Raw genomic sequence first — 102,217 nt, 5'->3', positions numbered from 1 at the left:
AATGGCCTATCCGCTCAATGTGTTCGGCTGAGATCGGAAATCAACCAACGCTTGGCCGTGCTTGGCGCTGCAGTGGGGCTTGAGGTCCCAAAAAACGGCTTCCGACCAGCGTGGTTGATCAACTCAATTGTTCAAAAAAGGGTATTCATAAGCGACTTGGCAATGAATTTAAAAATCTTTGGGTGGTGCTGTGGGCCACTGGTATGCATTTTGCGACCACAGCCTTGTGCCCGCTGACCTGCGGCTTGGCTCAGCTTGTCCCCACGGCACCGTATCTTGAACACAGATCCGTCAAGCATTTGGTCAGCATTTGGTTGGAATGCGCATGAAGTGCCGTGTGAGCATGGACATATGTGGAGGTCATGAGGTTGTAGCTGCATATTCTTGCAGCCTAGGAGGTTGAAAGATATTATTACCAAGTCTTTTCCTGCTTCAGGCGCACCTTCACGACCTGAAGCCACATTTGCCCAGAGGAGGTGACAATATGAAGGCTTATGAACTGCTGTTCTTTGTTGACCCGTCGCTCGACCCCGAGACTCGTCTCGCTGTTATGAAGCGTATCGATACCACGATCGCTGAGGGCGCTGGCAAGGTCGACTCCGTTGACGAGTGGGGCAAGCGCAAGCTCGCCTACGAGATCAACGACCTCACCGATGGTGACTACACCCTCATCAACTTCCACGCAGATCCTACCCAGATCGCCGAGCTTGATCGCGTCCTGCGCATCACCGACGCTGTGGTCCGCCACATGATCGTCCGTCGCGACGACCAGGAGTAAGACTGTCGTTTTGGACTGGGCTTGTGCCCCAAGAGGAAGTAGTGAGTTATGAGCATCAATCGAGTGAACATCACCGGTAACCTCACCCGCGATCCCGAGCTGCGCGCCACCGCCGGCGGAACCCAGGTTCTGTCCTTTGGCGTCGCCGTGAACGATCGTCGCCGCAACGCGCAGACTGGCGAGTGGGAGGACTATCCCAACTTTGTCGACTGCACCATGTTCGGCACCCGCGCCGAGGCCGTGAGCCGTTTCCTGGCAAAGGGAAACAAGGTCGCGATCGAGGGCAAGCTGCGCTACAGCTCTTGGGAGCGCGACGGCCAGCGCCGGAGCAAGCTTGAGGTCATCGTCGATGAGATCGAGTTTATGAGCTCCCGTGGTGGCCAGGGTGGCTACGACCAGGGCGGTTACGCCCCCGCAGCTCCCGCGCCCGCAGCACGTCCTGCCGCACCGGTGGCTACGCCGCCCGCGGTCGACGTCTACGATGAGGACATCCCGTTCTAAGGGTTGTTCACCTATTTTTGAGTGAGAGGCGGCTTCGGTTCGCCGAAGTTGCCAAACGAAAGGTATTTTGACATGGCTAATGATTTTTCTGCACGTCAGCCGCGTCGTAAGTACTGCCAGTTCTGCAAGGAGAACACTGAGTTCATCGACTATAAGGACACTCAGCTTCTCCGTAAGTACATGACCGACCGTGGCAAGATTAAGCCCCGTCGCGTCACTGGCGCTTGCACGCAGCATCAGCATGACATCGCCAACGCCATCAAGCGCGCCCGCGAGATGGCTCTCCTGCCGTACACCGTCCCCGTGGTTTCCTCTCGTGGCAACCGCGACCGCGGCTAAGAAGGGAGACGCATCATGAAGGTTATTCTTCTCGATGAGATCAAGGGCAAGGGCGGCGAGGGTGACGTCGTAGAGGTCGCTCAGGGTTACGCTGAGAACTTCCTGTTCCCCAAGAAGCTCGCTGTTGCCGCCACCAAGGGCAACCTCAAGCAGCTTGACGAGCGTCGCAACAACATCGCCAAGCGCGAGGCCGTCCGTCTGGCTACCGCCAACGAGACCAAGGCTGCCTTTGAGGGCAAGACGGTCACCGTTGACGTCAAGGTCGGCGACGAGGGCATCCTCTTTGGCTCCGTTACCGCCGCTATGATCGCTGACGCCATCAAGGCTCAGCTCGGTATGGACATCGACCGCAAGCGCGTCGAGCTCGGTAAGCCCATCAAGGTTGCCGGTGCCCACACCGTTGCCATCTCGCTGTACCGCGAGATCAAGGCCGAGGTTGTCGTTCTCGTCGGCGTTACCGCCGAGGAGCTCGCTGCCGAGGCTGAGGTCGAGGAGGCCGCTGAGGTCGCCGAGGCCGAGACCGCCGAGGTCGAGACTGAGGCTGCTGCCGAGTAGCATTTGCTGCAACGCAACAATCTTGTTCTAAGAAGGGCGCTCTGGGAAACCAGGGCGCCCTTTTGTTTTTTGCGCTGAGTGAGTGTCATGGTGAACGTTGCGTCGAAGTCCTATATACGGGACCGTTCATCCGTTTCGTTCGGTGATGATTGGCGGCGCGTGGCCCGTTTTGGGACCGTGGCTGATACTATGGATGCTCGCAAGCGATATGAATGAGGATGCTCATGGCATACGACGATAGGGAGACGGGGCTGACGGTTGAGGACCGCGGCTCCAAGTTGGGTCTCCCTCAAAACCAAGATGCAGAGGCCAACGTACTGGCCGCTATGCTGCTATCGCCCGAGGTGGTCGAGGAGGCCCAGGTCGAGCTGCAGCCCGATGACTTCTACCGGCCCATTCATAAGACCATCTACACCGCGATGGTCGATATGTACAACAGCCGCATTCCCATCGACTCCATCTCGCTGATCGATTACCTGCGCAGCATCAACAAGCTTGATGCCGTGGGCGGCGAGGCCTACATTTTGGAGCTGATGGGTCAGACCCTGTCGCTCGTCAACTGGCAGCACCATGCCGCCATCGTCCGTCGTGACTCGATGCTGCGCGAGCTGATCGGTGCCACCAACGAGATCAACGCGCTGGCCTATAACGCCCCTACCGACACCAAGGAGGTCGTGGAGCTGGCCGAGAGCAAGCTGCTCAAGGTCACGGCGCGCGAGGTTAAGTCGAGCTATAAGACACTGACCGAGTTTATGGTCGAGGCCTATAACGAGGCCGAGGAAGTGTGTAAGGCCGGTGGACAGGCCGCGGGCGTGCCCACCGGCTTCCCGTCACTCGACCGCATGCTTATGGGTTTCCGCGAGGGTCAGCTCATCATTATCGGCGCCCGCCCTGCCGTGGGTAAGACGTCATTCGCTCTGAACCTGGCGCTGAATGCCGCCGCTGCGGGCTATACCGTCGGCTTCTTTTCGCTAGAGATGTCGGGCAAGGAAATTGCCCAGCGCCTGATTTGCGCCTACGCCATGATCTCGATCAGCGACTTCCGTACGGGCCGCATTAGCCCCGAGCAGTGGGCCAATATCAACGAGGCCACGCAGACCTTGTCCAAGCTCGATATTTTGATTGACGATACGCCCGGCACCACGGTGACCGAGATCCGCGCCAAGAGCCGCCGCATGCTCCACAACAAGGAGAAGGCTATCATCATCCTGGACTACCTGCAGCTGGTGAGTCCTCCGCCGGGACGTCGCTCCGAGAGCCGTACCGTCGAGGTCTCGGAGATGTCGCGTGGTCTGAAGATTATGGCCAAGGAGCTCAAGATTCCACTGATCGCGCTGTCACAGCTGTCGCGTCAGGTTGAATCCCGTACCGGCAAGCGCCCGCAGCTGTCCGACCTGCGTGAATCGGGTTCCATCGAGCAGGACGCCGATATCGTCATGTTCTTGGACCGATCCGCCGATGAGGCCGAGGCTTCGCGTGACGATCGACCCGACGAGGGCGTTACGCGTATCGTCGTGGCCAAGAACCGTTCGGGCCCGATCGGTGACGTCGACCTGATGTTCCTGCCGGCATCCACCAAGTTCTATGAGCTTGATGGGGCGCATACCGAGGAGTAGGACAGGCACCCGTTGCACGGGTATACTGGGAATGTTTTGTGCTTCTGCGTGCCGGCGTGGCGCGTAGACAGTCCATGAATGTAAGGAGTAAACATGCCGTCAACCGTTTTGGTCGGTGCCCAGTGGGGCGATGAGGGCAAGGGTAAGATCTGCGACCTGGTCGCCGGCGACTTTGATGCCGTCGTGCGCTATTCGGGCGGTAATAACGCCGGCCACACCATCGTCGTCAACGGCAAGAAGTACGGCCTGCACCAGGTGCCCTCCGGCATCATGTATTCCGACCATGTGTCGGTGATCGGTAACGGCTGCGTCGTCAACCCCAAGGTTGTCCTTGAGGAGATTGACATGTTCGAGGCCGACGGCATCACCACCAAGAACCTCAAGATCAGTGGCAATGCGCACATCATCATGCCGTACCACATCGATCTGGATGGCGCTTTTGAGCAGAAGCTCGGCAAGAAGAATATCGGTACTACCAAGCGCGGCATCGGTCCGTGCTACCAGGACAAGATGGCCCGCATCGGCCTGCGCATGCAGGACATGCTGGACGAGGCGCTGTTCCGCGACAAGCTGGAGACCGCTCTTGCCCGCGTGAATCCCGAGCTCGAGCTCATCTACCATCTGCCCACCTACACCGTGGACCAGATCTGCGACGAGTACCTGCCCATGGCCGAGCGCCTGCGCCCCTACATCACCGAGACGAGCCTGCTGCTCAACAACATGATCGACGAGGGCAAGGACCTGCTGTTCGAGGGCGCCCAGGCGACGCTGCTCGACATCGACCACGGCACCTATCCGTACGTGACGTCTTCTAACTGCACCGCTGGCGGCGCCATCACCGGCTCCGGCGTCGGTATGAAGAATGTCGACCGCGTGCTGGGCGTCATGAAGGCCTATATCACCCGCGTCGGTTCGGGCCCCATGCCCACCGAGCTTTCCTATGAGTCCGAGGCCGGCCACACGCTGACCGAGGAAGGCTATGAGTACGGCGTGACCACCGGCCGTCGCCGTCGCTGCGGTTGGTTCGATGGCCCCATCGCCAACTACGCCTCGCGTGTCAACGGCCTCACCGATATCGCCCTGACCAAGCTCGACGTGCTTTCGGCCTTCGACACCATCAAGGTGTGCGTTGCCTACGACGTCGATGGCGAGCGCTACACCAGCGTGCCCGAGCATCAGGCGCGCTTTGAGCATGCCAAGCCCATCTACGAGGAGCTCCCGGGCTGGAAGTGCGATATCACCGGTTGCCGCAGCTTTGACGAGCTGCCGCAGGAGGCTCAGGACTACGTGGCGTTTATCGAGGATCTGGCACACACCCGCGTGACGTTCATTGGCGTCGGCGCCGATCGCGAGCAGATCATCAACCGATTCTGGAAGTAATCGGCACTATTCGGTTATTGCGATATACCCCTTTGCAGCCCAAGCGGGCGGCCGAGGGGTATATTTGCTTGCAAAAGGCTCGCGCGGAGCGAGCCATTCATCCATAGAGGAGGCACCCTTGAAGGCGGACACTCAAACCATCGACATCCTGTTGTTGGGCAGCGGCGGCCGCGAGCACGCTTTGGCAGCTAAGCTCGCAGCATCACCGCGCGCCGGCAAGCTCTACATTGCGCCGGGTAACGGCGGCACCGCGGGCTGCGGCGAGAACGTGGTTCTCGACGATTGCGATCCTGCGGCCGTGGCGGCGTTTGCCCAGAGCCATGGATGCGGACTCGTGGTGATTGGCCCCGAGGCTCCGCTCGTGGCGGGCGTGGCCGACGCCGTGCGCGCGGCGGGTATTCCCTGCTTTGGTCCGGGTGCCGAGGGTGCCCAGATGGAGGGCTCCAAGCTATTCTCCAAGCAGCTCATGGAGCGTGCCGGCATTCCGACGGCCGCCTACGGCTCGTTTACTGACGAGGCTTCGGCTCTTGCCTATGTGCGCGAGCAGGGTGCCCCGCTGGTCGTGAAGGCTGACGGCCTGGCCGCAGGCAAGGGCGTTATCGTGGCGACTGAGCTCGAGCAGGCCGAAGAGGCCGTGCGCGAGTGCTTTGGCGGTACCTTTGGTGATGCCGGCAACACCGTTGTCATTGAGGAGATGCTGGTTGGCCCCGAGTGCTCGCTGCTGGCCTTTACCGACGGTAAGACCGTGCGCCCCATGGCCACCTCGCAGGACCACAAGCGTGCGCTCGAGGGCGACCTTGGCCCCAACACCGGCGGCATGGGCGTTTACAGCCCGGTGCCCATCGTGACCGACGAGGAGCACGCCACCATGGTGGCGGTCATGGAGCAGACCGTGGCCGAGCTTGCTGCCGAGGGCATCGACTACCGCGGCTGCCTGTACGGCGGCTTTATGCTTACCCCCGCCGGCCCCAAGGTGCTGGAGTTCAATGCCCGCTTTGGCGACCCCGAAACGCAGGTCGTGCTGCCGCGCCTCAAGAACGACCTGGTCGAGGTTATGCTCGCCTGCGCCAACTGCGAGCTTGATCAGATTGAGCTCGACTGGCGCGACGAGTGGGCCGTGGCCGTTGTCCTGACGAGCGCGGGCTATCCCGGCAGCTACGAGAAGGGCAAAGTCATCACCGGTATTGCCGATGCCGAGGCCATGGAGAACGTGACCGTGTACCACGCGGGCACTGCCGTGGTGGACGGCCAGCTCGTGACCAATGGTGGCCGCGTGCTTGCCGTGACCGCTCTGGGCGACACGTTCGAGAACGCTCGCAACCTTGCCTACGAGGCCTGCGAGAAGATTGATTTTGAGGGTAAGACCCTGCGCCACGACATCGGCCTGCGTGCGCTGCGCGGCCGCGACGCCTGGGATGCCTAAAATCCGAGAGGAATGAGACGGATGGACGAGAAGAACGAAGAGCTCGTGGACGCACAGATCGTCGAGGAGGACAGCCGCATGTATGGGCACGCCGAGGGCGAACCTGGTGGCGAGGTCGCTGACGAGCCGGCGCTGGTGCTGGGCGACGACGACCCGCACGATGCCGAGCTGCACGAGAAGATTCTTTCGGAGGAGTGCGCCTGGAAGGGCAAGATCCTCGACGTCCACCGTCTTGAGGTTGAGCTGCCCAACGGTCGCCGCAGTGCCCGCGATATCGTTCGCCATCCGGGTGCGGCGGCCGTTGTGGCGCTGACCGAGAGCGGCAAGATCGTACTGGTGCGTCAGTACCGCACCGCCATCGACCGCGTGACGGTCGAGATTCCCGCCGGCAAGCTCGACCCGGGCGAGGACCCACTCGATTGCGCTAAGCGCGAGCTACACGAGGAGACGGGCTTTAGGGCCGGTCGCATTCGCTTTTTGACGTCGATTGTCACGTCCTGCGGTTTTTGCGACGAGATCATTCACATCTACTTGGCTACCAAGCTGGAGTTTGATGCGCCCAGCCCCGACGATGACGAGTTTGTCAACGTTGACCTGGTGCCGCTGCACGAGCTGATCGACGCCGTGCTCGACGGCAAGATCGAAGACGCCAAGACCGTCGTGGGCGCCTTGGCCTGTGATAGCATCGCGCATCGCCTTGGGGGTGCGGAGCTCTAGGTTACGCGGTTTTACCAAACCGCGTAACGAGTCGACGCTGCAAACGCCCCTAAGCGGCAATCTGCCTTTCAATCGTCGCTCGCGTACCGAAGTACGCGTCGCTCCTCTTTCAAGGCACCTTGCTCGCTTAGGGACGTTTTCGCTGACGCTGCCAGAACATCGGCGTTATGCTTGTTGGGACGCTTTGTTTTCAGCCTGACCGGTTCAACCGGATTTCTCACGCTATTTATTTCTCTTCGAGGATTGCATGTTTAAAAGGTTTCTCTCGTATTACGAGCCCCAGATGGGGCTTTTTGTTGCCGATACTGTTTGTGCTCTGGTGCTTGCCGCCATTGACCTGGCGTTCCCCATTATCCTGCGCAATTTGACCGGTGGGCTCTTTACTCAGGGTCAGGCTGTCATTATGCAGGCGCTCGGCATGATTGCGGTGGGCTTGGTGCTGATGTATGCCGCCCGCTGCGCCTGCCGCTATTTTGTGAGCTATTGGGGTCACGTGATGGGCGCGCGTATGGAGTCCAAGATGCGCGAGGACCTGTTTGACCAGTATGAGCGCTTTAGCTTTGCGTACTTTGACCGCAACAGCTCGGGCGACATGATGAGCCGCGTGGTCAACGACCTGTTCGATATCTGCGAGGCGGCGCACCACGTGCCCGAGTGGATCATCATCTGCGGCATCGAGATTATCGGCTCGTTTGTGATCCTCTTTACCATCGCCCCGGTGCTGGCGCTCGCCATGGCCGTGGTGACGGCGGCGTTTGCGGTCATCATGTTTTGGCAGAACATGCGCATGCGCGAGGTCTTTAGCGACAACCGCAAAAAGATCAGCGGCATCAATGCGCAGCTGCAGGATTCGCTGGCGGGCATGCGCGTGGTCAAGAGTTTTGCCAATGAGGAGACCGAACGCTTCAAGTTCCGCGCCTCCAACAATCGCTATCTTTCGTCCAAGGAGAACATGTATCACGCCATGGGCGTCTATACCGCGACGTATGGCCTGCTCTCGGGTGTGCTCTATGTGATCGTGGTGCTGCTGGGCGGCTGGCTGGTCGCCCAGGGACAGCTGCAGGCGGTCGATATGGCGACCTTTGCACTCTATATTTCGCTGTTCTGCACGCCGCTCGAGACACTCGTCAATTCGGCCGAAACGTATCAGAAGGCCATCGCCGGCTTTAAGCGCATGGACGAGGTGCTCTCGACCGCGCCGGATATCCAGGACAAGCCGGGCGCTACGGATCTGCAGGTGACTGCCGGCGCCGTGGAGTATCACGACGTGTGCTTTAACTACGAGGACGTTGAGCTGGGCGAGGGCGATGCCGAAGAGCGTCCCGTTATCGACCATATGAATCTGTCCATCAAGCCTGGGCAGACCATCGCTTTGGTTGGCCCTTCGGGCGGCGGCAAGTCCACGACCTGTTCGCTGCTGCCGCGCTTTTATGACGTGGCTGCCGGATCCATTAGCATCGACGGCCAGGACGTGCGCGATGTGACGCAGCAGAGCCTGCGTCGCGCCATCGGCCTGGTGCAGCAGGATGTCTATCTGTTTGACGGCACGATTGGCGAGAACATCGCCTACGGCAAGCCGGGCGCTACGGCAGGAGAGATCGCCGAGGCCGCCCGTCGCGCCAACATCGATGCCTTTATCGAGTCGCTTCCACAGGGCTATGACACGGTCGTGGGCGAGCGCGGCAGCCGTCTTTCGGGCGGCCAAAAGCAGCGCGTTGCCATTGCGCGTGTGTTTCTCAAGAACCCCAAGATCCTGATTTTGGACGAGGCGACGAGTGCTTTGGATAACGAGAGCGAGGAGGCGGTGCAGGAGTCACTCGAAGAGCTGGCACGCGGCCGCACCACGATTATCATCGCCCATCGTCTTTCGACTATTAAGCATGCCGATGAGATTGCGACCGTTGAGCATGGTCGCGTTGTGGAGCGTGGCACGCACGAGGAGCTTCTCGCCCGTGGCGGCACCTATGCCCGTTACTATCGAATGCAGTTCGAAGGTGCGCGTGCGCACGAGCTCGACTGATTGATATGACAGGAAGTTTATGGCTGACAAGAACCCTTTGACTCCGGAAGAAGTGACGGAGTTATTCTCCGAAATCGATGCATCCGGTGTCTTGGATCCCACGCTTGCCAAAAAGCGAACCGAGCGCATGCGTGAGAAGGAGGCTGCGGCCAAGCGCGGTGACAAAGCGGCGCTAGCGCAGCTGCGCAGCGAGGACCGCGCGAGCCAGGCAAAACATATCGACCCGCTGTCCGAGGACGATCCTTCGGGCTCGCAGGTGAGCCATACCATTACGAAGACTGCCATGGCCGTGGTCATTGGCATCTTGGTGCTGATTGTGGGCATGCAGATTGGCTACGGCGTGATGCGACGCCTGAACACCGCCAACCTGTCCGAGAGCGTTTCGGTGGATACCGTTTCGACGGCGCTGAAGGGCGGCCTTGAGTGGGGCAACGGCTTTACGCAGTTCCCGCTCGACTTTACCGTCGATGAAGCTGATGAGCGTACGGGCACGGTCGAGGTGACGGTGTTGGACACATCGTCTGCCAACGAGCTCGAGCTGCTGTCCAACGGGCAGATTCAGGCCGCTGCGCTTGCGACCAACGCGCTGCTCAACGATAAGATCGACCGCGTGGTGTATAACGTTCACGCCTATATCGACGAGGATAGCAACATTCAGCACGATTCCTTCTTTGGCATGTTTCCCGCGCGGGGTCATCAGAGCGCCATTTTGACGTTTGTGTGGACCAAGAGCTCATCCAACGCCACGAGTATCGACTGGAAGATGCGCATCGTAAGCATGGACGACACCATTGCCGAGCGCATTCAAAAACAGGTGAACTCGGTTTCGTCGCTGATCGAGGACCCGGTGGTGAGCCAGACCAAGATTGACGAGGAAAAGGCCGAACGTGACCTGGAGCATCGTCTGCATGGCCGCGAGATTTTCCGCGGCGGCAAGCCCGATCGCTCACCGTCCGATCTGCTGGAACAGGACAAGCAAAAGTAAGAGGCCATTATCCCGCGTGAGCCACAAGCCCACGCGGGATAATTTTTCTGGGACGGGGATTAAATAATCATTATGCATAGAAAGTCATAATTATCATTTCGTAAACATTTCGATGAAATTAACGCCATGAGGCATGCTTGCGGTTACAATACCGCGAGGCCTAACTACACACCTTTAAGCCGGTCCTGTGAGACCGGGAAGGAGAATTATGGCGAACAACCATACCGCGGGCGCTGCCGCCCGCACCTTCGCGCCCAGCGAGCTTTGCCAGCGTATGCTGGCCAAAACCAGCAAGGGCACCTGCGGTCCCTGTATCCTGTATCTTGAGGATGGGACCATTTTTTATGGACGTGCATGCGGCGCCGAGGGCACCGCGACCGGCGAAGTCTGCTTCAACACCTCGCTCGAGGGCTACTTTGAGGTCATGACCGACCCGAGTTATGCCGGCCAAATTGTAACCATGACCTATCCGCAGATCGGCAATTACGGTATCGACGAGACCGATGTCCAGTCGGCCTTCCCCGGCGACGCCGTGCGCCCTGCGAGCGCTCCGGCTATGCGCGGCATGATCGTTCGCGATATGTGCGCCACGCCTTCTAACTGGCGCTCGGCCGTCAGTGTGCCGGAGTACCTGCGCGCTCACGGCATCGTCGCTATCGAGGGTATCGACACCCGCGCTCTGGTGCGCCATCTGCGCGACAATGGTTCCAAGATGGGCATTATCTCGACCGAGATCTTCGACGTCGACGAGCTTGCCGAGCGCTTGTCCGCTGCGCCCACGCTGGTAGGCGAGAACCTGGTCAAGACCGTAAGTTGCCCCGCGCCTCACGAGTTTGTGGCCGCCGACCTGCCTGCCACGCATGACTTTGCGCTTGCGGCTGCCGCTCCTGCCCGTCACAAAGTGGTCGCCTACGACTGCGGTGTGAAGCGCGGTATTCTGGAGGGCCTGGTCCGTGCCGGCTGCGATCTCACCGTCGTGCCGTGGGATACGCCCGCCCAGCAGGTGCTCGACATGAATCCCGATGGCGTCTTTTTGTCCAACGGCCCCGGCGACCCCGATGCCGTGGTGGAGACCTATGAGCAGGTACAGCAGCTGATCGGCAAGGTGCCGGTCTTTGGCATTTGCCTCGGTCACCAGATGATCAGCCTGGCCTGCGGCGCCCAAATGGAAAAGCTTAAATTCGGTCACCGTGGCGGTAACCAGCCGGTTATGAATCTGGTGAGCCGTCGCGTGGAGATCACCGCGCAAAACCACGGCTTTGGCCTGCTGTTCCCCAGTCTGGGCAAACTGATTCCGGAGCTTTCCGGCGGCGAAACCGAGCATGCGGCCGACGGTGACCTGCGCGCCTGGGTGCGTCGCGGCATCGCGCCGGTCGTGATGAACGAGCGCTTTGGTCGCATTCGCCTGACACATGTGAACCTCAACGACGGCACCGCCGAGGGCATCCAGCTGCTCGACGCCCCGTGTTTCTCGGTCCAGTACCACCCCGAGGCTTCGCCTGGCCCCACCGATGCCCACTATCTCTTTACCGCCTTTACGCGACTCATGGACGGCGAGGAGAACTACCTGGACATCGACACCGCGAAGGACCGCCTCGCCGGCTGGAATTTCGCCGAGTCCGAGAACGCTGCGACCGAGGAGAACTAACATGCCGAAACGTACCGACATCAAGCGCATCCTCGTTATTGGTTCGGGCCCCATCGTTATTGGCCAGGCCTGCGAGTTCGACTACTCCGGCGCCCAGGCCTGCAAGGTGCTCAAGGAGGATGGCTTTGAGGTCATCCTGGTCAACTCCAACCCGGCGACCATCATGACCGACCCGGGTCTTGCCGACCGCACCTATGTCGAGCCCATCACCGCCGAATTTATCGAGCGCGTAATCAAGAAAGAGCACCCGGACGCGCTGCTGCCCACGCTGGGCGGCCAGACCGGTCTGAACGCCGCCGTCGAGCTGGCAAAGGACGGCACGCTCGACAAGTATGGCGTCGAGATGATCGGCTGCGACCTTGCCGCTATCGAGCGCGGCGAGGACCGCAAGCTCTTTAACGAGGCCATGGCCGAGATTGGTCTGGAGGTCGCGCGCTCGGGCTATGCCTACAGCGTGGCCGACGCCGAGGCTATCGCCGAGCGCGTGGGCTATCCCTGCGTACTGCGCCCGAGCTTTACCCTCGGCGGCGCCGGCGGCGGCATCGCTCACACTCACGAGGAGCTCGTCTCCATCGTGAGCCAGGGCCTGGAGCTCTCGCCTGCCCACGAGGTGCTGGTCGAGGAGTCCATCGAGGGCTGGAAAGAGTACGAGATGGAGGTCATGCGTGACCACGCCGGCAACGGCATCATCGTGTGCTCCATCGAGAACCTCGACCCCATGGGCGTGCATACCGGCGACTCCATCACCGTGGCGCCGGCGCAGACGCTCTCCGACCTTGAGTATCAGCGCATGCGCGTGGCCTCGCTCGCCATTCTTGAGAAGATCGGCGTCGAGACCGGTGGCTCCAACGTGCAGTTTGCCGTGAACCCCAACACCGGCCGCCTGATCGTCATCGAGATGAACCCGCGCGTGAGCCGCTCGTCCGCACTGGCCTCCAAGGCCACGGGTTTCCCCATCGCCAAGGCCGCCGCGCGCCTGGCCGTTGGCTATACGCTCGACGAAATCGTCAACGACATCACCAAGGCAACGCCCGCCTGCTTTGAGCCCACGATTGACTACTGCGTGGTCAAGGTGCCGCGCTTTGCCTTCGAGAAGTTCAAGGGTACCGACCCCACGCTCACCACGCGCATGAAGGCCGTGGGCGAGATTATGGCGATCGGCCGCACCTTTGAGGAGGCCTTCGGCAAGGCCATGCGTTCGCTGGAGGACGGGCATCAGGGCATCTGCGCCGGTGGCAAGGAGGGCGCTGACAAACTGAGCGATGATGAACTCGCCCAGGCCGTGGGCACCCCGACTGAGCACCGCATCTTCTTTGTGGTCGAGGCCCTACGTCGTGGCTGGGACATCGCCCGCATCCATGCCATCTGCGGTATCGATCCGTGGTACCTCAACCGCATCAACGACATGGTGCAGGTCCAGGAAAGCATCCGCGGCCTGCGTGTGGAGGATATCGACGCCGACGCGATGCGCCTGCTCAAGCAGTATGGCACGAGCGACGCCGAGATCGCCGCGCTGACCGGCTCGGACGAGCGCTTTGTGCGCGCCTACCGCAAGGGCTTGGGCGTGGTCCCCAGCATGAAGACGGTCGATACCTGCGCTGCGGAGTTCTCGAGCGCCACGGAGTACCACTACAAGACGTACGAGAACATCTACCGCACAAGCCCGGATGCCAAGAAGTGCGTGGCTCCCGACGAGACCACGCCGGCGGGCAAGCCCAAGGCGATGATCCTGGGCGCCGGCCCCAACCGCATTGGCCAGGGTATCGAGTTCGATTACTGCTGCGTGCACGCGAGCTACGCGCTGGCGGCCCGCGGCTTTGAGACCATCATGGTCAACTGCAATCCCGAGACCGTTTCGACCGACTACGACACGTCCGACCGCCTGTATTTTGAGCCGCTCACCTACGAGGACGTCATGGACGTCATTGACGTTGAGCGTCCCGACGGCGTCGTGGTGACGCTCGGTGGCCAGACCCCGCTTAAGCTGGCGCGCATGCTCGAGGAGAGCGGCGTGAACATCATGGGTACTAAGCCCGACGCCATCGACTTTGCCGAGGACCGCGAGCGCTTTGCCGCCCTGCTCGACAAGCTGGGCATTATGTATCCGCCGGCGGGCCAGGCAACCTCGTTTGAGGAGGCCGAGGCCGTGGCCGCGCACATCGGCTACCCGCTGCTGGTGCGTCCGAGCTACGTGCTGGGCGGCCGCGGCATGATGATCGCCTACGATGCCGAGCATCTGCGCGATTACATGGCCGAGGCCGCGCGCATTAGCCCCGACTACCCGGTGTATCTGGACCGCTTCCTGGAGGGTGCAATCGAGTCGGACGTCGACGCCCTGTGCGACGGCGAGGAGGTCTACATCGGCGGTATCCTGGAGCATATCGAGGAAGCTGGTATCCACTCCGGCGACTCCGCGACCTGCATTCCGCCGTTTAGCTTTAGCGAGAGCCTGCAGGCAAAGCTTCGCGAGACCACGCGCCGCATCGCGATGGCGCTGGGCGTGCGCGGCCTGGTCAACGTGCAGTACGCCATTAAGGGCGAGACCGTTTACGTGATCGAGGCCAACCCGCGCGCAAGCCGTACCGTGCCGTTTATCTCCAAGGCCACCGGTGTGCCGCTGGCCAAGTGTGCCGCACGTATCATGGCGGGCGATTCCATCGCGAGCTTGGGCCTGCCGAGCGACGAGCGTCAGCTCGATTGGTTCTGCATGAAGGAAGCCGTCATGCCCTGGGGTCGTTTCCCGGGCGCCGACGTTATCCTGGGGCCCGAGATGAAGTCGACGGGCGAGGTCATGGGTATCGCCAAGAGCTATCCCGAGGCATACGCCAAGACGCAGCTGGCGATCGACTACAAGCTGCCCGACCCGAGCGCCGGCAAGGTATTCATCAGCGTGTGCGACCGCGACAAGCGCCACATCCTTTCGGTCGCGCGTATCCTGCGTTACCTGGGCTTTGACATCTGCTCCACCGAGGGTACGGCGCGCGTGCTGCGTGGAGGCAACGTGACGTGCGAGATCGTGGAGAAGATTAGCGGCCCGCACGACGGCGAGCGCCCCAACATCGGCGACCTCATCGCCGATGGCAAGATCGCGGTGATCATCAACACGCCGTACGGTCCGGGCTCGCGCGGCGACGGCTATCTGCTACGTACCGAGGCCGTGCGACGCGGCGTGACCTGCGTGACCGCGATGTCTGCCGCCAACACGTACGTGAGTGCCATCGAGGCGGTGCGCGAGGACCAGCAGGGTCACGGCAGCGCCAACGACATGGGAATGGACGTCATCGCCCTTCAGGACCTGCCGCAGCACACGGTGTAGTGTGACCTGTCCGGCCGGGGCGGAGGGGGCCGAGTTCCCCCTTCGCTCCGGCTGCAAGCAGAGTCGCTCAGTGGGAAGCTCGGCCCCCTCCGCCCCGGCCTTCGGTGACTTGGGTGCACCGTGTGCTGCCGAAGGGGCTTTGTGCGATGACTAAGGCTAAATAGAAAATGAGAGTGGGCCCTGCCGTTCGTTCGAGCGGCAGGGCCCACTCTTTGTATGGAGGCCTTTTTGCTGTTAGTCGAGGACGCCTCTGGACAGTTAGTTCAAATTCGTATTTATTAGAGAGTAGGAGAAGATCGATTTGGACTCATTCGGCCTACTTTTGGCAATCTGAATCGATCAAGATGCTCAGCCAAGCCGGGAACGGCCCAATACTGGGTCCGCGTCGGCTTCCAAGCGGCAATTTCGTGCCCAAGGCCACGGCCAAATTATACGTATCTGAACTAACCGCCCATCACTCTCCGTCAACCTTTTTATCCAAACCAAATCAGTCAACGTACGTCATGGCAATATCCGGTAGGTCGCAGGGTGGCGGCTGAGCCTTTCTCTCGGGAAACTTCGCGAAGCCCAGCTCCCGAGGGAGAGGTACGGTCTGTGTAATACCAGATAAACAGTACATTTTTGCTTAATTGGTATTTGACTGAAGAACCAATTGGTATGGCTTATTTAGCCCACCCTGCCATTGACGCTCATTTTAATACCACTGGGAGAATTCCGAACTTGGTTGCGCAACTGCTCCCGTATGCTGATTCGACCTAATAGGTGGATATCTGGTTACTACCAGTTGACCCCTTGGTAACGGGTGGGCCCACTGCACGGAATGTACCGAACACCCCCCCGTTTGATGCGTTCGCCCATGCTGCAGGGCGTGCGTCCGCGACGCTTCCGCATGTCGGAGGAAAGGAGTCCAGGTGTGTAGGAATTCCATTTTTACGAAACGGTGGGTGAAGGGAAGCGCGGTCCTCGTTGCCACTGCAGCGACGCTCGTGTTTGCCAATCCCCAGCAGGCGATTGCCACGCCACTCAAGGGCGTCGACTCGGCGACCGTGTCCCAGTCTGCCTCGAATGTCGTCGACATCGATTTCGCTGACGGCATCAAGGGCCGTATTACGTTCCTCGAGGACGGTATTTTCCGTTATAACGTCGACCCCAAGGGTGAGTTTTCCGAGTACGCCACGCCGCGCAGTAAGTCCCACACGGCTAAGATCCAGGCTCAGCCCGATACCTCGGACACCTACAGCAAGCCGAGTGCGACGGTTGCCGACAAGGGCGACACTATCGAGATCACCGGCGGAAAGGCGACCGTGATCCTGGACAAGGCGACTGGCAAGATGAGTATCAAGTCAGGCGACCGTGTCGTGGTTTCCGAGTCCGCGTCCCTCGACCTTGATAAGAAGGGTACCGTCCAGACGCTCGCCAAGGAGAAGTCCGAGAACTTCTTTGGCGGCGGCACCCAGAACGGACGCTTCCTGCACACCAACCAGACCATCGCCATCTCCAACACGAACAACTGGACCGATGGCGGCGTTGCCTCGCCCAACCCGTTTTATTGGACGAGTGACGGCTACGGCGTGCTCCGAAACACGTTTGCAGAGGGTTCCTACGACTTCGGTTCCACGGACTCATCGACGGTCACGACTTTGCACAGCGAGAATGAGTTTGATGCCTACTACTTCGTGGCGACCAACGAGGGAGCTTCGAACGTGGCAACTGAGATGCTGCAGGACTACTACAAGGTGACCGGTAACCCGGTACTGCTGCCCGAGTACGGGTTCTACCTTGGTCATCTTAATGCCTATAACCGTGATGGCTGGTCAACGACCTCGGGTCAAAAGAAGTGGGAGACCAAGGGCAGCAAGTCCTCGAGCGAGAAGGGCGACGTTAAGTACGAGTCTGGCATGTCGACGGGCTACAAGCTCGACGGCACACTTGCGGCCGAGACGCTCAACGGTGAGGGCCCTACGGTTGATACCGAGAACATGAAAGCGACCGATTTCGACCGCCAGTTCTCTGCTCGGCAGGTTATCGATGACTACGAGGACAGCGACATGCCGCTCGGCTGGTTCCTGCCGAACGACGGCTACGGCGCCGGCTATGGCCAGAACGGTTACTACAAGACCGGCGGCGTCAACTCCGACGGAGCGAGCTCGGCCGACCGTCTTAACGCTGTGCGTGCCAACGTCGACAACCTTAAGAAGTTCACCGAGTATGCCAACTCAAAGGGTGTGAGCACGGGCTTGTGGACCCAGTCCAACCTTGAGCCCGACAGCAACCCTGAGACCCCGTGGCATCTGCTTCGCGACTTCGACGCCGAGGTCAAGACGGGAGGCATCACTACCCTTAAGACCGACGTTGCCTGGGTTGGATCTGGCTACTCCTTTGGTCTTAATGGCATCAAGACAGCTTATGACACGGTGACGACCGGCGCTAACAAGCGCCCCAACATCATCACGCTCGATGGTTGGGCCGGCACGCAGCGCTTTGGTGGCATTTGGACCGGCGACCAGTATGGCGGTAACTGGGAGTACATTCGCTTCCATATCCCCACGTATATCGGTCAGAGTCTTTCGGGCAACCCCAACATCGGCTCCGACATGGATGGCATTTTTGGCGGCGACCCCATCATCTCTGCGCGTGACTACCAGTGGAAGACGTTCACGCCCTCTATGCTCGACATGGACGGTTGGGGCACCTACCGTAAATCGCCCATGACGCACGGCGATCCCTACACAGGCATCTCGCGCTTCTACCTCAAGCTCAAGGCGCAGCTCATGCCCTATATCTACACGAGCGCGGCCTCGGCGGCCAACATCGACACGGGTAACGGCGATGCCGGCCTGCCCATGATCCGCGCCATGCTGCTTTCCGATAACTCCGAGTACGCCGCAAGCACCTCGACGCAGTACCAGTATATGTTCGGTGAGAACTTCCTAGTGGCACCGGTGTATCAGGATACCCAGGCAGACGAGAACGGCAACGACATTCGCAATGGGATTTACCTCCCCAACTACGGCACCGACGAGAATCCCACCATCTGGATCGATTACTTCTCGGGTAAGCAGTATCGCGGCGGCCAGGTTCTCAACAACTACGAGGCTCCGCTTTGGAAGCTGCCGCTGTTTGTGAAGGCCAACGCTATCGTGCCGATGTACGCCGAGAACAACAACCCCGAGGCCGTGAGCGACACCAACACCAAGGGTACCGACCGCAGCCAGCGTATCGTCGAGTTCTTCGCCACCGAGGGCGACGGCACCTTTACGCAGTACGAGGACGACGGCTCCTCCATCGAGAACAACACGACTGAGGACGATTCCTACGGTACGATCGACAATATCTCCTACGGTGAGCATGTGAGCACCGTCTACAGATCCAAGGCCGCAGGCGGCACCGCGACCTTTACCGCCGAAGCCTCGCAGGGTGGCTACAACGGCTACGACTCCAATCGCACCACGACCTTCGTGGCCAACGTGTCCGCCAAGCCCATGAGCGTCGTCGCCAAGAACGGCGGATCCGCGCTCAACGTGGTTGAGGTCGACTCGCAGGAGACCTTTGACACCGCGACCCCCGAGGCCGGCCAGGCGGTCTACTTCTACAGCGAGACCCCTAACCTCAACCACTACGGCAGCGATGTGGACGGCACCGAGGCCGAGCGGGGCGAGAGCTTTAACAACACCAAGATCACCACGAACCCCAAGGTCTACGTCAAGTTCGCGAAGACCGATGTTGCTGCGGCGGCGCAGACGCTCGAGCTGGGCGGTTTCGTGAACGCCGACGCCACGCTCACAGCCGATCGCCTCAACGAGAGCCTCTCCGCACCCACGAACCTTGCTGCCCCCGAGGACGTCACGACCCCAACGAGCATCAAGCTCACCTGGGGAAAGGTCGATGGTGCTACCTCCTACGACCTTAAGGTCGACGGCACCGTGTTCGCCGTGGGTGATGCGGCCGAGTTCACGCACACCGACCTCGCCTACAATAGCAAGCACACCTACCAGATTCGTTCGCGCAACGCCGAGGGCTACTCCGCCTGGAGCGATGTGCTCGAGGCGAACTCCGCACTCGATCCGTGGCGGAACGTCCCCGACGCCGAGCAAATCACCTGGGAGGGCTCACTTTACGGCAGCCATAAGGCCGAGCTCGCCTTCGACCATGAGTTCCAGTCGGGCGACGGCGGTTTCCACTCCGGTGGCAACGATCTGGGCAAGGCGCTTACCGTTGACTATGGACGCGCTTACAAGCTCGATAAGCTCGAGTACTATCCGCGCGATGACGCCGGCAACGGCACTGTGACCAAGATGCGTGTTGAGACGAGTCTCGATGGCGTCCACTGGACGAGCCAGGAGGTCGATTGGGCACGTTCCGCTGATTGTAAGACGGTAGCGTTTGACGGCACCGTGGCCGCCCGTTACGTGCGCATGACACCGCTCGCCTCGGTCGGTAATTTCTTCTCCGCGTCCGAGATTGCCATCTACAAGACCGACGGCACGGATGGCTTCGCCGTGGGCTCCAACCTCAACAAGGCCACGATCTCCGACGGAGACTACTCCAACATGAAGAACTATCTGGGCCTCGAGAATCGCGAGCCCGATACCCCGACGTTCGGTTCGCAGATCCGCGACCACTTCGCCGACCTCAACGATAACGGCGTTTACGACGTCTACGATTACTCGTTCACCATGGCGGGTCTTGACGGCGGCACTAAACAAAAGGGAAAGGTCGCAGGTTCGCTCGCGGTGATTCCGAGCAAGACCGAGGTCGAGGCCGGTGATGAGATCACCGTTGATGTCTATGCGGCCGACGCCAAGAACGTCAACGCCCTGGGCGCTCTCGTCAACTTCAAGAGCGACCAGTTCGAGTTTGTGTCCGAGAGCATCGCGCAGGACGGCTCGACTGCCGGCATGGAGAACCTGTCTCGCGAGAAGGTCCAGTTCGCGGACAGAACGCAGACTATCAATCTCGCCTTTGCCAACCGCGGCGATGGCAAGCTCTACAACGGTACCGGCGCGGTGGCGAGTTTCAAGCTCAAGGCCAAGACCGCCGGCAAGGTCGAACTGCCCTCGACATCTTGGCTCATCGGTCCGGCATGCGACGCACTTGAGTTTGCGAGCGACGGCACGGTGACGATGCCGGATGTTCCTCAGCCAACGGTCGCCGAGTACGGTCAGGACGCCTTCAACATCACGATGACCAACGATGAGCTCACGACCGACGACGGGACCAACGTCGAGAAACTTATCCAGCAGAAGAGCTATAACGCGCTGTTCGATAATAACGAGGGCGACAACGGCTTTGAGTTCCTATGGAACTGGAGCGGCAACTGGGACAGCGAGGGTAAGCTTCCGAGTTACGTGAAGCTTCCCACCACGATGACATTCGCATTTAAGACGCCGTCGAAACTCGATAGTGTCGAGGTCGTTAACCGCAACGGTGGCAACGGAACCGTGCAGAAGATCAAGGCTGTCGTGACGTTCGAGGATGGCTCGACCCAAGAGTTCGCGGGCGGGGAGTACGATTCCTTCCTGGCTCGCTACGCCTTTGACCTCTCTGCCGAGAACAAGGGCAAGAAGGCGACCAAGGTCGAGGTCACGCCGCTTGAGGCATCGGGTGACCAGATGCTCACACTGCGTGAGGTCAACTTCAACTACACGCAGGGTGTCGAGGCCATCGAGGGTGTCGAGCTAGGCAAGAACCAGACCGAGTTCTTTGAAGGCGACATTACGCCCGTCGACGCCAAGGCTACGCCTGAGAGCGCTGGCTACCCCTATGTGACGGTCGAGAGCTCCGACCCCTCTGTGGTAAGCGTCTCCGCTGTTCAGGCTGGCGATAGCGTGAGCTACTACCTGCGTGCCAACAAGGCCGGCAAGGCAAAGATCACGGTGGCGTCGGTACTCGACCCCTCCAAGACCGCATCCTATGAGGTCGAGGTCAAGGCTGGTGTCGATACCTCTGCGCTCGTAGCAGCGCTTTCCAAGGCCGCGGGCTACAGCGAGTCCGTCTACACCAAGGATTCCTATGCAGCTCTCACCACTGCGGTCGAGGCGGCTCAGAAGCTCCTCGACAGCGGCCAGGGCAGCTATAGCAAGAAGGATGTCGCAGACGCCACAGCCAAGATCGAGAAGGCAATCGACGGCCTCAAGATGCGCCCTGTTGATGAGAAGATTCTCATCAACACGCCCGAGAACCGCAAGAACGTCAAGGTGGCCGGCTTCTCGAGTGAGGCCGACTACGAGGGCAGCAACGCCGTCAACGCTCTCGACGGCGACGAGCGGACGCTTTGGCACAGCGACTGGGCCCATGGGACCGGTATGCCCCAGTATCTGAGTGTCGACCTGGGCCGCGACTACGATCTCACCGACGTTACATTCCTGCCGCGCCAGGACGGCGGCACTAACGGCGATATCTTCGAGGCCGAGATACTGGTCTCCGACACTGCCGACGGTTATGAGATGGGCACCGCCGCGTCGATGGGTACGTTCGCCTTCGACAACGACGGCCGCGTGCTCACCGACCGTGGCGACTGGAAGCAGATGAGCTTTGGCGCCGCGCGCGGTCGCTACGTGACCGTCAAGGTGATTCACGCCGGCGGTGGCGACGTTGATGCCTACTGCAGCATGGCGGAGCTCAAGTTCTACGGTACGGCCGTCCCCGATCCGGTGGCGAAGGATGATCTCGCTACCGCGATCGAAAAGGTTGATGCCGAGGTTGCTGCCGGCGACCTCAAGGCCGGTGACTACACCGAGGCCTCCTGGACGGCGCTCGAGAACGCCCTGGCGAGCGCCCGCGCCATCTTGAGCGATGAGGACGCCACGCAGGACGAGGTCGACCAGGCGCTCAGGGCGCTCGAGAGCGCCCGCGGCGCGCTCGAGAAGACCCCGGTGGTCCCGGTCGAGAATCCGACTAAGAAGCAGCTCAAGGCCCTGGTCAAGCAGGCGAAGGAGACTGACACCAGGGGCAAGACGGACGAGTCTGTCAAGGCCCTGACGGATGCCATTACCTACGCCGAGGACATCTTGGGTGATGAGAATGCTTCCGACACCCAGCTCCAGGCGGCCTATGACCAGCTCAAGCTGGCCATTGAGAGCCTCAGGGATGCCGACTCCGGCAACCAGGGCGGCTCGGGCAACCAGGGTTCCGGCAATGGCTCGAACGGCGGCAACCAGGCGGGCAAGCCCGCAGGCGACAAGGCCCAGGGCAGCAAGAAGAACGGTTCGGCGATCCCCAATACCGGCGACCAGACGGCGGCGACCGTCGTGACCGTCGGTGGTCTCGGCGCCATCATCGCCGCGATCGGCGCTTTCTTCCATCGTCGCAGCAAGGCCAAGTAGCCCCAGCAACAGCTAAGCAAGCGTGCCCGCCGTCCCACCCAAGGACGGTGGGCATGCTTTTTGAATGTAGGCGGAAAGCTCCGACCCTTCGGCCTTAATCTCGCAAAGCATTCCGTCTCTCACCGAACACATCGGCATCGGTGGCTATACTTGAATTATTTGCAGTTAAGGGTCGCGGATTCGCTGCGTCACCGCTCTCAACAGGAGGTCTATGTTTATGGCAGATCAGAAGCCGGTTGTCGGGATCATCATGGGTTCCAAGTCCGATCTGGGCGTTATGGAAGGCTGCACCGCCGAGCTCGAGGCACTGGGTGTGCCCTATGAGCTCGTCATTGCGAGCGCGCACCGCACGCCGGCGAAGGTCCACGACTGGGCTTCGACTGCCGCCGATCGCGGTATCAAAGTGATTATCGCCGCCGCCGGCAAGGCCGCTCACTTGGGTGGTGTCGTGGCTGCCTTTACGCCGCTGCCGGTTATCGGCGTGCCTATGAAGACGAGTGACCTGGGCGGTATGGATTCGCTGCTGTCGATGGTGCAGATGCCTTCGGGCGTGCCCGTGGCCTGCGTTGCCATCAACGGTGCCAAGAACGCCGCCATCTATGCCACACAGATTCTGGGTGCTTGCGACCCCGAGTACCGCAAGGTTATCGAGAAGATGAAGCAGGAGATGGCTGACGCCTAAGCGTTCCGCCGTTTCACCGCAGTATAAGGAGAGCCATGTCCGATTATCAGGGAAAACGATTCAAGGCTTCTCAGATTCCCGATCCGTCGAAGCCGGGTGCTGCCCGTGCGGCACAGCAGGGTCGGACATCCTCTCCTCAGCAGCCGCGCGCGCCGCGCCCCGTGACACCGGCGACGCATCGTCGACAGGACGCGCCGGCCGCATATCGTCCTTCGTCTTATAGCTCCGCTAAGAAGCCGCCCCGGTCTTCATCGCATGCCGCGCCGTCGGATCGCACCGAGCCGCCGCGCAAAAAGCGCCACTCCATTATTCCCATTCTGCTCATCATCATCGGTATCGGTCTGATTGTCGCCGCCGCCGCTATTTTTATTAATGCCCAGATTGGCTATAAGCAGGCGAGCGATTCGTATCAGAAAATCGAGAAGCAATATGTAAGCGATAAGGACGCCAGCGGCGTGCCGATTATCGACTTTGATGCGCTTGCTCAGACGAACCCCGAGATTGTGGGTTGGATTTACGTGCCGGGAACCAACATCAACTATCCCGTGGTGCAGACCAACAACAACTCCAAATACCTCAACACGCTGTTCGATGGCACGTCTAACGCCTCGGGTGCCATCTTCTTGGATAGCGATGACACCGCGCCGGGAATGGTCGACCAGCAGACCACGATCTACGGCCACCATATGAACGATGGGTCGATGTTCAACGTGATTTCGGATACGACTGACCAGGCAACGTTCGATAGCATTGAATATGTGTACTACATCACGCGCGATGCGACGTATAAGTTGCGTCCGCTGGCGACCAAGGTGGTCGAGGACACGTATGCCAAGGCGCGCACGACCAATTTTGAGGGCGACGACGGACTCAAGAACTACCTGTCCGAGATGCTCGACGGCGCTTCTGCCGTGGCGAGTGATGCCACCGATCGTGCCGCTTCGGCAACTAAGGTTGTAACGCTTGTGACCTGTCGTTCGCTGTCGCTGAGCAACACACGCGCCGTCATGGTGCTCACGCCGGTCGAGGAATAAGTTGTTCGAGAGTAGCTAAAAAGGCCCCGTCCCAAATTGGCTACTCGACGACGGTAAGGGAGAAATGATGCTCGAGAGTGGCAAATTGATGCCTTCGATTGATGCTTGGCTGCGCGAGGCCAAGGCCGATGCTTCGGCGGCAGGCTGTGGGATGTATCTGACGCATAACGGTGTGGTGCGCGCGACGCCCAAGGCTGAGGTGCGCGGAGTCGAGGCCGATGGCGTGGCGCCTGGGCATAAGGTGGGCGGCATGGTGTTTGGCTTCGATGCTCAGAAGGTGCAGGCTGCTATCGAGGCGACGCGTGCGATGCCGGGTATCGGCTATGTGCGTGTGTGGCTGGCAAGCGGCGAGCTTGCCGTAGGTGACGACATCATGCTCGTGCTCATCGGCGGGGACATTCGCCCGCACGTGGTCGATGCGCTGCAGGCGCTCGTTGGCACCATTAAGAACGAATGCGTGAGTGAGGTCGAGCGCGAGGCGTAGAGGCTTGCGTCGATAGAAGGATCGTTTATAAAAATGCCCACCGGTACGTGTGATACCGGCGGGCATTTTGCGTTTTGGGCGCGGTGGGCGCTACACGCGCGTCGCATCCTTGGGGCTCATGGTCATGCTCTGGAAGCGGTTTTCCATGTACTCGTTATCGAAGTGCTCTCCGTAGAACTGTGCGACGGGAATGTCCGGCTCCGTGTCGTTAACGCGCTGGTACCAGTAGTCGAGCGACTGCAGCGTCATGACGCCGTCGACCAGCATGATAACGGTAAAGATGACGGTGGCCGAGTAGCGGCTCTTCCAGGGGATCTTGTTGATAAGCTTAAGCAGCCTCGGCAGCAGCAGCTTGATCCAGATGAGGCCGCCCAGGCCCCACAGGCAGGCGAAGCCCGTGCAGGTGCGTCCGCCCGTGAGGACCACGAGCGGATCGGGCAAACCGAACAGCGTTATGTGCGAGTAGCTCCACGAGACCACGCCAAACGCGGTCTGCATAAACCAGCCCACGAACACCTCAAAGCTGGCGCCGAGCAGGGCGCTCACCAGGAAAATGATGATGGGGTTCTTTTTGTAGAAGCGGTTAAGCACCATGGTCATGAGCACGGCGCCAAATCCGTAGATGGGGCTGAAGGGGCCAAACAGCATGCCGGCGCGGTTCTGATAGACGCCCGGGTCGCCGACCGTCATGTGCCAGATGTCCTCGGCGATCAGGCCGAGTATGCAGCAGACAAAGAACACCCAGAACAGGTTGAAGTAGTTGAGCTTGATGTAGCCCTCGCCGGTTTCATCGCGGCCGAGCATGCCCTCGGCGGCGGCGTCGCGGTCGAGCATCTCCTGCAGGCGGCGCTGCAGTTCGCGCTCCTGACGCAGCGTGGGGTCGACGGTTGCCGAAAGTGCAACAAGGATGCCGAGCTGGATCGCGGGACGCAGCAGGAAGGGCCCGATGCCCTGGAGCATCACGTCGACCAAAAGCTCGACGACGGTGAATGCAATAAGGATGTAGGACAGGCGGGCGGCGTTGCGGCGCTGGTTTTTGATAAGGTCCAGGCCAAAGATGATTAAGATGACGGCACTTGCCGCAGAGAGCATGATGCCGGCGACGATAAGGCCGACTGCGACGAGCGTGTTGTCGCCGAGCTTTTCGGTGGCGTTGCCGTTAACAAGTGCCGTGATGACCTGCCACATAAAGGCAGCGACCGACGGGAGCGTGCCCACGCCGGAAAGGATGCACAGGACGGCGTACACCTTAATGATGAGGGGAATCTTCTTGACCTCTGTGGCGCTGGGGACGCTGGGGTCGAGTTCGTTTCGATCCATACAGAACCTTTCTCGCTTTGTTGTAGGTTATAAGGATACGCCGCCGACCTGCCAAAAGACAGGGCGAACGTCCCAATTGCAACTTTGTAATCCCCAACGGCGGACGCGGCGGCCATCTGGGGGCGCGGGCACTTACACTGGACAGACCGATAAAATGTTTGGCAACAAAACTGATTATTAGCTCGGTGGGCTTTTAAAAAGCGCTGCTCATGCGCTGGGGAGCACGTCGCGCCGTGCGTATAATAAGGCGGGTAACGCCAAAAATACGAGGCTCTGAGGGGATACCATGTCTCAAGAAACCATCCGCGCGGCCGAGCGTGCCGCGGGACAGGTGAACACCATGTCGACGTATGATCCGGACTCCGACCAGCTGCATGAGGAATGTGGCATTTTCGGCGTATGGGCGCCCGATCGCGACGTGGCTCGACTGACGTACTTTGGCCTGCGTGCGCTGCAGCACCGTGGCCAGGAATCGGCTGGAATCGCCGTGGGTGACGGCGGCACGGTTATGGTCCGCAAAGATCTGGGCCTGCTCGACCGCGTGTTCTCCAACGCCGACCTGTCGACGCTCTCCGGCCAGCTGGCCGTGGGTCATGTGCGCTACGGCACTGCCGGCGCCAAGAGCTGGGAAGCCTCTCAGCCGCACCTCTCTACCATCAATAGCGTCATTATCGCGCTCGCGCACAACGGCACCCTCGTCAACACCGACGAGCTGCGCCGTCAGCTGATCGAGCTGGGCGTGCCGTTCCTCTCCAATTCGGATTCCGAGGTCGCGACCAAGCTTATCGGCTACTTTACCCAGCGTACGGGCCACCTGCGCGAGGGTATTCGCAAGACCATGGAGCTCGTGCGCGGCGGCTACGCCATGACGCTCATCAACGAGCAGGCGCTCTACGCATTCCGCGATCCACACGGCATTCGCCCGCTCGTGCTGGGCAAGCTGGTGGACGAGGGTCTGGACCAGGCCGATGCCGCAGCCGTTTCGCAGCTGCCGTCGCAGGACGGCGCCGCGACGGTCGACTCCGCCGTCCGTGTCACGCGCGCCGGCGGCTGGGTCGTTGCTTCCGAGACCTGCGCACTCGACATCGTGGGTGCCGAGTACGTCCGTGACGTCCGTCCCGGCGAGATCTTGCGCATCAGCGCCGAGGGCCTGGTATCCGAGCAGGGCGTGCCTGCAGCCGAAGAGCCCGCCAACTGCATCTTTGAGCAGGTCTACTTTGCCCGCCCCGACTCCATCATGAACGGCAAGAGCGTCTATGCCTGCCGTTACGACATGGGTCGTCAGCTGGCACATGAGGAGCCTGTCGAGGCCGACCTGGTCATCGGCGTGCCCGACTCCGGCCTGCCGCCTGCGGAGGGGTATTCGCACGAGAGCGGTATTCCCTTTGGCGAGGGCCTTATCAAGAACCGCTACGTGGGCCGTACGTTTATCGAGCCTACGCAGGAGTTGCGCGCCATGGGCGTGCGCATGAAGCTCAACCCGCTGCGCGACAACATCGAGGGCAAGCGCCTGGTCGTCATCGACGACTCCATCGTGCGCGGCACCACCATGGTGCAGCTCGTCAAGATGCTGCGCAACGCCGGCGCCAAGGAGATTCATATCCGCATCAACTCGCCCGAGGTCATCTGGCCGTGCTTCTACGGTATCGATACCGACGTGCAGTCGCAGCTCATCAGCGCCAACAAGACGGTCGATGAGATCTGCGAGTACATTGGCGCCGATTCGCTGGCCTTCCTTTCGGTCGAGGGCCTGCTGAAGGTCATGCCCAAGGGCGGCTACTGCGATGCGTGCTTTACCGGCCGCTATCCCGTGGCGATTCCCGAGAGCTTTGGCCGCGACAAATTCATGGAGGGCTTTAAGCCCCGCAACCTGGACAAGCCGCTACACTTTGACGACGACGCCGTGGTCGAGAAATATGACGACCGCAGCTGGGAAGAGGAACACGGTGAGGCCTAAAACCTGCCATTTAGGACAGGTTTATTTTGGTAGGTTTTACCTGCTGTTTTGTTGATATGACGGCGCGTGCTGTTATGGCGCGCGCCGAAATGGGGCAACTATGAGCACCGTTTGGCGCCTGCTCGTCAGACGGTAGTGGGAGAGGGAGACTCAGATGAGCGACAGCAAGCATGTGACGTACGAGGACGCCGGCGTCGATACCGCCGAGGGCGGCCGCGCCGTCGACGCTATTAAGCAGATGGTCAAGGACACCAACCGCCCCGAGGTCATCGGCGGCATCGGTGGCTTTGGCGGCCTGTTCTCGGCCGCCGCGCTTAAGGATATGGAAGACCCGATCCTGATTAGCGGCACCGACGGCGTGGGCACCAAGCTCGTGCTCGCCCAGATCATGGACCGTCACGAGACGGTGGGCCAGGACCTGGTCGCCATGTGCGTCAATGACATTTTGGCTTCGGGCGCCGAGCCGCTGTTCTTCCTGGATTACGTTGCCATCGGTCACATTGAGGCCGAGCACATGGCAAAGATCATCAAGGGCGTGGCCGACGGCTGCAAGCTCGCGGGCTGCGCGCTCGTGGGCGGCGAGATGGCCGAGCACCCGGGCGTCATGGCTCCGGCCGACTACGACCTCGCCGGCTTTACCGTGGGCGTCGTCGACCGTCCCAAGATGCTTGATCCCGCGAACGTTCGCCCCGGCGACGTGATCCTGGGCCTGCCCTCCACTGGCGTGCACTCCAACGGCTACTCGCTCGTGCGCAAGGTCATCGGTGTCGACGGCATCAAGCCGGGTACGCCCGAGGCCGCCGCTAAGGCCGAGGAACTGAGCCGTCCGCTCGAGGAGCTCGGCGGTGCTTCGCTGGCCGACGCTCTGCTGGCTCCTACGCGCATCTACGTCAAGCCGATTCTGGAGCTGCTGCGCGGTGGCGCTAACGTGCACGCCATCGCCCACATCACCGGCGGCGGCATCACCGAGAACCTCAACCGCGCGCTCGCCGACGATGTCGATGCCGTGGTCACCCGCAGCGGCGCCGAGATGGGCTGGGATGTTCCGCCCGTCATTACTTACGTGTCGCGTCAGGCCGAGCTCGCTCCCAACGAGGCGTGCAAGACCTTCAACATGGGCGTCGGCCTGTGCCTGATCGTCGCCCCCGAGGACGAGGCTGCCGTGACCGAGGCTCTGGTCGCGCTGGGCGAGAAGCCGTTCCGCGTGGGCGAGTGCGTCGAGGGTTCCGGTAAGGTCGTGTACTCCGATGAGCGCTAGCGAGCAGATGGCTGCTGCCGAGGGCCTGGGCTTTGTGCCCTACACCCGTCCGACCGGCACCGATACGGCCGAGCCGCTCAAGATCGGCGTGCTTATCAGCGGTTCGGGCACCAACCTGCAGGCGCTGATCGACCTTATCGCCGCCGGCAAGCTCAACGCCTCGATTGAGCTTGTAGTGTCGAGCCGTCCTTCGGCCAAGGGCCTGCAGCGCGCTGAGCGCGCGGGCATCCAGACGCTCACGCTGTCCAAGGATGTCTACGCCGACCCTATTGCCGCCGACGAGATCATCGCGCACGAGCTTCTCGAGCGCGGCTGCGAGTATGTGGTCATGGCCGGCTACATGCGCATGGTGCACACGCCGCTGCTGGCGGCGTTTCCCAACCGCGTGGTCAACTTGCATCCGGCGCTGCTGCCGAGCTTTACCGGTGCGCATGCGATTGACGATGCCTTTGCGCGCGGCGTCAAGGTAACTGGCGTGACCGTGCATTTTGCCAACGAGATCTACGACAACGGTCCCATCATCGCCCAGCGCACACTGGCTGTTGAGGAGGGCTGGGATGTCGACACGCTCGAGGAGCACATCCACGCGATTGAGCACGTGCTGTATCCCGAGGTCGTGCAAATGCTCGCCGACGGTCGCATCCACGTGCTGGAGAACGGCAAGGTGGCAGTTGACCCGGCGCGCTAGTCGCTTGAAAAAGGGTCTCCTTGGTTTCCTTGAGATGTAAAAGCTTCATCAGAACCAAGAAATCTGATAGGGCCTCGTCCGTGTGCGGGCGGGGCCCTTTTGCGTGGCCTTTCATGTTTGCTATACTGCTAGCAGATAGAGAGGAGCCGCTATGGGTACAGCAACGGTGCAGCTCAACACGCGAATCGATCCTATGCTCAAGGCTGGTGGCGACGCGGTCCTAACTCGCAATGGATTGGGGGCGAGCGATGCTATTCGTGCGCTTTGGGTCTATCTTGTCGAGCATCAAACGTTGCCGGGATTTATGGTGGCGGATAAGCGCGAGGCGCCCCGTGCGGAGAGCCTGGCCGAGCAGGGGTGTGGCCTAGCTTTTTCCTCGTTGGGGCTAAGCGCTTCGGATTTTGCGCCAGGTGGATCATCTGCGGAAGACTGGGATGCCGTACGAGATGATATGTATGACGCGATGATTGCCGACATCGAGGCGAATTGCCGATGATCGAGGCAAAGCGGCTCTTGGTGGACACGAATGTTTGGCTTGATTACTACCTGCAAGAGGGCGCATTCGACAACGTGAGAAGATTGGTTGAACTGGCCGAAGCGGGAAAGATCGACCTTCTGTACGCGCCAACGACGGCAAAGGACGTGTTCTACATCTTGCCTCGGCGTCTAGCTCGACGGAATGTGAATGGGATTAACGCTTCGTTCGGTCCGGCTGCATGGGCATGCGTCGAGCATATGATGCAGGTGGCAACGGCTTCCCCGCTTTCGATGGCGGAGTGCGAGATGGCGCGCATGCTTGGCAAGCGCATGCCGGACCTCGAGGACAATCTCATTATCGCCTCGGGCGATACGGCGGATGTTGACTACGTAGTCACGAGCGACCGACGCATGTTGGAGACGATGCCCGAGGTATGCTTGACGCCCGCGCGCGCACTCGAGCTCATCGGGATCCTCGGCTAACCTTGCATACCCCGTTTCGCTATCATATTGAGCATTGTGGCCCTCATGCAACTTTGGAGGACGGTATGGCGGATAACGAAGCACTGTTTACGCCTGAGCTGGTGTTTTTTGATTGGGAGTGTGCGACGCCCGCCGAGGTGTTTGCGCGACTCGAAGGCGAACTTGCCCCACGCGGCTACATCTGCACCGGTTGGCTCGACGCCGTCCGCACGCGCGAGGATGCCTATCCCACGGGCCTTGCCATGCCGGCGGCCAACATCGCCATCCCACACACCGACCCGGGGTTTGTGGCCAAGCCCTATATCGCGGTGGTAAAGCCCGCCGCGCCCGTGACGTTCAATGCTATGGCCGGCATGGGTGCCCCCGTGCCGGCGCAGATCGTCATCAATTTGGGTATTGCCGAGCCGGGCGGCCAGGTCGAGGCCCTGCAAGCGCTCATGAATATCTTTATGGACGCGGACGTCGCAGCCGATGTGCTCGGCCAGACCACGCCCCAAGGCATGGTCGACGCCATCCGCCGCCACTTTTAAAGCCGGCACTTGGGGACTGTCCCTAACTGTCGGCAGAAAAGGAACGTCCCTAACTGACGGCTGCCAGAGCTGTCCCCTTTGCACCAAAATGGTGCAGATTAACCTGTCCCCAATGCACCAAGCGTGCCGCGGGGGCTGCGTTGTGACACAATGGCGTTTGTTCGATTCGTTATGCGAAAGGCCAACTATGGCAAATAAGAAAAAGAATCCCGCACCCGAGCCGACGCCCGAGCAGCAGGCTCGCGCCGCCTCCAGCTCTCGCAAGAAGCAGCGCAAGACCCGCGTGTCCAAGACCGTCAAGATCGTCCTGGTGGTTATTGGCGTGCTAGCAATGCTGCTTTCTGTCTCGGCCATGGCGTGCTCTGGCCTTATGTCGCAGGCCGAGGACACCTCGGGCTACAAGCTGACCGGCGGTGTTGCTGCTACTATCAACGGCACCAATCTCACCGAGGACACCGTGACCAAGCAGATCATGAGCATGCGCACGTCCTACGGCTACACCAAGGACAAGGACTGGGCGCAGTATCTGGTCGACAACGACCTCACGCCCAAGAAGTATCGCAAGCAACTCATCGACTCCTACACGCAGCAGATTCTGCTTCAACAGGCACAGAAAGAGAACGGCGTGACGGTGTCGGACGAGGAGGTCGAGAAGGCTTGGAAGGACGCGTGCAAGAGCGCGGGCGGTGCCAAGGCCTTTAAGAAGACCCTCAAGACCTACGGCTATACCGAGGACACCTACAAGGACTCGCTCAAGGAGAGCCTGGCACAGCAAAAGCTTAAGGATGCCGTCGCGCCCACGAGCAAGCCCAAGGACAGTGAGATTGTCGATTACACCAACGCAAACCTGTCCAGTTATAACGACGCCCGTCGCTCGTCGAACATCCTGATCAAGGTTGATTCCGACGCTTCCGACGAGGACAAGGCCGCCGCCAAGGCCAAGGCACAGGAGTGCCTGGACAAGATCAACTCCGGTGAGCTAAGCTTTGAGGACGCCGTTGAACAGTACTCCGAGGACACCGGTTCCAAGGAGAAGAAGGGCGATGTGGGCTGGGATAAGCTCACCACCTTTGTCGACAGCTACCAGACGGCGCTCGAGGGGCTCAACAAGGGCGACGTGAGCGAAGTCATCGAGTCGACCTATGGTTACCACATCATCAAGTGCACCGACTACTTCCATGTCGATAGCCAGGTCGATGATATCAAGCAGGTACCCAAGGCCATCAAGAAGTACGTCTCCAACGTGGTGAAGACGCAGGCGGCCAGCACTGCATATAGCGAGTGGCTTGAGCAGTACAAGAAGGACGCCGACATCACCGTCAACCCCATGCCCAAGGACGTACCCTACAACGTGAGCCTGAAGGGTGTCACCAAGAGCTCGACCGACAATTCGTCGACGACTGAGTAATCATGGGGCGGTGCTCGCGCGAGTGTCGCCCGCACTATTGAGGAGGATTTGCAGATGACCAACGAAGAGCTGCAGCAGGAAATGATCGCCGCCATGAAGGCCAAGGACAAGGTTCGCCTGTCCATCATTCGCCAGGTTAAGGCCGAGGTGAAGAACATCGAGGTCAACGAGCGCCGCGATGTGACCGAGGAAGACGTCAACAGCATGATCAAGCGTCTGATCAAGCAGACGAGCGAGACGCTGGAGATGTCCATCAAGGCCGGCACCGACCAGGAGCGTACCGACAACCTGACCGAGCAGGTCAAGATTCTGGAGAGCCTGCTGCCCGCGCAGGTTTCGGGCGAGGAGCTCGAGGCTCTGATCGAGCAGGTCATCGCCGAGCTGGGCGCCACGTCCAAGAAGCAGATGGGCCAGGTCATGGGCGCTCTGGGCAAGGCCACCGGTGGCAACTTCGACAAGCCTGCCGCGGCCAAGATCGTCGGAGCCAAACTCGCGTAATTTGTTACGCGGTTTTACCAAACCGCGTAACGGCTCGATGCTGCAAACCCGTACACACGGCAATCTGACGTTCAATTTCAAGGGCGCGACCATAAGGTCTGCGCCCTTTCATTTCACGTCACCTTGCTCGCGTGTACGGGGTTTCGCTGACTTATGCTCAACAAGGGCGGTTGTACTATTTTCGGCGCTCATTGGGGACAGACTTAAATGAGTGCCCACTTCCCGGGTACTCATTTAAGTCTGTCCCCAATGAGTGCCTAATGAGTGGGTGGAAGATTGCGGGTTCTTTACGGGAATGTAGTGGGGGCTGCGGAAACGTGGTTCTTTCCGTACAATAGTTCAACTCGTGTAAACGCAGGGAAGGGACATTCATGGCAGACATGATCGAGATCAAGCATCTCAACAAGTACTTTGGCGACCTGCATGTGCTCAAAGATATCAACCTCACCGTCAAGCGCGGCGAGAAGCTCGTAATGATCGGGCCTTCCGGCTCGGGTAAGTCGACGCTCATCCGTTGCGTCGATTATCTGGAGGAGCCCACGTCGGGCGAGGTCATCATCGACGGTACGCCGCTTACCAAAAAGAATCACCTGGAGATGGCTCGCAAGTATAGTTCCATGGTGTTTCAGCAGTTCAACCTGTATCCCAACATGACGGTGCTGGGCAACCTGACGCTCGCGCCCATCAAGCTACAAAAGAAGAGCAAGGAGGAGGCGACCGAGATCGCCATCGCCGCGCTCAAGCGCGTCGGCATGGCGCATAAGGCCGGCGAGTATCCGCAGAACCTCTCGGGCGGTCAGCAGCAGCGCATCGCCATCGCCCGTGCCCTGTGCACCAAGCAGCCCATCATCCTGTTTGATGAGCCGACCTCGGCGCTCGACCCCGAGATGGTCCAGGAAGTCCTGGACGTTATGATTGAGCTCGCGCAGGAGGACATCACCATGATCTGCGTGACGCACGAGATGGGCTTTGCGCGCCAGGTGGCCGACCGCGTCATCTTTATGGAGGACGGCCGCATTCTGGAGGAGGGCACGCCCGAGCACTTCTTCGATAACCCCGAGAACCCGCGCTGCCGCGAGTTCCTGTCCAAGATTCTGCACTAGGCGCGGTGATGGACATGACGGATATGACGAGGGCGGCCGTGTCGCGCCGTCACTTTTTGCAGCTGGCGGGCGCCGGCATGCTTGCGCTGACGGGGACCGCGCTTACCGGTTGCGGCAACTCCACCAGCGGCGAGGGCTCCGACAAGGGGTCCAAGCTTGCGGCCATTAAGTCGCGTGGACATCTGAATGCCGGCGTCAAGAAGGACGTTCCCGGCTATGGCTATTACGACACCGCCAAGGGCCGCTTTGAGGGCATGGAAGTCGATTTGTGCTACCAGATCGCCGCTGCCGTCTTTGGCGTGAGCTACAAGGAGGCCCGCGCCCAGGAGCTTGTCGAGTTTACCGACGTAACGCCCAAGACGCGCGGCCCGCTGATCGATAACGGCCAACTCGACGTGGTCGCGGCGACCTACACCATCACCGACGAGCGCAAGAAGAGCTGGGATTTCTCGACGCCGTACCGCACCGACTACGTGGGACTCATGGTCAAGAAGCGTTCGGGCTTTACCTCGATTGAGGACTTGGACGGCAAGGTCATTGGCGTGAGCCAGGGTGCCACCACGCAGGGCCTGATCGAGCAGATGATCAAGGACAACGGCTTTAGCTGTAAGCCCGAGTTTAGGGCCTTTAGCGGCTATCCCATCATCAAGAGCTCGCTCGACGCCGGCAATATCGACGTCTTTGCCATGGACCGCTCCACGCTGGCCGGTTACATGAACGAGACCGTTGAGCTGTTGCAGCCCGAGGTCAAGTTTGGCGAGCAGGGCTACGGCGTGGCGACCAAGAAGGGCTGCGACCTTTCGGCCGTGGTCGATCAGGTGATTTGCGATCGTCTGGCCGACGGCTGGCTCGACCAAGAGGTCAAGACCTGGGGTCTTGTATAGGCGCATCGTCCAAGGAAGGAATCAAATGCTCGAAGGATTATTTGACGCCGACCGTTGGTCGACGACATTTCAAAACATGGGGCCCTTCTGGGAGGGCTTTGGCGTGACGCTACAGGTGGTCGTTGCCGGTCTGCTGCTGTCGCTGGTACTGGGCACGCTGCTGGGTGTGTTCTCTACCACCCGTTCGCGCGTGCTGCGCGCCATAAGCCGCGTGTACGTGGAGTTTTACCAGAACACCCCGTTGCCCGTGCAGGTGCTCTTTATGTACATGGCTGGTCCGCAGTTTTTGCAGGCCATAACCGGTGCCGACCAGCCGGTGCGCATCGCGCCGTTCGTGCTGGGCTTCTTGGGCGTGGGCCTGTATCACGCGGCCTACATCTCGGAGGTCATCCGCACCGGTATCGAGGCGGTTCCGCGCGGTCAGATGGAGGCGGCGCAGAGCCAGGGCTTCACCCGTGCCCAGGCGTACTGGTACATCGTGCTGCCCCAGACGTTCAAGATCATTCTGCCGCCGCTGTGTAACCAGGCACTCAACCTGGTCAAGAACACGTCGGTGCTGGCGCTCGTGGCCGGCGGCGACCTTATGTATCGTTCCGACAACTTTGTGAGTCTGTACGGTTACCTGCAGGGATACATCGTCTGCTGCCTTATGTACTTCATCATCTGCTTTCCGCTCGCCATGCTGGTGCAGTGGCTCGAGCGCCGCTCCAAGGAGCGTCCGCGCGGCGTGAGCCTGGCCGAGCTGGGGCTCGACAACGTAGAGGAGGCCTAGCGCATGGAAATCTTCAACGCGACCAACCTGCTCTACATCTGGGGCGGCTTTGTTAAGACCATCGAGATCTCGGCGCTGTCGATCTTTTTCTCGCTCATCTTTGGCACGGTGCTGGCGCTCGTTAAGAGTTATGCGCCCCGCCCGTTCCGTATTTTGGTGAGCGTCTATATCGAGCTGTTCCGCTGCACGCCGAACCTGCTGTGGATTCTGTTTATCTACTTTACGGTGCAGGGTTTGGACATTGTGATTTCGACCATCGCCTTTACGCTGTTTACCAGCGCTGTTATGGCCGAGATTGTGCGCGGCGGCCTCAACTCGATTCCGCGCGGCCAGTTTGAGGCAGCGCAGAGCCAGGGCTTCGGCTTCTTTGCCACCATGCGCTACATCATTCTGCCGCAGACGTTTAAGACGATCATTCCGGCGCTGTTTAGCCAGTGTACGACCGTCATTAAGGACAGCTCGTATCTTTCGGGCATTAACGTTGCCGAGCTCATGTACACGGCAAATGTCGTGATGGCCCACGCGATCGACCTGTCGCAGGTGCTTATGCTCTACGGTCTGGTGTTTGCGATGTACTTTGTGCTCAACTTTGGTATCTCGCTGCTGGTGAGAGCATATCAGAGGCGAATGGTGGCAGCGTAGCCTGGCTTTCCCTGGTACGCTATCGTGGGAAAAGGCGATAGACAGCCTTTTTCTCATTTGTTAGAAAGGAATCGCGATGAGCGATCTGGAGAACAAGAAGAGTCCTGTGGTCATTACCATCGCGCGCGACTTTGGCGCCGAGGGCCACGAGATTGGTCGCATGCTTGCCGACGAGTTGGGGATTCCGCTGTATGACAACGAGCTGCTGGTACGTGCGTCGCTGCGTGCGGGCGAGTCGCTCGACAAGATGGCTGCCTACGACGAGCGCCTGGCCGTGGAGAACATGGCGTTTCTGCCCGACCGCTACGACGCCCGCTCGTACTCGGACAAGTTGTTCCAAAAGATGAGCCAGGTGATTTTGGATCTGGGCGAGACCGAGAGCTGCATTATCGAAGGCCGCCTGTCCGATTACCTGCTGCGCAACAATCCCAACCACATTGCCGTGTTGGTGACCGCACCCTTTGAGGACCGCGTCGAGATCGTGCGCAAGAAGCGCGGCCTTAACAAAAAGAAGGGCGCCAAGCTGGTCAAGCAGCAGCAGAAGGCGCGCGAGGCGTTCTATAAGCGCTACAGTGCCGGAAAGTGGAAGATGACGAGCGGCAAGGACATCGTCGTCAACCGCGCCAAGCTGGGCCGCGAGGGTTGCAAGGACGTCATCGCCGCAGCCTACCGCTACAAAGTGGCTCAACTCGAAGGCTAGCCGACCAAAAACCACCACAAAGGGTACAGGCACCTTTGTGGTGGTTTTTGTTTTAGGCCGAGGGGAAGGCCTTGGCGGCAGTGCCTATCCTCGGCTTTTGCATAGTCTCGATCTGTAACACCAAGCCAGCGAAAATGGCTCTAACTGTTACAGATTGAGATGAACCGTTCGGCCGTCAGCCCAACGTCTTGATCTGTAACACCAGGCGGCATATTTGGTCTCTAACTGTTACAGATTGAGATGCAGCGTGGCCGGCCGGCACAATATCTCAATCTGTAACAACTGCAGGGCTCAACGGACTCCAGCTGTTACAGATTGAGACAAAACGACCGGGCAAGTCCCAAACCACCACAAAGGTGCCTGCCCCATCGTGGTGGTTTGGGCGGCCGGCATGGAAAAAGTCCCCGCCGGGCGTGTGCTCGACGGGGACTTTGCCGTTTGGCGGCTAGTGCTGTAGGTGATTACTCGCCCAGCAGGCTCTTGGTGATGGAGGCAGCGGCCTTCTTGCCGGCGCCCATCGCCAGAATGACCGTAGCGGCACCGGTGACGATGTCGCCGCCGGCCCAGATGCGGGGATCGGTGGTCTGGCCGGTCTCCTCGTCGGCGACGATGTAGCCCCACTTGTTGAGCTCCATCTTGCCGCCGATCTTGGCTGCGAAGGGGTTGGCGTTGGTGCCGATGGCCGAGATCGCGACATCGCAGGGGATCTCCTCGATGGCGCCCTCGATGGCAACCGGACGACGGCGGCCGGACTCGTCGGGCTCGCCGAGCTCCATCTTCTGGACCTTGACGGCGCACACGGAACCGTCCTCGCCAGCGACAAACTCGAGCGGGGAAACGAGCGGCAGGACCTCGACGCCCTCGGCCTTAGCGTGGTGCAGCTCGGCGCGACGGCAGGGCATTTCGTCCTCGGTACGACGGTAGGCGATGATGGCGTGCTCGGCGCCCAGGCGCTTGGCGGTACGGACGGCGTCCATAGCCACGTTGCCGCCACCAAAGACGACGACGTTCTTGCCGTGCTTGGTGGGGGTGTCGTACTCGGGGAACTTGTTGGCCTTCATCAGGTTTACGCGGGTGAGGTACTCGTTGGCGAAGAAGACGTTGGGCAGGTTCTCGCCGGGGACGTTGAGGAACTTGGGCAGGCCTGCGCCGGTCGCCACGTAGATGGCGTCGAAGCCCTGCTCGAACAGCTCCTCGGCCGTGGCCATGTTGCCCACGACGGAGTTGTACTCAAACTTGACGCCCATGTCCTCCAGGCCGTCGATCTCGCGCTTGACGACTGCCTTGGGCAGACGGAACTCGGGGATGCCGTAGACCAGCACGCCGCCGCCGGTGAAGAAGGCCTCGAAGACGGTGACGTCAAAGCCGTTGCGGGCGAGCTCGCCGGCGCAGGTGATGCCGGACGGGCCGGAGCCGACGACGGCGACCTTTTTGCCGTTCTTGGGGGCCATCTTGGGCGTGGAGGCGAGCTCGGGGCGGTCACCCAGGAAGCGCTCGAGCTGGCCGATGGCCACGGGCTCGGACTTCTTGCCACGGATGCACTTGCCCTCGCACTGGTTCTCCTGCGGGCAGACGCGGCCGCAGATGGCGGGAAGCATAGAGTCCTCGCGGATGGTATCGAGGGCGCCGCCGAAGTCCTTCTCGCGGATCTGCTCGATAAAGCGGGGGATGTTGATGTTGACGGGGCAGCCCTCAACACAGAACGGCTTCTTGCAGTTGAGGCAGCGCTCGGCCTCGGCCAGCGCCATCTCCTCGGTGAAGCCCTTGTCGACGGGGCGGAAGTCGCAGGCGCGCTCGGCAGCCGGCTCCTCGTTATCGGGGGTGCGGGGCGACTTCATATCGGCAACGAAACGACCGTTAACTAGTGGCATGCGCAGCTCTTTTCCTCATAAGCCTTGAGGGACTCGCCCTCTTCGGAACGGTAAGCGGCCTGGCGGGCACGAAGGTCATCCCAGTCGACCAGGGTGGCATCGAAGTCGGGGCCGTCGACGCAAGCGAACTTGGTCACGCCGCCCACCTCGACGCGGCAGCAGCCGCACATGCCGGTGCCGTCAACCATGATGGGGTTGAGCGACGCGGTGATGGGGGTGTCGTACTTCTGGGCGGTGAGGGTCGAGAACTTCATCATCGGAACGGGGCCGACGCAGAAGACCTGGCTTACGGCCTTGTCCTGCAGCAGGCGCTCCAGCGGAGCAGTGACAACGCCCTGCTCGCCGTAGGAACCGTCGTCAGTGGTGATGTGGATGTGGTCCTCGTCGAGGAGCTCGCGGAACTGGTCCTCCATGAGCAGGAGGTCCTTGGTGCGGGCGCCCATGATGGCGTGCACCTCGTGACCGGTCTCGACCAGGTGCTTGGCGACCGGGAAGGCAATTGCCAGGCCGACGCCGCCGCCAATGACGGCGCAGGGGCCCTCGGCCATCTCGGTGGGAACGCCCAGCGGGCCCACGACGTCGCGCAGCGACTCGCCGGCCTCGTAGGTGGACAGCATCTCGGTGGTCTTGCCGATCACCATGAAGATGAACTCGACCCAGCCCTCGTCACCGTTCCAGCCGGCCAGGGTAAACGGGACGCGCTCGCCCGTCTCGTTGGCGCGGACCATGAGGAACTGTCCAGCGTGCGCATGCTTGGCGATTGCAGGCGCCTCGATGCGGAACTTGAACACCTTCTCCGAGAACTGCGTCTTCTCCAGGATCTTATACATAGAACCCCTCTCTTGTTAGGGCTGCCGAACCGTGCCTCCACGGAAATGGACGGCAGCCCGAATAAAACCGTACGCGCACAGGCGTTGTGCAGACATACGGTGCAAATTATACCCTCATGGGCATGTCGCTTACGTGTGTCTTCGGCGGTTGGGAAAAGGGTTTATCCACTTCGACCTACCAAATAGGGATAGGTTTATTTTGGTCGGTTTTATCAGGCAAAACGGCAAAGGGGGCCGGCCTCGGGTTGTGATGAGGCCGGCCCCCTTTGGGGTGTTATGCGTGTATGGCGGCGCGGGGTTTATTGCGATGCGGCCACCGGGGCGTTTACGCAGATAAAACCTGCCAAAATAAACATCCCTAAATGGTAGGTTTTAGTGCTTGCCGTTGGCGGAAGCGGCACCGTTGACATGGTCGCGGGCATAGACCACGCCGTGCACGATGGCGAGACCCGCGGCGTCGGCCGCGCGGGCACAGGTGTCCTGGAAATCCTCGGCCTCGCGGGCGCGCAGCTGCTTGAGCACGTAGTCGGCGACGGCCATCTTGCCGGGAGGGTTGCCGATGCCGGTGCGGATGCGGCTGAAGTCGCGGCTGCCCATCTTGTCGATGATGGATCGCAGACCGTTGTGACCGGCATGGCCGCCGCCCACCTTGACGCGCACGTCACCGGCGGGGATGTCGAGCTCGTCGTGAATCACGAGTAGCTCCTCGGCCTTGATCTTGTACTCGCGGCAGAGCTTGGAGATGGGGCCACCCGAGGTATTCATATACGACTGCGGCTTGACCAGCACGATCTGGCGCTTGCCACCCTCTTCCTCGGGATCGTTGATGTTGATGAGTGCGACCTCGGCGCCGGCCTGGTTTTTCCAGTACGTGACACCGGCCTGACGGGCCAGCTCATCGATCGCCTTAAAGCCGGCGTTGTGGCGGGTCTCGGCATATTCCTCACCCGGGTTGCCAAGCCCGGCAACCATGCGAATCTTAAGCGGCTGTGCAGCTGCCATGTTTGTCCTCCGTTACGTAAATAGTTCAATCAACGACAAAGGCTACCACGCCCGCCGAAGGCGAGACTTCGTTTCAGCGAAATCCTACCAGACAAAAGCGTGGCCGCGGCAGAGCGAGCCGTCGGAACAGAAGAAACCCCCGCGCGACCTTTGCGAAGCAAGGGGGAGCGCGGGGGTTTCTTCTGTTCCGACGGCGATGCGCCGGGTTGCAAGGACGATGCGACTACAGCGCGAAGTCGCCGCCGACGAGCGTGGAGACGGGCTCCTCGTGGTAAACGGCGGAGATGGCCTGAGCGAACTCCTCGGCGACCGAGATAGTCTTGATCTTGCCGCCGACCTCGACGGGGATGGCGTCGGTGACGACGCACTCGACGATGGGGGCATCGTTCAGGCGCTCGATGGCCGGACCGGAGAAGATGCCGTGGGTGGCGCAGACGTAGATGTCGCCGGCGCCCATAGCCTTGAGCTCCTTGACGTTGGCGCACAGGGTGCCAGCGGTGTCGATCATGTCGTCGTTGATGATGCAGGTCTTGCCCTTGATGTCACCGATGATGCCCATGACCTCGGCGGCGTTGTGGCGCGGACGGCCCTTGTGGGCGATGGCCAGGTCGCAGCCGAGCATGTCGGACAGCTTCTTGGCGGCCTTGGCGCGACCCACGTCGGGGGAGACGACAACCAGGTTGTCGGTGTCGAAGTGCATGTCGTTGTAGTACTGGCCAAACAGCGGCAGTGCGGACAGGTGGTTAACCGGGATATCGAAGAAGCCCTGGATCTGGCCTTGGTGCAGGTCGAGGGTGATGATGCGGTTGACGCCGGCACGCTCGAGCAGGTTGGCGACGAGGCGGGCGGTGATGGGCTCGCGCGGGCCGGCCTTGCGGTCCTGGCGGGCATAGCCGTAGTGGGTGATAACGGCGGTGATGGAGCGGGCGGATGCGCGCTTGGCAGCGTCGGTGGCGATGAGCAGCTCCATGAGCATGTCGTTGACGTTGCCGCCGGCCACGGACTGAATCAGGAAGACGTCGGCGCCGCGGACGGTCTCGTCGTAGCGGGCGTAAATCTCACCATTGGCGAACTGCTTTAGCGTAAGGCCCGAAAGCTCGACCCCAAGGTACTCAGCAATCTTCTGAGCGAGGGGACGGTTGGAGGAACCGGAATACACGCGGATGGACTTGCGCATATTCTCCGACTTCTCGGGATCATTAATCGGCATTACCCTTCTCCTTTATACATCGAATGCCATATAGATGCCTTGTTGCATTGTAACCGCGCGGCGGGGTTTATCGGGTCCTGATAACGTCTTTACCGCCAACGGACACGAACCGACCACTCATCCGGTTGCGCAGGTCACGATAGAAAAAGGAGCCGCCCCCATGGGAACAGCTCCTTAGATGCTTGGTAAAACGTTATACCTCGTCGCCCTCGTGCAGGCGGCGGCGGTAATCGGCGGCCCAGCCCTCAATATTTACCTGACGGGCGCGGCCCAGACCGAGCGCGTCTGCCGGGACCGGCTCGGTGATGACGGAGCCGGCGGCCACGAGTGCACCGTCGCCGATCTGGGCGGGCGCGACCATCATGGTGTCGGAGCCAATGAAGGCGTCCTTGCCGATGACGGTCTTGTGCTTGTGCACGCCATCGTAGTTGCAGGTGATGGAGCCCGCGCCCACGTTGACGCCGGAGCCCATGGTGGTGTCGCCGATGTAGGACAGGTGGGGCACCTTGGAACCCTCGCCGATCGTGGACTTCTTGATCTCCACGTGCGTGCCGGCCTTGGAGCCGTCGAGCATGTGGGTGCCCGGGCGCAGGTAGGCGCGCGGGCCGCAGTCGACGCCGTTCTCGATGACGGCCTCAATGGCGATGGTCTCATCGATGGTGCAGCCGCTGCCGACGGTGGTGTCGGTGAGGCGGCTGTTGGGACCGAGCTGGCACTCCTCGCCCACGGTGACGTGGCCGATCAGGTGCGTCTGCGGCCACACGACGGTATCGCGGCCGATAACGGCATCGGGGCCGATCCAGGCCTGTGTGGGGTCGATGAAGGTAACGCCCTCGGCCATCCAGTGCTCGTTGATGCGGTCGCGCGCGATGGCGGTGAGCTGTGCGAGCTGGATGCGGCTGTTGACGCCCAGGCCGTCGCGGTAGTCGTCGCAGTGGAAGATGGAGACAGCCTGGCCGTGGCCTTTGAGGATCTCGAGCATGTCGGGCAGGTAGTACTCGGATTGCGCGTTGTCGTTGCCGATCTCGTTGATGTGGGCGGCGAGCTGCGTGCCGTCAAATGCGTAGCAGCCGGCGTTGCACTCCAGCAGCGTGGCGGCCTGCTCGGGCGTGCAGTCCTTCTGCTCGATGATGCGCTCGATCTGACCATCGGCGCCCAGCTTGATGCGGCCGTAGCCGAAAGGATCGGGCGGGGTCATGGTCATGACGGTGCAGGCGAGCTCGCCGGTGGCGACGGTTTGCGCGAACTTGGCGACGGTGTCGGCGGTGATGAGCGGCAGGTCGCCGTTGAGCACGACGACGGGGCCTTGCGTGATGCCGCAGGCCTCGAGCGCGACCTTTACGGCGTGGCCGGTGCCCAGGCGCTCGGTCTGCTCGACGCACTCGACCTTGGTGGCGCTGTTGGCGTAGGCGCCGTCGATGAGGGCGCGCATCTCGTCGGCGTGGCTGCCGATGACGACCACGACGCGGCTGCAGCCGGCCTTGATGGTAGCGTCGACGATCCACTGGACCATGGGCTTACCCAGGATCTTGTGCGAAACCTTGCAGTGGTTCGACTTCATGCGGGTGCCCTCGCCGGCAGCGAGGATAATTGCGGTTGCGTCCATGTGATCTCCTGTTACGTTATAGAGACGTGTGTTTGGAAACGATACACGGCGCAATATGATACCGCAGGCATATGACGAGCGCGTAACGATTGGTTTGCGGCGGTTGAGGCTTGCGCCGCCGGCGTGGCGTTTGCACTGCGTGCGTGCGGCGTTGGCGGTGCTGCGGAGCTGTTGTTTGAGCGAGGGAACGGGGGTGCCCGTGGATAACATACGAGAGGAGTTTGGCGGCGGGCCCGTCGCGGCATTCTCGATGTCGCATCCGGCTGTGCCGGCACTCTATATAGTGCTGACGCTGGGGCTCACTATGTTCTCGATGCAGCCGGTACTGATCGCGCTGTCGCTCGCAGGCGGGCTGGCGTATGGATTTGCGACGCGTGGGGCTGCCCGCACGCTGGGCGCGCTCCGCTGGCAGCTGCCGGTGATTTTGATCGTCGCGCTGCTCAATCCGCTGTTTAGCGCCTCGGGTTCGACGGAGCTGTTCCGTATTGGCATGCGCGCGGTGTATCTGGAGAGCATGGTATACGGCCTGTGCATGGGCGGGCTGTTTGTGGCGAGCGTGTTGTGGTTTGAGGCGGCGGCATCGATGCTCGAATACGACAAGGTACTCGCGCTGCTGGGCAATGCCGCGCCGGTGATTGCGCTCATGATCTCGATGTGCATGAGGCTTATCCCGCAGTTTTTGCGCCGCGGTCGTACGGTGCTGGCGGTGCAGGATGCGATTGATGTGCCGGGCAGCGCGCCGGCCGACCCCGTGCGTTCGCGTTTGCGGGCATCGAGTGTGTTGATGGGCTGGGGCATGGAAGATTCGCTGGAGCGCGCGGACGCGATGCGCTCGCGCGGGTGGGGTGCCGCGACGCGTCGTACGACGTATGCGCGGTATCGACTGGGGCGCAGCGACGTTGCCGCGCTGGCTGGGCTTGCGGTGTTTGGTGCCGCCGCGGTGGCGGTGGCATGGACCGCGACAACGCAGTATTCGTTTTATCCGCAGCTCTCGGTGCCGGCGCCGTGGCGGGGCTATGTCGTGTACGCTGCCTGGATGATGCTGCCTTGCGCGTCGCACGCGATTGATGAGAAGAGGTTTGGCTGATGGCTCGGTTGGATAGGGGCCCGGTGTCGGGCGCGGCGTGCGGCCCGGATATTCCGGCGATTGAGGTGCAGGGCCTTAGTTTTGCCTATCCCGGGGCCGAGGCACCGGTGCTCGAGGGGCTTGATTGGCGTGTTCCTCAAGGTGCATTTGCGCTGCTTGTTGGCGGTACCGGTTCGGGCAAGTCGACGCTGCTGTCGCTGCTCAAGCCCGAGATCGCGCCGGCGGGCGAGCGCACTGGTGATGCGCGCGTGCTGGGCGAGAACGTTGCCGACATGGACGTGCGGGCATCGGCGGAGCGCGTGGGCTATGTGTTCCAGGATCCCGAGAACCAGATCGTGTGCGAAACCGTGTGGCACGAGATGGCGTTTGGCCTGGAAAACTTGGGGCTAGCACGTGATGAGATGCGCCGTCGCGTAGCTGAGACCAGCTATTTCTTTGGTCTGGAGGACTGGCTTCATCGCGATACCGATACGCTTTCGGGCGGCCGCAAGCAGCTGCTGTCGCTTGCCGCCGTCCTGGCGCTGCGTCCGCGTGTGCTGCTACTCGACGAGCCCACGTCTCAGCTCGATCCCGTTGCCGAGAAGAATTTTCTGCACGCGCTGTTTCGCGTGAACCGTGAGTTGGGCTGCATGGTTGTTGTGGCTACGCATCAACCGCGTCCAATGCTCGAGTATGCGACGTGTGCGTACCGGATTGAGGACGGTCGCGTGCGCGAGGTGGCGGATATGGCTTCTTTGGGACGCCGAGAATCGTTGTTTTCCGACGACATGTTGGGGTGGGGTGCCGTCCGATGTGCAAAAAACGGAGTATTCAGCAGGCGTGAGGACAATTTGGGCTCTCTGGAGCCGCCCGGGGACGTATCGAGCGCGAAAAAAAGTTCGGAATTGGACAAATCGTCCGAATTTGTGGCGCAAACGTCGCTCGAGAACGGCTCGGAAGCCTTCCCGCGCACGGATGGGAGCAGAATACTCCAAAAAATGCACGGCGGGTCGGCTACCACCCTGGCAGGGAGCTGGTTTCGCTACGATCGCGCGGGCGGTTGGGTGCTGCGCGGGCTCGACGTGGCGTTTTCGGCCGGTGCGGTGCATGCGGTCGTGGGCGGCAACGGATGCGGTAAGTCGACGATGCTCTCGGTGCTGGCGAAGACCGCCAAGCTGCAGCGCGGCCGCATGGTGCGCGGAGCGGCCTCGGCGGCGCTGCTGCCTCAGAACCCCAAAGCATTGCTGGTTGCCGAGACGGTTCACGATGAGCTGATGGAATGGGCCTCGACCTGCGGATATGACGAGAACTTGGCGCGGGAGCGTGCGGCGAGCTTGGGGCTGTCGGGTCTGGATGGGCGCCACCCCTACGATCTTTCGGGCGGACAGCGCCAACTGCTTGCGTTGGCAAAGCTACTGCTAATCGGCCCCGAACTGCTATTGCTCGATGAGCCCACCAAGGGTCTGGACCTGGCCAGCCGCCGCATTATCGCCCGCGCCCTGCGCGACCATGCGCGGGCTGGCGGCACCGTCATCATGGCAACGCACGACCTGGATTTTGCCGAGCAGGTAGCCGACGACATCGCCATGATGTTTGATGGCGAGATCGCCTGCATGGAGCCGCCGACCGACTTCTTTGCCGACAACGTGTTTTATAGGGCGTGAGCGGGTTCGCGGGCGAGAACGGTCTTACTGCTTGAGCGCCGTGTACTGCTGAAGGAGCGCCATGAGCCCAACGCGGCTGTTGACCTGTGTTTTTCGAAAGATGTTCTCCAGATGCTTTTTAACGGTGCCAGTGCTGATGGAGAGCTCTTCGGCGATGGCCGCGTTGTCCATGCCCGATAACACGCAACGACACACATCGATTTCGCGCGCTGAGACGTCGTAGTCGTGAGCAAATACGATTTCAGACGAGCTGCGGTCGGCGCGCACACGCCATTTTGATAGTCGGTTCGTGAGGTGTGGTTCGATGAGCTCAAGGATTTGAACTTCGCGATCGCTAAAGTCGCCCTCTTCTTTCTTGCGATTAAGATTGAGCGATCCCAAAAAGCCCTCGTCATTAAAGAAACTGACGTTGACGACGTGGCGGCCGCCAAGATAATCCTTCATATAACTGCTGTCGATATCGCCAGGGCTGAGCTGATCGGACTCGCGCAGCACCGTCGAGCGCGTAAGATTGCGGTGGGCGACGATCATGTCCTGCTGCCAGTACTTTTCGGTGTAGAGCTCGAGCATCCCAGCGGGGACATCGATGCCAAGAGGGTCAAGAAAGACGCGCGTTTTCCATTCTTGCGGGGTGGATACGAGATCCCTGGAAAGGTCGCTCAGGAAAAATGCAGCCGACTCGTAGGGGATGAGAAAACGCAGCTTTTTGAGGACGGTCGAGCGAAACTCGCGGTCGCTGTCGATGGAATTAATCGAAAGCACGAGATCGTTTAAGCAGAGCCATTCAGAATCGGACAAAAAGCTCAAGATGACCTCCGATGAGATTGCGTAGTGGTTTAGCTGGCATTTTAGTTAATTTGCGTAGAGATACTACTCCTTTTTTCGAATGATGATAAGCCGTTAGCCGAATGGTTTCGGTGAGGGGCCAATCGCAAAATATGAATACCTAAGAGCCAGGGCCCGGTTCTCCAAGCTGTTTGATTATTCCGACTTATTAAAGGAGTCATCATGGAAGAGAAGCTTCCTTCATGGCGTTGGGCGATTGTTTCAGTCGTTTGCTTGCTGTGCTTTATGGCTAACTACATGCAGTACCAGGTCTCAGCACTCGCCGTCGAGGTCATGCCTATGCTCAATATCGATACCGTCGGCTTTTCGATGCTGTTCCTCGTTCCTATGCTTACCGCCGTTTTCTTCTCAATTCCGCTGGGTGCCCTTGGTGACCGTATCGGTTCTAAGAAAGTTGTCACGGTTTGCACCGCAATTTCGGTTGCCGGCGGTTTTCTCCGTTGCTTTACGCTCGATTCGTTCACGATGCAGATGACATCGATGTTCCTGATTGGCATGGGAATCTCGGCACTCAACGCCAACCTCATCAAGGTGCTCGGCACCTGGTTCCGTGAACAGACTGGTTTCGCCATGGGCTTGTTCTACGCGGCTTCGTGCGTTGCCATCGTTGTCGCTCAGATCTGCGCTGGCTTGTTCGGCAGCGTCTTTAACTCTTATATGGTCGCTGCTGTCGTCATGACCATTTCCTGGGTTCTTTGGATTGTGCTTGACCGAGATGTGCCCGAGGGGCAATCGCTCCCCGAGCCCGAGCCCGTGCTCGACTACCTCAAGGTTGCTATCAAGAGTCCTGGCGTGTGGCTAATCTCCATCGGCGTCGGTTTTGGACTTGCCTCTACCACTGCCTATGCCGGTTTCCTGCCTCAGGCGCTTCAGCTTGGCAAGGGCATAGACGTCGCCACTGCTGGTTTCATGGCCGCAATTGTTACCGTTGGCAGCTTTTTCGGCTGCATCGTTGGGCCTGCGTTCTGCGATAAGCTTGGAAAGTTCAAGGGTTTTCTCATCGTCACTACTCTCATCGGTGCCATATCGATGTTCGTGACGTGGTACACCCCGGTTGGTTTCCTTCTGTGGACGATTTTGGTCATCAATGGCTTCTTTACCGCCATCAACGGCCCGATCATGCAGTCCATGCCTGTCCTCCTTCCCGAGATTGGTGATAAGTATGCTGGCTCCGCTGGCGGTATCGTAGGCACCATTTCCCTGCTCATGAGCTATTTCCTGCCTATCGGTATCTCCGCCATTGCCGGTGCCGATTACACTATGAACATGGGTCTCGAGAGCCTCTGCTTCCTGCTTTCCGTGGTTCCGGTTTTCTTCCTGCCCGAGCTCGGCCGCAAGGCCATGCAGGCTGCCGCCGCCAAGGACGGTGAGTAGCCATGGAATCGGTGGTTCCCGCCGATATCGTCCTTAAGACGACGGCGCTGTTTACGGCCGAGGAACTTGAGCCTCGCGCTGGGTGCGTTGCAGTTCGCGGCAGCGAGATTGTGGCCGTGGGCTCTCCCGACAAGGTGCAGCCGTTTATCGGTCCCGATACTGAGGTTATTGACGCCGGCAACAAACTGGTCATGCCCGGATTCAACGATTCACACATGCATTTTGCGCTTGGTTCAATCCAGAAGGATGAAGACTTCTGTTGCGATCTGATGTTCCTGCCGAGTGAGCAGGCTTGCGTGGATGCTGTGGCAAAGTTTGCTGCCGAACACCCTGACAATCCGTGGATTTACGGCCAGGGTTGGTATTCGCCTGCATGGGAAAACCCGATTGACCCTGATTGCCGCAGCCTCGATGCGCTCGATATCGACCGCCCAATCGTGCTTTCGGATTTTTCGATGCACGTGGTGTGGTGCAATACCGCCGCGCTTAGGGCGGTTGGTATTGATCGCAATACCCCGACGCCTGAAGGTGGCCTTATCCGCCACTTTGACAACGGCGAGCCCAATGGCTTTCTGTCTGAGCCCCAGGCGACGAACATCTTGCTCGATGTTGTGCTCAACAAACCGGACCTTGATGCGTCGTTGCTCAAGTCGATGCGCAAGTTCAACAAGCTCGGCATAACTTCGATCGGTGATATGTATCCTTTGGGCGTGACCACGCCCGGCGTGTACGACATCTATGACCGTCTGGCGAGCGAGGACCTGAGTACGCTGCGTATTAGCTACTATTCTGCGCTCGACGCTCCGATGGCAGAGTCGCAGGCCCTGCGTGTGCGTCATCACGGCGAGCGCGTCCGAATGGCGGGTCTCAAGTACATTTTGGACGGCTGTCCCGAGGCGTACACGGCCTACATGCATGAGCCGTATCTTAACGCTCCTACGGGGAAGGACTTTCGCGGCGAACCAGCATGCAACCAGGAGACGCTTGACCGCATGATGCTCGAGGCCAGCAAGAATGGCTTCGATGTTCGTATTCATGCCATCGGCGACGCATCGGCCACGATGATTATCGATGCCGTCGAGCGTGCCGAGGAGGTGTGCGGCAACAAGGGGGCGCGTTTTGCTATCGAGCATACAGATAACCTGAAGCTCGAGGATATTGCTCGCATGAAGCGCCTGGGCATTAATGCTGCGGTCCAGCCGCAGCATCCCATCGGAGGCCTTGGGCAGGGCGTGTACGAGGAGTCTCTTGGCGAAGAGCGCATGAGCCACATGTGGCGCTATAGGGAAGAGGCCGATGGCGGAATCCACTTAGGGCTTGGTACTGACTGGCCTGCGGTGATGTCAATCGATCCTATCGATACCGTGTATGCTGCGGTGACGCGTAGCGAGTTTGACGGGCACCCGGCGGAGGGATACTTCCGCGAGAATGCCCTGACGCTCGGCGAGACGCTGCAAGCGCACACGCTCGGCTCAGCATATGTCGAGGGCTTTGAGCGCCGTTTGGGCAGCCTTGCCGCCGGCAAGCTTGCCGATATCGTCATCCTGTCGGGCAATCCGTTTGAAATGAACCCGATGGCGCTTCGCGATCTCGAAGTCGAGACGACGATCTTTAACGGACGCGTCGTCTATCGCAAGGATGAAGCATAGATAGGGTGATGAACGTGAGCAAAGGGACGGTCGAAAAATATGCCCTGCTGTTTGTGGTGTGCGGCATCGTGTTTGCTGCGAACTACGCGCAGTATCAGGTGTCGGGATTGACACATCTGGTTGTGTCGGACCTGCATCTGACCTCGGCCGAGTTTTCAGCCGTCCTGTTTGCCCCGTTTGTTCCTGCCGTTGTATTCGGCATGCCTGTCGGCGTTTGCGCCGATCGATATGGCGTGAAGGCGCTCGTATTCATCGCGTCGGCGATTTCTGCAATTGCAGCGGCTGCTCGCGCGGAGTGCGCATCGTTTGCGACGCTGTTCACGGCGACCATGCTTCTGGGTGCGGCACCATGCGTCGTGAATGCCATCGTTCTAAAAGTGCTTGGTTCCGCTTTTGGCGGAGAAACCGATAGGGCCATGGGATGGTTCTACGCTGCGGGGTCGGGCGGAATCGCCTGCTCGCTTGCAACCTCTCCTCTCTTTGCAACGCCCGGACGAGCATATGCCCTTGCCGCGGTTTTGTTTGCCGTGTTTGGATTGCTGTGGCTGCTGGTTGCGCCGTCGGCAGATGTTCTGCAGGCTGCAGATGGCTTTGGCGTTCAGGGCGCGGAGCCTGCTGCATCGTCGGCAAGTGCGTTTGCGGCGGTAATCAAGATGCCGATAGTTTGGCTCGTGGCGATACTGCTTGGAGTTGCCCTTGCATCGGCTACGGCGTACCCGGGTTATCTTGTTTCAGCGCTTGAGGCTTCAACTGAACCCAAGGCTGCTGGACTTCTCGCCTCTTTCGTGACGCTTGGATCGATTGTCGGCAGCGTGGCTGGACCCTATGTGCGGGCGCAATTTGGCGATTATCGCGTGTTTATGGCCATCTCCGCAATGGCGGGAAGTGCCCTTATGTGGGCAGGAGAGGCTTTTGTCTCCCATCCTTCTGTGGGGCTGATGTTTGCGATCGGCGTTTCGAGCTCCGTCGCTGGTCCGGTCGTTCAGTCGCTGCCCTACATGCTGCCCGAGGTGCGCGAGGGACTTGCGGGAAGCGCCGGCGGCGTGGTGAGCACCGTTTCACTGGGACTTACGTTTTTGATTCCCGTGGCCCTCTCCTTCTGCATTGGCGAGAGCTACGAAACGCTGCTTTTTGGGTGCGCTGTTCTGTTTGGCGCGACGGCGCTGGTGTCGCCATTCCTGCCGTCTCCCGATTCACTTATGTAATATTCGCTTCCGCCCTTTGGGCCTGGCCGACAAGGGCAAAAGGAGTTGGTCTACTTGACACTAAAAAAGAGTACCGCTGTGACCATTCTCAACGGCATCGTTAATCCTCTATTCATGTGTTCATTTCTGCCGATTGTTGAGGGAAAGCCTGGCTTAGATTTTCAGGGACTTACTGGTTTCTGGGGGCAGCTTATTCTGGCCATCGGTATTGCACAGTTCGTGGGTTTTTTGCCGCTCTTTGGCAAAGCAATTGAGACGTGCGTTGAGTTTTTTGGTTTTGATCGGAACACTCCGGGCGCACGGATTTGCGGAACCGTTGTGGGCGCTACTCTGCTCTTCTGCATTATCGGGCTATTTGAAGTCGCGTTTCAGTCAGGCGTTGGCGTTATCGACGGTGTGCCGTTTTTCTCGCGCTGGGTTCGCCTCGTGGTGGGCGGATGGGCCTTTGTCGTTGTGGGCGGCTTGCTGTTTGATCCTTTTGTCGCGGCCATTGCCGCTAAAGTTACGGGCGAATAGCGCCAAGACCGGTCGCGTGGCGAAAGCCTGATCGACTGGCAGCCAAGGTCGGCCGGGGGATTGGTCGGCCTCATTTTGCCCGTGCTACCATAAACGGACATTCGTTTGATGGGGGCTGCCGTTGTCACGCGTCTTGCAACATATGGAAATCCCGCTGCTGCTGGCGGTTCCTGCGGTGATGGCTGCGGCGTTGCTGGCGGGCGTTGAGCAGGCAGCGTTGGCCATGCTGGTTGTGGTGGCGCTGGTGCTTGCGCTGTTCTTTGCGGGTTACGAGGCTTCGCGCCCGGGCCTGCGCCAGATTATGCCCACGCTGGTGTTGGCGGCGTTGGCCGCGGCGGGGCGCATCTTGTTCGGTCCCATTCCCGACTTTAAACCGGTGAGTGCCATCGCCATTATCGCGGGGGCGACGCTTGGTCGCCGCAATGGTTTTATGGTTGGCGCGCTGGCGGCGCTGACCAGCAATTTCTTTTTTGGACAAGGCATGTGGACGCCGTGGCAGATGTATGCCTGGGGGCTGGTTGGCTATGTTGGCGGCGCGCTAGCGTATGCGGGTGCGTTCGACCGCGTCGACGGCACCGTGCGCATGCCAGTACTGCTGGCGTACGGCTTTGCGTCGGGCCTGCTCTATGGCGTCGTGATCAACGCATATGACATCATTGGTTTTGTACAGCCGCTTACTTGGGCGGGTGCCGTGGCGCGTCTTGCCACGGCAGTGCCGTTCGATATTACGCACGGCCTTGCGACCTGCGTGTTTTTGGCCGCCTTGTACAAGCCTTGGTGCCGTCGCATTAACCGTGTCGTCGTGAAATACAGGCTGTAGGGCTGGTTGCGTCGGGGCGGGAATCAATACTGCCGAAGTGTCATTTCAAAACTATGCCGGTTTACGGGGCTAGATTGGCGCAGGCAGACCATGCCGGCTTTTTTCGAAATAGAGTAAGCCGTTCACCTGCGGTTTTATTATCTCGGAATTGCGTATGGTTGGGGGTTCGCGATTCAGCCCCGTAAACCGGCATAGTTTTGGAATGGCCGGCTGATATGACGGGCATCGTGGCCCTCAGAGAGCCAAATTGATCCATTTTCTTCCGTCCCCAGATGTCCCCAGGGAATCAGTTGACGGCGCTTGCCACGAAACTGGCCCATCTACTACGTTTAGCTTGATACTCCCGACCATGACCGCGTTTTATGAAAAACCGCAGGCTTTCTACCTGCGGTTTTCTTTTTGCGTTGTTCGCTGTGGTTGAGGGTGGTGGCTTAAACGTAGTAGATGGGCGTGTTTCGTGGCGGATGGGTCACGCGGACACCCTCACGAGGCCCAAAATGATCCGTTTTCCTTCGTCTCCGGGGGCAGCTGGAGTTAGAGCTCCAACGTAAGGGTGACGGGGCAGTGGTCGCTGCCGAAGATGTCGCCGCGGATGCCGGTGTCGCGTACGTTGTCGGCGATTGCGTCGCTTACCAGGAAGTAGTCGATGCGCCAGCCTGCGTTGTTCTTGCGGGCATTAAAGCGATAGCTCCACCAGCTGTAGACGCCCTCGACGTCGGGGTTTGCCGCGCGCCAGGTATCGGTAAAACCGGCGTCGAGCAGCTCGGTAAACTTGCCGCGCTCTTCGTCCGAAAAGCCCGCGTTGCCGCGGTTGGACTTGGGGTTCTTAAGGTCGATCTCCTCGTGCGCCACGTTAAAGTCGCCGCAGGTCACGACGGGCTTGCCGCACTCGTGCTCGAGCGCGTTCAAAAAGCCGCGGTAAGCATCGTCCCAGGCCATGCGCACGTCGATGCGGGCGAGTTCATTTTGGGCGTTGGGCGTATAGACGTCGACAAACCAAAACTTGTCGAACTCGAGCGCGCAGACGCGGCCCTCGGTTACGGCTTGGGCGACGAGTGCGGCCACCTCACCCTCGCCGGCGTAGGGTAGCAGCGCGTCGGCGTGCAGCACGCGCAGCGGTTCCTGGCGGCTAAAGACCGCAGTGCCCGAATAGCCTTTACGCTCGGCGTAGCTCCAGGTTTGGTGATAGCCGGGCAGGTCAATATCGACCTGGCCTTCTTGCAGCTTGGTCTCTTGCAGCGCCAGGATATCGACGTCGAGTTCTTGCGCGATCTGGATAAAGCTCGGGTCCTTTTTGAGCACGGCGCGCAGGCCGTTGACGTTCCACGAGGCGAAAGTGTAAGTCTGAGGCATGGTGTCCTTTCGACGGGGTTGGCAGGCTTAAGATTAGCGCAACAGGGGCGGGGTGGGCTCCGTGGGCGACGGCGCAATCGCAGCCGCCCCGACCAACATGGACGGAGGACAAACATGACGCAAGCGATAACAGATCCCAAGCAGGCCTCCGCCGCGCTGGCGGAGCTGTTCAATACCCACAAGCGCATGGTGTTCTTTGGTGGCGCTGGTGTTTCCACGGCAAGCGGCATTCCCGATTTTCGCAGCGTTGACGGCCTGTATCACCAGCAGTTTGCCTACCCGCCCGAGACCATGCTCTCGCACAACTTTTACGAGACGCATCCGGCGGAGTTCTTCGACTTTTACCGCACCAAGATGATCGCGCTTAACGCTAAGCCCAACCGCTGTCACACCAAGCTCGCCGAGCTGGAGCGAGCTGGCAAGCTCGATGTCGTGGTGACGCAAAACATCGACGGCTTGCATCAGATGGCGGGCTCGCAGCGCGTGTTTGAGTTGCACGGATCGGTCCATCGCAACATTTGCCAGTCGTGCGGAGCGGTCTATAGCGCCGAGTGGATTTGCTCGCGCGAGCACGAGGACGCCGCGGGCGTGCCCGTGTGCCCCGCGTGCGGTGGTCGCATCAAGCCCGATGTGGTGCTCTACGAAGAACCGCTCGACGAGCATGTGTTGACCGGTGCCGTTGCCGCCATCGCCGCGGCCGATGCCCTCATTGTAGGCGGGACCTCGCTCGTGGTGTATCCGGCGGCGGGCCTTACACGCTACTTTACCGGCGATACGCTGGCCATTTGCAATCTTGCCCCCACCGATCAGGATGCAAATGCCGACCTGCTGATTTCTTGCGACATCGCGGCCGCGTTTGCGTTCTAGCCCGCGTGCGCGGATACAATAGAAAGACTGATTGCAAAGCGACCACGCCGCCAGCGCCCGAGCGCGGCGGCGTGGGCATTTTAGGAGGATGTTCATGGCGAACGACAGCAAGACATGGCGGTGCGGAAAGTACGAGCTCAGCTTTGACCGTCCGCGCATCATGGGCGTCCTCAACGTGACGCCCGATTCGTTTAGCGACGGCGGGGAGCACTTCGACCCGGATGCCGCCATCGAGTACGGCCTGGCGATGCTCGACGCCGGCGCCGACATCATCGACGTGGGCGGTGAGTCCACGCGCCCCGGCTTTACCCCGGTTAATCCCGACGAGGAGGCTCGCCGCGTGCTGCCCGTGGTGCGCGCGCTGGCCAAAGAGGGCGCCATCGTCTCGATCGACACGCGCCACGTGGCGGTTGCCAAGGCGGCCGTGCGCTGCGGCGCCTCGATCGTCAACGACGTGACGGGCTTCACCGACCCCAAGATGGTCGAGTTTGTTAAGACGAGCACCTGCGGCGTCATCGTGATGCATGCCGGCGAGGTCGCCGCGCCCGCACGCACGCACGCAACGGTGCAGCTCGATACCTCGGCTGCGGCGTTTGTTGCCGAGAAGGCGCGCGAGGCGGCTGCCGAGGCCGCGCGTGAGGCTGAGAAGCCGGCTCGCCGCCGTCGCGGCAAGTTGCTGGGCGAGCCTAAGCCGGAGGCCAAGCTTCCGGGCGGCGTGGTGCAGCCCTCGTTGCCGTTTGGCGATCCGGAGCCCGCGACCGAGCCTGCAAGCGAGCAGGAGACGCCGGCCGCCGAGCAGGCTGCTGCCGCCGAGACCGTCGCGCCCGCGCCCGAGGCCACCGAGGCCGCATCGGAGCCCAATGACCGCCTGGCCGCCATGATGCGCCGCAGCGCCCGCCGCGAGGAAGCCTACGTGCCCACCTCGCAGCTCCGCCGCTTCACCCTGCCCGATTCGGCGCCCATCATGCGCCGCGTCATGGGCTTTCTGTCCGACCAGGCCCGCGCGCTCATCCACGCCGGCGTGTCGCGCGACCGCATCTGCATCGATCCCGGTCCGGGCTTTGGCAAGACGGCCAACGAGGACATCGTCATCCAGCGCGAGACTGCCAAGATGGCGTCACTGGGCTATCCGCTCATGTGCGCCGTATCGCGCAAGCGCTTTGTGGGCGCCGTCTCGGGCGTGACCGAGGCCGCCGAGCGCGATGCCGCTACGTTTGGCGTGTGCCTGGGCGCCATCCAGGCCGGTGCCAACATCGTGCGCGTGCACGACGCCGCGGGCTTTGCGCAGTTCCTGAACGGCTACTGGGCGGTTGCCAAGCCGCAGCCGCGCCGCGCGTTTGTGGCCGTGGGCTCCAACCTGGGGCATCGCTGTGACAACATCCGCGCCGCACGCGACATGATCGCCGAGATTCCACTCACCTGCGTGTCCAACTCCTCCAAGATCTACGAGAGCGAGCCGGCCTACGAGACGCGCCAGGACGCGTTTGCCAACGCCGTCATCGAGATTAAGACCGAGCTGGCGCCGTTGGTGCTGCTCGACGAGCTCATGAAGATCGAGGCCGAGCTGGGTCGCGACCGCTCCAAAAAGGCCAAGGCCAACGGTCCGCGCACCATCGACTTGGACCTGCTGTGGATGGACGGCGAGACCCACGGCGGCAAAAAGCTGCGCCTGCCGCATCCGCTGATCGGCGAGCGTGACTTTGTGCTGGTGCCGCTCGAGGACCTGATGCACGACCCGGCGCGGTTCTTCCGCTATAACGGTGTCGAGGTCAAGGAACCCGAGGATCGCGTGGGCCATATCGTGGGCGAATTGGGGCGTATGTAGATGATCGAGATGAATGCTGTTGTCGCCGGTACCGAGCTCGACGCGGCGCGTGACGCGGGCCGCGAGGGCGTGTCCGCGGGCTGGTGCGCGTGGAGCGTGGGCGATGCTTCGCTGACGTTTTCGCTGGTTGTGCGCCCCGATGTGAACATGCATGCCTTCCACGGCCTGCCGTTTGTGGCCGCGATGGGCATGATGGACGCGCTCGTGGGCACGGCTTCGACGCCGGGGTTGGGCCTTGCCGGTAAAGTGGGTATCCAGTGGCCGAGCGATATCGTGTGCGGTGCGCCTGCGTTTGAGGCGTCGCTCGCGCGTGTTGCCGTGAACGGCGGTGCCGGTGCTGCGGGCATGTTTGCCGCGGTGACGGTTGATATTGAGCGTGCGGCGCTGGGTGAGCTTGGCGTGGATATGGCAGATGAGGCGCTGATCGAGGCATTGGCCGCCGCTGTGCTGACCCGCGTTGACGCCTGGGCGGTTGCCGCCAACACGCCGCAGGGCGCTGCCGGCCCGCTGGCTCCGGTGCTGGGCGAGTACTTTGACATGGTGCCACTGCTGGGTCGTCAGGTCGCGGCGGTGTCGCCCAACGGCTTGCCGCTCGCAGTCGGTGTGTTTGCGGGCCTGGACATCTGGGGCCGCGCGACCATCAAGACCGATGCCGGCGAGCAGGAGTTTCCGCCCGAGGCCGTGCGCATTCGCGGGCTGTAGCGCGCGGCGCCCGCACTCAAAGATAACGATGACAACAAGACCCTTCTCGGCTGTGCCGGGGAGGGTCTTGCTTGTCTGGGGAATGGGTTGTCAGCACCCTATTCCCCAAAACTGAAAAATTTTCGATTTTGAGGAATAGGATTGGCGGCTGGTTGCTGCGACCTGGCGTTTACTCTATCCCAGCTCCTGCATGCGGCGGTAGATTTCGCAGATGCCCTTGATGGTGAGTTGCCCGTCGACCACGTCGAAGGCATCGGTCGAATCGGCGACAATGCCGGCGAGACCGCCTGTGGCGATAACGGTGGCGTCCTCGCGCCCCAGCTCGCGCTTCATGCGGGCGACCAGGCCCTCGGCCATGGCTGCGGCGCCCGTTACGGCGCCGACTTTGATGCACTCCTCGGTATCGCGGCCGATGACGTGCTCGGGTGCCTCAAGCGGAACGCTGGCGAGCTTGGCGGCTCGGGCGGCGAGCGCGTCCATCGAAATGCGGATGCCCGGCGCAATCGCTCCGCCAATGTAATAGCCGTCCTCGTCGATGACGTCGATATTGGTTGCGGTGCCAAAGTCCACCACGATCGCCGGGGCGCCGTAGAAGGTCTCGGCAGCGACGGCGTTGGCGATGCGGTCGGCACCAACGGCCTGGGGACGCGCCGCCCGCAGCTTGGTCACCGCGGCCGTCTGTGGCCCAATGACGATGGCGTCTGCCGCGATGCGGTCGGCCACGGCGTGCCACTCGCGCGAGAGCTGCGGCACCACGCCGGCAAAGGCAATCGCATCGACCGCGTTGAGCGAGAGGTCGTACATCTTAAAGAAGCCCATCAGGCGCACGTGGATCTCGTCGGCGGTATAGGAGCGGTCGGTGGGCATGCGCCATGACTGCACCAGCTCGTCTCCGTCAAACAGGCCCATGGCCGTCTGCGTGTTTCCCATATCGATAGCGAGCAGCATGTCTACTCCAGGTGTCGGCGTAAAAGGACGCGCACCATTGTATACGCGTCGCCGACGGCGCTCGACTGCGATTCGTTGACGGTGATATGGGCTGAGGAGTTTAAATATGAAGGAATTATGCTCTACGAGATTTTCCTTGCCGTTTACCGAACTCCCGCGTAAGATTCTTTTTTGCGCACATGAGGCGCCCAGACATTGCGGGGTGGAGCAGTCTGGTAGCTCGCCGGGCTCATAACCCGGAGGTCGTAGGTTCAAATCCTGCCCCCGCGACCAAGACTTTTAGCAGCTCAGAGGCATTGTTCCTCTGGGCTGTTTTCTTTTTTGTCTTTCAGTCTTGGTCGAATTTTGGTCGAAATCAATTTTAAACAGCTTATTTTGAACAGGGCACCTGCCTGAACCAGCTCCACACCGGTTGGCGCCGATTGACGATGAGTTCAGTAGGACCGTTCGGCACTCCTCCACACTTTCTGCGCTTTATTCGAGGGTTACCGGACAAGGAGGATGAAGTCCCTCCAGCCCTGGCAGGACTATGTCGTGGGCATGGGTGAGGCCCCGCCGGGAGGTGGGGCCTTATTTAGAAAGATGCAATTGGGGGACCGGAGATTGTTCTCGGCCGAATTGGCTTGAAATGAGAATCAGGTCACTGGGCTCATTATCTAAAATGATGACATCTGAGCTGTAACAAAGGAGTCGCTATATGAAGACCGTCTACGATGCCCTTGACCCTATCGTCAACGGGTCGGCAACGACCAAGGAGAAGGGCGACAAGTACGAGGCGGCCTGCGTTTACTATCTCAAGAACGACCCCTTCTACGCGCTGTTCTTTTCCCGTGTCGGGACGATAACCCAGGCACCCGAATGGGATAACAGTTTGTTTTAAGGGAAAGGAAGCCGTATGGCGAAAAAGGGATATATCTTCTGGGACAGCGAGACGGCGAATCCCCAGCAGAGGATATGCCAGGTCGCTTATATCCTCACGGATCTTGAGGGAAACTGCCTGGGCGACCCGGTTTGCCGGGTGATCAATCCTGAGAGCGAGATTGGTTGGTGGAGTAGGTCTCATCTGGAAATCGATTGGGACTCGCTGGACGACATGCCGACCTTTGTCCGCTTCTGGGAGGATGCCGGTCTGGCGGATTTGCTGCGAGACTACATCCTGGTCGCGCATAACGCCAACGGCGCCGATATCCACCACATCAAGAAGAGTCTGGCCGCCTACGACATCGAAATGCCCGAGATCGAAGTAATCGATACGATGCTGGTGGCGAAGCAGAAGGGTCTGCCCGGAGCGCTTGTCGACCTCTGCGAGCATTACGGCGTGCATCTTGATAGCCACCACGATGCCATGAGCGACGCCGAGGCGTGCCTTGGGGTTTTCCGTGGGCTGGCCGGCGAGTTCGGTGCGCTCGAGCCCGCCGTTTGGGCTCCGAATGCCTCCTCCCATCATGGTCGCAAGCGTGTTTTCACGGGCTTGGGACTGGTGAACGGGTCGCAGGAAACCATCGAAGAGGTTTTGGCGAAAGCCGAGGAGGCGGGCCACAGGGGCGATCCGGGCGAAATCACCGATCCGGTCGGACTCAAGGTGAAGGTATCCGGCGTTACTCCGGGCTACAATCGCGATGAGATCCTTGCCGCACTTAAGGAATGCGGGATGAAAGCGACCGATGGCAAGCCCGCGCAGAGCACGAAGTACCTCGCAATAGGCGACAACGTGGGACGAAGCAAGCTCGACGCAGTTTTCAGCGGCAACTCGCAGGCAAAAATCGTCACGACGGGCGAGTTGCTTGAGGTCATGAACCGATTTGGCAAGGCGGAATAGAAGGGAAGGCTCGATATGGCCGTCAATTTGAAAACCGTAAAAGACACGGTGAATCTTGCAGCGGGGGTTTTGGCCGCCGCCGCCGGGGTTGTCGATGGGGCAAAGCAGCTCGGTTTCGATGTCGATGGAGCCGTGAAAAGCGCTGCCGACGGGGCAACCAACGGCGCGCGTGCTGTTGCCGACGGCATCGGCAAGGGATTTGGTGCGGCGGCGGAAGGCGTCGGCGCGGCAGCCGGCGCGTTGGGGGATGCCACGAAGGCGTTCCAGGACTCAAGGGCCGCCGCGGAGGCTCGCAAGAAGATCGATGACGCCAGGCAATCAATATTTGAAGGCGCGTCGACGGTGATGCCCCTGCACGAGTTCATCTGCCAGCAGGTCAAAGCCTCCGAAGCTGCGTTCAACGGCTACGATATGCCCGGCTGCTATCTCATCGCGACATACCGCAGGCATGACCACGATAAGAAGTTCAGCGACTATCTCGGAATATACGTGGGGTCAAGTGAGCGTATGGCGGACGATATCGCGTCCATACCTACGCGATCGGGCGATCCGGATGTCTACGCTGACTACAAGTACCGGCAAAACATTTTGCTATTCGTGTATCCGTGCGAGCTGAAGGACGTCGACGAACGTCGTGGGCTCCTGCTGCGTTCGTTTGACGGCGAGAGGCTCTACAACGGCACTGGATTATCGGTCGAGAGGGCGGCGGATGAAGACCTATAACCTGGACACCATCCAGAAGGTCCCCCTGCGCGAGGTGTGGCCGCATGAGGCCCACGACTTCACCAAGTGGCTGGCCGAGGAGCAGAACCTCGCAACCCTCGGGACGGCGGTCGGAATCGAGCTCGAGCTCATAGAGACGGAGTCCTCGGTCGGATCGTTCAACGTGGACATCTACGCGCAGGAGTCCGGTACGGGCCGCAAGGTGATCATCGAGAACCAGCTCGAGGACACCAACCACGACCATCTCGGCAAGGTGATCACGTACGCCGCCGGCAAGGGCGCCGAGGTCGTCATCTGGGTCGTGGCGCGCGCCCGCGACGAGCACCGCCAGGCCATCGAGTGGCTCAACCAGCACACCGACAGCGACTTCGGGTTCTTCCTGGTCGAGGTCGAGCTCTGGAAGATCGGGGACTCCCTGCCCGCCCCGCGCTTCGGCGTGGTCGAGCAGCCGAACGAGTGGACCAAGACCGTGAAGCTCTCCGAGGGGCTCAGCGAGACCGAAAAGGTCAAGCTGGCGTACTGGACGGCCTACCGCGATGTGGCGGGCGGCCATCCGGAGTTCCTCAAGGAGTTCAGCCCGCAGAAGCCCAGCAAGGACCATTGGTCGACGCTTCGCCTGGGGGTCTCGGCATACCATCTCGCCCTGCTCATCGATACGCAAAAGGGCCGCACGGGCATCGAGCTGTACGTGGACGACGACAAGGAGATCGGGCATCGCGCCATCGCCAACAGCGGGATCTTCGAGGAGCACCTCGGGCTGACGGCGGCACCCTTCGATGCGAAAAAGGCTTCGGGACTGCGCTTCTACAAGGCGGGCCACCCCATCAAGGGCCACCAGGACGCATGGCCGGGGTACATCGAGGAACAGCTCGGATGGGCCCTCGAGATGAAAAAAATAATCGCGGAGATCGAGCTCTAGAAAACGCCCGGCAGTAAATGCCGGGCGTTTTCTATTGACGGGATTCGGCGTCGGCCGTTTCGGCCCGGATACGCCGCTCGGCCTCTTCGAGGTCCCTGACAATCCTTCCCAGCGCCATGCAGTAATGCGCGAAGACCGGGTCCTCCCTGCCGGACCGGTCTTCGCAGCAAAAGAGCATCGACTCATGAAGGCAGGCGAGCTCGTAGACGATATTCTCGAGTTCCATATGGCTCCTCTCGAAAAGTGAATAGCGGTTCAGATGGTATCGATGTTGGACGCGGGCTGCCGGCGTCCGCCGTGAATCGGCCACGGCTCCGCGGCCGGGTGGCACCTCCGCTACGCCGCGTCAAGGGGGCCCATGAGACCCCGCACAAACCTCCGCTCCGCTCCGGTTGGTGGAGGTCGTCATGGACCTCCCTTGACCCGCCTTCGCTCCGGTGCGGCTTTGCAGGGAGCAAAGCCGACGACGACGCGCGGCGTCGCCATTCGGCTTTGCCCGCAGGGGCGAGATGTTGAGGGCCACGTGCCCGGAACGGAGGAAGACATGCAGCAGCTGATGACCGAGGAAATCGCCAAGACGGTGCCGAGGCTCTACGAGCAGGACGGGGCGGAGGACCCCACGGTCTACGCCCACTACTTCTCGTGCGTGAACGGATGGGACTGGTGGCTGCTCGAGTTCGACGGAACGGACGAGGCGTTCGGCCTCGTCGAGGGCTACGACGACGAGCTCGGCTACTTCAGCATCAAGGAGATGGCCGAGCTGAACCGCCAGATGGGGTTCGCCGCCGTCGAGCGCGACGAGCACTTCTCCCCGAAGCCGCTCAGCGCCGTCAGGAGGAGGTAGCCGCATGGTCACGGTCGAGTTCGACTCCATGGGCGAGGCGGTCCGCCTCGCCCTCGTGGCCGGGGAGTACGCGGGCGGCGGCCTGGCCGTCCTGCTCCTCGACGCCACGGACCCGCGCTCCGAGGGCTACATGGCCGAGTGGGGCGTGCTCACGGCGAACGTGCCGGCGGCGGCCGAGTGGTGCCGCGGACGCGGCGACATCGCCATCGACGCCGACGTGCCCGCGGCGCTCCTCGAGGCGCCCGAGGCCGCCGGCTTGCTCCGCATGGCCGGCCGCTCGGCGGCGTCCGGGATGGCCCGCTACCCGCTAGCCACGGTCGCCGGGCACGCCCTCGACGGCATGGGCGGCCTGCCCGAGACCCTCGAGGAGGCCCTCGGCTCGACAGTCGTCGTCGAGTACGAGTCGGGAGGCGACGGCGGGGCGTTCGAGGTGGGGACCGCGCCGGCCGGGTCGGCCGAGCTCGAGCGACTCATCGCCGCCGCGAGGTCCGAGGCCGACGCGCTGGCGAATGCCGGCGGATGGGCGGCCGTCCGGGTCGGGTTCGGGGACGCCGAGACCATCGACTGCGAGACGGGCCGGACGGTTTACGTCGCGGGGTGAAATGGGAGGAGGGCGCGGGCGCGGTCCGGATGGGCCGCGCTTTTCCTTTCCCGGGGATGCGGAACTCCCACCGTCCAAGGGCCTTGGACGGTAGGAGCTGGATACGACGATATACTGCGCGTGCAACGGGGACACGCGCCTCCTTTTCGGTTGACTCCACCAGTTCGTACAGAGACTTTTCGATTTCCCGCTTTGATTTGGAGGTCTGTAATCCATATTTCTGGAATACGGCACGAGGCTGAGCTTCGAAATCGCGTCTTGCGTCGGTAGATTGTTCCGCGTCCGCGACCAGTTTTTCAAGGGTGCTAAGCTGGGACTGTATTGAGAGTTCGTTTAGGTGGTTCACATTGTCCATAGCGGTGACCACCAATGTTGAATAGCTGTCTTGAAAGACTGTGTATTTATACTTGATTTAAGGCGGAGTGGAATGTGAGCGCGCAAGGAGATGCGGAATCGATGAGAGCCTCAAAAAAAATTACTGCAGTGTTATCATCTTTCATCCTCTCTATTCTTCCATTTCTGATTCTATGGGCGGCTTGGTCAGTCCTCCCTGATACAATTCCCGCTCATTGGAGTGGTGGTGTGGTTGATCGATGGGGTAATAAGCTTGAATTGCTGGTTGTTCCGCTGTTTTCTCTGATTGGTTCTATTGCAATTTCTGTGTACCTTATTGTTTCCACGCGGCGAAGAGAGTTCGCGGATTTCTCTGTTCGAATGCGACGGGACTTTGTTGCGTGCTATATTTCTAGCCTTCTTTTATCGACAACCTGCTCAGTGATAATTGCCGTTTGGGTTCAGTTGATTCTTGCGCAAAACACTGCGGTTGATGGGGGGCTTGGACTATCGATCCTGTATTCCCTTCCCGGGCTATATGTGATCTTGTGCGCCTTGCCGCCTTTTTATGCGAGCGGCGAGAGCAAAAAGGCAGAGCGCCTGATAACAGTTCTTATTGGCGGCGCGGAGATTGTTCTTTGTGGAATAGTGCTTGAAGGTTCGGCTGCCTCTTATGCGATGATTGGACTGATGATTCTGTTCTGTGCGTTTGAGATCGTGTCACAGGTAAGGGATAGCCGGTCCTTATGAGTTGAATTACGCGCGTGCGGATATAAAGGGTGGCATGTTAAGCTGGTCGTTTTCTCGTTCTGGGACATTTGCAGTAGGATGAGTGGGACTAGGCGCGCTGCGGTGTGATGGTGACGGTTGAGACTTGTATCGCTGCAAATCCGCTGATGCACATTTTGCTATTGGGCTTGAAGGTGGGACCGACAGGCCTTTGTTTGGGTTGTTCTGGTCGTCCAACGCGTGTTGCACGGCTTTATATTGTTACGCTCGTTCGGCGCTCCGTTGGAGCATTTCCGGGTTTGTCGGCATCATGACTTGGCCAAGTGACACGCTTGCCGGGACGGTTGTAACGCCGCGCCGGTTCCGTGTGCGCCTTCGTTGTTGGCCTGTCCAGCCGGGGGCGGATTCGGCCTCATGTTGTGGCGCACGGCCTTCAGGGGCTTCCCCTGGCGAGTTATGTTCGTCCGTATGGGTAAGGGTCGGGTTGAGCTGACAATCCCGTGTCGGAAGGGGCTTGCACCATGCGCGCGATGACAGAGATTGAGTGGCTGGACGGCCGTGTGACGAAAGTGCCGGAGCTCGCCCTGGGCGATGCGCTCGGCGAGAGCGTCCAGGCGGAGCTCGATTTCGGGTTCGACGACGTGTTGGAGGGCCTTTGGGTCGAGGTGCGCCATCATGAGGAGCAGGATAAGGGCGCACTACGGGCGCCCGGGATTTTGCGGCGCAACTCGGCGTGCCGAGTTCGTTTCCGCTGGTAGCGTGGCCGGTTAACCCGGAAGGCGGTCACGGCCCGCCGTCATACGCGCCTCGCGCACCGTATGACGGCGGGCCGTTTTCGCAGACAGGGCCGTATGACGCATCAGAACCCGTCGGGCGCGGCGGGTACCTTGCGCTTCCTGCCGCCGGACGGCGACCCCTTGGGCTTTTTCGGCTTCTCCGGGATGCGCCACACCGGTGCCGGGGAGGTGTTCCGGACCTCCCCCTCGAGCGCCCGCGCGAGCAGCGCGCCCTCGGCCTCCGGCGACGTCAGGCCCAGCAGCGGCCCCAGGAACGTCTCGGTGATGTCGCGGCTGGCGAGTGCCATCGGGCCCTCCGCGTCGATCACGAGCGCGCCGTTCTCGCGCGCGCTCCAGGCCATGAGCTCCGACGGGGTGATCAGCGGCCGGCGCGCCACGGAGAACGACTTGCCGGACGAGGAGCTCTGCGTCCCCTTGGTGGAGCTCTGCCCGGTCGTCTTGACGCTGTAGTCGCCGAGACGCTTGCTGATCTCCTCCGCCTCGCCGACGGACTCTACCGAGAGGACGACCTGGGTGCCGAGCAGCGCCAGCAGCGCGTCCGACTCCGCCCTGGGGTAACCGCATCGCGCCTCGAGCAGATGGGTGTTCTGGAGCACGAAGACGACGTGCGGCCCGATGCTGCGGACCTCGGCGAGGTCGCCGAGGAGGCGGGGGATCTTGGGGATCCCGGACCCCTCGTCGATGGCGAGCAGGGTCTCCGCCGGCAGCCTGCCGCCGGACAGGCGCGCGGTCTCGCGCAGTGCCGACAGCGCCTGGGAGAAGATGCACGAGACGAGCGCGCCGCGGTCGCCGCGGTCCGTCGCGCTGGCGATGTAGAGGATGGTGGGCCTGCGACCGACCGATGCGAGGTCGACCTCGCCGTCCCAGAGCATGCGGCTGACGTCGTCGTCGCAGAAGGACATGAGGTAGTTGCGCGCGGTGGAGACGAGGGCCTCGCCCCCGCCGCCGTTCGACGAGGCGACGAGGAGGAACTGGCGCGCTGGGTTTCCCGCCGGCAGGTCCGCGGCGAGCTCCTCCAGCGACTTGACCACGCTCTTCCCGTCGCGGGGCTCCAGGAGCGCGAGCACGGTCGAGAGGTTCCGCGCGCCGTCGGGGATCCGCCCGTCCGCTATCGCGAGCAGGCAGAGGCCGGTCAGCAGGTTGCGGCTGGCGTCCGTGAAGAACCTCTGGCCCGAGGAGAAGGCGTCGGGCACGATGGCGGACGACAGCTCGCGGAGCTCGGCCACGGCACCGGCGGTGCCCTCGGTCCCGAGCGCCGCGATGGCGCGGTCGAGGGGGTTGAACCTCGCCGACTTGACGGGATCGTCGAGTCGGATGGCGACGACCTCCATCCCGGCCCTCCTGGCGAGCGGCTCGGTCCATGCGCGGATCTCGGACTTCGGGTCGTGGACGATGACGGACGTCGGTATCCCGTGGGCGTTGCGGTCGATCGCGGCGGCCACGCTGATCGCGAGGGACCTCCTCGTCTTGCCCGCGCCGCTGCCCGCCCTTATGAGGCAGTGGACGGCGGGGACCATCGCGATCCCGCCGCCGATGCAGCCGGCCGCCACGAGCCCCTCCGCGGCGGCCTTCCCGTCCCAGGGAGGGCAGCGCCTCGCGACCCTGGAGGGCCTCGACTCGAGCCAGGCGTCCCCGTGCGTGCGCGTGGGCGCGCGGTCGCCGGCGAACGTCCCGTCGTGGAGCCTCGCCCAAGCGCATGCCCAGGAGGCGAACCCGAGGGCGAGGATGCCCGCCGTGACGGCGACGACGGCAGCGATGAGTGTTCCTAGTCTGCAGTCCGCCGCTGCGTTGGCTATCGTGGTTAGCGGCGGGTTGAGTATGGCGGAGGGCTCGGGGCCCGGGACGGCCGTGTCGGGGAGGCGCAACAAGGCCGATAAATCTGCCGTAATTGAGCAAATCCACCATGTGACGTAGTCCCAGGCGCTAACGGTCGCGACGTCGGCAGCCGCCGCCATGATGCCGTATGCCGCAAGCGTGCAGGAGAGCTCTTTCCGCATGTCGCGGTTGAAGGATTTTGGTTTCATCGGGCGATCGTCCTTTCTATCTTGTTGGCGATTTCAATCGGCGGTGTTTCGGGCTGTTCATCGAAGCTATGGGCAACTGCCCACATCGTCAGGGCTGCTGCCCTGACGGCCCTCTCGCCGGCATCGTCAGCTAAGTCTCGGTTTCCAGCACGCGTCGTTTCCCTGGCGATACTCCAGCCCGCCGCGGATGCGGCTTCGATGAACGGGTGCGCCATCGGCGTCTGCCGGAAGAACCGACCTGCCGTCGGGCACCCCCTGAGGTCAGTGTCGTCGATACTGCCGCCCCGCGAGAGTTTCCGTGCAATGTGCTCGAGGCGTTTTGCCGGGATGCATGCTCGCGCTTCGGTCTCGAGGCCGGCCTTTCGCTTCCTTTCCGCTGCGGGGCCGGTTGCCGGAGTGGCGCGCCGCGCCGGCAACGGCTCGCGTGCTGGGGCCCTGTCCGGGACCATGGTGCGCAGCACGGCGTTTTCGCAGCGGGTGTCGAGATCTCCGGCGGCGGCGCGGATATAGGCATCTCTTGTGTCCCCGGTCAGGCACTTGAGGTCGGCGCATCTCTCGACCGCCTTCCTGTGGCGGTCCAGCGCGCCGGCGAGTGCGGGGGAGTCGGATGCCGCCCGGTCGAGGGCCTCCCTCAGCGCGGCGGAGGCCTCCGGGTGGAAACGCCTGAGGTGGGCGGCCTCGATCCTTCCGTCCGACGGCAGCTCGATATCGAAACGGTTCCGGTCGATGCGGGCGACGGCGTCCAGCGCGGCCTCCCTCGCGCGGTCGCGCTCAATGCGGACCTCCCGCAGGAGGGGCGCCATGGCCTTCGAGGAGATTTCGAGCCGCGCCGCCTCCATCTTCCCCTTGGGCAGCAGGGAGTCCCAGTCGCCCGCGCGGTCTACCGTGAGGATATGGACGTGGTGGCTCGTGGCGTTGATATGCATCGCAGCGTAGAACTCCACGCGGCTCTCGGGCACGCCGGTCATCTCGGAGAAGAGTCTCGGCCACTCGGACCGCACAAGTGCCTGCCAGGTGTCCAGGCGGTCGAGGCCGGCGTCTGGGGCGATGTCGTTCGGGACCGTGACGACGGTGGTGAGCACCGCGCCGCCGTTTTGGGCGATGGCGCGCCTGGCCTCCGCCACGGCGACCGGGCCGTCCGCGCCCCAGAGGCCGCCGGTCGAGCCGGTCCTGTTCGCGGCGTAGGCGGCCAGGCCGTCGACGCCGAGCCTCCTGCCGTCCGCCTCGCCGACCTCGATGACGACGCCGCGGCGGGTGCCGGCGTATGCCGCCAGGCCCGCGGCGGTCGCCCTCGCAGGCGTCCCCGCGCGGACGACGGAGTGGTTGACAATGACGGGCGGGCTAGCCATCGGCGCGCTCGCGCGCGTGGAGCCTCACCTCTTCGATTCGGCCGAGGCCGGCGCGGCTGAGCTCGCCGGCCTGCGCGAGGTAGTTCTTCCAGATGTCCGCGACGGGGACATCGTCGAGCGAGGCGTAGGAGGCCTTGAGGACGTCGGCCGACATGAGGCCGGCCATGATGGCGGCGGTCATGGGGCGCGAGAGGACCGCGGCGATGCGGTCCTCGGTGGCGTCGAGCTTGCGCTCGATGTCGAGTGCGGCGACGTCCATGCGCGCGTCGACGACGCCGCGGATGAAGCCCGCGACCTCGTTGCCGTAGAGGTCGAGCCCCTCCGCGGCGAGCGCCGAGCGCAGGAGCGAGCGGATCTCGCCGCTGACGTTGGAATCGTTGAGCTCTGCCCGTGTTTTGAGGGCGGTAAAGAGCTTTGAGTCGAGCTTCACGCTGACAGTTTTGGTTTCGATCATAGGTATCCTCATAAAACAGGGGGCCGTTTGGCCCCCTGCGGTGTCTACTCATCTACCGTGAACGTAATCGGATAGCCTTTTGGTGCCTCGGAAGCCGGCAAAGGCGTGTATGCGAAGAGCGAGTTTTTAATCTGGAGGGCGTCGAAGTCAACTAGCTCTGCGATCTCGTCAATCTCTCCGACGCTGTATTTGTTGCGGCTCATGTTTGCTCCGAGCACAATTCGCGCAAGCTCGCCCTTGGGAATATCGCCCCAGCGTCTGATGATTTCCACAACAATTTTTGGGCGATGCGCGCTGAGGTCGTCGACGGCACTCTGAGGGATGATGAAATTCCTCGGGATGCCCTTGACGGGGTACTTGAGTTGCACAATTGCGGGACGGGCAACGACGAAATCGTCCTGGAGCAAGGGCTCGGAACCGCTTGGGACATAGTAGGTCACGTTGCCGTACCTGATGCTGCCGTCAGTTTGATTGAGACCGTTGTGGTTCCTCTCTGTGAGTGGTGCTGGCTGGTTTGGTCGCCGGCACCTTGGTTTAAGGTTGGGTGTGCTTGACCCTGAAGGCGAGTTCGGGGTCTTCGCTGGCGAGGTCCGCCGGAACTGCGGGGAATGCTCCGAGTTCTTGGCACTGCGCCTCGATCCTTGCCGAAAAGCGTTTCACGAAGTTGTCGTGCGCCGGCCCGTTCCCGTGGACGACGTAGGCACGCGCAGCTATCTTGACGAGCTCCTCGTCGGGGATGCCGTAGCGATCGTCGATGACGGAGAGCTGGTCAATCGCCTCTGTCGGCTCGTTCTCGGCGACATAGATAACGAAGGTGCGTGGCACCCCCTCGATTTCGTGCCTGAATCGCAGGACTTCAACAGTGTCGGCGGTTTCTGCATCGGAAGGGTTGAGAATCTCGACTTCGTCGTCGAGGTCGAGCGTATATCTCCCGTTGCCGGCTTCGAAAACAGCGGGGCTGCTGCATGCGGCCGGGCCGTCGGCTTCTCCTGATTCCATAAGGCTCCTTTCGAATAAGAGATCTGACAGTGTTTTTGCTATCGTCGGGGGTGCCCTCGCCCCGCATCCGATCATGACTGCCTCCCCGACCGAATTGCCTTCGATACCAGGTCTACGAGTTCTCTCGTGCGTTCCGTGTTCGCGCCGGACCTGACCAACGCTCGTGAAATGGTCTTTCCTGTGTACGCGGAGGCGAATATGGTTGCGCGCTTCTGCCGCCAACGTTTTTCCATCAGCTCGAGGAGTGCGTCGGCTTCTTCTGGCAGGTGGCTGTCGCCCACTCCGGCGACTACGAGCGTCGGCGAACTGCAGAGGGAATCGATCAGCTGCGATCCCGTATGGGCGGAGAGAGGTTTTTCGCTGGCAAGCGACGCCGTCAACTCCCCGGTGTCTGTATATGCGGCCTCACTTAAGGATGACATCGCAATCGCTACGGCTTGCACTGCTGCAGCCTCGCCACTCGCCTGAGCCACCCAGATCCAGGCCCCTTTTTCAAGCCGCTGCATATCGTTTTTTCTCGCATCCTTGCGTTTAGTGCGAAATGCTTCTTCGGCGGCCTTCGCCAAAGCGGCGGGCGTCCGCCGTGGCATGCGAGCCGGAGCGTACTCTATGCCCGAGATTTCGAACCACGTCTCTGGGGTGATGACGGTGCCGATGCCGTCGTAGTACTCCTTCGGGGCGGGTAGGCCCTCGTAATCGATCATTTTTCCTCGCTGCTTCCGCCTCGGAGGGAGCTTAAGAAGGAATCAAGGTCTCGTTCGAATATGTATGTGCGTCTGCACAGGTAAATTCCCTTACCCGTGCGAGCGATTAGCTGCCCGGCGGTGTCCGCCGTGAGATGCAGCTTTTCCGCGACGTCATCGCGCGTCAGGATCTTTCCGGACTGCGCCTCAATAGTGCTGTCATCGGCCATAAATGCCTCCAATCGGTGCCCAGGCGTACGTTTGTCGCCTTCGATGGTTCAAATATGGCGCTATTAAAAATACCCAAAAAGGTATAGAAAGGGTATAATAAAATCCGCAGGTAAAATAGGTTAAATCCGTGGACCGACGTCTATTTCAATGGAGAGATCGTGAAAGTGGATTGCGGATAGAGGATGGTGATGCTCCCTTATGCCGACTTTTGGTCTTGATTTGATGATGGGAAGGGCACTGGGCTTCGATGACGTTCGGCTGGACGGGGACGAGCTCGTCTTCACGGCTTCTGGGTCCGTTGGTGCGGGCTGTCGCGCGGCCTACGAGGACGGCTCTACTTTCGTTGATATCGCCAATCTCGTCCGCTTTCCTTATGAATGCCCCAGATCTACAGTCGGGGAATCGCCCATGGGATTCAAAGATTCGTTCGAGATGCTGTCAATCCTGTCTCCTGCCGCCCGACCGCTCGAGCCGGTGAGAGAGGACCGCGACGCTGTTCTGTCCGTCGCCCACTCTGTAGGTCCGTTGTTCGGAGTGGGCAAAGACGGCGGATCGGAAATTAGAGAGCCGTTGTCTTTGTGGTATTGGGCGGCAACATTGTTTAATTACGCCATTAGGCTTCGGGACGTTGAGTTTGGACGTGCGCGAGACATTGGACTCGGGCTGGGGCTGGCGGAAGCCTTCACTGTCAAGAACTCTTATTATGGGTGTGAATCGCTAGTCGTCTTAATCCCCCTCCGCGTGCCAGCTGGAAGTGATGCGTTGATGAGTCTCATCGCTCCGGAGCTTATTGCATATCCATTTGGCGAAGAGTACCTCCCGCTCGATAACGTCAGGCAAATCGATGGGTCGGAGGTGGCGTCGTGGCGTGTCGGCCGAAGGGGCGACGCGGAACATGTGCCGGCGCTCGGCTGCATCATTTCGGCCCTCGGGGGGCTACGCACCGGCGCGCGAATTGTTTCGGACGCCGGACGTGAAATCTGCTACCCCTGCGTGAGCCTGCCCGGTGGCATGGTTTACCAGAGGATGGACGGGAGGATTGGGCACGATTCGGGGGTTGGCGACGGAGACGGACTAAACCTCGACCAGCGGGTTGCGTCCGAACTTCTACAGACGCTGGTGGTGTTCTTCACTGCCCGCTCGAGTCTCGGATGGATTCCGATCGAAAAGAACGGTGGGACCGGGCTCAAGTTTGCCCCAACGTTTACGAGCGTGTTCGAGTGGCTTTGGTATGAGCTCGGAGAGTGGTATCCGGAGGACGACCTTAGGAGATGCCCTCACTGTGGAAAGGTCTTTACGACGCGTAGGGGCAGGATGAAGAAGTATTGCAGCGTTGGGTGTAAGGATGCCGAAAAGTCGGCGCGTCAGTACAGACGCGCGATTGGCAAGGAGCTGCCACGGGATTTGATGTAGGTCGTCATCTTGTTAATGGGAGAGCAGGCTGCCGATAGTGTCGGCAGCCGCCTTGTCCTTGGCGGCAATTGCGTGCGAGTAAGTGTCGAGCGTGAGCTTTACGGTGCTGTGTCCGAGACGACTGCTGACGGTTTTGATGTCGACGTTCTCGCCAATGAGCAGCGTTGCCTGGGTATGACGGAGGATGTGCGGAGTTAGGCCCGTGTACCCCTTCCCCCTTGCGTACCGCACACCATCTCGTTCAACGTAGTGGGTGATTTCCGTAAACTCGCCGAAGCCGTAGTCGGAAGACCATTCGCGGAACCAGCGGCCGAAGTTGTTGGGGTCCATATGGACGATTTCGATGGGGTTGCATTTCCGGCGCTCGCTCTTCATCGTCGCCCTTCCTTTTTTGCGCGCGTCCCGCAGGGCATGGACAACCGGGGTGGACGAGTCCTGTTCCAGCCCGACCTCGGAGAGCAGTGTGCCCTGAAGCATCTTCCATGCGGACAGCCTATCGTTCATGAAGGGACTCAGGGAAATCGACCTGAGCCCCTTGGCGCTCTTGGGGGCACGAGGGTTCTTGTCTGCCGCGAACTGCTCGCCGACAAAAATGTAGCCGTCGTCGAGATGAACGTTGGACCAGGAGAGGCCGAGTAGCTCGCCTCGTCGCATGCCTGTGTCGAGCAGGAGGAGCATTCCGATTCTGTGCGCGTCCATTTCCTGTGACAGCAGGGTTTCAAGCAGCTTTTTCGCCTCATCGAGGCGCAGGGACTGCCTCTCGGCTCCCTGCGGCCGCGGAACTGATATTGCGTCGCATGGGTTTTTGAGTATCAACTCGTCGACAAGGGCCGCCTTCATGATTTGTTTCAGCTTGACGTGGATTTTGTGCAGCTCGGATTCAGAGAAGCGCGCGGTCTTGCGGACGTCGACGTATGCCTGTTTGATGACGGGCGCGCGAAGGTCTCTTATGGGGTAGTTTCCGAACAACTCTTTGATTTCGTTGATTTCGAGCTGCTCTCGATCGTAGCTGAGGGGACTCAGCTCGTTTTTCCGAGTGTCGTGAAATAGCTGGGCATATTCTCCGACGGTCTGGGAGGATTTTTTGACAACGACCCCCTCATTCAGCTCGGCTTTATACGCCTCGAGGGCAGCGCGTAGCTCTGACTTGTTCCTGGCGTAGACCTTGCGCCTCGGGGAGTATGCGTATTTGCCCGTAACGGGGTCTTTGCCCATGTTATGGCGAATGTAGAAAACGCCCTTTTGGGTTTTGCTTTTGACGGCGCTGCCTTTTCCGACGACAAGTGGTCTATCCATGATGCCTAGATTCTGCAAAGTGGGCGGTGTCGAGTTCCGATGTTGCATCGCATACGCTCGGAGCAGCACGCACGCGCGACCGCTTGCGGCGGTGCCGCGTGTGCGCTGCTCCGAGCGTATGCGATGCAACTGCTGAAGTCAAGCAATCGTTGGTCGAATTTTGGTCGAAATTGGCACGGCATTGATTCAAGCATTTTATCAAAATATGTTAATCTACCTGCATATATAACGGTATCAAAGAGCTTCAAAAAGTGTCGATAAACATCGATATTCCGTTCTCATAACCCGGAGGTCGTAGGTTCAAATCCTGCCCCCGCGACCAAGAAATTGCAGCTCGTCGGCCTAGCCGGCGAGCTTTTTTGTTATTCCGGGACCGTATTTTCGGTCCAATTCTCGGCCTCTCAAACAAAATCTCGATCTGTAACATCTAGACCCGATTTGGGCGGCTAGGTGTTACAGATTGAGATGTTGAGTCCCCGCCTGGACGGTTTGTCTAAATCTGTAACATGAGGGACGGATTTTGCCGAGTTGTTGTTACAGATTGAGATTTTCTTGCAGGCGGGTCCCGTTTGTCTTGATTTGTAACATCTGGGGCCCATTTTGCCGAGTAACCGTTACAGATCTAGATCTTTCGGCAGGCTAGATTGGTTTGTCTCGATCTGTAACAGTAAAGGGGCAAAAGTGGGTCCAGATGTTACAGATCTAGATTGTTGAGGATGGGTCGAGAGGAATGTCTCGATCTGTAACATCTAGGGTCGTTTTTGGCCTGTAGATGTTACAGATTGAGATTTTCCGCCGGGACGGTTTCGGTTTGTCTCGATCTGTAACAGTTGCTCGGCAAAATAGGGTCTTACTGTTACAGATCGAGACAAACCGGCAGCCGGCCCCGCCCCATCCACCTGCCGCTACCTGCTGTCTGCCGATTTCCGTTGCGCCACTGTGCTCCCATGCCATATCCTCTAGACAACTACGCGGCAACATCGCCGCCGCGCCTACAAGAGAGGAATGTCCATGACCGCACCTGCATCCAAGCTGCTCCAGCCCATTACGGTTGGCCCCCTTGAGCTCAAGAACCGCATTATGTTCCCGCCGCTAACCACCGGCTACGAGGAGCGCGACGGTTCCATCGGCGAGCGCAGCCTGGCTTTTTACGAGCGCCTGGCCCGTGGCGGCGTGAGCTACATCGTCATCGGCGACGTCGCTCCCGTTATGACCGCAAGCCCCACGCCCAAGCTGGCGACCGACGCTCAGATCCCCACGTTTAAGGCCCCGGCCGACGCCGTTCACAAGCACGGCGCCAAGATCGCCCTGCAGCTGTTTCATCCCGAGTACGACGTGCCCGGCGTCGGCCGCATGGTCATGGGTTCCATGGCCGCCGCCAAGGCCGCGCAGGAGGCCAAGGCCGCCGGCGACGAGGAGGCCTTTGCCGCCAAGATGGCCGAGTCCAACGAGATCCGCAAGCAGGCATATGCCAAGCTGCACCACGATATGCAGCACTTTGTGAACGAGGCGAGCGTAGAGCAGCTCACCCAGATCAAGGAGGCTATCGCCGCCTCGGCCGCCCGCGCGCAGCAGGCCGGCATCGACGCCATCGAGGTCCACGGCGACCGTCTGGTGGGTTCGCTGTGCTCGGCCATCCTCAACCAGCGCACCGACGAGTACGGTGGCTCGTTCGAGAACCGCGTCCGTTATGCGCTGGAGGTTGTCGCCGCCATTAAGGAAGCCGCGCCGCAGCTGATGGTGGAGTACAAGCTCCCCGTGATCATGGAGAACCCCGACAGCACGCCGCGCGGCAAGGGCGGCCTGCAGCCCGACGAGGCCTGTGAGTTTGCCAAGCTGCTCGAGGGAGCGGGCATCGATATGATTCAGGTCGCGCAGGCAAACCACACCGGCAACATGGGCGACACCATTCCGCCCATGGGCGCCATGCCCTACAACTGGACGCTGCCCGTGGCTGAGCGCGTCAAGGCCCTGGTCTCCGTGCCGGTGGCAACCGTCGGCCGCGTGGTTTCGGTCGAGGCCGGCGAGAAGATTCTGGAAGACGGCGCGGCCGATATCATCGCCTATGGCCGCTCGCTCATGTGCGACCCCGACATTGCGCTGAAGGCCGCAACGGGTGAGCCCATCCGCGAGTGCCTCAACTGCAACAAGGGCTGCGTCGACGCGATTCAAAACCGCAAGTACATCTCGTGCGTGCTCAATGCCGAGAACGGCGACGAGGCGACCGTCGCCATCAAGCCGGGCGAGGGTGACAAGAAGATTGCCGTGGTGGGCGGCGGCATCGCCGGCCTGGAGGCTGCGCGCGTGGCGGCCAAGCGCGGCTACGACGTGACCGTCTACGAGGCGAGCGATCATCTGGGCGGCCAGATTGTGCTGGCGGCCGCGCCTCCGCGCAAGGACGAGATCATGCGCTCGGTCGAGTACTACGAGAAGATTCTGCCTGGCTTGGGCGTGAAGGTTGAGCTCAACCATGCCGCTACCGCTGAGGACCTCAACGCCGCCGACGCCGCGATTGTGGCCGTGGGCGCGCACGACGTGGTCATCCCCGTTCCGGGTGCCGATTCGGAGAAGGTCGTCTCGAGCTGGGACGTGCTGGCCGGCAAGGCGGAGCTCAGCGGCCGCGTCGCCGTCATTGGCGGTGGCCTGGTGGGCACCGAGACTGCCGAGTACCTGCTGCAGCACGGCTGCGAGGTGGCGATCGTGGAGATGCTCGACAAGATTGCCGCGGGCGAGTCCGAGACTATTCTGCCTCTGATTATGAGCGACTTTGCCGAGCACAGCGTGGAACAGCACGTGAAGACGCGCCTGACCGCCATTACCGACGAGAGCGTGGAGGCCGTGCGCACCACCGAGGACGGCGCCGAGGAGCCAGTGAAGATCGCCTGCGATTACGTGGTGATGGCCGTGGGCTCCAAGGCCAATGCGTTTGACCTGGACGGCGTGACGGTGCCCGTGACCTGCGTGGGCGACTGCTCGGGCGAGCGCACCGCCGATATCGCGAGCGCCATTCGCACGGCATATCACGCGGCCAACGAGCTATAGTTGAACATCGCGGCCAGGCGAGGCAGTAGCACGGATCTGTCTCGCCCGGCCGCGTCCCATCGGGTGTCAACCGGGGCGGGGTCTGCAAGCGCAGCAGGTCCCGCCCTTTTTGTTTTGCTCCGGTGGATGGCAATGCGCACTAATCATGAGGAGTGAGGACGCCTACTGCCTTGCAGACCGCTCAAAATTATTTGGGGAGGGGTTAATAATTATATTTTCTATACCAAAGGACATAAAGAGATGTCAATTTTGTTGGCAAGCGAATGACGATTGGCTGCGAGCTAGCTACCAGCGTAAATAATCGATAAAGAAATGTCGTAAATTGGTGTCAAATGCCCAGATAACGCCGCGTCTATTTTAATTAACTGCTTTGAACAAACAGTAAAATGCTACTATCTAACTCGTACGTAAGAAAGCAATTTAACGTTTAAGGCTAAGAAGTAGAAGTGGCAGGTATGTCAGAAGCAACAAGGACTCGCACGCATGCGCCCGAGGTTAGGCAGCGCGCCGTCGAGGTCCTCCAAGAGGGGGTCGGTCATCGTGCCCTCGCCGCGGAGCTCGGCATTCCCCAGGCCACGGCTCGTCAGTGGGCTCGCGCATATGCCGTGGGCGGTGCCGACGCCGTGCTCAATGCGGGCGCTCGCCATCACACCTATTCGTACGACGTAAAGCTCGCCGTGGTTAAGGACCGTCTGGAAAACGGCCTGACGGTTCGCGAGGCCATGATCAAGCACAAGATTCCCAGCGAGTCTTCGGTCAAGGCTTGGTGTCGTCAGTATCGCGATGGCGGCGCCGACGCGCTTATCGATAAGCCGCGCGGTCGCAAGCCGCGCGTTAAGCAGGCAGAGCAGCAAGAGGGTGCGCCCACGGGGGCGCATTTTTCTTGCCGCGCTAACTTTTCGGACCGCCGCGAGCCTATCGGGACATCCCCCAACGTGGTTAATAAACCGCGCGCAGTGGCCCGTGCGCCCGTCGCTGCGACAGCGGGAGTGTCGCCTCTCTGCTCCAAAGTGGACGTGCCCTTACCCCGTACGCCTAAAACTCCCCAGTTGACCGAAAACCCGCCGCCGCTACTCCTCAACTGAGCTATAACGTTAAACAATTGCAGCGTTTTTGCATGGGGGAGTGATGGTATGACGCTACTGTATTTCCTTACCCTGTTTCCGCTGGTACCGGCGCTGGGCATGCTGCTCGCGCGCGGTGACCGCGCCCGCGATGCGGTAGGGCTTGTAGGCTCCGGCATTATTATGGCGGTGACAGTTGTAGTCGCCGTCATGTTTTTTGGCACGGGTCCGCAGAGCTTTGAGGTGGCACCGGGCACCTCGCATGTGCTCTCCATCATCAGCTCCGTCATCGATGTCATCCTGTGCGCCGTCATCCTGTGCAACGCGTACAAATATAGGAACGCGCTCACCACGGTGCTCGGCATAGTCCAGCTGGTGGGCTCGGTCGCCTTTGCGGCCATGACGCTGCCCGCGACCGAAGCCGTCACGGCGACGCCGCTCTACCTGGACTACATGAGTGTGATCATGGTGCTTGCCGTCGGCATCGTCGGCAGCCTAATCTGCGTGTACGCCCTGGGCTACATGAAGGACTTCCAGGCCCACGACGAGCACGAGGCAGCGCTGCGCGGGCAGACCGCGCCCGACCGTCGCCCGCAGTTCCTGGCGCTCATGTTCCTGTTCCTCTCGGCCATGTTCGTCATCGTGACGAGCGATAACCTGGAGTGGCTGTTCTGCGGTTGGGAAATCACCACCGTGTGCTCGTTCCTCATGATTGGCTACACGCGCACGTCCGAGGCCATCAAAAACGCCTTTACCCAGATCATCCTCAACATGCTGGGCGGCATCGCGTTTTTGGTGGGCCTTATGTTCTTGCACCTTAACGGCATGCCGCTGACCATCTCGGGCATGATCGAGCTTTCCGGCGCCGGAACCGCACAATCCGCGCTGCTAGTGATGCCGGTCGTTCTGCTGTCGCTCGCCGCACTCACCAAGGCCGCGCAGATGCCGTTCCATACCTGGCTGCTCGGTGCCATGGTTGCCCCCACTCCCACGAGCGCCCTGCTGCACTCGTCAACCATGGTCAAAGCCGGCGTGTTCCTGATGGTCAAGCTGAGCCCGCTCTATGCCATCTATCCCGTGACTGGCTTTATGGTCACGAGTGTGGGTGCCATCACGTTTTTGCTCGCTGCCCTCATGGCGATCTCGCAGAGCAACGCCAAGCGCGTGCTTGCGTACTCCACCATTTCCAACTTGGGACTCATCAGTGCCTGCTTGGGTGTCGGCGCGCCCGAGGCCGTATGGGCGGCCATCTTCCTAATCCTGTTCCACACGGTGGCCAAGTCGCTGCTGTTCCTGTGCGTGGGCACGGCCGAGCATCATATCGGCAGCCGCGATATCGAGGACATGGATGGCATGTTCAGCCGCATGCCGCACCTGACGCGTTTGATGATGCTGGGCATCATGGGCATGTTTGTGGCGCCGTTTGGCATGCTCGTGTCCAAGTGGGGCGCCCTGGTGGCGTTTGCGCAGACCGGCAACGTGCTCATGATCATGGTGCTGGCCTTTGGCTCGGCCGCGACGTTCTTCTTCTGGGGTAAGTGGCTCGCCAAGCTTTCGGGCGTCGACCCCACGGCTCAAAACGTTGAGGTCAATGTCCATAAGACCGAATGGATGGCGCTCAACACCATCGCCGCGCTGCTGATTCTGTGCTGCGTGGCGTTCCCGATTATCTCGAGCGGTCTGGTGTCGCCTTACTTGGCCATGGTGTTTGGCCGCGTGCCGTACGTTATTGGCAAGGACGCCATGTATCTGATGGTGGTTATCGTGGCGTTTATCGCCGTGGTGCTGCTGACTTCATTCCGCGTGAGCAACAAACCGCACGTAAACGTATATCTTTCGGGTGTGGGAACCGACAAATATCGCCATTTCCGCGGCTCGATGGGACGCGAGGTGAAGGCCGAAAAGCGCAATTGGTACTCGGAGGACGCCCTTGGCGAGAAGCGTATTGGCCCCGCGGGTAGCGTCGTGTGCTGCAGCATTATCTTGTTTGCGCTGCTGTGTTGCGCGTGGATTGGGCCCGAGAGACTTGCCATGAGCGCGCCCTCGGTGCTGCGCGGTAAGTATTTCGAAGGTTCGGGTGTCGTGGGCATTTTTATTGGCACCGTGGCGTTTGCCTTGATTGCGCCGCTTGTGGGTGGCCTGATTGACGGCCTTGACCGCAAGCTTTCGGCCCGCATGCAGGGCCGCGTGGGCCCGCGCCTGCTGCAACCCTTCTTCGACGTTGCCAAGCTGCTGCGCAAGGCCCCTGCCAGCGTAAACACCATGGACGATACCTACATGGCGTGCGCGCTCATCTTTACCGTCGTGGGCGGCGGCATCTTTGTGTCGGGTTCCAACACGCTGCTGTGCGCCTTTATGGTGACGCTCGCCGCGATCTTTGTGGTGCTGGCGTCCGCCTCGACGCAAAGTCCGTTTGCCCAGGTCGGCGCCGACCGCGAGCTGCTGCAGGTTATGAGTTACGAGCCCGCCGTTCTGCTGATGAGCGTGGGCCTGTACCTTGCCACCGACAGCTTCGATTCCATCGCCGTGACGGGGCAGTCGGCCCCCATCATCGTGTACAGCGCGCCCATTTTCCTCGCGCTGCTCGCGGTGCTTACCATCAAGCTGCGCAAGTCGCCGTTTGACCTTTCGTACTCGCATCACGCACATCAGGAGATTGTCCAGGGCGTCGCCACCGAGATGAGCGGCGGCACGCTGGCCAAGATGACCCTTATGCACTGGTGCGAGACCGTGCTGTTTTTGATGTGGGTGGGCATGTTCTTTGTTTGGGACAACCCGGTGAGCTGGGTCGTAGCCCTGGTCGTGATGGTCGCGACGTATTTTGTCGAGGTGCTGATCGACAACACCTTCGCGCGCAGCACCTGGCGCAGCTGCTTTAAGCTCGGATGGGGCGTGGCGCTGGTGTTTGGCCTGCTCAACCTTATGCCCATTCTCGTCGACGTGTTTATTTAGGAGGCGGCATCCATGGATCATAAAATGTCGCGCTCGCCGTGGGTTATTCATTACGACGGCTCGAGCTGCAACGGATGCGATATCGAGGTGCTGGCCTCGCTCACCCCACTGTTTGATGCGGAGCGTTTTGGTGTGGTCAACACCGGCAATCCCAAGCATGCGGATATCTTTTTGGTGACGGGGTCGGTCAACGCGCAGAATCTGCCCGTCGTGCGCCAGATCTACAACCAGATGCTCGAGCCCAAGTGCGTGGTGGCCTGTGGCATTTGCGCATGCTCGGGCGGCGTGTTCCGCGATGCCTACAACGTGATCGGTGGCGTAGACCGCGCGATTCCCGTGGACGTGTACGCGCCCGGATGCGCCATTCGCCCCGAGACCGTGATCGATGCCATTGTGGAGGCGTGCGGCATCCTGGATCAGAAGGAGGCCGTGATGCGCGCTGGTGGCGATCCGCTTACCGTGGGCGGTGCCGCTACCTGGGATGGTGGCGTCGAGCTGGGCGAGGACGGGTTTGTGGCTGCTGCGGGGGCCGGGGCCGGTGTCGACGCAGGCACGGCTGACGGTGTGCTCGCCGCTGCAAAGGAGGCCGAGTAATGCAAAAGGCTATCTATACCACCGTCGGAATCGATGAGCTCCTGTCGCATGTCCAGGCGCTCAAGGGCGTCGGCGCGCGCTTTGTGCAAATGCACGCCGAGCGCAACGTCGACGACGGCACGTATCGCCTGATCTATACGTTTATCAACGTTCGTGCTGCGCAAGAGCAGATCGCGCGGGACGGCAGCTATGCGATCGAGAATCTGGTGGTCGAGGGTATCGACCAGTACCAGGAGATTCCGTCCATCAGCTCGTACTATCCGGCGGTGTTCCCGTTTGAGAACGAGGCACACGATCTGTTTGGGCTTGCCATCACCGACATGCAGATCGACTTTAAGGGCTATTTCTACCAGGTCTCGACTGCCGAGCCCATGAGCGTTATCACACCCGAGGTGAAGGCCGCGCGCGAGAAGGCCATGAAGGTCCGTGCCGCTGCCGAGGCCAAGGCGCGCAAGGCTGCGGCCGAGAAGGCCGCCGCTGCCACGGCCGCTACGGGGGAGGGCGCTGCGGACGCTGCCGTCGCTCAGCCCGCTGCGGCTGTCGGCTCCGATGCTCAGCATGACGATGCCGCTGCTAAGGCCGCGCTCAAGGCTGCCGAGATGGAGGCAAAGCTCGCCGCCATGGATCCCGAGAAAGCGGCCAAGGTCCGTGCGGCGCTTGCCGCAAAGGCCGCCCGTGACAAGCAGAAAAAGGAGGCGTAAGGTCCATGGCACATCGCTCCGTTATTCCGTTTGGCCCGCAGCACCCGGTGCTGCCCGAGCCGCTTCATCTGGACCTGGTGATCGAGGACGACCACGTTCTCGAGGCAATTCCGCAGATCGGCTTTGTGCACCGCGGACTCGAGAAGCTCACCGAAAAGCGCGACATGCACCAGTTTGGCTACATCGCCGAGCGCATCTGCGGCATCTGCGCCGTGGGCCACAGCTACGGCTATGCCAGCGCCTGCGAGAGCATGCTCGACATCGAGGTGCCCGGCCGCGTGCAGTATATCCGCACCATTCTGCATGAGCTTTCGCGCATTCACTCGCACCTGCTGTGGCTGGGCCTGCTCGCCGATGCCTTTGGCTTCGAGGCGCTGTTCTATCGTTCGTGGACCCTGCGCGAGCAGATTCTCAAGATCTTTGAGAGCACTTGCGGCGGCCGCGTGATTTTGTCGATCAACGAAATCGGCGGCCTTAAACACGACATTGAGGATTCCGAGCTGGCGGGCATTGTCCAGACGCTCGACGCCATGCGTCCCGACTACGAGGCCCTGGTGCATACGTTTTTGGACGACGACAGCTGCGGCGAACGCCTACATGGCGTGGGGGTGATCAGCAAAAAAGACGCGCTGGATCTGTCGATGGTCGGCCCGTTTGGGCGCGCTTCGGGCGTGGACTATGACGTGCGCATGTTTGGCGACGGCGCCTATGCGGATCTGGCTGCGTTTGAGCCCATTGTTGCCACCGACGGCGACTGCTATGCCCGCTGCCAGGTGCGTTGTGCCGAGGTCACGCAGGCCATGGACATTATCAAGGAGCTTGTGGGCAAGATTCCGCACGACGGCATCGGTGGACGCACCAAGCTCACGCCGGCCGACGGCGCACGCGGCGAGGTTGTGATTGAACAGCCGCGCGGCGAGGCGTACTACTATGTGCGCGGCAATGGCACCAAGAACCTGGACCGTTTTCGCGTGCGCACGCCGACGTCGCAGAACCTGGCGGGTCTGACGCATGCACTGCAGGGCGTGCTCATTGCCAACGTGCCCATGATTATCCTGACCATCGACCCCTGCATTAGCTGCACGGAAAGGTAGGCGCGGCATGAGTTTGCTGACATTCGCCAAGACGGCCTTGGGTTCCATGGTCAAGCAGCCGGTCACGGTGTGCTATCCGCAGGAGAAACTGACGGCGCCCGAGCGCTTGCGCGGGCATATCGTCAACGACATGGACGCGTGCATCTGCTGCGGCATGTGTGCGCGTCGCTGTCCGGCGGGCGCGCTCGCAGTCGATCGCAAGGGTGGAACGTGGTCGATCGACCCGTATGCCTGCGTGGTGTGCGGTGAGTGCATCGAGAGCTGCCCCAAGCACTGCCTGACTATGGACACCGCCCGTACTCCGGTTGCGGCGGATAAGACTCCCACGGTAGAAACCAAGCCGGAATAGCGCGAAAACGGGGCCGGTGGGGCAAAATTGCCCCACCGGCCCCGCGCGTGAACGCGCGGTTGGGCCGCCGCTAACAAAACCATGCCGGATTACGGGGCTGGATGGCGAACCTCCGACCATATAGAAAATCGCAAAAACAAAACCGCAGGTAGATAGCCTGCCGTTTTTCAAAAAATGAAGGTATGGATGAGGGTTCCGACTTTAGCCCCGTAATCCGACACAGTTTTGAAATGACACCATATCAGTACCAGCCCCTGATCCCTCGGGGACGGAGGAAAACGGACCTTTTTGGCCTCGCGAGTACCGCCGCGTGACCCGTCTGCCACGAAATGGGCCCATCTACTACGTTTAAGCCGCTACCCTCGACCACGGCAAGTAATGTGAAATGAAAACCGCAGGTAGAACGCCTGCGATTTTGCATGAAAAGCGGTTATGGGCGGGGGTATCGAGTCAAACGTAGTAGATGGGCCCATTTCGTGGCGGGCGCCGTCTGCCGATCTCCGCGGGCGGAAGGAAAAGGATCATTTTGGTCCCGCGAGGCTTGCGGAGGCACTCGTGCAGGGCCGTCGCGAACAAAACTATGTCGGTTTACTACGATGAATTCGGCATTCCCGACCATGACTGCATTTTTCTAAATATTGCAAGCGTTCTACCTGCGGTTTTGCAAGCGCGCAATTTACCATGGTCGAAGGTGGGCGATTCGTCGTAGTAAACCGGCATAGTATTGAAATAGCATTAAATCGGTAGCAGCCGTTTTGTTATGCCGGGTCGTTCGTTGGGCAACTACCCTCGCAGGTAGGCGATGGCGATCTGCGTGCGGTTGCGTAGGCCCATTTTGGCTAGGATTGAGCTGATGTGGTTGCGTACGGTGCCTTCGCCCATATAAGCCGTGGCGGCAATCTCCTTGTTGTCGAGGCCGCGGGCGATGAGCTCGGCGACTTCGAACTCGCGGTCGGTCAGGCTGGCAAAGGCTGCGGGCCGGCGGGGCGTGCCCGTCTTGTCGCCCATCCCGTCAAAGTCAACATCTTCGATCGCCTTACCCTCGAGCACGCGTTTGCCGTCCATGACTTGCGCCAACGCCGGAGGAATGACGGCGACATCGGTTTTAATCAAGTAGCCGCGGGCGCCCAGTTTGAGCGCCGACACAATGTACTCGTCATCCGAGAATGTCGTCAGAAACACCACGCGCGCCGCAGCGTCGCGCTCAAGGATCTCGCGTGCCGCCGAAAGTCCGTCGCGCCCCGGCATCTGAATGTCGAGCAGCGCGATGTCGGGCGTGTGCTCAGCGTAGAGCGCGACCGCGTCGTCGCCATTGGCGCCGGTACCCACCACCTCGATCTGCGGCTGGGCGCCTAGGATAATCTTGAGTGAATCGACTACCAAGTGGTCGTCATCGACAACTATGAGCCTCATCGGTCCTCATCTCCTTGCTGTTTGGGAACGGTGGCAAACACGCGCCAGCCGCCGGCGCCGGCGCGCGGACCGGCGGTGAAGGTGCCGCCAAGCGCCTCGATGCGCTCGCGCATGGAGACGAGCCCCATGCCCTCCGCGGCGCCACGGCCGATTGCTTGGACCCCGCCCACGCCATCGTCGGTAACGATGAGCTGGTAAAACGACGGATGCTCCATGCATCGTGCGGTGACGGTCTGGGCGCAAGCGTGGCGCATGGTGTTGGAGAGCGCCTCGCGCAGGACCGCCGCAAAGCAGTTGGCGACGTTGGCGGGCGCATGCTCGGCCAAAACTTCAAGCTCAATCTGTGGGCCGCTGTCCGAGCGTACGCCTTCAACGATGCGCTCGAGCTGCACGGAGAGGTTGGTTGCATTGTCGTTGAGCGCGTGGACGCTGGCGCGCACGAGCTGGAGCGCCTCGTCAACCGTGCGTTTGACATCGGCGAAATCGGCGGCGACGCCGGGCTCGTTGGCGTGGACCACGCGCAAGGCTTCGGTTTGGAGCGAAGCGCGCGTGAGCTGGTGGCCCACGTTATCGTGGATCTCGCGCGCGATGCGGGCGCGTTCGGCGAGCGTTGCGAGCTCGACTTCGTAGTCCTGGCGGTCGGCGAGGTCGCGGTTGCGTGCCTCGAGTACCAGGGCGCGTTCTTGCAGCTTGTCGCGGGTGCGACGCATGCGATCCTGTTCGTGCTCCAGCTGCGCGGTGCGCAGCGACAGCAACGTGGCAGCGATCGAAAGGATGGCGGTTAGCAACAGCGTTCGGGTGGTGAGCACGCCGCCACGAAGGTCCGCGACAAGCGCGCAGACAAACACGGCGCCAATCGCCAGCGCGGGCCAGATGCGTTCACGGCGCACGCGTCGCGCGATGTCATAGAAGGCAAGGGGTGCGAACGGCATAAATGGCGGCACGAAGACGGCAGCGATGATGTAAGCGTAGCTCGCGGCCTCGCTCGCGCGATGGGCGTGTTCTTCTCGTGCGACTTCCGACGCCGAGGTGGCCATAACGCCAAGGCAAAACGCCACAACCAGACGAGCGTCCACGGCAAGACCCATGGCGGCCGCAATACAGCACGCCAGCACAATCGATTTGTCGAAAAGCCTGTTCATACGGGTATTGTACGCGATGCTGCGCGCGGGGGAGGCGCCGCCCGGGGCAACCGTGACATTCCTCCCGCGCGGCAAAGCGGCGTCGATCGCTCGCGCGAGCGGGGGTTTCGCCTCTGCCCCCTCGCACTCGTGACAAAGCTCACTGGTGCGCGCCGTCCTCTCCTGCGATGATGCAATCGTACCGGGCCACGACCAACAGAAGGGCCGCCTCATGACAGATATCGTCCACGTCGAAAACCTCGTCAAGCGCTACGACGATCTTATCGCGCTCGACCACTTTAACCTGAGTATTGCCCCTGGCGAGATCTTTGGCCTGCTGGGCCCCAACGGCTCGGGCAAGACCACGTCCATCAACTGCATCCTGCAGCTGCTCGCTTACGACAAGGGCACCATCGAGCTGTTCGGCGAGCCCATGACGCCCACCCGCTACGACCTTAAGCGTCGCGTCGGCGTGGTGCCACAGCAGGTGGCGGTGTTTGACGAGCTCACCGTGCGCGAAAACATCGACTATTTCTGCAGCCTCTACGTCAACGACCGCAAGCGCCGCCGCGCGCTGGTGGACGAGGCGATCGACTTTGTCGGCTTGGGCGACTTTACCAAGTTTCGCCCCGGAAAGCTCTCGGGCGGCTTGGCACGCCGTCTCAACATTGCCTGCGGCATCGCGCACAAGCCCGAGCTCATCTTCTTTGACGAGCCCACAGTGGCAGTCGATCCGCAGAGCCGCAACGCCATTCTGGAGGGCATCTGCCGCCTGCGCGACGAGGGCGCCACGGTGGTGTATACCAGCCATTACATGGAGGAGGTCGAGCAGATCTGCAGCCGCATCATGATCATGGACGGCGGCCGCGTGCTGGCGCAGGGCACCAACGACGAGCTCAAGCGCATGATTCAGATGGGCGAGCGCGTGACCGTCGAGGTCGGCGCCGTCGAGCCCGCCACGGTCGAGCGGCTGCGCGCTCTGGAGCACGTGCTTTCGGTTGAGCTGTCCGGCGGCGAGCTCATCTGCACCTGCGAGGCGAGCCCACATAATCTGGTCGACATCCTTGACACGCTGCGCGCCGCCGACGTGGCACTCGGTCGCGTGTGGAGCGAGCCGCCGACCCTCAACGACGTGTTCCTCGAGATCACCGGCCGCGAGCTACGCGACTAGGGGGCAGCCATGATCAACACCATCATTATCACGGTCAAGACGCTGCTGCGCCGGCCGAGCACATGGGTCTGGGGCGCGCTCTTTCCCATTGCGCTTTCCACGATGTTCATGTTTATGTTTGCGAACCTCAGCTCCGACGGCAAGGTCGATCCGGTGCCGGTAGCCGTTGTCGCCGACGAGGCCTGGGACGCTTCGACCTTTAAGGACGTGGCGACGTCGCTTGCCAAGGAGGGCGACGACCAGCTGCTTAAGATCCACGAGTGCGACGACGCGGCCGAGGCGAACCATGCGCTCAAGTCCGGCGAGGTTGCGGGCGTCTACACGGTCGACGACGCGGGCGCGCCCAAGCTTACGTTGCTTTCGAGCTACGATAGCTCGCGCGCCAGTACGGTGCTCACCGACCGCAGCATCCTGGAGACGGTGGCGAGCTCGTATACGCAAAATGCCGAGCTCATGCGCCAGATTGCCCAGGACAACCCGGCGGCGCTCGCCGACCCGGAGGCGGTTGCGCGCGCCCTGTCGCTTAAGGGCGGCACTCGCCGCGTGAGCCTTACGCGCACCACGCCCGACGGTACGACCATCTACTATTACGCGCTCTTTGGCCTGGTCGCGATGATGTCTTCCGAGTTTGCGGCCCTGGCCGTCGTCGATCTGCAGCCCAATCTGTCCGGCCTCGGCGCGCGCCGCTGCGTGGGCGGCGTCTCCAAGACGGCGTCGCTGGCCGGCATTTTTGTCGGCTCGTGGCTGGTCTCATTTGCCTCGATGGCGATCGCGATCGGCTACGTGCGCCTGGTGGTCGGCATCGACTTTGGCGGGCGCGAGGGGCTGTGCCTGGCGGGCGGCGCCGCATCCGCGCTTGCTGCCACGGGCCTGGGGCTTTTTGTGGGGACGCTTCCCGTTAAGGGCGGCAAGGCGTCCAAATCGGGCATCCTCACGGGCTTTGCCACCACGTGCGCCCTGTTCGCCGGACTCTACGGCGAGCCGGCGATGGCGCTTGCCGACGATGTTGCCCGCGCCTGTCCGGCCGAGTGCTGGCTCAACCCCGTCAAGCTCATCTGCGATATGTTCAACCGCCTGTATTTCTTTGAGGATCTGGGTCCCTTTGTCGTTCGCGCCGGTGCGCTTGTCCTCATGGCCCTGGTGTTTGTCGCCGCCGCTACGCTGATCTTTGGAAGGAGCCGCTATGAGCACCTTTAAGACCGCGCTTCGCATGGCGCTCGCGCACCCGTTCTACCTGCTCATCTACACGGTGTTCATTTCACTCATGGGCGTGTTCATTGCGGCCTCGGTCAGCTGGAACTCGTCGCAGCTGACCGAGTACAAGCCCTACGACGCCAACGTGATTGTGGTCGACCGCGACGGCAGCGATCTTTCGCGTGCGCTTACCAGGCACCTGGGTTCGCGCTTTGACCTGGTCACGGGCGTCGGCGACGACACGTACGACCTTGCGGACGCGCTCTCCAAGAGCAACAGCGCCAAGGGCAGCGCCGACTGCGTGTTCTTTATCCCGGAGGGGTTTGAGGACGATCTTGTTGCGGCCGCCCGTGCGGGGGAGGACTTGCCCAAGCTCGATGTGACCTACGGTTCCGGCACCATGGCGGCGGCGCTTTCGTCTGCCGAGGTTTCGCGGTGGATCTCGCTCGCGGGCGCTGCGGCGGTGCTTGAGCCTGCTGCCTCCGGGGCCAGTGTCGCCAAGACCGCCGAGCACGCCGCCGCAAAGCGCGCGGAGGTCCAGATCGAGCAGGTCAAGGTTGACTCGACTGCCGCAGCCACGCCCGAGTCGTACTTCAACTTTGGCGCGTACGCGATCATCTCATCGGTCATCGTTTCGGTGGGACTGGTGTTTTCGGGTATGAACGAGCCCGAGCGCGTGCGCCGCATGGAGGCCGGCCCGGTCTCCGAGCGCCAGCGTTCGCTTGCTGTGTTCGCGGCTGCCGCGGTGCTTACCGTCTGCATCTGGTTCGTGTCGAGCATGGTGGGTGTCGTGGGCTTTGCCGGCGCGGTCGCCGAGGTCGGTGTGGGTCGCGTGTGCCTGGCGCTGGCGGCGACGCTTGCCCTGGCGTGCACGCCGCTGGCCGTTGGCTTTACCCTGTCGAGCTTGGGCGCGCGCGAGGAGCTGATCAACGGCGTGGGCAACTTACTCGGCATGCTCATGACGTTTTTGGGCGGCGCCTGGATGCCGCTGTCGCTCATGGGCTCGGCCGTGCAGACGGTGGCGCACTTTGTGCCGACGTTTTGGGTGAACGACGCGATCGGCAAGGCGCTTGCCTCGGATCTAACGGCCACCGTGTTGGGCGACATCGCCTGCGACCTGGGCGTCACGGTGCTCTTCGCCGCCGCCATCGCCGCCGTAGGCCTGGCCCTCACCCGCGCCAAATCCCACGCCTAGCTACCTGGTCATCGGGGACGTTCTTAAACGGCTAGTCATCGGAGACAGTCTTTGTCGATTCGCCGGCCCGCCGGTCGTGCCGGCAAGGACTGTCCCAATATGTCGGCACTTGGGGACGTTCCTTTCCTGCCGGCACTTGGGGACAGTCCCGGCATTCATTGGGGACAGACTTAAATGAGTGGTTTCAGTCATTTAAGTCTGTCCCCAATGAGTACCCAATGACTGGTTTGGAAAAAATCGCGCCTGTCGCTTAAAAATAGTTCGCCTGGGTTTACTATTACCCTAGAAAAGTAGCAGAAGGCTAACAACGGGGGATAGCATGTCGACAAAGCAAGCCTATGTCCAGGTCAGCGGGCTCAGGAAACACTACGGCGACGGTGATGCGCGCCTGACGGTACTCGATGGCATCGACACGTCCATCAACCGCGGCGAGATCTGCGTCATGCTGGGGCCCTCGGGCTCGGGCAAGTCGACCTTTCTCAACCTGATCGGCGGCCTGGAGGATGCCGACGGTGGCTCCATCATGGTGGACGGCTGCGCCCTCACGGTGCTCAAACCTACCGATCTGGGCGAGTATCGCCGCCGTGAGCTGGGTTTTGTCTTCCAGTTCTACAACCTGGTGCCCGATCTCACCATCAAGGAGAACATCGAGGTCACGGCGCACCTGTCCAAAAACCCGCTCAATGTCGACGACCTGCTGCGTTCGCTGGGCCTCTACGAGCACCGCAACAAGTTCCCGCGCCAGGTCTCGGGCGGCCAACAGCAGCGTTGCGCCATCGGCCGCGCACTCGTCAAAAACCCGGGCCTGCTGCTGTGCGACGAGCCCACCGGCGCGCTTGACTACAAGACATCCAAGGAAATCTTGCAGCTCATGGAGGATGTTAACCGCACCTACGGCTGCACCATCATCATCGTCACCCACAACGCCGCCATCGCCCGCATGGCCAACCGCGTGCTGCGCCTGCGCGACGGCCGCATCGTCGAGGATGGGCTCAACGAGTCGCCCGTTGCGGCCGCCGAGCTCGATTGGTAGGCGATGCCATGACACCTCTCGCAAAGCGACTCCCGCGCGAGCTGCGCCGCAATATCGGCAAGTACCTGGGCATCTTTTTGCTTATGTGCGGGAGCATCGCTCTCACCTCGGGCTTTTTGCTCGCGGCGCATTCCATCGGTTGCCTTATCGACGACATGCGCGATGCGTACACGATTGAGGACGGCCGCGTGACCACCTCCTTCGAGGCTACCGACGACCAGCTCAAGGCAGCCGAGGATGCAGCCGACGACGTCGGCGGCGTCACGCTCTACAAGAATTTCTCCATCGACGCCATCATCAAAAAGACCGCCGGCGACGACGGCACCAAGCGCACGTTGCGCACCTATGCGCACCGCACCAAGGTCGATATCGCGTCCTACTGCGAAGGCAAGCAGCCCAAGACGGACGATGAGGTGGCTATCGACCGAGTTTTTGCCACCAACAACGACCTTGTCGTGGGCGATAAGGTTGAGCTTGAGGGCCGCACCTACACCATCTGCGGCATCATGACCCAGCCCGATAGCCAGGCGCTGTTCCTCAACAATTCGGACTTTACGGTGAACACCATCACCTATGGTGTGGCCGAGGTCACCGACGCCGGCTTTGCCGCGCTCGAGGATGCCGGTGGTGCACCTGCCTACACCTACTCCTTTGCTTTTACCGATCGCGACCTCCCCACCGCGGATCGCATCGATGCGGAGCAGGATATGGTCGAGGCGCTGACCGATGCCGATGCGCGCGTGGACGATCTGATCGACGCCGATTCCAACCAGGGTATTGGCTACGCGCGCGACGACGTAGACGGCGACTCCATGATGTGGATGACGCTGCTCAACATTATCATCGTGATCATGGCGTTCGTCTTTGTGGTCCTTACCGACGCCACCATCGAGGAGGAGAGCGCCATCATTGGCACGCTGCTCGCCAGCGGCTATCGCCGCCGCGAGATCGTGCTGCACTACCTGGCACTTCCCGCCATCGTGGGCGTGGTCGCGGCGCTTTTGGGCACCGCGCTCGGCGTCGCGTTCTTTACCGAGCCCATGCGCGGCCTCTATTACGGTTCGTACAGCCTGCCTCCCTTCCAGGTGTACTGGAGCTGGGAGATTTTTGTGAAGTGCGCCGTGGTTCCCGCTGCCGCGCTCATCCTCATCACGCTGGTGGGCCTGCTTCGCAAGATGGGCAAGACGCCGTTGCAGTTCCTTCGTCACGAGGCGAGCGGCAAATCGGGCACCAAGCGCGGTCTGCAGCTGCCGGAGCGCATGGGCTTTGTCTCGCGCTTTCGCCTGCGCATCTTCCTGCGCAACCTGGGCAACTTCGCCACGCTCTTCGTGGGCATTGCGTTTGCCTCGCTGCTGCTGCTCTTTGGCCTGGCGATCCTGCCCACGATGACGCACTATGCGGACAACCTGGAGACAAGCCTGGTCGCCGAGCACCAGTACACGCTCAAGGCTCCGCTAGAGCTTGAGGGTACTGCCGAGGAGCGCGGGCAGTGGGCGGCGCTCGAGCGCTTGCAGTCGATTGACGGCGCGCTGCTCTCCGCCGCCCAGGATGCCGATGACGAGCTTGACGACGCGGCCGATGCGGCGCAGACGGCAGCCGATGCCGCGACCGCATCTCCGTCTGCCGAGAGCCTGGCCGCGGCGCAGGACGCGCTCGCCAAGGTCCAGGACAAGAAAGATGCGCTTTATGCGCGCCTCGATGACCTTGCCGATGCCCTCGGCTGCGACCGCGATGAGGCCATCGACCTGATCGACAAGGCCTCTAAGATCGACACCGACAACGACGACATTCACCCGATCAACACGACCGACAACGGCGCGGGCGCAATCGCGCAGGCCGAGAAATATGCCGTTTACCAGCTGCAATACGACCGCGGCGAGGGAAACGGCACAGAGGCCATCTCTGTCTACGGCATTTCATCTCATTCGCGCTATTGGAAAGACCTCAACGTCGGCGACGGGCGCGTCGTCTTTGGCGGCGGTCTGCTCGATAAGTTTGGCTGGAGCGAGGGCCAGAAGGTCGAGCTTCGCGACAAGTACGAGGCTCGGGATTATTCTCTTGAGTACGCGGGTAAGGACTGCATCTGGGGTTCAAAGTCGGACATGAATATCTATACGAGCATCGATGACTTTAACGAGCTGTTCGGCAACGACGCCGCCTACTTTAACGGCTATGTGAGCGACGAGAAGCTCGACCTCGATGCTCGTTACTTTGCCGGTGACACCACGCCCGACGACATGCGCGCCGTGGGTGACCAGTTCATCGGCATGATGAGCAAAATGATCGGCATGATGGTCGGGCTCGCGGTGTTTATCTTCCTGCTGTTTATGTACCTGCTGACCAAGGCGGTGATCGACCACAGCGCCCGTTCGATCAGCTACATGAAAGTCTTTGGCTATCGCGATAGCGAGATCTCGCATCTGTACATCCGCTCGATCACGCTGTGCGTGGCGGCGTCGCTCGTGCTGAGCCTGCCGGTCATTATTGGCTCGCTCACGGCCATCTTCCGCTCGATGCTGCTCGCCTACAACGGCAATATCGAGATCTACGTGCCCGCTTGGTCCATGGCTGCATGCATCGGCATCGGCTTTGCGACCTACCTGGTCGTGGCGCTGCTGCACACGCGCTCTATCAAGCGCGTCAGCCTGGCCGAAGCCCTCAAGGTGCAGGAGTAGTCATTGGGGACGTTCTTAAACGACTAGTCGTTGGGGACAGTCTTTGCCGGATCGCCGGCTCGCTGGCCGGGCGGCAAGCACTCATTTAAGTCTGTCCCCAATGAGTGCCTAGCGACTCGGCGTTGCGCTTGACTTCAACCCCACTTCAACGGGTACCATCCTCTATGCCTGTAACGCCATATAGACCGAGGGGATAGATCTATGACCGCAACCGCACCCGCAGCACCGGCAAAGGTGTACTTCACCAACCTGCGCACGCATGCTCGCGAGAGCCAGCTCGACAAACTCAAACGCCTCATTCGCCGCGCCGGCATTGAGCAGATCGACTTCGAGAACAAGTTCGTCGCTATCAAGATTCACTTTGGCGAGCTGGGTAACCTGAGCTTTCTGCGCCCAAACTACGCCCGCGCCGTCGCAGACGTCGTGAAGGAGCTGGGCGGCAAACCCTTCCTCACCGACTGCAACACGCTCTATGTGGGCAGCCGCAAAAACGCGCTCGAGCACATCGACACCGCCTACCAGAACGGCTTTACCCCGTATGCCACGGGTTGCCAGATCATCATCGCCGACGGCCTCAAGGGCACCGACGAGGCGCTCGTTCCGGTCGAGGGCGGCGAGTACGTGCGCGAGGCAAAGATCGGCCAGGCACTCATGGACGCCGACATCGTGATTAGCCTCACCCACTTTAAGGGCCATGAGCAGGCCGGCTTTGGCGGCGCCATGAAGAACCTGGGTATGGGCGGCGGTAGCCGTGCCGGCAAGATGGAGCAGCACGCCGCTGGCAAGCCGAGCGTCGATACCACCAACTGCGTTGGCTGCCGTGCCTGCGAGAAGATATGCGCGCACAGCGCCATCACGTTTGACGGTACGCGTGAGCGCGAGCTTGCCAACGGCAGCACTCGCACGGTTCATGTGGCTGCCATCGACCACGATCGCTGCGTGGGCTGCGGACGCTGCATTGCGGCGTGCAACCAGGACTGCATCAAGCCCGACTATGATGCCGCGGCCGACGTGCTCAACTACAAGATCGCTGAGTACACCAAGGCCATCGTCGACGGCCGCCCGAGCTTCCACATCTCGCTCGCCATGGACATCAGCCCCAACTGCGACTGCCATCCCGAGAATGACACGCCCATCGTCAACGACATCGGCATGTTCGCGAGCTTCGACCCGGTCGCCATCGACCAGGCCTGCGCCGACGCCGTCCTGGCGTCCGAGCCGCTGCCTAACACCGAGCTTACCGACAGCGCGGCCAAGATGGAGCATAATCACGCGCATCTGGAGGGCGAGCAGGCCAAGGATCCCTTCTGCATCACGCATCCCGACACCGACTGGCGCGCGTGCATCGCGCATGCCGAGAAGATTGGCCTGGGCACGAGCGAGTACGAGCTCATCGAGGTCAAATAGCGCCTAGCTATTGGACATATCAAGCGCTTTTGTAGCGCAACGTTAGTAAAAACCGCCCGTGAGCACAGCGCCCACGGGCGGCTTTTTGGAAGTGCTAGGGGCCAGATAGACCAGTAAACCGTACTATTTGCTTAAAAATTCTTGTCGAGGAACTCGTCGACCGTATTCCAGTAGAGCTCGGGGTCAACTTGCGCGCTCTTGGCGTGGGTGGCGCCATGGATGGTGAGCTTTTGCTTGACCTTGCTGGCGCACACGTCGTAGTTTTGGTCGAGCATGTCGTACGGCACAAAGGTGTCCTGGTCGCCGTGGATGAACAACATGGGAACCGTCGCGTGTTTGAGTTGCTCCACACTGCTCGCCTTATGAAAGTCGTAGCCCGCGCGCACGTTGCACACCAAGTTTGCTACATCGAGCAAGGGAAAACTGGGCAGGCCAAATACATCCTTGAGCTGCAGGGAAAACTCGTCCCAAACGCTTGTATAGCCGCAGTCCTCGATAATGCATTTCACATTTGCGGGCAGAGATTCCCCCGCTACGTTCATGGCAGTCGCCGCGCCCATCGACTCGCCAAAGACCAGGATGCGCGCCTTGGGATCGGCCGCAACAATCCGCCCGATCCACGCGACGACATCGAGTCGCTCGGGCCAGCCCATGCCGATGTAGTCACCGCCGGAACGCTCGTGGGCGCGGGCGGCGGGTGCGAGTACGTTCATGCCGCGGTCGTGGAATCGCTTGACGTATCGGGCCATACCGATGGGCTCGTTGGTATATCCATGCAGGCAGACGGCGTAGTCGTGCGTGCTCTCCGACGCAGCAAAATACCAGGCGGCAAGCTCGGTCCCGTCATCTGCGGTGAGGCCGCTGCTCTCGCGATTCTCTTTAAACCACGCCCGCGCCTCGGTTCCCTCGGCATCCGGCTGCTCACTTTCTTTGCCGTCCTTGCCGTCCTGCATCATCTTCATGGTGTATGGCGCGCGGGGATTCAGCGCGAAGTCAAACAGAAAGTTGCCGGCAAATCCGAGCAGCGCAATGACAACCACCAGCGCAACGACGCCGGCTATCTTGAGCTTTCGATGGGAACGTGCGTTTTGAGACATAAGAAGCTTTCCTATAAGATGTTAATACATCAACATTTAATGCAAGCGCATTATGGACGTTCACCGTTGATGCGTCAACAGGCAAAGAATGGGTAAACAAAGGGTCACGTATGGTGCAAATTTCGCACGCACCCAGACGCTTTGATATAGTGTTGAGAACTCTTTACGTTGGAGGATGTAACCGGCATGTCCGATTCGAGCGACAGTTCCAAGCCGCGACCCAAGGCCGCGGCCGTTCCGCACTACACGGTGGGCGAGGAGATTATGAACTCCGTCACCCATGGTGTCGGCTGCTTGCTGGGTATTGCGGGTCTGGTGCTCCTGATCGTATTCGCTGCACTGCGCGGCGGTGGCCCGGCCCACATGGCCGCGGCAATTGTCTATGGCGTCAGCATCATCCTCGAATACCTAGCCTCCACGCTCTACCATGCGATTCAACCCGCGCGCGCCAAGCGCGTGTTTCGCATCATCGACCACAGCTGCATCTACCTGCTCATAGCCGGCAGCTATACGCCGTTTTGCCTCATCACGCTCGCAAACGACGGCGGCGCTGCGCTGTTCTTCGCCGTATGGGCCATCGCCATTATCGGCATCGCCCTCGAGTGCTTTATGCGCGAGCGCCAGCCGCACTGGGTAAGCGGCCTGGTCTACCTGCTGATGGGCTGGCTCGTTGTCTTTAAGCTGCCCGAGCTCGTGTCGCTGCTCAACCCCGTGGCACTTGCCCTGCTCGCTGTCGGCGGCGTGTGCTATACCGTGGGCGTGCCGTTCTACATCGCCAAAAACGTGCGCTATCTGCATAGTGTGTTTCACCTGTGGGTGCTCGCCGGCAGCATCTTCCAGTTCATGGCGGTGATTCTCTTCGTAATCTAGCGACCGCGCCTGCGCGCCCGCGTCCTCGTTTGGGCGCCGGTGCAATTGCCGTATCCGTCATCAACGTTTTGACCTGACGTCCCGAATCTTGGAGGTTCGAGAAACTCCCGATGGACATAACCATCTCCCTTATCACTACCCTCGTTTTGACCCTCATCAACGGCTACTTCTCTATGTCCGAGATGGCGCTCACCACGGCCAAGCGCGCCGTGCTGGAGCATGAGGCCGAGGAAGGCGACAAGCGCGCCGAGCGCGCCGTCCAGCTCGCCGCCGATTCCGACCAGCTGCTCGCCACCATTCAGGTCGCCATCACGCTCGTGGGCTTCGCCTCGTCCGCCGTCGCCTCGACGAGCCTGTCCGACCCGCTCGCCACATGGCTCATGAGCTTTGGCATCGCGCCGCTTTCCGCCATCGCGCGCGGCCTGGCGCCGGTCATCATCACCGTCGCGGTCGCCTTTGTGTCCATCGTGATCGGCGAGCTTGTGCCCAAGCGCATCGGCCTCGCAAACGCCGAGGGCGTATCCAAGCAGGTCGTGGGACCGCTTTCCGTGTTCCAAAAGATCGCCCGCCCGCTCGTGTGGCTGACCGGTGCCTGCTCCGACGGCCTGGCCCGCATCCTGCGCATCAAGAGCGCCGACGACCGTCAGAACGTCTCGGAAGAAGAGATCAAGTACATGGTCTCGGAGCAGGACGACCTGCTCGACGAGGAAAAGCGCATGATCCACGAGATCTTCGACCTGGGCGACACCGTGGCTCGCGAGGTCATGGTGCCGCGCGTGGACACCACCATGTGCGAGGACGACGAGACAGTCGCCGACGTGCTGTCCACCATGCGCCAGACCGGCTTCAGTCGCATCCCCGTCTATCACGAGGACCCCGACAACGTCGCGGGCATCGCGCACATCAAGGACCTGATCCAGCCCGCGCTCGACGGCAAGGGCGACCAGCCCATTGCCGACTTTTTGCGCGACGCCACCTTTGTGCCCGATACCAAGGACATCCTGCCGCTGCTGTCCGAGATGCAGACCTCGCACGACCAGATCGTGGTCGTCGTGGACGAGTACGGCGGCACGGCCGGCATCATCACCATCGAGGACATCGTCGAGGAAATCGTCGGCGAGATCGAGGACGAGTTCGACCCCGACAACAAGTACCTCACGCGCCTCTCGCGCCGCGAGTGGCTCGTCGATGGGCGTTTTTCGTGCGATGACGCGATTGAGCTTGGTTGGCCGCTCGAGGAAAGCGATGATTATGAGACCATCGCCGGCTGGATTTTGGAGCTTTGCGACTCGGTGCCCGACATCGGAGAGGTGTTTGAGGTCGCGGGGTACAAGTTCAAGGTACAGTCGATGCGTGGCCAGCGTATCTCGCTTATTCGCGTGATCGCTCCGGCCGAAACCGATAAGAAGGATTCCGAGCCCCCGGCAGAGAAGCCGGCGGCGTCGGGTGCGGGCTCTGCGGATCCGCACGACGGCGACGAGTAGGGCAAGGACGAGTAGGGGAGAGTTATGGCAGGCCTGTTCAACATCCTTAAGGTCACCGTCAGCGAGGACAAGATTTGCGCGCACGTGCTGGTGAACCCCGGCATGCCGCTCATGACCTCGGAGGATATCGAGGCCACGGCGCGCGTGTACTACCTGGTGCCCGCGATTGCCAAGCACCTGTGCCTGGGCGACTCCGGCCGCGAATTCCAGGATTGCATGGGCCAGACCGAGCTTTGCCATCTGCTGGAGCACGTGACGGTCGAGCTCATGAACGAGACCGGTCTTGCCGGCAGCATCTCGTGCGGTCGCACGCGCGTGAGCGAGCATGACGAGCGTGTCTTTGAGATTGAGCTTTCGTGCCCCGATGATGCGCTGGCCATCGGCGCGCTGTCTTCGGCCACCTTTATGATGGACTGGGCGTACCTGCACGCCGACCAGCCCACTCCCGATGTGGACGGTACGGTTGCGGGCTTGCGCAACCTGGTGCTGGGTATGCGCGCCGAGGCCGAGGGCAAGGACCCGCACGAGGCCGTTGCCGCTGCGAACGGCGAGGACGTGGCTGAGGATGCGCCCGAGCACGACGCTCCTGCCGAGGCCGACGCTGAGCCCGTTGCCGAGGCGCCTGCTGAGCCCGAGTCTGCGGAGCCCCAAGGCGTCCCGAGCTTTGACGACGAGCCGCAGATGCCAATCGATACCGAGGGCGCGGTCGTCGAGAACCACGAGGCCCCCGCGGCCGTCTTTGGCGGTGCGGCAACGGCTCCGTCCGGCTCGGCGCACGAGGGCAGCCTGCCGCTCGTCGATGGCGCCGGCGAAGACCCGGCCGCCACGGTGGCCATGCCGGTTGCGCCTCAGGAGTAGGCTCACTCGCTTATCACCATCATGTACCTGCGCTTTTACCGTACGCAGATGAGCGCGACGGCAAGTGTTGCGCTGCGGGTATAATGGACAGCATTCAAACGGTGGGCATCGAGGTGCCCGCAGGAGAGGAATGATCATGGGAAAGACTTTCAGCTTTGTCTCCGGTGCGCTCTTTGGTGCTGCCGCCGGCGCTATCATCGGCGTTGCTCTGGCCCCGCGCTCGGGTGCCGAGACCCGCGCCATGGCCGCCGATATCGCCAACGATGCCTGGGACAACATGCGTGACACCTACGAGCACAGTGCCGAGGAGGCTCGTGCCGCGGTCAACGACTTTGGTCCGATGGTCGACGCCAAGACCGATGACCTGCGCGCCAAGGTCGACCTGGCCCGCGAGCGCATGGACCAGCTTCGCGAGCAGCTCAACGATGCCATCTCGGGCGGCAACGTGACGCCCGCTGCCGACGTCGTGGTCGAGAACGTCACCGAGGCCGGCACCGAGGCCACGGAGCCCTCGACCGAGGCATAATGCGCGCAGGGGATTTTGTCGGCGTCAAGGTTTACCGCAAACCTGCCGAAGACAAGCGCACCAAAAAGGACGGCACGCCGCGCAGCCCTAAAAAGCTCGGCAAGATTCACTTTCCCGTCTTTACCCCGGGCGGCACGCGCGTGGTGGGCTTTATGGTCCGCCAGTCCGATATCGCGGGTATGATCGAGCGTCCCGACCGCTTTGTGGCGCTCGATGCCATCGGCGTCTATGAGGGTGCTGTCGCGGTCGACGACGTCAAGGGCACCTATGATGCCGCCGCAGCCAAGCGCCTCGATATCAACCTGGACGATTGCATCATCTGGGTCGGCATGGACGTGCGCACGGAATCGGGCGATGTCGTGGGCTACTGCTCGGACGTTGAGTTCAAGCCGCGCTCGGGTATTGTGCAGATGTTCTACGTGACCGCCGGTGCCGCTTCGAGCGTGCTGGTGGGCGACACGCAGGTGCCGCCGACGATGCTGCGCGGCTACGAGAACGGTGCGATGATTGTCTCGGACGAGGTCAAGGCGCTCGGGTATTCGGGCGGCGCGGCCGCCAAGGCTGCCGAGGTCAGTGTCGTGGTAGGCGATAAGGTCAAGAAGGGCGCCAAGGTGCTCGATGACAAGGGATCGGTCGCCGTGGACAAGGGCAGTCGTGCACTGGGCAAGCAGCTCGGCAAGACGCGCGGTATGTTCAAGGCCTTTAAGGACGAATATCAAAAGGCGAGCGGGGGCTCGTCAAAAGCTAGCAAATAGAGACGTACCAAATGATGGGAGGCGAGCCGGAGACATGTTGCTCCGGCTCGCTGTGTTTATGGGGGAGGGCACATGCGCCAAAACGGATCTAACTTAAACGGGCGCTCGGGTGCGCGTCCGACGGCGCGCCGCGACCTGGGGCAGCTGCCCAGCGGTCAGCGTCGACGTCGCCGTAAGCCCGGCGCGATGTACCTCAACCATAGCCGTGGGTTTAGCGATCGCAGCGCGCGCATCGGCAACGGGCGCTCGCCGCGCCGACCGTCCCGTCTGCCCTATGCGCTTATCGCCGTGGGTTGCGCGCTCGTGCTGTTTATCGCTGCCGTCGTGGGCTACGTCAACCGCAGCGTGGACGTGGAACTCAACGGGCAAAAGACCGCGGTGCGCGTGGGCTCTACGTTGCAGAATCTTATCGACGATCAAAGCCTGACCGAAACGTACGACGCCGGTGATCTGCTGGCCGTCGACGACAGCGTGCTTAAGCGCCATGGCGGCGAAAAGCTGTCGGTGAAGGTCGACGGCAAGCGCGTGAAGCAAGGCAAATGGGATAGTCGCGAACTTGAGGGCGGCGAGAAGGTGACGGTCAAGGACGGCCGCAACGCGTACGAAAAGCACGAGGTCCAGGCCACGACTATCGAGCCAAAGCTTAAGGTCGAGGGCACGGGTGCCATTGAGTATGTCAAAGCCTGGGGTGTTCAGGGCCGCTCCGAGGTATGGGTCGGCGAGCAGTCGGGCAAGACGCAGGACCGCGGCGAGGTCGTGCCCGCCACCGACTGCGTAGTCGAGTGCGCAAGCGTAGCGCCCAAGGGCAACGAAAAGTACGTGGCCCTGACATTTGACGAGGGTCCGAGCGGCGCGACCAAGCAGATCTTGCAGGTGCTCAAGGAAAAGGGCGTCACGGCGACGTTCTTCCTTTCGGGCGATGCCGCGGAAGCCTCGCCCGCTACTGCCAAAGCGATTGTCGATGCCGGGTGCGAGATCGGCTCCAACAGCTACAGCGATGATTCGCTCAAGGGCGAGGATCGCGAGACGGTGCGCAAGCAGATCACGAAGGGCACCGAGGCGATTAAGTCGGCGACCGGCGTCGAGACGATGTTGCTGCGTGCCCCCTACGCCGCGTTTGACGAGCAAAACTGGATCGATTCGATGGACCTGGTGTCCGCCGTGGTTTCGTGGAATATCGATTCGGGCGACTGGCTGCTCAACGGCGCTGACGAGCAAGTATCGACCGTGCTCGACTCGGTGACGCCGGGCAATATTGTGCTGCTCACCGATAGCGATGAGTGCGCCGAGCAGACGCTCGAGGCGCTGCCGCAGATTATCGATGGCCTTGTCGCCGACGGCTACAAGATCGTGACGCTCAGCGACCTGGTCAAGACGGACACGGCATTGAGCAAAAAACTCACCTCGCTCGCCAAGGTTTCCATGCCCAAAAACGCCGTGTTTCCCCAACTCCCCGAGGACGACGACACCGCAGAGTAGCCATGTAAGAACGTCCATTACAGTCGAAATTGTCAGCCCGGGCCCGTCTCGG

General features: G+C 61.1%; 87 protein-coding genes and 1 tRNA gene. 68 read left to right on the top strand and 20 right to left on the bottom strand.

The window, feature by feature from the left end; all coding sequences use genetic code 11:
• Positions 1–484 precede the first annotated feature (484 nt).
• The 16 genes from rpsF (at position 485) to DW171_RS04790 (ending at position 24,803) form a co-directional block, all read left to right on the top strand.
• Positions 485–778 carry a 30S ribosomal protein S6 gene (gene rpsF / locus DW171_RS04865; protein WP_006235831.1) on the top strand — a complete coding sequence of 98 codons (294 nt, stop codon included), beginning with the start codon at positions 485–487 and terminating at the stop codon, positions 776–778.
• A gap of 48 nt (positions 779–826) precedes the next feature.
• The gene (locus DW171_RS04860) at positions 827–1,279 is read left to right on the top strand and encodes a single-stranded DNA-binding protein (RefSeq protein ID WP_006235830.1); all 453 of its coding nucleotides are present in this window, start codon (positions 827–829) and stop codon (positions 1,277–1,279) included.
• Between the two features lie 72 nt (positions 1,280–1,351).
• The gene (gene rpsR, locus DW171_RS04855; RefSeq protein ID WP_006235829.1) at positions 1,352–1,618 is read left to right on the top strand and encodes a 30S ribosomal protein S18; all 267 of its coding nucleotides are present in this window, start codon (positions 1,352–1,354) and stop codon (positions 1,616–1,618) included.
• Positions 1,619–1,633: 15 nt separating this feature from the next.
• On the top strand, positions 1,634–2,173 hold the full coding sequence (gene rplI, locus DW171_RS04850) for a 50S ribosomal protein L9 (RefSeq protein ID WP_022094073.1): 540 nt from the start codon (positions 1,634–1,636) through the stop codon (positions 2,171–2,173).
• A gap of 218 nt (positions 2,174–2,391) precedes the next feature.
• Entirely contained in the window at positions 2,392–3,789 is a 1,398-nt protein-coding gene (dnaB, locus tag DW171_RS04845) for a replicative DNA helicase (RefSeq protein ID WP_117778659.1), read from the top strand.
• 93 nt (positions 3,790–3,882) lie between these two features.
• A complete protein-coding gene (locus tag DW171_RS04840; protein ID WP_118270591.1) occupies positions 3,883–5,169 on the top strand; it encodes an adenylosuccinate synthase in 1,287 nt (428 codons plus the stop codon).
• A gap of 118 nt (positions 5,170–5,287) precedes the next feature.
• Positions 5,288–6,592 carry a phosphoribosylamine--glycine ligase gene (gene purD, locus DW171_RS04835; RefSeq protein WP_118270590.1) on the top strand — a complete coding sequence of 435 codons (1,305 nt, stop codon included), beginning with the start codon at positions 5,288–5,290 and terminating at the stop codon, positions 6,590–6,592.
• Positions 6,593–6,613: 21 nt separating this feature from the next.
• Positions 6,614–7,309: an NUDIX domain-containing protein gene (locus tag DW171_RS04830; protein WP_187361800.1), complete on the top strand. Its 696-nt coding sequence runs from the start codon at positions 6,614–6,616 to the stop codon at positions 7,307–7,309.
• Positions 7,310–7,556: 247 nt separating this feature from the next.
• Positions 7,557–9,329 carry an ABC transporter ATP-binding protein gene (locus DW171_RS04825; protein ID WP_118270589.1) on the top strand — a complete coding sequence of 591 codons (1,773 nt, stop codon included), beginning with the start codon at positions 7,557–7,559 and terminating at the stop codon, positions 9,327–9,329.
• 19 nt (positions 9,330–9,348) lie between these two features.
• On the top strand, positions 9,349–10,314 hold the full coding sequence (locus tag DW171_RS04820) for a hypothetical protein (protein ID WP_117564028.1): 966 nt from the start codon (positions 9,349–9,351) through the stop codon (positions 10,312–10,314).
• 208 nt (positions 10,315–10,522) lie between these two features.
• Positions 10,523–11,962 (top strand): glutamine-hydrolyzing carbamoyl-phosphate synthase small subunit, encoded by a 1,440-nt coding sequence (gene carA, locus DW171_RS04815; protein ID WP_118065898.1) that lies wholly within the window; start codon positions 10,523–10,525, stop codon positions 11,960–11,962.
• A 1-nt stretch (position 11,963) separates the two neighbouring features.
• Positions 11,964–15,278 (top strand): carbamoyl-phosphate synthase large subunit, encoded by a 3,315-nt coding sequence (gene carB, locus DW171_RS04810; RefSeq protein ID WP_118270588.1) that lies wholly within the window; start codon positions 11,964–11,966, stop codon positions 15,276–15,278.
• 944 nt (positions 15,279–16,222) lie between these two features.
• Positions 16,223–22,603, top strand: coding sequence for a discoidin domain-containing protein (locus DW171_RS04805; RefSeq protein ID WP_158571017.1), 6,381 nt, complete (start codon positions 16,223–16,225; stop codon positions 22,601–22,603).
• A gap of 217 nt (positions 22,604–22,820) precedes the next feature.
• A complete protein-coding gene (gene purE, locus DW171_RS04800; protein WP_117776632.1) occupies positions 22,821–23,285 on the top strand; it encodes a 5-(carboxyamino)imidazole ribonucleotide mutase in 465 nt (154 codons plus the stop codon).
• A gap of 35 nt (positions 23,286–23,320) precedes the next feature.
• A complete protein-coding gene (locus tag DW171_RS04795) occupies positions 23,321–24,319 on the top strand; it encodes a class B sortase (RefSeq protein WP_117646156.1) in 999 nt (332 codons plus the stop codon).
• Between the two features lie 67 nt (positions 24,320–24,386).
• The gene (locus DW171_RS04790) at positions 24,387–24,803 is read left to right on the top strand and encodes a molybdenum cofactor biosynthesis protein MoaE (RefSeq protein ID WP_118270586.1); all 417 of its coding nucleotides are present in this window, start codon (positions 24,387–24,389) and stop codon (positions 24,801–24,803) included.
• A gap of 90 nt (positions 24,804–24,893) precedes the next feature.
• On the opposite strand, the gene DW171_RS04785 is transcribed toward DW171_RS04790, so the two are convergent.
• On the bottom strand, positions 24,894–26,123 hold the full coding sequence (locus DW171_RS04785; protein WP_118270585.1) for a putative ABC transporter permease: 1,230 nt from the start codon (positions 26,121–26,123) through the stop codon (positions 24,894–24,896).
• Positions 26,124–26,409: 286 nt separating this feature from the next.
• Between DW171_RS04785 and purF the strand changes: the two genes are divergently transcribed.
• From purF to DW171_RS04720, 13 genes are all read left to right on the top strand, one after another.
• The gene (purF, locus tag DW171_RS04780) at positions 26,410–28,080 is read left to right on the top strand and encodes an amidophosphoribosyltransferase (protein WP_118237272.1); all 1,671 of its coding nucleotides are present in this window, start codon (positions 26,410–26,412) and stop codon (positions 28,078–28,080) included.
• A gap of 154 nt (positions 28,081–28,234) precedes the next feature.
• Positions 28,235–29,338: a phosphoribosylformylglycinamidine cyclo-ligase gene (gene purM / locus DW171_RS04775; protein ID WP_118270584.1), complete on the top strand. Its 1,104-nt coding sequence runs from the start codon at positions 28,235–28,237 to the stop codon at positions 29,336–29,338.
• Positions 29,328–30,026: a phosphoribosylglycinamide formyltransferase gene (purN, locus tag DW171_RS04770; RefSeq protein WP_118270583.1), complete on the top strand. Its 699-nt coding sequence runs from the start codon at positions 29,328–29,330 to the stop codon at positions 30,024–30,026. Before purM ends, purN begins: the two co-directional genes overlap by 11 nt.
• 151 nt (positions 30,027–30,177) lie before the next feature.
• A complete protein-coding gene (locus DW171_RS04765) occupies positions 30,178–30,522 on the top strand; it encodes a type II toxin-antitoxin system RelB/DinJ family antitoxin (RefSeq protein WP_117629795.1) in 345 nt (114 codons plus the stop codon).
• Positions 30,519–30,986: a PIN domain-containing protein gene (locus DW171_RS04760; RefSeq protein ID WP_199408615.1), complete on the top strand. Its 468-nt coding sequence runs from the start codon at positions 30,519–30,521 to the stop codon at positions 30,984–30,986. The genes DW171_RS04765 and DW171_RS04760 overlap by 4 nt, the downstream gene beginning before the upstream one ends.
• 65 nt (positions 30,987–31,051) lie before the next feature.
• On the top strand, positions 31,052–31,516 hold the full coding sequence (locus tag DW171_RS04755; protein ID WP_117634664.1) for a PTS sugar transporter subunit IIA: 465 nt from the start codon (positions 31,052–31,054) through the stop codon (positions 31,514–31,516).
• 187 nt (positions 31,517–31,703) lie between these two features.
• Positions 31,704–32,924, top strand: a complete 1,221-nt coding sequence (locus DW171_RS04750; protein WP_118270582.1) for a peptidylprolyl isomerase — start codon at positions 31,704–31,706, stop codon at positions 32,922–32,924.
• 54 nt (positions 32,925–32,978) lie between these two features.
• Entirely contained in the window at positions 32,979–33,422 is a 444-nt protein-coding gene (locus DW171_RS04745) for a GatB/YqeY domain-containing protein (RefSeq protein WP_118270581.1), read from the top strand.
• Between the two features lie 371 nt (positions 33,423–33,793).
• The gene (locus DW171_RS04740) at positions 33,794–34,525 is read left to right on the top strand and encodes an amino acid ABC transporter ATP-binding protein (protein ID WP_055251548.1); all 732 of its coding nucleotides are present in this window, start codon (positions 33,794–33,796) and stop codon (positions 34,523–34,525) included.
• An 8-nt stretch (positions 34,526–34,533) separates the two neighbouring features.
• The gene (locus DW171_RS04735; protein WP_082435536.1) at positions 34,534–35,409 is read left to right on the top strand and encodes a transporter substrate-binding domain-containing protein; all 876 of its coding nucleotides are present in this window, start codon (positions 34,534–34,536) and stop codon (positions 35,407–35,409) included.
• A 25-nt stretch (positions 35,410–35,434) separates the two neighbouring features.
• Entirely contained in the window at positions 35,435–36,181 is a 747-nt protein-coding gene (locus DW171_RS04730; RefSeq protein WP_035136546.1) for an amino acid ABC transporter permease, read from the top strand.
• A gap of 3 nt (positions 36,182–36,184) precedes the next feature.
• On the top strand, positions 36,185–36,823 hold the full coding sequence (locus tag DW171_RS04725; protein WP_117564046.1) for an amino acid ABC transporter permease: 639 nt from the start codon (positions 36,185–36,187) through the stop codon (positions 36,821–36,823).
• A 76-nt stretch (positions 36,824–36,899) separates the two neighbouring features.
• On the top strand, positions 36,900–37,523 hold the full coding sequence (locus DW171_RS04720; RefSeq protein WP_117564047.1) for an AAA family ATPase: 624 nt from the start codon (positions 36,900–36,902) through the stop codon (positions 37,521–37,523).
• 461 nt (positions 37,524–37,984) lie between these two features.
• Here the strand turns inward: DW171_RS04720 and gltA are convergent, their stop codons facing one another.
• The 5 genes from gltA to glmU all read right to left on the bottom strand — a co-directional run bounded on the left by gltA (position 37,985) and on the right by glmU (position 44,042).
• A complete protein-coding gene (gene gltA, locus DW171_RS04715; RefSeq protein ID WP_117734771.1) occupies positions 37,985–39,394 on the bottom strand; it encodes an NADPH-dependent glutamate synthase in 1,410 nt (469 codons plus the stop codon).
• On the bottom strand, positions 39,385–40,224 hold the full coding sequence (locus tag DW171_RS04710) for a sulfide/dihydroorotate dehydrogenase-like FAD/NAD-binding protein (RefSeq protein WP_006235793.1): 840 nt from the start codon (positions 40,222–40,224) through the stop codon (positions 39,385–39,387). Before DW171_RS04710 ends, gltA begins: the two co-directional genes overlap by 10 nt.
• Positions 40,225–40,596: 372 nt before the next feature.
• Positions 40,597–41,226, bottom strand: coding sequence for an aminoacyl-tRNA hydrolase (gene pth, locus DW171_RS04705; protein ID WP_006235792.1), 630 nt, complete (start codon positions 41,224–41,226; stop codon positions 40,597–40,599).
• A gap of 223 nt (positions 41,227–41,449) precedes the next feature.
• Entirely contained in the window at positions 41,450–42,436 is a 987-nt protein-coding gene (locus DW171_RS04700) for a ribose-phosphate pyrophosphokinase (RefSeq protein ID WP_089573682.1), read from the bottom strand.
• 193 nt (positions 42,437–42,629) lie between these two features.
• Entirely contained in the window at positions 42,630–44,042 is a 1,413-nt protein-coding gene (gene glmU, locus DW171_RS04695) for a bifunctional UDP-N-acetylglucosamine diphosphorylase/glucosamine-1-phosphate N-acetyltransferase GlmU (RefSeq protein ID WP_118270580.1), read from the bottom strand.
• Between the two features lie 199 nt (positions 44,043–44,241).
• Between glmU and DW171_RS04690 the strand changes: the two genes are divergently transcribed.
• Both DW171_RS04690 and DW171_RS04685 read left to right on the top strand, forming a co-directional pair.
• A complete protein-coding gene (locus DW171_RS04690) occupies positions 44,242–45,129 on the top strand; it encodes an energy-coupling factor transporter transmembrane protein EcfT (RefSeq protein ID WP_231500817.1) in 888 nt (295 codons plus the stop codon).
• On the top strand, positions 45,129–46,772 hold the full coding sequence (locus DW171_RS04685) for an ABC transporter ATP-binding protein (RefSeq protein ID WP_118270579.1): 1,644 nt from the start codon (positions 45,129–45,131) through the stop codon (positions 46,770–46,772). Before DW171_RS04690 ends, DW171_RS04685 begins: the two co-directional genes overlap by 1 nt.
• Positions 46,773–46,796: 24 nt before the next feature.
• Here DW171_RS04685 and DW171_RS04680 read toward each other — a convergent pair whose 3' ends face one another.
• Complete coding sequence (locus DW171_RS04680; RefSeq protein WP_117735860.1) at positions 46,797–47,579, bottom strand: helix-turn-helix transcriptional regulator; 783 nt, start codon at positions 47,577–47,579, stop codon at positions 46,797–46,799.
• A 201-nt stretch (positions 47,580–47,780) separates the two neighbouring features.
• Between DW171_RS04680 and DW171_RS04675 the strand changes: the two genes are divergently transcribed.
• The 5 genes from DW171_RS04675 (at position 47,781) to DW171_RS04655 (ending at position 53,182) form a co-directional block, all read left to right on the top strand.
• Positions 47,781–48,992, top strand: a complete 1,212-nt coding sequence (locus DW171_RS04675; protein ID WP_118270578.1) for a nitrate/nitrite transporter — start codon at positions 47,781–47,783, stop codon at positions 48,990–48,992.
• Positions 48,993–48,994: 2 nt separating this feature from the next.
• Complete coding sequence (locus DW171_RS04670) at positions 48,995–50,641, top strand: amidohydrolase (protein ID WP_117840351.1); 1,647 nt, start codon at positions 48,995–48,997, stop codon at positions 50,639–50,641.
• A 14-nt stretch (positions 50,642–50,655) separates the two neighbouring features.
• Positions 50,656–51,846 (top strand): MFS transporter, encoded by a 1,191-nt coding sequence (locus tag DW171_RS04665; RefSeq protein ID WP_158571016.1) that lies wholly within the window; start codon positions 50,656–50,658, stop codon positions 51,844–51,846.
• Positions 51,847–51,924: 78 nt separating this feature from the next.
• Positions 51,925–52,362, top strand: a complete 438-nt coding sequence (locus tag DW171_RS04660; RefSeq protein WP_117778675.1) for a hypothetical protein — start codon at positions 51,925–51,927, stop codon at positions 52,360–52,362.
• Positions 52,363–52,483: 121 nt separating this feature from the next.
• The gene (locus DW171_RS04655; RefSeq protein ID WP_231500818.1) at positions 52,484–53,182 is read left to right on the top strand and encodes a DUF6580 family putative transport protein; all 699 of its coding nucleotides are present in this window, start codon (positions 52,484–52,486) and stop codon (positions 53,180–53,182) included.
• A 534-nt stretch (positions 53,183–53,716) separates the two neighbouring features.
• On the opposite strand, the gene DW171_RS04650 is transcribed toward DW171_RS04655, so the two are convergent.
• Positions 53,717–54,535 carry an exodeoxyribonuclease III gene (locus DW171_RS04650; protein WP_118270576.1) on the bottom strand — a complete coding sequence of 273 codons (819 nt, stop codon included), beginning with the start codon at positions 54,533–54,535 and terminating at the stop codon, positions 53,717–53,719.
• Positions 54,536–54,649: 114 nt separating this feature from the next.
• On the opposite strand from DW171_RS04650, the gene DW171_RS04645 reads away from it, so the two are divergent.
• The 3 genes from DW171_RS04645 to DW171_RS04635 all read left to right on the top strand — a co-directional run bounded on the left by DW171_RS04645 (position 54,650) and on the right by DW171_RS04635 (position 57,929).
• Positions 54,650–55,402, top strand: a complete 753-nt coding sequence (locus DW171_RS04645) for an NAD-dependent protein deacylase (RefSeq protein WP_118270575.1) — start codon at positions 54,650–54,652, stop codon at positions 55,400–55,402.
• A 94-nt stretch (positions 55,403–55,496) separates the two neighbouring features.
• Positions 55,497–57,227: a dihydropteroate synthase gene (gene folP, locus DW171_RS04640; protein ID WP_118270574.1), complete on the top strand. Its 1,731-nt coding sequence runs from the start codon at positions 55,497–55,499 to the stop codon at positions 57,225–57,227.
• Positions 57,228–57,929, top strand: coding sequence for a hypothetical protein (locus DW171_RS04635; RefSeq protein WP_117759348.1), 702 nt, complete (start codon positions 57,228–57,230; stop codon positions 57,927–57,929).
• 174 nt (positions 57,930–58,103) lie between these two features.
• Here the strand turns inward: DW171_RS04635 and DW171_RS04630 are convergent, their stop codons facing one another.
• On the bottom strand, positions 58,104–58,877 hold the full coding sequence (locus tag DW171_RS04630) for a type III pantothenate kinase (protein ID WP_118270573.1): 774 nt from the start codon (positions 58,875–58,877) through the stop codon (positions 58,104–58,106).
• 196 nt (positions 58,878–59,073) lie between these two features.
• Between DW171_RS04630 and DW171_RS04625 the strand changes: the two genes are divergently transcribed.
• The 5 genes from DW171_RS04625 to DW171_RS04605 all read left to right on the top strand — a co-directional run bounded on the left by DW171_RS04625 (position 59,074) and on the right by DW171_RS04605 (position 62,338).
• Positions 59,074–59,150: transfer RNA gene (locus tag DW171_RS04625), tRNA-Met, on the top strand.
• A gap of 424 nt (positions 59,151–59,574) precedes the next feature.
• Positions 59,575–59,757, top strand: coding sequence for a hypothetical protein (locus tag DW171_RS04620; protein WP_118270572.1), 183 nt, complete (start codon positions 59,575–59,577; stop codon positions 59,755–59,757).
• Between the two features lie 15 nt (positions 59,758–59,772).
• On the top strand, positions 59,773–60,696 hold the full coding sequence (locus DW171_RS04615) for an exonuclease domain-containing protein (RefSeq protein ID WP_117646170.1): 924 nt from the start codon (positions 59,773–59,775) through the stop codon (positions 60,694–60,696).
• A gap of 15 nt (positions 60,697–60,711) precedes the next feature.
• Positions 60,712–61,419, top strand: coding sequence for a hypothetical protein (locus tag DW171_RS04610; protein ID WP_118270571.1), 708 nt, complete (start codon positions 60,712–60,714; stop codon positions 61,417–61,419).
• The gene (locus DW171_RS04605) at positions 61,406–62,338 is read left to right on the top strand and encodes a DUF4268 domain-containing protein (protein ID WP_118270570.1); all 933 of its coding nucleotides are present in this window, start codon (positions 61,406–61,408) and stop codon (positions 62,336–62,338) included. The genes DW171_RS04610 and DW171_RS04605 overlap by 14 nt, the downstream gene beginning before the upstream one ends.
• Positions 62,339–62,369: 31 nt before the next feature.
• Here the strand turns inward: DW171_RS04605 and DW171_RS04600 are convergent, their stop codons facing one another.
• Complete coding sequence (locus tag DW171_RS04600; RefSeq protein ID WP_118270569.1) at positions 62,370–62,564, bottom strand: hypothetical protein; 195 nt, start codon at positions 62,562–62,564, stop codon at positions 62,370–62,372.
• Between the two features lie 318 nt (positions 62,565–62,882).
• On the opposite strand from DW171_RS04600, the gene DW171_RS10150 reads away from it, so the two are divergent.
• The 4 genes from DW171_RS10150 (at position 62,883) to DW171_RS04580 (ending at position 65,603) form a co-directional block, all read left to right on the top strand.
• Complete coding sequence (locus DW171_RS10150; RefSeq protein ID WP_158567277.1) at positions 62,883–63,182, top strand: DUF2958 domain-containing protein; 300 nt, start codon at positions 62,883–62,885, stop codon at positions 63,180–63,182.
• A gap of 4 nt (positions 63,183–63,186) precedes the next feature.
• Complete coding sequence (locus DW171_RS04590) at positions 63,187–63,783, top strand: hypothetical protein (RefSeq protein ID WP_118270567.1); 597 nt, start codon at positions 63,187–63,189, stop codon at positions 63,781–63,783.
• Positions 63,784–64,212: 429 nt separating this feature from the next.
• A complete protein-coding gene (locus DW171_RS04585; protein WP_147357338.1) occupies positions 64,213–64,866 on the top strand; it encodes a DUF1648 domain-containing protein in 654 nt (217 codons plus the stop codon).
• A gap of 500 nt (positions 64,867–65,366) precedes the next feature.
• Positions 65,367–65,603, top strand: a complete 237-nt coding sequence (locus DW171_RS04580; protein WP_118270565.1) for a hypothetical protein — start codon at positions 65,367–65,369, stop codon at positions 65,601–65,603.
• A 101-nt stretch (positions 65,604–65,704) separates the two neighbouring features.
• Here DW171_RS04580 and DW171_RS04575 read toward each other — a convergent pair whose 3' ends face one another.
• From DW171_RS04575 to DW171_RS04550, 6 genes are all read right to left on the bottom strand, one after another.
• Positions 65,705–67,666 carry a type IV secretory system conjugative DNA transfer family protein gene (locus DW171_RS04575; protein WP_118270564.1) on the bottom strand — a complete coding sequence of 654 codons (1,962 nt, stop codon included), beginning with the start codon at positions 67,664–67,666 and terminating at the stop codon, positions 65,705–65,707.
• Entirely contained in the window at positions 67,663–69,015 is a 1,353-nt protein-coding gene (locus tag DW171_RS04570) for a hypothetical protein (RefSeq protein ID WP_118270563.1), read from the bottom strand. The genes DW171_RS04575 and DW171_RS04570 overlap by 4 nt, the downstream gene beginning before the upstream one ends.
• Entirely contained in the window at positions 69,008–69,481 is a 474-nt protein-coding gene (locus DW171_RS04565) for a hypothetical protein (RefSeq protein WP_147357337.1), read from the bottom strand. Before DW171_RS04565 ends, DW171_RS04570 begins: the two co-directional genes overlap by 8 nt.
• Before the next feature lie 32 nt (positions 69,482–69,513).
• Positions 69,514–69,909 carry a hypothetical protein gene (locus DW171_RS04560; protein ID WP_118270561.1) on the bottom strand — a complete coding sequence of 132 codons (396 nt, stop codon included), beginning with the start codon at positions 69,907–69,909 and terminating at the stop codon, positions 69,514–69,516.
• Between the two features lie 94 nt (positions 69,910–70,003).
• Positions 70,004–70,468, bottom strand: coding sequence for a hypothetical protein (locus DW171_RS04555; protein ID WP_118270560.1), 465 nt, complete (start codon positions 70,466–70,468; stop codon positions 70,004–70,006).
• A 71-nt stretch (positions 70,469–70,539) separates the two neighbouring features.
• Positions 70,540–71,172, bottom strand: coding sequence for a hypothetical protein (locus DW171_RS04550; protein WP_118270559.1), 633 nt, complete (start codon positions 71,170–71,172; stop codon positions 70,540–70,542).
• A 618-nt stretch (positions 71,173–71,790) separates the two neighbouring features.
• On the opposite strand from DW171_RS04550, the gene DW171_RS04540 reads away from it, so the two are divergent.
• Positions 71,791–72,795: a hypothetical protein gene (locus DW171_RS04540; RefSeq protein WP_147357336.1), complete on the top strand. Its 1,005-nt coding sequence runs from the start codon at positions 71,791–71,793 to the stop codon at positions 72,793–72,795.
• Positions 72,796–72,807: 12 nt separating this feature from the next.
• Here DW171_RS04540 and DW171_RS04535 read toward each other — a convergent pair whose 3' ends face one another.
• Positions 72,808–74,091, bottom strand: a complete 1,284-nt coding sequence (locus DW171_RS04535; RefSeq protein WP_158571015.1) for a tyrosine-type recombinase/integrase — start codon at positions 74,089–74,091, stop codon at positions 72,808–72,810.
• Positions 74,092–75,102: 1,011 nt separating this feature from the next.
• Between DW171_RS04535 and bilR the strand changes: the two genes are divergently transcribed.
• The 7 genes from bilR to DW171_RS04500 all read left to right on the top strand — a co-directional run bounded on the left by bilR (position 75,103) and on the right by DW171_RS04500 (position 83,887).
• Positions 75,103–77,133: a bilirubin reductase, long form gene (gene bilR / locus DW171_RS04530; RefSeq protein ID WP_233539101.1), complete on the top strand. Its 2,031-nt coding sequence runs from the start codon at positions 75,103–75,105 to the stop codon at positions 77,131–77,133.
• A gap of 455 nt (positions 77,134–77,588) precedes the next feature.
• Positions 77,589–78,218 carry a helix-turn-helix domain-containing protein gene (locus DW171_RS04525; RefSeq protein WP_118270554.1) on the top strand — a complete coding sequence of 210 codons (630 nt, stop codon included), beginning with the start codon at positions 77,589–77,591 and terminating at the stop codon, positions 78,216–78,218.
• 48 nt (positions 78,219–78,266) lie between these two features.
• A complete protein-coding gene (locus DW171_RS04520; RefSeq protein WP_118270553.1) occupies positions 78,267–81,149 on the top strand; it encodes a proton-conducting transporter membrane subunit in 2,883 nt (960 codons plus the stop codon).
• A 12-nt stretch (positions 81,150–81,161) separates the two neighbouring features.
• Positions 81,162–81,743, top strand: a complete 582-nt coding sequence (locus tag DW171_RS04515; RefSeq protein WP_117640500.1) for an NADH-quinone oxidoreductase subunit B family protein — start codon at positions 81,162–81,164, stop codon at positions 81,741–81,743.
• The gene (locus DW171_RS04510; RefSeq protein WP_118270552.1) at positions 81,743–82,444 is read left to right on the top strand and encodes an NADH-quinone oxidoreductase subunit C; all 702 of its coding nucleotides are present in this window, start codon (positions 81,743–81,745) and stop codon (positions 82,442–82,444) included. Before DW171_RS04515 ends, DW171_RS04510 begins: the two co-directional genes overlap by 1 nt.
• Positions 82,445–82,449: 5 nt before the next feature.
• A complete protein-coding gene (locus DW171_RS04505; protein WP_118270551.1) occupies positions 82,450–83,538 on the top strand; it encodes a nickel-dependent hydrogenase large subunit in 1,089 nt (362 codons plus the stop codon).
• 7 nt (positions 83,539–83,545) lie between these two features.
• Positions 83,546–83,887: a 4Fe-4S dicluster domain-containing protein gene (locus DW171_RS04500; RefSeq protein ID WP_118270550.1), complete on the top strand. Its 342-nt coding sequence runs from the start codon at positions 83,546–83,548 to the stop codon at positions 83,885–83,887.
• A 783-nt stretch (positions 83,888–84,670) separates the two neighbouring features.
• Here the strand turns inward: DW171_RS04500 and DW171_RS04495 are convergent.
• Both DW171_RS04495 and DW171_RS04490 read right to left on the bottom strand, forming a co-directional pair.
• Positions 84,671–85,300, bottom strand: coding sequence for a response regulator transcription factor (locus DW171_RS04495; protein WP_118270549.1), 630 nt, complete (start codon positions 85,298–85,300; stop codon positions 84,671–84,673).
• Positions 85,297–86,442 carry a sensor histidine kinase gene (locus DW171_RS04490; RefSeq protein WP_158571013.1) on the bottom strand — a complete coding sequence of 382 codons (1,146 nt, stop codon included), beginning with the start codon at positions 86,440–86,442 and terminating at the stop codon, positions 85,297–85,299. The genes DW171_RS04495 and DW171_RS04490 overlap by 4 nt, the downstream gene beginning before the upstream one ends.
• A 211-nt stretch (positions 86,443–86,653) precedes the next feature.
• On the opposite strand from DW171_RS04490, the gene DW171_RS04485 reads away from it, so the two are divergent.
• The 6 genes from DW171_RS04485 to DW171_RS04460 all read left to right on the top strand — a co-directional run bounded on the left by DW171_RS04485 (position 86,654) and on the right by DW171_RS04460 (position 95,096).
• Positions 86,654–87,592 (top strand): ABC transporter ATP-binding protein, encoded by a 939-nt coding sequence (locus DW171_RS04485; protein ID WP_117630027.1) that lies wholly within the window; start codon positions 86,654–86,656, stop codon positions 87,590–87,592.
• Positions 87,593–87,601: 9 nt separating this feature from the next.
• Positions 87,602–88,789 carry an ABC transporter permease gene (locus DW171_RS04480; RefSeq protein ID WP_118270547.1) on the top strand — a complete coding sequence of 396 codons (1,188 nt, stop codon included), beginning with the start codon at positions 87,602–87,604 and terminating at the stop codon, positions 88,787–88,789.
• Positions 88,776–89,981, top strand: coding sequence for an ABC transporter permease (locus DW171_RS04475; RefSeq protein WP_118270546.1), 1,206 nt, complete (start codon positions 88,776–88,778; stop codon positions 89,979–89,981). Before DW171_RS04480 ends, DW171_RS04475 begins: the two co-directional genes overlap by 14 nt.
• A 319-nt stretch (positions 89,982–90,300) precedes the next feature.
• Positions 90,301–91,014, top strand: coding sequence for an ABC transporter ATP-binding protein (locus tag DW171_RS04470; protein ID WP_117630024.1), 714 nt, complete (start codon positions 90,301–90,303; stop codon positions 91,012–91,014).
• An 8-nt stretch (positions 91,015–91,022) separates the two neighbouring features.
• Positions 91,023–93,689 (top strand): ABC transporter permease, encoded by a 2,667-nt coding sequence (locus DW171_RS04465; protein WP_118270545.1) that lies wholly within the window; start codon positions 91,023–91,025, stop codon positions 93,687–93,689.
• A 201-nt stretch (positions 93,690–93,890) separates the two neighbouring features.
• On the top strand, positions 93,891–95,096 hold the full coding sequence (locus tag DW171_RS04460) for a DUF362 domain-containing protein (RefSeq protein ID WP_118270544.1): 1,206 nt from the start codon (positions 93,891–93,893) through the stop codon (positions 95,094–95,096).
• A gap of 131 nt (positions 95,097–95,227) precedes the next feature.
• On the opposite strand, the gene DW171_RS04455 is transcribed toward DW171_RS04460, so the two are convergent.
• Positions 95,228–96,193, bottom strand: a complete 966-nt coding sequence (locus DW171_RS04455; RefSeq protein ID WP_117778704.1) for an alpha/beta hydrolase — start codon at positions 96,191–96,193, stop codon at positions 95,228–95,230.
• Between the two features lie 186 nt (positions 96,194–96,379).
• Between DW171_RS04455 and DW171_RS04450 the strand changes: the two genes are divergently transcribed.
• The 6 genes from DW171_RS04450 (at position 96,380) to DW171_RS04425 (ending at position 102,165) form a co-directional block, all read left to right on the top strand.
• The gene (locus tag DW171_RS04450) at positions 96,380–97,063 is read left to right on the top strand and encodes a hemolysin III family protein (RefSeq protein WP_197032173.1); all 684 of its coding nucleotides are present in this window, start codon (positions 96,380–96,382) and stop codon (positions 97,061–97,063) included.
• Between the two features lie 110 nt (positions 97,064–97,173).
• The gene (locus tag DW171_RS04445; RefSeq protein WP_118270543.1) at positions 97,174–98,547 is read left to right on the top strand and encodes a hemolysin family protein; all 1,374 of its coding nucleotides are present in this window, start codon (positions 97,174–97,176) and stop codon (positions 98,545–98,547) included.
• 24 nt (positions 98,548–98,571) lie between these two features.
• Complete coding sequence (locus tag DW171_RS04440) at positions 98,572–99,405, top strand: hypothetical protein (RefSeq protein WP_233514479.1); 834 nt, start codon at positions 98,572–98,574, stop codon at positions 99,403–99,405.
• A gap of 136 nt (positions 99,406–99,541) precedes the next feature.
• A complete protein-coding gene (locus DW171_RS04435) occupies positions 99,542–99,931 on the top strand; it encodes a YtxH domain-containing protein (RefSeq protein WP_117843045.1) in 390 nt (129 codons plus the stop codon).
• Positions 99,931–100,686, top strand: coding sequence for a PRC-barrel domain containing protein (locus tag DW171_RS04430; protein WP_118270542.1), 756 nt, complete (start codon positions 99,931–99,933; stop codon positions 100,684–100,686). Before DW171_RS04435 ends, DW171_RS04430 begins: the two co-directional genes overlap by 1 nt.
• 72 nt (positions 100,687–100,758) lie before the next feature.
• Positions 100,759–102,165: a polysaccharide deacetylase family protein gene (locus DW171_RS04425; RefSeq protein WP_233539100.1), complete on the top strand. Its 1,407-nt coding sequence runs from the start codon at positions 100,759–100,761 to the stop codon at positions 102,163–102,165.
• The last annotated feature ends 52 nt before the right edge of the window (positions 102,166–102,217 follow it).

This window comes from Collinsella sp. AM15-2 (assembly GCF_003471985.1).
Taxonomy (GTDB): domain Bacteria; phylum Actinomycetota; class Coriobacteriia; order Coriobacteriales; family Coriobacteriaceae; genus Collinsella.
The sequence above is the reverse complement of the archived record's forward strand: the minus strand, read 5'-3'. Positions and strand labels throughout refer to the sequence as shown.

What these genes read in the sequence shown, in the direction of transcription:
- rpsF (WP_006235831.1), top strand. Translation starts at nt 485, where the DNA reads ATGAAGGCTTATGAACTGCTGTTCTTTGTTGACCCGTCGCTCGACCCC.
- DW171_RS04860 (WP_006235830.1), top strand. Translation starts at nt 827, where the DNA reads ATGAGCATCAATCGAGTGAACATCACCGGTAACCTCACCCGCGATCCC.
- rpsR (WP_006235829.1), top strand. Translation starts at nt 1,352, where the DNA reads ATGGCTAATGATTTTTCTGCACGTCAGCCGCGTCGTAAGTACTGCCAG.
- rplI (WP_022094073.1), top strand. Translation starts at nt 1,634, where the DNA reads ATGAAGGTTATTCTTCTCGATGAGATCAAGGGCAAGGGCGGCGAGGGT.
- dnaB (WP_117778659.1), top strand. Translation starts at nt 2,392, where the DNA reads ATGCTCATGGCATACGACGATAGGGAGACGGGGCTGACGGTTGAGGAC.
- DW171_RS04840 (WP_118270591.1), top strand. Translation starts at nt 3,883, where the DNA reads ATGCCGTCAACCGTTTTGGTCGGTGCCCAGTGGGGCGATGAGGGCAAG.
- DW171_RS04830 (WP_187361800.1), top strand. Translation starts at nt 6,614, where the DNA reads ATGGACGAGAAGAACGAAGAGCTCGTGGACGCACAGATCGTCGAGGAG.
- DW171_RS04825 (WP_118270589.1), top strand. Translation starts at nt 7,557, where the DNA reads ATGTTTAAAAGGTTTCTCTCGTATTACGAGCCCCAGATGGGGCTTTTT.
- DW171_RS04820 (WP_117564028.1), top strand. Translation starts at nt 9,349, where the DNA reads ATGGCTGACAAGAACCCTTTGACTCCGGAAGAAGTGACGGAGTTATTC.
- carA (WP_118065898.1), top strand. Translation starts at nt 10,523, where the DNA reads ATGGCGAACAACCATACCGCGGGCGCTGCCGCCCGCACCTTCGCGCCC.
- carB (WP_118270588.1), top strand. Translation starts at nt 11,964, where the DNA reads ATGCCGAAACGTACCGACATCAAGCGCATCCTCGTTATTGGTTCGGGC.
- purE (WP_117776632.1), top strand. Translation starts at nt 22,821, where the DNA reads ATGGCAGATCAGAAGCCGGTTGTCGGGATCATCATGGGTTCCAAGTCC.
- DW171_RS04795 (WP_117646156.1), top strand. Translation starts at nt 23,321, where the DNA reads ATGTCCGATTATCAGGGAAAACGATTCAAGGCTTCTCAGATTCCCGAT.
- DW171_RS04790 (WP_118270586.1), top strand. Translation starts at nt 24,387, where the DNA reads ATGCTCGAGAGTGGCAAATTGATGCCTTCGATTGATGCTTGGCTGCGC.
- DW171_RS04785 (WP_118270585.1), bottom strand. Translation starts at nt 26,123, where the DNA reads ATGGATCGAAACGAACTCGACCCCAGCGTCCCCAGCGCCACAGAGGTC.
- purF (WP_118237272.1), top strand. Translation starts at nt 26,410, where the DNA reads ATGTCTCAAGAAACCATCCGCGCGGCCGAGCGTGCCGCGGGACAGGTG.
- purM (WP_118270584.1), top strand. Translation starts at nt 28,235, where the DNA reads ATGAGCGACAGCAAGCATGTGACGTACGAGGACGCCGGCGTCGATACC.
- purN (WP_118270583.1), top strand. Translation starts at nt 29,328, where the DNA reads ATGAGCGCTAGCGAGCAGATGGCTGCTGCCGAGGGCCTGGGCTTTGTG.
- DW171_RS04765 (WP_117629795.1), top strand. Translation starts at nt 30,178, where the DNA reads ATGGGTACAGCAACGGTGCAGCTCAACACGCGAATCGATCCTATGCTC.
- DW171_RS04760 (WP_199408615.1), top strand. Translation starts at nt 30,519, where the DNA reads ATGATCGAGGCAAAGCGGCTCTTGGTGGACACGAATGTTTGGCTTGAT.
- DW171_RS04755 (WP_117634664.1), top strand. Translation starts at nt 31,052, where the DNA reads ATGGCGGATAACGAAGCACTGTTTACGCCTGAGCTGGTGTTTTTTGAT.
- DW171_RS04750 (WP_118270582.1), top strand. Translation starts at nt 31,704, where the DNA reads ATGGCAAATAAGAAAAAGAATCCCGCACCCGAGCCGACGCCCGAGCAG.
- DW171_RS04745 (WP_118270581.1), top strand. Translation starts at nt 32,979, where the DNA reads ATGACCAACGAAGAGCTGCAGCAGGAAATGATCGCCGCCATGAAGGCC.
- DW171_RS04740 (WP_055251548.1), top strand. Translation starts at nt 33,794, where the DNA reads ATGGCAGACATGATCGAGATCAAGCATCTCAACAAGTACTTTGGCGAC.
- DW171_RS04735 (WP_082435536.1), top strand. Translation starts at nt 34,534, where the DNA reads ATGGACATGACGGATATGACGAGGGCGGCCGTGTCGCGCCGTCACTTT.
- DW171_RS04730 (WP_035136546.1), top strand. Translation starts at nt 35,435, where the DNA reads ATGCTCGAAGGATTATTTGACGCCGACCGTTGGTCGACGACATTTCAA.
- DW171_RS04725 (WP_117564046.1), top strand. Translation starts at nt 36,185, where the DNA reads ATGGAAATCTTCAACGCGACCAACCTGCTCTACATCTGGGGCGGCTTT.
- DW171_RS04720 (WP_117564047.1), top strand. Translation starts at nt 36,900, where the DNA reads ATGAGCGATCTGGAGAACAAGAAGAGTCCTGTGGTCATTACCATCGCG.
- gltA (WP_117734771.1), bottom strand. Translation starts at nt 39,394, where the DNA reads ATGCCACTAGTTAACGGTCGTTTCGTTGCCGATATGAAGTCGCCCCGC.
- DW171_RS04710 (WP_006235793.1), bottom strand. Translation starts at nt 40,224, where the DNA reads ATGTATAAGATCCTGGAGAAGACGCAGTTCTCGGAGAAGGTGTTCAAG.
- pth (WP_006235792.1), bottom strand. Translation starts at nt 41,226, where the DNA reads ATGGCAGCTGCACAGCCGCTTAAGATTCGCATGGTTGCCGGGCTTGGC.
- DW171_RS04700 (WP_089573682.1), bottom strand. Translation starts at nt 42,436, where the DNA reads ATGCCGATTAATGATCCCGAGAAGTCGGAGAATATGCGCAAGTCCATC.
- glmU (WP_118270580.1), bottom strand. Translation starts at nt 44,042, where the DNA reads ATGGACGCAACCGCAATTATCCTCGCTGCCGGCGAGGGCACCCGCATG.
- DW171_RS04685 (WP_118270579.1), top strand. Translation starts at nt 45,129, where the DNA reads ATGGCTCGGTTGGATAGGGGCCCGGTGTCGGGCGCGGCGTGCGGCCCG.
- DW171_RS04675 (WP_118270578.1), top strand. Translation starts at nt 47,781, where the DNA reads ATGGAAGAGAAGCTTCCTTCATGGCGTTGGGCGATTGTTTCAGTCGTT.
- DW171_RS04670 (WP_117840351.1), top strand. Translation starts at nt 48,995, where the DNA reads ATGGAATCGGTGGTTCCCGCCGATATCGTCCTTAAGACGACGGCGCTG.
- DW171_RS04650 (WP_118270576.1), bottom strand. Translation starts at nt 54,535, where the DNA reads ATGCCTCAGACTTACACTTTCGCCTCGTGGAACGTCAACGGCCTGCGC.
- DW171_RS04645 (WP_118270575.1), top strand. Translation starts at nt 54,650, where the DNA reads ATGACGCAAGCGATAACAGATCCCAAGCAGGCCTCCGCCGCGCTGGCG.
- folP (WP_118270574.1), top strand. Translation starts at nt 55,497, where the DNA reads ATGGCGAACGACAGCAAGACATGGCGGTGCGGAAAGTACGAGCTCAGC.
- DW171_RS04635 (WP_117759348.1), top strand. Translation starts at nt 57,228, where the DNA reads ATGATCGAGATGAATGCTGTTGTCGCCGGTACCGAGCTCGACGCGGCG.
- DW171_RS04630 (WP_118270573.1), bottom strand. Translation starts at nt 58,877, where the DNA reads ATGCTGCTCGCTATCGATATGGGAAACACGCAGACGGCCATGGGCCTG.
- DW171_RS04620 (WP_118270572.1), top strand. Translation starts at nt 59,575, where the DNA reads ATGAAGACCGTCTACGATGCCCTTGACCCTATCGTCAACGGGTCGGCA.
- DW171_RS04615 (WP_117646170.1), top strand. Translation starts at nt 59,773, where the DNA reads ATGGCGAAAAAGGGATATATCTTCTGGGACAGCGAGACGGCGAATCCC.
- DW171_RS04610 (WP_118270571.1), top strand. Translation starts at nt 60,712, where the DNA reads ATGGCCGTCAATTTGAAAACCGTAAAAGACACGGTGAATCTTGCAGCG.
- DW171_RS04605 (WP_118270570.1), top strand. Translation starts at nt 61,406, where the DNA reads ATGAAGACCTATAACCTGGACACCATCCAGAAGGTCCCCCTGCGCGAG.
- DW171_RS04600 (WP_118270569.1), bottom strand. Translation starts at nt 62,564, where the DNA reads ATGGAACTCGAGAATATCGTCTACGAGCTCGCCTGCCTTCATGAGTCG.
- DW171_RS10150 (WP_158567277.1), top strand. Translation starts at nt 62,883, where the DNA reads ATGCAGCAGCTGATGACCGAGGAAATCGCCAAGACGGTGCCGAGGCTC.
- DW171_RS04590 (WP_118270567.1), top strand. Translation starts at nt 63,187, where the DNA reads ATGGTCACGGTCGAGTTCGACTCCATGGGCGAGGCGGTCCGCCTCGCC.
- DW171_RS04580 (WP_118270565.1), top strand. Translation starts at nt 65,367, where the DNA reads ATGCGCGCGATGACAGAGATTGAGTGGCTGGACGGCCGTGTGACGAAA.
- DW171_RS04575 (WP_118270564.1), bottom strand. Translation starts at nt 67,666, where the DNA reads ATGAAACCAAAATCCTTCAACCGCGACATGCGGAAAGAGCTCTCCTGC.
- DW171_RS04570 (WP_118270563.1), bottom strand. Translation starts at nt 69,015, where the DNA reads ATGGCTAGCCCGCCCGTCATTGTCAACCACTCCGTCGTCCGCGCGGGG.
- DW171_RS04565 (WP_147357337.1), bottom strand. Translation starts at nt 69,481, where the DNA reads ATGAGGATACCTATGATCGAAACCAAAACTGTCAGCGTGAAGCTCGAC.
- DW171_RS04555 (WP_118270560.1), bottom strand. Translation starts at nt 70,468, where the DNA reads ATGGAATCAGGAGAAGCCGACGGCCCGGCCGCATGCAGCAGCCCCGCT.
- DW171_RS04550 (WP_118270559.1), bottom strand. Translation starts at nt 71,172, where the DNA reads ATGATCGATTACGAGGGCCTACCCGCCCCGAAGGAGTACTACGACGGC.
- DW171_RS04540 (WP_147357336.1), top strand. Translation starts at nt 71,791, where the DNA reads ATGGGATTCAAAGATTCGTTCGAGATGCTGTCAATCCTGTCTCCTGCC.
- DW171_RS04535 (WP_158571015.1), bottom strand. Translation starts at nt 74,091, where the DNA reads ATGGATAGACCACTTGTCGTCGGAAAAGGCAGCGCCGTCAAAAGCAAA.
- bilR (WP_233539101.1), top strand. Translation starts at nt 75,103, where the DNA reads ATGACCGCACCTGCATCCAAGCTGCTCCAGCCCATTACGGTTGGCCCC.
- DW171_RS04525 (WP_118270554.1), top strand. Translation starts at nt 77,589, where the DNA reads ATGTCAGAAGCAACAAGGACTCGCACGCATGCGCCCGAGGTTAGGCAG.
- DW171_RS04520 (WP_118270553.1), top strand. Translation starts at nt 78,267, where the DNA reads ATGACGCTACTGTATTTCCTTACCCTGTTTCCGCTGGTACCGGCGCTG.
- DW171_RS04515 (WP_117640500.1), top strand. Translation starts at nt 81,162, where the DNA reads ATGGATCATAAAATGTCGCGCTCGCCGTGGGTTATTCATTACGACGGC.
- DW171_RS04510 (WP_118270552.1), top strand. Translation starts at nt 81,743, where the DNA reads ATGCAAAAGGCTATCTATACCACCGTCGGAATCGATGAGCTCCTGTCG.
- DW171_RS04505 (WP_118270551.1), top strand. Translation starts at nt 82,450, where the DNA reads ATGGCACATCGCTCCGTTATTCCGTTTGGCCCGCAGCACCCGGTGCTG.
- DW171_RS04500 (WP_118270550.1), top strand. Translation starts at nt 83,546, where the DNA reads ATGAGTTTGCTGACATTCGCCAAGACGGCCTTGGGTTCCATGGTCAAG.
- DW171_RS04495 (WP_118270549.1), bottom strand. Translation starts at nt 85,300, where the DNA reads ATGAGGCTCATAGTTGTCGATGACGACCACTTGGTAGTCGATTCACTC.
- DW171_RS04490 (WP_158571013.1), bottom strand. Translation starts at nt 86,442, where the DNA reads ATGAACAGGCTTTTCGACAAATCGATTGTGCTGGCGTGCTGTATTGCG.
- DW171_RS04485 (WP_117630027.1), top strand. Translation starts at nt 86,654, where the DNA reads ATGACAGATATCGTCCACGTCGAAAACCTCGTCAAGCGCTACGACGAT.
- DW171_RS04480 (WP_118270547.1), top strand. Translation starts at nt 87,602, where the DNA reads ATGATCAACACCATCATTATCACGGTCAAGACGCTGCTGCGCCGGCCG.
- DW171_RS04475 (WP_118270546.1), top strand. Translation starts at nt 88,776, where the DNA reads ATGAGCACCTTTAAGACCGCGCTTCGCATGGCGCTCGCGCACCCGTTC.
- DW171_RS04470 (WP_117630024.1), top strand. Translation starts at nt 90,301, where the DNA reads ATGTCGACAAAGCAAGCCTATGTCCAGGTCAGCGGGCTCAGGAAACAC.
- DW171_RS04465 (WP_118270545.1), top strand. Translation starts at nt 91,023, where the DNA reads ATGACACCTCTCGCAAAGCGACTCCCGCGCGAGCTGCGCCGCAATATC.
- DW171_RS04460 (WP_118270544.1), top strand. Translation starts at nt 93,891, where the DNA reads ATGACCGCAACCGCACCCGCAGCACCGGCAAAGGTGTACTTCACCAAC.
- DW171_RS04455 (WP_117778704.1), bottom strand. Translation starts at nt 96,193, where the DNA reads ATGTCTCAAAACGCACGTTCCCATCGAAAGCTCAAGATAGCCGGCGTC.
- DW171_RS04450 (WP_197032173.1), top strand. Translation starts at nt 96,380, where the DNA reads ATGTCCGATTCGAGCGACAGTTCCAAGCCGCGACCCAAGGCCGCGGCC.
- DW171_RS04445 (WP_118270543.1), top strand. Translation starts at nt 97,174, where the DNA reads ATGGACATAACCATCTCCCTTATCACTACCCTCGTTTTGACCCTCATC.
- DW171_RS04440 (WP_233514479.1), top strand. Translation starts at nt 98,572, where the DNA reads ATGGCAGGCCTGTTCAACATCCTTAAGGTCACCGTCAGCGAGGACAAG.
- DW171_RS04435 (WP_117843045.1), top strand. Translation starts at nt 99,542, where the DNA reads ATGGGAAAGACTTTCAGCTTTGTCTCCGGTGCGCTCTTTGGTGCTGCC.
- DW171_RS04430 (WP_118270542.1), top strand. Translation starts at nt 99,931, where the DNA reads ATGCGCGCAGGGGATTTTGTCGGCGTCAAGGTTTACCGCAAACCTGCC.
- DW171_RS04425 (WP_233539100.1), top strand. Translation starts at nt 100,759, where the DNA reads ATGCGCCAAAACGGATCTAACTTAAACGGGCGCTCGGGTGCGCGTCCG.